At 72.2% G+C, this 112798-nt stretch carries 107 protein-coding genes and 1 pseudogene (1 of these 108 cut by a window edge); 44 read left to right on the forward strand and 64 right to left on the reverse strand.

Annotation, left to right across the window (positions count from 1 at the left end):
* Positions 1-187 precede the first annotated feature (187 nt).
* Positions 188-1201, forward strand: coding sequence for a hypothetical protein (locus ACLJQZ_RS10915; protein ID WP_410619881.1), 1014 nt, complete (start codon positions 188-190; stop codon positions 1199-1201).
* Between the two features lie 85 nt (positions 1202-1286).
* Here ACLJQZ_RS10915 and ACLJQZ_RS10920 read toward each other — a convergent pair whose 3' ends face one another.
* Both ACLJQZ_RS10920 and ACLJQZ_RS10925 read right to left on the reverse strand, forming a co-directional pair.
* Positions 1287-1460 carry a hypothetical protein gene (locus ACLJQZ_RS10920; protein WP_410619882.1) on the reverse strand — a complete coding sequence of 58 codons (174 nt, stop codon included), beginning with the start codon at positions 1458-1460 and terminating at the stop codon, positions 1287-1289.
* Positions 1461-1529: 69 nt separating this feature from the next.
* Positions 1530-2045, reverse strand: coding sequence for a hypothetical protein (locus ACLJQZ_RS10925; RefSeq protein ID WP_247054820.1), 516 nt, complete (start codon positions 2043-2045; stop codon positions 1530-1532).
* Positions 2046-2251: 206 nt separating this feature from the next.
* On the opposite strand from ACLJQZ_RS10925, the gene ACLJQZ_RS10930 reads away from it, so the two are divergent.
* Positions 2252-2533, forward strand: a complete 282-nt coding sequence (locus ACLJQZ_RS10930; protein ID WP_410619883.1) for an isoamylase — start codon at positions 2252-2254, stop codon at positions 2531-2533.
* Between the two features lie 2 nt (positions 2534-2535).
* Here ACLJQZ_RS10930 and ACLJQZ_RS10935 read toward each other — a convergent pair whose 3' ends face one another.
* Complete coding sequence (locus tag ACLJQZ_RS10935) at positions 2536-3288, reverse strand: LysR substrate-binding domain-containing protein (protein WP_410619884.1); 753 nt, start codon at positions 3286-3288, stop codon at positions 2536-2538.
* A 41-nt stretch (positions 3289-3329) separates the two neighbouring features.
* Here ACLJQZ_RS10935 and ACLJQZ_RS10940 point away from each other — a divergent pair, with 41 nt between their 5' ends.
* The 4 genes from ACLJQZ_RS10940 to ACLJQZ_RS10955 all read left to right on the forward strand — a co-directional run bounded on the left by ACLJQZ_RS10940 (position 3330) and on the right by ACLJQZ_RS10955 (position 6346).
* Positions 3330-3725, forward strand: coding sequence for a DUF5997 family protein (locus tag ACLJQZ_RS10940; protein WP_410619885.1), 396 nt, complete (start codon positions 3330-3332; stop codon positions 3723-3725).
* On the forward strand, positions 3722-4948 hold the full coding sequence (locus tag ACLJQZ_RS10945; RefSeq protein WP_410620011.1) for a kynureninase: 1227 nt from the start codon (positions 3722-3724) through the stop codon (positions 4946-4948). Before ACLJQZ_RS10940 ends, ACLJQZ_RS10945 begins: the two co-directional genes overlap by 4 nt.
* A 77-nt stretch (positions 4949-5025) precedes the next feature.
* Complete coding sequence (locus ACLJQZ_RS10950) at positions 5026-5484, forward strand: MarR family winged helix-turn-helix transcriptional regulator (RefSeq protein ID WP_410619886.1); 459 nt, start codon at positions 5026-5028, stop codon at positions 5482-5484.
* 10 nt (positions 5485-5494) lie between these two features.
* Entirely contained in the window at positions 5495-6346 is an 852-nt protein-coding gene (locus ACLJQZ_RS10955) for a haloalkane dehalogenase (RefSeq protein WP_410619887.1), read from the forward strand.
* Positions 6347-6358: 12 nt separating this feature from the next.
* On the opposite strand, the gene ACLJQZ_RS10960 is transcribed toward ACLJQZ_RS10955, so the two are convergent.
* Genes ACLJQZ_RS10960 through ACLJQZ_RS10970 form a run of 3 tightly spaced genes read right to left on the reverse strand, consistent with a single transcriptional unit; the run spans position 6359 to position 8619 of the window.
* Positions 6359-6985, reverse strand: a complete 627-nt coding sequence (locus ACLJQZ_RS10960) for a TetR family transcriptional regulator (protein WP_410619888.1) — start codon at positions 6983-6985, stop codon at positions 6359-6361.
* 48 nt (positions 6986-7033) lie between these two features.
* A complete protein-coding gene (locus ACLJQZ_RS10965; protein WP_410619889.1) occupies positions 7034-7222 on the reverse strand; it encodes a ferredoxin in 189 nt (62 codons plus the stop codon).
* On the reverse strand, positions 7222-8619 hold the full coding sequence (locus ACLJQZ_RS10970; protein ID WP_410619890.1) for a fatty acid desaturase: 1398 nt from the start codon (positions 8617-8619) through the stop codon (positions 7222-7224). The genes ACLJQZ_RS10965 and ACLJQZ_RS10970 overlap by 1 nt, the downstream gene beginning before the upstream one ends.
* A 462-nt stretch (positions 8620-9081) precedes the next feature.
* Between ACLJQZ_RS10970 and ACLJQZ_RS10975 the strand changes: the two genes are divergently transcribed.
* From ACLJQZ_RS10975 to ACLJQZ_RS11010, 8 genes are all read left to right on the forward strand, one after another.
* Positions 9082-10083, forward strand: a complete 1002-nt coding sequence (locus ACLJQZ_RS10975) for a helix-turn-helix transcriptional regulator (RefSeq protein WP_410619891.1) — start codon at positions 9082-9084, stop codon at positions 10081-10083.
* A 380-nt stretch (positions 10084-10463) separates the two neighbouring features.
* The gene (locus ACLJQZ_RS10980) at positions 10464-12875 is read left to right on the forward strand and encodes a nitrate- and nitrite sensing domain-containing protein (protein WP_410619892.1); all 2412 of its coding nucleotides are present in this window, start codon (positions 10464-10466) and stop codon (positions 12873-12875) included.
* Positions 12876-12941: 66 nt separating this feature from the next.
* Entirely contained in the window at positions 12942-13367 is a 426-nt protein-coding gene (locus tag ACLJQZ_RS10985) for a roadblock/LC7 domain-containing protein (protein ID WP_247054845.1), read from the forward strand.
* Entirely contained in the window at positions 13364-13735 is a 372-nt protein-coding gene (locus ACLJQZ_RS10990) for a DUF742 domain-containing protein (protein ID WP_410619893.1), read from the forward strand. The genes ACLJQZ_RS10985 and ACLJQZ_RS10990 overlap by 4 nt, the downstream gene beginning before the upstream one ends.
* Positions 13736-13751: 16 nt before the next feature.
* Entirely contained in the window at positions 13752-14306 is a 555-nt protein-coding gene (locus ACLJQZ_RS10995) for a GTP-binding protein (RefSeq protein ID WP_410619894.1), read from the forward strand.
* A gap of 142 nt (positions 14307-14448) precedes the next feature.
* The gene (locus ACLJQZ_RS11000; RefSeq protein WP_410619895.1) at positions 14449-15537 is read left to right on the forward strand and encodes a hypothetical protein; all 1089 of its coding nucleotides are present in this window, start codon (positions 14449-14451) and stop codon (positions 15535-15537) included.
* Positions 15538-15594: 57 nt separating this feature from the next.
* Positions 15595-16224, forward strand: coding sequence for a hypothetical protein (locus ACLJQZ_RS11005; RefSeq protein ID WP_410619896.1), 630 nt, complete (start codon positions 15595-15597; stop codon positions 16222-16224).
* Positions 16221-17045 (forward strand): hypothetical protein, encoded by an 825-nt coding sequence (locus ACLJQZ_RS11010; protein ID WP_410619897.1) that lies wholly within the window; start codon positions 16221-16223, stop codon positions 17043-17045. The genes ACLJQZ_RS11005 and ACLJQZ_RS11010 overlap by 4 nt, the downstream gene beginning before the upstream one ends.
* Positions 17046-17096: 51 nt before the next feature.
* On the opposite strand, the gene ACLJQZ_RS11015 is transcribed toward ACLJQZ_RS11010, so the two are convergent.
* Together ACLJQZ_RS11015 and ACLJQZ_RS11020 are read right to left on the reverse strand one after the other, a co-directional pair.
* Positions 17097-18203 carry a family 2 encapsulin nanocompartment cargo protein terpene cyclase gene (locus tag ACLJQZ_RS11015; RefSeq protein WP_410619898.1) on the reverse strand — a complete coding sequence of 369 codons (1107 nt, stop codon included), beginning with the start codon at positions 18201-18203 and terminating at the stop codon, positions 17097-17099.
* Positions 18204-18218: 15 nt separating this feature from the next.
* Entirely contained in the window at positions 18219-19070 is an 852-nt protein-coding gene (locus ACLJQZ_RS11020) for a geranyl diphosphate 2-C-methyltransferase (protein WP_410619899.1), read from the reverse strand.
* A gap of 739 nt (positions 19071-19809) precedes the next feature.
* Between ACLJQZ_RS11020 and ACLJQZ_RS11025 the strand changes: the two genes are divergently transcribed.
* Entirely contained in the window at positions 19810-19935 is a 126-nt protein-coding gene (locus ACLJQZ_RS11025; protein WP_410619900.1) for a hypothetical protein, read from the forward strand.
* 4 nt (positions 19936-19939) lie between these two features.
* Here ACLJQZ_RS11025 and ACLJQZ_RS11030 read toward each other — a convergent pair whose 3' ends face one another.
* Positions 19940-20581 (reverse strand): TetR/AcrR family transcriptional regulator, encoded by a 642-nt coding sequence (locus ACLJQZ_RS11030; protein WP_410619901.1) that lies wholly within the window; start codon positions 20579-20581, stop codon positions 19940-19942.
* A gap of 62 nt (positions 20582-20643) precedes the next feature.
* Between ACLJQZ_RS11030 and ACLJQZ_RS11035 the strand changes: the two genes are divergently transcribed.
* Positions 20644-21663: an aldo/keto reductase gene (locus tag ACLJQZ_RS11035; protein WP_410619902.1), complete on the forward strand. Its 1020-nt coding sequence runs from the start codon at positions 20644-20646 to the stop codon at positions 21661-21663.
* A gap of 1 nt (position 21664) precedes the next feature.
* Complete coding sequence (locus tag ACLJQZ_RS11040; protein WP_410619903.1) at positions 21665-22537, forward strand: LLM class flavin-dependent oxidoreductase; 873 nt, start codon at positions 21665-21667, stop codon at positions 22535-22537.
* Between the two features lie 48 nt (positions 22538-22585).
* Here the strand turns inward: ACLJQZ_RS11040 and ACLJQZ_RS11045 are convergent, their stop codons facing one another.
* Positions 22586-23077, reverse strand: coding sequence for a carboxymuconolactone decarboxylase family protein (locus ACLJQZ_RS11045; RefSeq protein ID WP_410619904.1), 492 nt, complete (start codon positions 23075-23077; stop codon positions 22586-22588).
* A gap of 157 nt (positions 23078-23234) precedes the next feature.
* Between ACLJQZ_RS11045 and ACLJQZ_RS11050 the strand changes: the two genes are divergently transcribed.
* Both ACLJQZ_RS11050 and ACLJQZ_RS11055 read left to right on the forward strand, forming a co-directional pair.
* Entirely contained in the window at positions 23235-24119 is an 885-nt protein-coding gene (locus ACLJQZ_RS11050; RefSeq protein ID WP_410619905.1) for an RNA polymerase sigma-70 factor, read from the forward strand.
* 75 nt (positions 24120-24194) lie between these two features.
* Positions 24195-24569 (forward strand): hypothetical protein, encoded by a 375-nt coding sequence (locus tag ACLJQZ_RS11055; protein ID WP_410619906.1) that lies wholly within the window; start codon positions 24195-24197, stop codon positions 24567-24569.
* Here ACLJQZ_RS11055 and ACLJQZ_RS11060 read toward each other — a convergent pair.
* Positions 24529-25194 (reverse strand): TetR/AcrR family transcriptional regulator, encoded by a 666-nt coding sequence (locus ACLJQZ_RS11060; RefSeq protein ID WP_410619907.1) that lies wholly within the window; start codon positions 25192-25194, stop codon positions 24529-24531. The genes ACLJQZ_RS11055 and ACLJQZ_RS11060 overlap by 41 nt on opposite strands.
* 49 nt (positions 25195-25243) lie before the next feature.
* Here ACLJQZ_RS11060 and ACLJQZ_RS11065 point away from each other — a divergent pair, with 49 nt between their 5' ends.
* A complete protein-coding gene (locus ACLJQZ_RS11065) occupies positions 25244-26173 on the forward strand; it encodes an NADP-dependent oxidoreductase (protein ID WP_410619908.1) in 930 nt (309 codons plus the stop codon).
* 562 nt (positions 26174-26735) lie between these two features.
* Here ACLJQZ_RS11065 and ACLJQZ_RS11070 read toward each other — a convergent pair.
* Positions 26736-27848: a DNA alkylation repair protein gene (locus ACLJQZ_RS11070; protein WP_410619909.1), complete on the reverse strand. Its 1113-nt coding sequence runs from the start codon at positions 27846-27848 to the stop codon at positions 26736-26738.
* Between the two features lie 114 nt (positions 27849-27962).
* On the opposite strand from ACLJQZ_RS11070, the gene ACLJQZ_RS11075 reads away from it, so the two are divergent.
* Positions 27963-28727 (forward strand): DUF1206 domain-containing protein, encoded by a 765-nt coding sequence (locus tag ACLJQZ_RS11075; RefSeq protein ID WP_410619910.1) that lies wholly within the window; start codon positions 27963-27965, stop codon positions 28725-28727.
* Between the two features lie 3 nt (positions 28728-28730).
* Here the strand turns inward: ACLJQZ_RS11075 and ACLJQZ_RS11080 are convergent, their stop codons facing one another.
* On the reverse strand, positions 28731-29183 hold the full coding sequence (locus ACLJQZ_RS11080) for a hypothetical protein (RefSeq protein ID WP_410619911.1): 453 nt from the start codon (positions 29181-29183) through the stop codon (positions 28731-28733).
* Between the two features lie 180 nt (positions 29184-29363).
* On the opposite strand from ACLJQZ_RS11080, the gene ACLJQZ_RS11085 reads away from it, so the two are divergent.
* Together ACLJQZ_RS11085 and ACLJQZ_RS11090 are read left to right on the forward strand one after the other, a co-directional pair.
* A complete protein-coding gene (locus ACLJQZ_RS11085; protein WP_410619912.1) occupies positions 29364-30527 on the forward strand; it encodes a sensor histidine kinase in 1164 nt (387 codons plus the stop codon).
* A gap of 13 nt (positions 30528-30540) precedes the next feature.
* Entirely contained in the window at positions 30541-31191 is a 651-nt protein-coding gene (locus ACLJQZ_RS11090; RefSeq protein ID WP_410619913.1) for a response regulator, read from the forward strand.
* Here the strand turns inward: ACLJQZ_RS11090 and ACLJQZ_RS11095 are convergent.
* Together ACLJQZ_RS11095 and ACLJQZ_RS11100 are read right to left on the reverse strand one after the other, a co-directional pair.
* A complete protein-coding gene (locus ACLJQZ_RS11095) occupies positions 31072-31689 on the reverse strand; it encodes an RDD family protein (protein WP_410619914.1) in 618 nt (205 codons plus the stop codon). The two genes, ACLJQZ_RS11090 and ACLJQZ_RS11095, sit on opposite strands and share 120 nt — an antisense overlap.
* Before the next feature lie 4 nt (positions 31690-31693).
* Positions 31694-32626 carry a LysR family transcriptional regulator gene (locus ACLJQZ_RS11100; RefSeq protein WP_410619915.1) on the reverse strand — a complete coding sequence of 311 codons (933 nt, stop codon included), beginning with the start codon at positions 32624-32626 and terminating at the stop codon, positions 31694-31696.
* A gap of 73 nt (positions 32627-32699) precedes the next feature.
* Between ACLJQZ_RS11100 and dapA the strand changes: the two genes are divergently transcribed.
* Positions 32700-33584, forward strand: coding sequence for a 4-hydroxy-tetrahydrodipicolinate synthase (gene dapA, locus ACLJQZ_RS11105; RefSeq protein WP_410619916.1), 885 nt, complete (start codon positions 32700-32702; stop codon positions 33582-33584).
* Between the two features lie 3 nt (positions 33585-33587).
* Here dapA and ACLJQZ_RS11110 read toward each other — a convergent pair whose 3' ends face one another.
* Complete coding sequence (locus tag ACLJQZ_RS11110; protein ID WP_410619917.1) at positions 33588-35120, reverse strand: FG-GAP-like repeat-containing protein; 1533 nt, start codon at positions 35118-35120, stop codon at positions 33588-33590.
* Positions 35121-35218: 98 nt separating this feature from the next.
* Between ACLJQZ_RS11110 and ACLJQZ_RS11115 the strand changes: the two genes are divergently transcribed.
* Positions 35219-36022, forward strand: a complete 804-nt coding sequence (locus tag ACLJQZ_RS11115) for a glycoside hydrolase family protein (RefSeq protein ID WP_410619918.1) — start codon at positions 35219-35221, stop codon at positions 36020-36022.
* A gap of 9 nt (positions 36023-36031) precedes the next feature.
* Here ACLJQZ_RS11115 and ACLJQZ_RS11120 read toward each other — a convergent pair whose 3' ends face one another.
* A complete protein-coding gene (locus ACLJQZ_RS11120; protein ID WP_410619919.1) occupies positions 36032-37486 on the reverse strand; it encodes a glycoside hydrolase family 76 protein in 1455 nt (484 codons plus the stop codon).
* 161 nt (positions 37487-37647) lie between these two features.
* Positions 37648-40380 carry a ricin-type beta-trefoil lectin domain protein gene (locus ACLJQZ_RS11125; RefSeq protein WP_410619920.1) on the reverse strand — a complete coding sequence of 911 codons (2733 nt, stop codon included), beginning with the start codon at positions 40378-40380 and terminating at the stop codon, positions 37648-37650.
* Between the two features lie 139 nt (positions 40381-40519).
* On the opposite strand from ACLJQZ_RS11125, the gene ACLJQZ_RS11130 reads away from it, so the two are divergent.
* On the forward strand, positions 40520-40921 hold the full coding sequence (locus tag ACLJQZ_RS11130) for a hypothetical protein (RefSeq protein ID WP_410619921.1): 402 nt from the start codon (positions 40520-40522) through the stop codon (positions 40919-40921).
* A gap of 1 nt (position 40922) precedes the next feature.
* Here the strand turns inward: ACLJQZ_RS11130 and ACLJQZ_RS11135 are convergent, their stop codons facing one another.
* Positions 40923-42245, reverse strand: a complete 1323-nt coding sequence (locus tag ACLJQZ_RS11135) for an alginate lyase family protein (protein WP_410619922.1) — start codon at positions 42243-42245, stop codon at positions 40923-40925.
* 133 nt (positions 42246-42378) lie between these two features.
* Between ACLJQZ_RS11135 and ACLJQZ_RS11140 the strand changes: the two genes are divergently transcribed.
* The gene (locus ACLJQZ_RS11140) at positions 42379-43242 is read left to right on the forward strand and encodes a helix-turn-helix domain-containing protein (RefSeq protein ID WP_410619923.1); all 864 of its coding nucleotides are present in this window, start codon (positions 42379-42381) and stop codon (positions 43240-43242) included.
* Between the two features lie 74 nt (positions 43243-43316).
* On the forward strand, positions 43317-44234 hold the full coding sequence (locus ACLJQZ_RS11145; RefSeq protein ID WP_410619924.1) for a hypothetical protein: 918 nt from the start codon (positions 43317-43319) through the stop codon (positions 44232-44234).
* Between the two features lie 42 nt (positions 44235-44276).
* On the opposite strand, the gene ACLJQZ_RS11150 is transcribed toward ACLJQZ_RS11145, so the two are convergent.
* The gene (locus ACLJQZ_RS11150; protein WP_410619925.1) at positions 44277-45095 is read right to left on the reverse strand and encodes a LysR family transcriptional regulator; all 819 of its coding nucleotides are present in this window, start codon (positions 45093-45095) and stop codon (positions 44277-44279) included.
* Positions 45096-45193: 98 nt separating this feature from the next.
* On the opposite strand from ACLJQZ_RS11150, the gene ACLJQZ_RS11155 reads away from it, so the two are divergent.
* Both ACLJQZ_RS11155 and ACLJQZ_RS11160 read left to right on the forward strand, forming a co-directional pair.
* Positions 45194-45643 carry a nuclear transport factor 2 family protein gene (locus ACLJQZ_RS11155; protein ID WP_410619926.1) on the forward strand — a complete coding sequence of 150 codons (450 nt, stop codon included), beginning with the start codon at positions 45194-45196 and terminating at the stop codon, positions 45641-45643.
* On the forward strand, positions 45640-46548 hold the full coding sequence (locus tag ACLJQZ_RS11160) for an NADP-dependent oxidoreductase (RefSeq protein WP_410619927.1): 909 nt from the start codon (positions 45640-45642) through the stop codon (positions 46546-46548). Before ACLJQZ_RS11155 ends, ACLJQZ_RS11160 begins: the two co-directional genes overlap by 4 nt.
* 280 nt (positions 46549-46828) lie before the next feature.
* Here the strand turns inward: ACLJQZ_RS11160 and ACLJQZ_RS11165 are convergent, their stop codons facing one another.
* On the reverse strand, positions 46829-47239 hold the full coding sequence (locus ACLJQZ_RS11165; protein WP_410619928.1) for a hypothetical protein: 411 nt from the start codon (positions 47237-47239) through the stop codon (positions 46829-46831).
* Between the two features lie 62 nt (positions 47240-47301).
* Between ACLJQZ_RS11165 and ACLJQZ_RS11170 the strand changes: the two genes are divergently transcribed.
* On the forward strand, positions 47302-47790 hold the full coding sequence (locus ACLJQZ_RS11170) for a MarR family winged helix-turn-helix transcriptional regulator (protein WP_410619929.1): 489 nt from the start codon (positions 47302-47304) through the stop codon (positions 47788-47790).
* On the opposite strand, the gene ACLJQZ_RS11175 is transcribed toward ACLJQZ_RS11170, so the two are convergent.
* From ACLJQZ_RS11175 to ACLJQZ_RS11185, 3 genes are all read right to left on the reverse strand, one after another.
* Entirely contained in the window at positions 47751-48236 is a 486-nt protein-coding gene (locus tag ACLJQZ_RS11175) for a GNAT family N-acetyltransferase (RefSeq protein WP_410619930.1), read from the reverse strand. The genes ACLJQZ_RS11170 and ACLJQZ_RS11175 overlap by 40 nt on opposite strands.
* The gene (locus ACLJQZ_RS11180) at positions 48236-48997 is read right to left on the reverse strand and encodes an HpcH/HpaI aldolase/citrate lyase family protein (protein ID WP_410620012.1); all 762 of its coding nucleotides are present in this window, start codon (positions 48995-48997) and stop codon (positions 48236-48238) included. The genes ACLJQZ_RS11175 and ACLJQZ_RS11180 overlap by 1 nt, the downstream gene beginning before the upstream one ends.
* A 341-nt stretch (positions 48998-49338) precedes the next feature.
* Positions 49339-50367 carry a LacI family DNA-binding transcriptional regulator gene (locus ACLJQZ_RS11185; protein ID WP_410619931.1) on the reverse strand — a complete coding sequence of 343 codons (1029 nt, stop codon included), beginning with the start codon at positions 50365-50367 and terminating at the stop codon, positions 49339-49341.
* A 210-nt stretch (positions 50368-50577) separates the two neighbouring features.
* On the opposite strand from ACLJQZ_RS11185, the gene ACLJQZ_RS11190 reads away from it, so the two are divergent.
* Positions 50578-51558, forward strand: a complete 981-nt coding sequence (locus tag ACLJQZ_RS11190; protein WP_410619932.1) for a hypothetical protein — start codon at positions 50578-50580, stop codon at positions 51556-51558.
* A 57-nt stretch (positions 51559-51615) separates the two neighbouring features.
* Here ACLJQZ_RS11190 and ACLJQZ_RS11195 read toward each other — a convergent pair whose 3' ends face one another.
* From ACLJQZ_RS11195 to ACLJQZ_RS11235, 9 genes are all read right to left on the reverse strand, one after another.
* Positions 51616-53007, reverse strand: coding sequence for a proline-rich domain-containing protein (locus tag ACLJQZ_RS11195; protein WP_410619933.1), 1392 nt, complete (start codon positions 53005-53007; stop codon positions 51616-51618).
* Positions 53004-53339: a hypothetical protein gene (locus ACLJQZ_RS11200; protein ID WP_410619934.1), complete on the reverse strand. Its 336-nt coding sequence runs from the start codon at positions 53337-53339 to the stop codon at positions 53004-53006. The genes ACLJQZ_RS11195 and ACLJQZ_RS11200 overlap by 4 nt, the downstream gene beginning before the upstream one ends.
* A 15-nt stretch (positions 53340-53354) precedes the next feature.
* Complete coding sequence (locus tag ACLJQZ_RS11205) at positions 53355-53918, reverse strand: YbaB/EbfC family nucleoid-associated protein (RefSeq protein WP_410619935.1); 564 nt, start codon at positions 53916-53918, stop codon at positions 53355-53357.
* Between the two features lie 109 nt (positions 53919-54027).
* Entirely contained in the window at positions 54028-54456 is a 429-nt protein-coding gene (locus ACLJQZ_RS11210; protein WP_410619936.1) for a S26 family signal peptidase, read from the reverse strand.
* The gene (locus ACLJQZ_RS11215) at positions 54453-56276 is read right to left on the reverse strand and encodes an ABC transporter ATP-binding protein (RefSeq protein WP_410619937.1); all 1824 of its coding nucleotides are present in this window, start codon (positions 56274-56276) and stop codon (positions 54453-54455) included. Before ACLJQZ_RS11215 ends, ACLJQZ_RS11210 begins: the two co-directional genes overlap by 4 nt.
* Positions 56277-56278: 2 nt before the next feature.
* A complete protein-coding gene (locus ACLJQZ_RS11220) occupies positions 56279-56776 on the reverse strand; it encodes a TlpA disulfide reductase family protein (RefSeq protein WP_410619938.1) in 498 nt (165 codons plus the stop codon).
* Entirely contained in the window at positions 56776-57282 is a 507-nt protein-coding gene (locus ACLJQZ_RS11225; RefSeq protein WP_410619939.1) for a MauE/DoxX family redox-associated membrane protein, read from the reverse strand. Before ACLJQZ_RS11225 ends, ACLJQZ_RS11220 begins: the two co-directional genes overlap by 1 nt.
* Before the next feature lie 64 nt (positions 57283-57346).
* The gene (locus ACLJQZ_RS11230) at positions 57347-57514 is read right to left on the reverse strand and encodes a hypothetical protein (RefSeq protein WP_410619940.1); all 168 of its coding nucleotides are present in this window, start codon (positions 57512-57514) and stop codon (positions 57347-57349) included.
* 487 nt (positions 57515-58001) lie between these two features.
* Positions 58002-60434, reverse strand: a complete 2433-nt coding sequence (locus ACLJQZ_RS11235; RefSeq protein WP_410619941.1) for a tetratricopeptide repeat protein — start codon at positions 60432-60434, stop codon at positions 58002-58004.
* Positions 60435-60814: 380 nt separating this feature from the next.
* Here ACLJQZ_RS11235 and ACLJQZ_RS11240 point away from each other — a divergent pair, with 380 nt between their 5' ends.
* A complete protein-coding gene (locus tag ACLJQZ_RS11240) occupies positions 60815-61078 on the forward strand; it encodes a TetR-like C-terminal domain-containing protein (RefSeq protein WP_410619942.1) in 264 nt (87 codons plus the stop codon).
* A 43-nt stretch (positions 61079-61121) separates the two neighbouring features.
* Entirely contained in the window at positions 61122-61280 is a 159-nt protein-coding gene (locus tag ACLJQZ_RS11245; protein ID WP_410619943.1) for a response regulator, read from the forward strand.
* Here the strand turns inward: ACLJQZ_RS11245 and ACLJQZ_RS11250 are convergent.
* Together ACLJQZ_RS11250 and ACLJQZ_RS11255 are read right to left on the reverse strand one after the other, a co-directional pair.
* The gene (locus tag ACLJQZ_RS11250) at positions 61273-61989 is read right to left on the reverse strand and encodes a hypothetical protein (RefSeq protein WP_410619944.1); all 717 of its coding nucleotides are present in this window, start codon (positions 61987-61989) and stop codon (positions 61273-61275) included. The genes ACLJQZ_RS11245 and ACLJQZ_RS11250 overlap by 8 nt on opposite strands.
* Positions 61990-62087: 98 nt before the next feature.
* Entirely contained in the window at positions 62088-62675 is a 588-nt protein-coding gene (locus tag ACLJQZ_RS11255; RefSeq protein WP_410619945.1) for a methyltransferase family protein, read from the reverse strand.
* Between the two features lie 78 nt (positions 62676-62753).
* Here ACLJQZ_RS11255 and ACLJQZ_RS11260 point away from each other — a divergent pair, with 78 nt between their 5' ends.
* From ACLJQZ_RS11260 to ACLJQZ_RS11270, 3 genes are all read left to right on the forward strand, one after another.
* On the forward strand, positions 62754-63488 hold the full coding sequence (locus ACLJQZ_RS11260) for a phosphatase PAP2 family protein (protein ID WP_410619946.1): 735 nt from the start codon (positions 62754-62756) through the stop codon (positions 63486-63488).
* A 108-nt stretch (positions 63489-63596) separates the two neighbouring features.
* Positions 63597-65180: an FMN-binding glutamate synthase family protein gene (locus ACLJQZ_RS11265; RefSeq protein ID WP_410619947.1), complete on the forward strand. Its 1584-nt coding sequence runs from the start codon at positions 63597-63599 to the stop codon at positions 65178-65180.
* A gap of 19 nt (positions 65181-65199) precedes the next feature.
* Entirely contained in the window at positions 65200-66933 is a 1734-nt protein-coding gene (locus ACLJQZ_RS11270; protein WP_410619948.1) for a thiamine pyrophosphate-dependent enzyme, read from the forward strand.
* A gap of 366 nt (positions 66934-67299) precedes the next feature.
* Here ACLJQZ_RS11270 and ACLJQZ_RS11275 read toward each other — a convergent pair whose 3' ends face one another.
* The 3 genes from ACLJQZ_RS11275 to ACLJQZ_RS11285 all read right to left on the reverse strand — a co-directional run bounded on the left by ACLJQZ_RS11275 (position 67300) and on the right by ACLJQZ_RS11285 (position 70761).
* Complete coding sequence (locus ACLJQZ_RS11275) at positions 67300-68637, reverse strand: PQQ-dependent sugar dehydrogenase (protein WP_410619949.1); 1338 nt, start codon at positions 68635-68637, stop codon at positions 67300-67302.
* Entirely contained in the window at positions 68634-70100 is a 1467-nt protein-coding gene (locus tag ACLJQZ_RS11280) for a PQQ-binding-like beta-propeller repeat protein (RefSeq protein WP_410619950.1), read from the reverse strand. The genes ACLJQZ_RS11275 and ACLJQZ_RS11280 overlap by 4 nt, the downstream gene beginning before the upstream one ends.
* 331 nt (positions 70101-70431) lie before the next feature.
* Positions 70432-70761, reverse strand: a complete 330-nt coding sequence (locus ACLJQZ_RS11285; protein ID WP_410619951.1) for a YciI family protein — start codon at positions 70759-70761, stop codon at positions 70432-70434.
* Between the two features lie 136 nt (positions 70762-70897).
* Here ACLJQZ_RS11285 and aroF point away from each other — a divergent pair, with 136 nt between their 5' ends.
* Positions 70898-72577 (forward strand): 3-deoxy-7-phosphoheptulonate synthase, encoded by a 1680-nt coding sequence (gene aroF, locus ACLJQZ_RS11290; RefSeq protein ID WP_410619952.1) that lies wholly within the window; start codon positions 70898-70900, stop codon positions 72575-72577.
* A gap of 183 nt (positions 72578-72760) precedes the next feature.
* On the opposite strand, the gene ACLJQZ_RS11295 is transcribed toward aroF, so the two are convergent.
* On the reverse strand, positions 72761-73921 hold the full coding sequence (locus ACLJQZ_RS11295) for an acyl-CoA dehydrogenase family protein (RefSeq protein WP_410619953.1): 1161 nt from the start codon (positions 73919-73921) through the stop codon (positions 72761-72763).
* Positions 73922-74225: 304 nt separating this feature from the next.
* Between ACLJQZ_RS11295 and ACLJQZ_RS11300 the strand changes: the two genes are divergently transcribed.
* Positions 74226-75572: an extracellular solute-binding protein gene (locus tag ACLJQZ_RS11300; protein ID WP_410619954.1), complete on the forward strand. Its 1347-nt coding sequence runs from the start codon at positions 74226-74228 to the stop codon at positions 75570-75572.
* A gap of 81 nt (positions 75573-75653) precedes the next feature.
* Here the strand turns inward: ACLJQZ_RS11300 and ACLJQZ_RS11305 are convergent, their stop codons facing one another.
* From ACLJQZ_RS11305 to ACLJQZ_RS11315, 3 genes are read right to left on the reverse strand one after another with little or no spacing between them, the layout of a single operon-like run.
* On the reverse strand, positions 75654-76388 hold the full coding sequence (locus tag ACLJQZ_RS11305; protein WP_410619955.1) for a DUF2306 domain-containing protein: 735 nt from the start codon (positions 76386-76388) through the stop codon (positions 75654-75656).
* A gap of 48 nt (positions 76389-76436) precedes the next feature.
* Positions 76437-77504 (reverse strand): DUF2855 family protein, encoded by a 1068-nt coding sequence (locus tag ACLJQZ_RS11310; RefSeq protein WP_410619956.1) that lies wholly within the window; start codon positions 77502-77504, stop codon positions 76437-76439.
* Between the two features lie 10 nt (positions 77505-77514).
* Positions 77515-78981, reverse strand: coding sequence for a multicopper oxidase family protein (locus tag ACLJQZ_RS11315; RefSeq protein WP_410619957.1), 1467 nt, complete (start codon positions 78979-78981; stop codon positions 77515-77517).
* A 321-nt stretch (positions 78982-79302) separates the two neighbouring features.
* Between ACLJQZ_RS11315 and ACLJQZ_RS11320 the strand changes: the two genes are divergently transcribed.
* A complete protein-coding gene (locus ACLJQZ_RS11320) occupies positions 79303-80886 on the forward strand; it encodes a 4-hydroxyphenylacetate 3-hydroxylase family protein (RefSeq protein ID WP_410619958.1) in 1584 nt (527 codons plus the stop codon).
* 79 nt (positions 80887-80965) lie between these two features.
* Here ACLJQZ_RS11320 and ACLJQZ_RS11325 read toward each other — a convergent pair whose 3' ends face one another.
* From ACLJQZ_RS11325 to cmdF, 6 genes are all read right to left on the reverse strand, one after another.
* A complete protein-coding gene (locus ACLJQZ_RS11325) occupies positions 80966-81829 on the reverse strand; it encodes an LLM class F420-dependent oxidoreductase (RefSeq protein WP_410619959.1) in 864 nt (287 codons plus the stop codon).
* Between the two features lie 410 nt (positions 81830-82239).
* Positions 82240-83631 (reverse strand): FAD-binding oxidoreductase, encoded by a 1392-nt coding sequence (locus tag ACLJQZ_RS11330; RefSeq protein WP_410619960.1) that lies wholly within the window; start codon positions 83629-83631, stop codon positions 82240-82242.
* Between the two features lie 160 nt (positions 83632-83791).
* The gene (locus tag ACLJQZ_RS11335) at positions 83792-84847 is read right to left on the reverse strand and encodes a hypothetical protein (protein WP_410619961.1); all 1056 of its coding nucleotides are present in this window, start codon (positions 84845-84847) and stop codon (positions 83792-83794) included.
* 48 nt (positions 84848-84895) lie between these two features.
* A complete protein-coding gene (locus ACLJQZ_RS11340) occupies positions 84896-86407 on the reverse strand; it encodes an FAD-binding oxidoreductase (RefSeq protein WP_410619962.1) in 1512 nt (503 codons plus the stop codon).
* Positions 86408-86434: 27 nt separating this feature from the next.
* Positions 86435-87790 carry a condensation domain-containing protein gene (locus ACLJQZ_RS11345; RefSeq protein WP_410619963.1) on the reverse strand — a complete coding sequence of 452 codons (1356 nt, stop codon included), beginning with the start codon at positions 87788-87790 and terminating at the stop codon, positions 86435-86437.
* A 28-nt stretch (positions 87791-87818) separates the two neighbouring features.
* A complete protein-coding gene (gene cmdF, locus ACLJQZ_RS11350; protein WP_410619965.1) occupies positions 87819-89420 on the reverse strand; it encodes a tyrosine 2,3-aminomutase in 1602 nt (533 codons plus the stop codon).
* Between the two features lie 268 nt (positions 89421-89688).
* Here cmdF and ACLJQZ_RS11355 point away from each other — a divergent pair, with 268 nt between their 5' ends.
* The 3 genes from ACLJQZ_RS11355 (at position 89689) to ACLJQZ_RS11365 (ending at position 92725) form a co-directional block, all read left to right on the forward strand.
* Positions 89689-90843, forward strand: a complete 1155-nt coding sequence (locus tag ACLJQZ_RS11355; protein WP_410619966.1) for an epoxide hydrolase family protein — start codon at positions 89689-89691, stop codon at positions 90841-90843.
* Positions 90844-91006: 163 nt separating this feature from the next.
* Entirely contained in the window at positions 91007-92248 is a 1242-nt protein-coding gene (locus tag ACLJQZ_RS11360) for an acyltransferase family protein (protein WP_410619967.1), read from the forward strand.
* 234 nt (positions 92249-92482) lie between these two features.
* Positions 92483-92725 (forward strand): phosphopantetheine-binding protein, encoded by a 243-nt coding sequence (locus tag ACLJQZ_RS11365; RefSeq protein ID WP_410619968.1) that lies wholly within the window; start codon positions 92483-92485, stop codon positions 92723-92725.
* A 168-nt stretch (positions 92726-92893) separates the two neighbouring features.
* Here ACLJQZ_RS11365 and ACLJQZ_RS11370 read toward each other — a convergent pair whose 3' ends face one another.
* The 16 genes and pseudogenes from ACLJQZ_RS11370 to ACLJQZ_RS11445 all read right to left on the reverse strand — a co-directional run bounded on the left by ACLJQZ_RS11370 (position 92894) and on the right by ACLJQZ_RS11445 (position 111854).
* Positions 92894-93700: an alpha/beta fold hydrolase gene (locus tag ACLJQZ_RS11370; RefSeq protein WP_410619969.1), complete on the reverse strand. Its 807-nt coding sequence runs from the start codon at positions 93698-93700 to the stop codon at positions 92894-92896.
* Positions 93701-93825: 125 nt separating this feature from the next.
* Positions 93826-95073, reverse strand: coding sequence for a cytochrome P450 (locus ACLJQZ_RS11375; protein ID WP_410619970.1), 1248 nt, complete (start codon positions 95071-95073; stop codon positions 93826-93828).
* 2 nt (positions 95074-95075) lie between these two features.
* Positions 95076-96077 (reverse strand): methyltransferase, encoded by a 1002-nt coding sequence (locus tag ACLJQZ_RS11380; RefSeq protein WP_410619971.1) that lies wholly within the window; start codon positions 96075-96077, stop codon positions 95076-95078.
* A gap of 109 nt (positions 96078-96186) precedes the next feature.
* The gene (locus ACLJQZ_RS11385; protein WP_410619972.1) at positions 96187-96597 is read right to left on the reverse strand and encodes an acyl-CoA thioesterase; all 411 of its coding nucleotides are present in this window, start codon (positions 96595-96597) and stop codon (positions 96187-96189) included.
* Between the two features lie 52 nt (positions 96598-96649).
* Positions 96650-97945, reverse strand: a complete 1296-nt coding sequence (locus ACLJQZ_RS11390; protein ID WP_410619973.1) for an MFS transporter — start codon at positions 97943-97945, stop codon at positions 96650-96652.
* A 78-nt stretch (positions 97946-98023) separates the two neighbouring features.
* Positions 98024-98446, reverse strand: coding sequence for a nitroreductase/quinone reductase family protein (locus ACLJQZ_RS11395; RefSeq protein ID WP_410619974.1), 423 nt, complete (start codon positions 98444-98446; stop codon positions 98024-98026).
* Between the two features lie 94 nt (positions 98447-98540).
* The gene (locus ACLJQZ_RS11400; protein WP_410619975.1) at positions 98541-100091 is read right to left on the reverse strand and encodes a benzoate-CoA ligase family protein; all 1551 of its coding nucleotides are present in this window, start codon (positions 100089-100091) and stop codon (positions 98541-98543) included.
* Positions 100088-100312: a DUF6052 family protein gene (locus tag ACLJQZ_RS11405; RefSeq protein ID WP_410619976.1), complete on the reverse strand. Its 225-nt coding sequence runs from the start codon at positions 100310-100312 to the stop codon at positions 100088-100090. The genes ACLJQZ_RS11400 and ACLJQZ_RS11405 overlap by 4 nt, the downstream gene beginning before the upstream one ends.
* Complete coding sequence (locus ACLJQZ_RS11410) at positions 100299-101612, reverse strand: phenylacetate--CoA ligase family protein (RefSeq protein ID WP_410619977.1); 1314 nt, start codon at positions 101610-101612, stop codon at positions 100299-100301. Before ACLJQZ_RS11410 ends, ACLJQZ_RS11405 begins: the two co-directional genes overlap by 14 nt.
* Entirely contained in the window at positions 101609-103381 is a 1773-nt protein-coding gene (locus tag ACLJQZ_RS11415) for an FAD-dependent monooxygenase (protein ID WP_410619978.1), read from the reverse strand. The genes ACLJQZ_RS11410 and ACLJQZ_RS11415 overlap by 4 nt, the downstream gene beginning before the upstream one ends.
* Positions 103371-104201, reverse strand: coding sequence for a tryptophan synthase subunit alpha (locus tag ACLJQZ_RS11420; RefSeq protein WP_410619979.1), 831 nt, complete (start codon positions 104199-104201; stop codon positions 103371-103373). Before ACLJQZ_RS11420 ends, ACLJQZ_RS11415 begins: the two co-directional genes overlap by 11 nt.
* A pseudogene (locus ACLJQZ_RS11425) lies at positions 104189-104908 on the reverse strand (hypothetical protein); the annotation flags it as partial. The gene ACLJQZ_RS11420 and the pseudogene ACLJQZ_RS11425, both read right to left, overlap by 13 nt.
* Positions 104909-104966: 58 nt before the next feature.
* Positions 104967-108101, reverse strand: coding sequence for a non-ribosomal peptide synthetase (locus ACLJQZ_RS11430; RefSeq protein WP_410619980.1), 3135 nt, complete (start codon positions 108099-108101; stop codon positions 104967-104969).
* Positions 108102-108115: 14 nt separating this feature from the next.
* Complete coding sequence (locus tag ACLJQZ_RS11435) at positions 108116-109489, reverse strand: FAD-binding oxidoreductase (protein WP_410619981.1); 1374 nt, start codon at positions 109487-109489, stop codon at positions 108116-108118.
* Positions 109490-109510: 21 nt separating this feature from the next.
* A complete protein-coding gene (locus tag ACLJQZ_RS11440) occupies positions 109511-110896 on the reverse strand; it encodes an NAD(P)/FAD-dependent oxidoreductase (protein WP_410619982.1) in 1386 nt (461 codons plus the stop codon).
* A 139-nt stretch (positions 110897-111035) separates the two neighbouring features.
* Entirely contained in the window at positions 111036-111854 is an 819-nt protein-coding gene (locus tag ACLJQZ_RS11445; protein WP_410619983.1) for an SAM-dependent methyltransferase, read from the reverse strand.
* 178 nt (positions 111855-112032) lie between these two features.
* On the opposite strand from ACLJQZ_RS11445, the gene ACLJQZ_RS11450 reads away from it, so the two are divergent.
* Positions 112033-112798, forward strand: partial view of a methyltransferase domain-containing protein gene (locus ACLJQZ_RS11450; RefSeq protein WP_410619984.1) — the beginning only. Its footprint extends 788 nt past the window's final position; only the first 766 of its 1554 coding nucleotides appear in the window; it begins with the start codon at positions 112033-112035; its stop codon lies beyond the right edge, outside the window.

The following is a 112798-nucleotide window of genomic DNA, read 5'->3' on the forward strand; positions in this document are numbered from 1 at the left end:
AACCGATTGTGGCACGCGGACTTCCGCGCGATCGGACGTAGCCGCTCCACCGATCAGGTGATTCACCGGGTGGCCAGTTGCTGGCCAGTCGGCCCGGAACTCGGCCTGGCACCGACCTTTTCCCCTCCCCCGAGGGGCCGACCATTTGCCCTGTCGGCGTATTCGCGCGAGGCATCTGGAGGAACGCTTGCCCGGCACCACGCACCCGATCCGCCCGGCCGACGTCGCCGGGGTCCGCGAGCTGGCGCGCGCCGGGCGGCTGGCCCGGTCGGCTTCGGCCGCGCCGCCCCGCGACCTCGCCCGGCTGCGCGGGGCCGTGTACACCGTGACCTGGCCGCTGGTGTTCGCGCGGATCACCAAGCCGCTGGAACTGCAGCGCCGGCACCCGGACTGCCTCCGCGGGCTCGAATGGATGCGGCCCGACTGCCTCGACGGCTTCCACGACGACGTCGAAGCCGTGGTGGAGCACGCGTTGCGGCGCGCGACGGACCCGATCCAGAACCTGGAGGGCTGGCTGGCCACCCGGCTCAGCCCGGCGACGGTCGACGCGCACCGGCGGCGGCGCGGCGAAATCGGGGCCCTGCAACGACCTCGGCTCCCGGCCTGGCTGGGCGACGCCCTCGGCGGCGACCCGTGGCTGGGCGAGCTGGCCGTGCGGATCCTGCTGTGGGCCGGCGTGCCGACGACCGCGGGCGGCGAGCTGTGGCCACTGGCCGGCTGGGCCGCGCGCCGCGCCGAGGTCACCGGGGAGCCGCCGGCCGGCCACGACCACCGCGAGACGCTCGACCGCGAGGTGCGGACCGTGCTGGCGGCCATGCGGACCCGGCCGAAGTGGTACGCCGAGCACGTCGAGCGGCCGCTCGGCCACAAGCGCGCGCCGGTCGCGCCGATGCCGGCGGACAGCTCGTCCGAGCTCACCGCGCTGGAGCTGGTGCGCCCGCACGAGGTCGACGACGCCCGGCTCACCGGCCTCGCCGAGCAGGCGCTGCAAGCGATCGAGGCCCGGCTCGCCCGCGGCCAGGACCCGGCGGTCGCGATCACGGCGGTCGTGCGGGTGGTGTTCGGCACGGCCGCCTCGGCCACGCTGGACCGGTTGCCGCACAACGGTTCCGCCCGCGACGACTGGCTGTCCGCCGCCCTCGCCGACGAAGCGCGTCTGGCGCGGATCGTGGCCACGGCCTTGGCCGTCCTCGACCGCTGACCGCCTGCGCACCGGTCGTGAGTGGTAATGCGGGTCAGAACCCTCATCACCACTCACGACGGGCCGCGGCAGACCCGGGAAGCCGTCACTCACGATCCGGGCCCCGGCTGTCTTCGGCCACCGATCCCGACCGGACGTCGAGCAGTTCGGCCAGGACCTCGGGCGGGCAACCCGCCTCACGGGCCCGGGTCCCGGCGGCGGCCAGTTCGGCCACCAGCAGCTCACGCAGGGACGACCGGGTCGCGTCGGCCAGTCTCACCCGATGCTCCTCTCGCCGGCGCCGGCGCCCGCCGGTCCCGCCTTCCCCTGACGGACACGCCTCGACGCCTCAGCGCCACCACGGTGGCGGCGGTGCCGGGAGCCGCAGCGGGCAGCACGTGTGCCGGCCCACCCAGCAGTCGCCCAGCCAGCGGGTCAGCGCGACCGGGCCGAGGAGGCTGTCCTCCCACACCGGCCGCAGCTCACCGGCCCGGCGCAGGACGCGCTCGGCCGTGCGGCAGAAGCGGATGATCGTCGCGACGGCGGCGTCGGCCCGCTCCGTCGTCCAGGCGACCGCGGCTCCGGGCAGCCGGGCCGGCACGGCCAGGCCGGGCGCGACGGTGCAGTCCCGGGCCAGCTGCACGGCGAGGTCGAACTCGACCGCTTCGGCGCAGCGCTGCCGCACCTGCCAGCCGGGCGACGCCGTGGCGGCGTGCAGGCCGGCCAGCCGCGCGGCGGCCAGCCCGTCCCACACCGTCAGGAGCACCGCTCGCGTGTCGGCCGGTGGCGCGTCGGCGAGCTCGCGAGTCGCGGCGCTGAGCCAGGCACACGGGTCCTTGACGAGACGATCAACGGTGATGGTCACGGCAGCCAGTTTTGCACCGGAAGCCGCGAAAGACAGCAAGATGATCATGGATCGCGGCAGGTCCACCCGGTCGGTGGCGCACCGTTGAGCGGCGCCGTCCCCCTTTTGAGCACTCTTCGTGACCGAATCGTCACAGGTGTGCGATCATGAGCGCGCTCAACGTCGAGCACGCCCTCCTGACCGTCCCGTGAAAGGGCCACCGACGAGTGATCAAGATCAGCAAGAGTCCCGCCGGCGCCAAGCGCGTCACCTTCAGCCTGCCGATCGGCGCGCCGCCGGGGCGGGTGAGCGTGGTGGGGTCGTTCAACGACTGGACCCCCGGCCGCCACCACCTGCTGCCGCGGTCGAACGGCCGCCGCTCGACGTCGGTCGAGGTGGTGCCGGGCACCGTGCTCCAGTTCCGCTACCTCGGTGAGGACGGCCACTGGTTCGACGACCCCGACCTCCAGGACCGCGCGAACGGCAACTGCGTCTGCGAGACCAACTAGCGCTAGGACCGGCGACGCGGCTTGCCGCGCTTCGCCACTCCGCCACCGCGTCGACCGGCTCCCGGCTTCCCGCCCGCGGACTTCCCGCCGGCGGGCTTGCGGGCCGGCGGCTTCCTTTCAGCGGGAGCCGGTGCCGGTGCGGGCGAGCGGCCGCGCGTGCTGTTGACCGTGCGGCCGCGGACGATGCCGATGAACTGCTCCATCAGGTCGCTCGTCTCGTCTTCGAGCCACGACAGCGCCACGCTCGACTGCGGGGCGTCCGCCACCGGCCGGTAGGTGAGGTCGCGGCGGTGGTGCAGCCGGGCGAGCGACTGCGGGACGACCAGCACCCCGACGCCCGCCGCCACCAGCTCGATCGCGTCCGCCGTCGTTTCCGGGCGGTCCACGGCCGGGTGGCCCGGGAGCGAATCCCACTCGATCGTGTCGTCGAGGGGGTGCAGCACGACCTCGTCCGCCAAGTCCGCTGTGGACACTTCGTCGGCCGCGGCGACCACGTGGTCCTTGGGGACGAGGACGACCGTCGTCTCGGTGTAGAGCGGGATCGTGTGCAGGCCCTCGCGGTCCAGCGGCGAGCGCAGCAGCGCCGCGTCGGCGCCGTGCTCGCGCACGAGGGCGGTGGCGTCCGCGGCGGCCACGGGCACCAGCTGCAGCGGCACTTCGGGGACCCGCTCGGCCCAGGTCCGCACCCACTTGGCGGGTGTCGCTCCCGGGACGTACGCGAGCCGGAAGGAGGCGGGAACGTCCGGGCCGGTCACCGGGTCAGGTTACCGGTCGGGCGCTGGCTACCCTGGACGGCATGACGTCGCACAAGACCACCCAGACGATGAAGCCCGCGACAGCGGCGAAGAAACTGGGTGTGTACCTCGAAGCCACGCCCCCGGAGTTCCAGGAGGGCGTCGTCTCGCGCGACGAGCTGAACGCGCTGCAGACCGACCCGCCGGAGTGGCTGCGCGAGCTGCGCCGCACCGGCCCGCACCCGCGGCAGGTCGTCGCGGCGAAGCTGGGCGTGTCCATCGGCGGCCTCGCGCGCGGCGGTGTCACCGACGCGCTCACCACGGAGCAGATCGACGCGCTGAAGACGGAAAGCCCCGCGTGGCTGGAGCACGAGCGCGCCACCCAGGCCGAGGTGCGCAAGGAGGCCGAGCGCGTCAAGGAGAACGGCAAGGAAAACGGCAAGGAGCAGGGGAACTGACCGCCGCCGACACCTCCCTCGATCGCGCCGAGGCGCTGGACGCCGCCGACGAGCTGGCCGCGTTCCGGGCCCGGTTCGTGCCGATCTCCGACCCCGGCGTCGTCGCCTACCTCGACGGGAACTCGCTCGGCCGGCCCCTGCTCGCCACGGCGGAGCGGCTGCAGGAAGTCGTCGTCGAAGAGTGGGGGTCACGGCTCATCCGGTCGTGGGGCGAGCGCTGGCTCACACTGCCTGAGGAAATCGGCGACGAGCTGGGCCGGGTCGCGCTCGGCGCCGCGCCCGGGCAGGCGATCGTCGCCGATTCGACGTCCGTGTGCCTCTACAAGACGATCCGGGCCGCCGTCGCGCTGCGGCCGGGGCGTGACGAGCTCGTCACGGACACCGCGAACTTCCCCACCGACCGGTTCCTCGTCGAAAGCATCGCCGCGGAGCTGGGCCTGACCGTGCGGTGGATCGACGCCGACCCGTGGGCCGGCTTCGACGCCGAGCAGGTCGCGGCCGTCGTCGGCCCGCGCACCGCGGCGGTCGTGCTGTCCCATGTGGACTACCGCTCCGCGGCGATCGCCGACCTGGCCGGGATCACCCGGCTGGCGCACGAGCACGGCGCGCTCGTTGTCTGGGACCTCTGCCACAGCGTCGGGTGCCTCCCGGTCGAGCTGGACGCCGCGGGCGCCGACTTCGCGGTCGGCTGCACGTACAAGTTCCTCAACGCCGGCCCCGGCGCGCCCGCGTTCCTCTACGTCGCCGCCCGGCACCAGGACGCCTTCGGCCAGCCGATCACCGGCTGGATCGGCGCGGCCGACACCTTCGCCATGGCGGCGCACTACGAGCCGGCGCCGGGCATCCGCCGCGCGCTGTCCGGCACCCCGCCCGTGCTCGGCATGATCGGCGTCCGGGAAGGCGTCGCGCTGCTGGCCGAAGCCGGGATCACGCGCGTGCGCGCCAAGGCCGCCGAGCTGGGCCGGTGGGTGCTCGACCTCGCCGACGCATGGCTCGTGCCGCTCGGCTTCACGGTCGCTTCGCCCCGTGACGACGACCGGCGCGGCGGGCACGTCACCGTCCGCCACCCGGACGCCGAACGGCTCTCGGCGCTGCTCATCGAGCACGGCGTGATCATCGACTTCCGCCGCCCCGACGGCATCCGCCTCGGGCTCAGCCCGCTGACCACCGGCTTCGCCGAAGTCCGGCGGGCGATGGCCCGGATCCGCGAACTGGCCGCCTGACCGCACCCGCGTCTCCCCCGGCTTCGTCCCGGCCAAAATAGTAGCCATGTATTTAGTAGCCATGTACTGTATCGACCGTGAGCAGCACATCGAACGGCGCGACGCCGGGTTACCTCGTCTGGCGGCTGTCCATGAAGTGGCGCGTGGCCGTCGACCGCGCGCTGGCGCCGCTGGGGCTGACGCACGCCCAGTACGTGCTGATGGCGTCGCTGTACGGCCTGGAGCGCACGGGTCAGCCGCCGAGCCAGCGCGAGCTGGCCGACCGGACCGGGCTCGAGGCGCTCTACGTCTCCAAGCTGGCCCGCGCCCTCGACGCCGACGGGCTCATCGCCCGCACCCGCGACCCCGCCGACACCCGGACCGTCCGGCTGACCCTCACCGGCCACGGCCGCGAGATCGTGCGGCCGGCGATCTCCACGGTGAGCGCCCTGCTCGACCGCCTTCTCGCCCCGCTCGGCGGCCGCGACGGCGACCGCACCGACGTGCTGGTCCGCGAGCTCACCCTGCTGATCGACACCCCACTGGATCCCTCCTGAAGGAACGGCCATGCCCGAAACCCCCGTCCTCGACTCGGTCCTGCACCACGAAGAGTCCGGTAGCGGCGCCCCGATCGTCTTCCTGCACGGCAACCCCGGTTCGTCGTACGGCTGGCGCCACGTCCTCCCGCACGTCGGCGCCGGGCGGCTGCTCGCCCCCGACCTGATCGGCATGGGCCGCTCGGGCAAGCCCGACGTCCCGTACGCCTTCGCCGACCACGCCCGCTACCTCGACGCCTGGTTCGACGCGCTCGGCCTGGACAACGTCGTCCTCGTCGGGCACGACTGGGGCGGCGCGCTCGCGTTCGACTTCGCCGCGCGCCACCCGGGCCGCGTCCGCGGGCTGGCGTTCTTCGAGACGATCGTCAAGCCGATGGCCTGGGAAGACCTCTCACCGCAGGCGGCCGAGCGGTCCCGGAAGATCCGCACGCCGGGCGTCGGCGAAGCGATAGTGCTGGAGCAGGACCTGTTCATCCGGCAGGCGTTCACCGGCGGGGTGCGCACGCCGGTCGCCGATCTCGACGCCTACCTGGCGCCGTTTCCGACGCCCGGAAGCCGCCGGCCGGTCCTCGCCTGGGCCCGGCAGCTGCCGCTCGGCGGCGACCCGGCCGAGCTCGTCACGCGCATCGAGGCCTACGACGAGTGGCTGGCGGGCAGCACCGGCGTCCCCAAGCTGCTGCTGACGTTCACGGGCTCGCCGACCCTGCTCATCGGTGAGGCGATGGCGAAGTGGTGCGTGGAGCACATCGCGGCGCTGGACGTCGTCGCCTGCGGCGAAGCCGGGCACCACGCCCACGAGGACCGGCCGAAGGAGATCGCCACCGAGATCGCCGCGTGGGCGGACCGCCACGGCCTCCGGTGACGAGGCGTCTCCTCAGGCGTGGCGCAGGGGCGGGGTCGCCGCCTCGACGCCGAGGACCCGCGCGGCCACCCAGGCCAGGGCGTCCGCGGTGCGGGCCGGGGTGTCCGACGGCTGCATCACGTGGCTGAGGACGGTGCGCACGACCACGTCGATCACCACCGTGACCTGCTCCGGCGTGAGCTCCGGGCGGTAGGACAGCACCCGGTCGACCAGCATGGTCTTCGCCCCGGTGAGCAGCATGCCCGCCTGCGTGGTCAGCAGCGGCAGCAGCTCGGTGTCCGTGCCGTGCGTCGCCGAGGCGATCGCGCGCAGCAGGATGTTGTCGTCGGCCAGCTCCAGAACCGAGCGGACGGCGTCGTACATCGCTTCGACGAGGTCGCCGGGGTGGCGCTCGAACGCCGCCGAGACGACCGAGAGAAACCGGTCGAGCTCGTGCGCCACCATGGCCTCGGCCAGGGCGGTCTTGGAGCCGATCTCGTTGTAGACGGTCTGGCGGCTGACGCCCACCAGCTCGGCCAGCCGGGCCATCGTGACCGCCGACCAGCCGGCCCGCGCCGTCAGCTCGATCGCCGCGATGATGATCGGCCGCCGGTGCTGACCACCCTCGGGCGGCGCCAGTGCCCCGCTCATGATCGTCATTCTAGGCCGCGCCCGCGAAGGCCGGCGCCACGCCCGCGACGACGGACGTCATGTCAGTTTCAGGGCCAGCACCGGACAGGAGTCGACCGCGGCGGCGACGTCCTGGCGGTGGTCCTCGCCGGGGCGCTCGTCGAGGACGACGACCGTGCCGTCGTCCCCCACCTCGAAGAAGCCGGGCGCCATCGACTCGCACATGCCGATGCCGTCGCACTTGCCGCGATCCGCTTCGATGCGCATCACGCGCCCACCCGGCCCGGCGCGACGAAGTCGACCTTCTCGCGCACGCCGCAGTCGGGGCAGCACCAGGCGTCCGGGATCGCGGACCACGGCGTGCCGGCCGGGAACCCCTCGCGCGGGTCGCCGCGCCGCTCGTCGTAGACGTAGCCGCAGCCCGGGCACATGCCGCCTTCGGTGGCGTCGCCGTGGGTGTCCTGGACCTGGTGAACCCCGGTGACGCGGGTGCCGTACCGCGCGAGGATCTCGTCCCGCTTGCCCGGCCGGAGGTTGGCGCGGGAGAGGTCGCCGTCGAAGTGGGCGAGCACGCGCGGGTCCATCACGCGGCGCCACACCGGCGGGACGAGCGCCAGCACGATCATCCCGGCGTACCCGGTGGGCAGCACCGGCGACTCCGCGAAGTCGCGCAGGGTCTGGTAGCGGCGCGTCGGGTTGGCGTGGTGGTCGCTGTGGCGCTGCAGGTGGTAGAGCAGGACGTTGGTGGCGATGTTGTTGGAGTTCCAGCTGTGACTGGGATCCACGCGCTCGTACCGGCGGCGGCCGGGCACGCCGACCCGCTGGCGCAGCATGCCGTAGTGCTCCATGTAGTTGACGACTTCGAGCAGCGAGAAGCCGACCACGGCCTGGATGACCAGGTAGGGCAGGATGCCGACGCCCAGCCAGACGATCATCGCGGCCCACAGCACGGCCGACATCAGCCACGCGTTGAGGACGTCGTTGCCGATCCGGAACGGGTGCTTGTCGCGCCGGGCGTAGCGCTTGCGCTCCAGCCGCCACGCGGACTTCAGCGAGCCGAAGACCGTGCGCGGCCAGAAGCGGTAGAAGCTTTCGCCGACGCGGCTGCTGGCCGGGTCCTCCGGCGTCGCGACCCGGACGTGGTGGCCGCGGTTGTGCTCGATGTAGAAGTGGCCGTAGAAGCTTTGCGCCAGCGCGATCTTCGACAGCCAGCGCTCGTGGCTCTCCTTCTTGTGGCCCAGCTCGTGCGCGGTGTTGATGCCGATCCCGCCGATGCAGCCGATCGAGACGGCCAGGCCGATCTTGTCCACAATGGACAGGTCGCCGCGGGCGACGAGCCAGAACGCCGCCACGAAGCCGACGTACTGGACGGGCAGGAAAGCGAAGGTGATCCAGCGGTAGTAGCGGTCTTTCTCCAGCCGTTCGAGCACGTCGTCGGGCGGGTTGCCGCGGTCGAGCCCGGCGAGCAGGTCGATGAGCGGCACGACGACGAGGATCACGATCGGCCCGATCCAGAACCAGACCCCCCAGCCGGTGGCGGCGTGCAGCCCGATGGCGAGGAACGCCAGCGACGGCACCACCAGCCCGATCAGCCACAGGTACCGCTTGCGATCGCGCCACACCTCGGTCGACCCGGCGGGCACGGTCCCGGTCATTTCGCTCATCACACCCTCCTCCGTTGGCTGGGTTTACAAAACGATAGTGGATGTACAGCTTGATTGACAATAGGCATGTCGATGTCAAAAGGGTGGAGGGTCAGGCCAGGTCAGACGGGGGTGCACCCGGTCGACGGATTCCGTGAATCCGCGCGAGCCGGTACTTCCGGGGCAGGCAAGCTCTCGACGCCTGGCTTTCCGGGCATGACGCAGGGCTCTTCGTGCAGGGCCCCGATCCCGACAGCCCCCATCCCCTCCTCAACGGCCGCGTCGTCGCGCAGCCGCCCGCGACCGGGTCGCGGTTGACGCGCTGCGGCACCGTCACGGTCTGGATCACCGGCGACGGCGACCCCACCGGAGTCCGCGAACCACGTAGGCCACTGCCGGTCCGCCGGGCCGATCAGGAGGAAGCGGACCCAGCCGCCTGATACCGGACAGAGCCTGTCCGGTATCCGTGGCAGACTTCACGACGTGACGCGACCGACCGCCCGGGTGCTGGCTCTGCTGGAAATCCTGCAGGGCGGCGGGACCCGCACCGTCGCCGATCTCGCCGGCCGGCTCGGGGTGGACGAGCGCACCGTGCGCCGCTACGCCGCGCACCTGATCGACCTCGACGTCCCCGTCCGCACGGTTCGCGGACGGTACGGCGGCTACCGGCTGGCGCCCGGGTTCCGGATGCCGCCGCTGATGCTCACCGACGAGGAAGCGCTTGCCGTGCTCCTCGGGCTCGTCGCCGGGCAGCGGGCCGGGCTGGTCACGACGTCCGGCGTCGCGACGGAGAGCGCTGCCGCCAAGGTGCGCCGGGTGCTGCCCGAGGCTCTCGGGCGGAAGCTCGACGCGTTGCTCGAAACCCTCGGCTTCACCTCCCCCGCGCGGCCCGCGGCCAGTCCCGAGACGGCCGTGCTGCTGACGCTCGCCGAAGCCGCGCGGGACCGCCGGCCCGTCGCCGTCTCCTACACCGCGTGGGACGGGCGGGGCAGCGAGCGCACCGTGCACCCGTACGGGATCGTCGCGCACTCCGGGCGCTGGTACGTCACCGGCGAGGACTCGGCCAGCGGCGAGGTGCGCACGTTCCGGCTCGACCGGATCGCCGCCGCCACGCCCGGCGCCGGCTCCTTCGCCGTGCCCGACGGCTTCGACCCCGGCGCGCACGTCCTGTCGAGGCTCGCGGAAGTGCCGCACCGGCACGAAGTCTCGGTGCGGGTGCGCGCGACGGCCGAGCAGGTGCGGCCGCGGCTCCCGGCGGGAATCGCCGCCGTGACGGCGATCGCGGGCGAACCGGGCTGGGTGCGGGTCCGGCTGCGGGCCGAGCGGCTGGACTGGGTCCCGTCGGTGCTCGCGTCCCTGGACCGCCCCTTCGTGATCGAGACGCCGGACGCGCTGCGTGATCGAGTTCGCACCTTCGCGCGCGGGCTCATCGCCGGTGCGGCCGCCGATCCCGGTGAAATCGTCGAAGAACCCGAACGGCGGTAGCGCGCACCGGGGCAGCACCCCTGCCCGTTCTTCCCATTACCGGGAAGGCAACCGCGGACGACTTCACTTTCACCCGTTCGGCCCAATACACGGTAGTGCGAATTGGCGCCCGGCGCCGGTACCCGCGCAAATGGCGGTAACTGCCCCGCCGCAGACGGTAAACGGTGTTCGCGCGACGCCGGACAACGGTCCGCGGGCCGGGTCAGCTCCGCCGCGCGTCAGTGGTTCGTGGTAAAAAACGGACCCTGATCGATACTGCGGCAACACGGAGGGTGAGGCGAAGACGAGTGACGGCGACCACAATGTCCCTTCGTCGTGTCTGCTTCCTCGACCGGGTCCCCACCTATCGCCGACCGTCACTCAGGAGTTCGTGAACCCCCGTGAAGAGCAAAGCCGACAAAGACGAGTCCGACAAGCCGTACGACAAGTCGATCCGCAAAAGGCTCACCAGGACCGTCCTCATTCCGAGTGTGACGCTTCTGGTGCTCTGGACCGCGCTGTCTTCGTACTTCTTCGTGAACGGCCTTTACGTCCGCCTGGTCGCGGCTTCGGTGCGCGAAGTGTCGATCCCCGCCGCCACCGCGCTGGCCGCGTTCCAGCAGGAGCGCCAGGTCGCCCTGCAGTACCTGGACGACCCGGGCCTGGGCCAGACCCGGCTGCAGACGCAGCAGAAGGCGACCGACGAGAAGCTCGGCGCACTGCAGAACGCGTTCGCCGCGACCATCTCCAGCGCGCCCGACGAGATCGCGACCAAGGTCAACGCGCTCAAGAACCAGTTCGACCAGCTGCCGGTGCTGCGCTCGCAGATCGGCTTCCGCAGCATCGACCGCAGCCAGGTCAACACCTACTACAACGGGGTGCTGGACACGGCGTCGAACCTGTTCGACACCCAGGCCCGCGTGGTGCCGGACGCCGCGGCCGCGTACGGCGGCATCACCGCGACGTCGGTCTTCCGCGCCGGTGACATGATGTCGCGGGAGACGTCGCTGGTCTCGACGGCGCTCGCGTCCGGGACGTTCGCCCCCGACGACTTCGTCCAGTTCACCCAGCTGTCCGGGTACTACAGGACCCAGCTGACGCAGATCGCGCCGTTCCTCGATCCCGCCGTCCGCACCAAGTACCAGACGCTGACCACCGGCGCGGCCTGGAAGCAGCTGGCCGGCGCCGAGGACGCGATCGTCAAGCACGGCCCGTGGTCCGCGAGCGACCGCGACGGCCCGCCGGTGGGCGGGGCCGACTGGCAGAGCGCGACGAGCCAGGTCGCCCAGAGCCTCAACGACATGGCCATCGACCAGGCCGACAAGGTCTCCGCGGCGGCGATCGACTCCGGTGACTCCCAGCTGCGCAACGCGATCGTCGGCAGTGTGCTGGCGCTGCTCGCCTCGCTCGCGGCGATCATCGTCGCGATCCGGGTGTCCCGCTCGCTCGTCGACCGCGCGCTCATGACGCGCCTCGCGCGGCTGCGCAACGACTCCCTCGACCTCGCCCGCAACCGGCTGCCGAACATCGTGGACCGGCTCAAGAACGGCGAGTCCGTCGACCTGAACGAAGAGCTCCCGCAGCTCGACCACGGCCGGGACGAGATCGGGCAGGTGGCCGAGGCGTTCAACGTCGCCCAGCTGACCGCCGTCAACGCGGCGGCGAGCGAGGCGAAAGCCCGCAGCGGCGTGCACAACGTGTTCCTCGGCATCGCCCACCGCAACCAGGTCCTGGTCCACCAGCAGCTGCAGATCCTGGACGAGATGGAGGCCCGGGAAGAGAACTCGACGCAGCTGGCCTCGCTGTTCCAGCTCGACCACCTCGCCGCCCGGGCCCGGCGCACCACGGAGAACCTGATCATCCTCGGCGGCAAGCAGCCGGGCCGCCGCTGGCGCAAGCCGGTGGCGCTGATGGAGGTGCTGCGCGCGGCGGTGTCGGAAACCGAGCAGTACGCGCGGGTCCAGGTCGAGCAGGTCGCCGACGTCGCCGTCGCCGGCACCGCGGTGGCCGACACGATCCACCTGATCGCCGAGCTGGTCGACAACGCGACGACGTTCTCCCCGCCCGGTTCCCCGGTCGAGGTGACCAGCCGCCTGGTCGCCCGCGGCGTCGTGGTCGACGTTTCGGACCAGGGTCTGAGCATGAAGGAAGGGGTTCGACAGTGGGCCAACGCGATGATGGCCGAAGCGCCCGAGTTCGACGCGATGGCGCTGCGGGCCGACTCCAGCCTCGGCCTGTTCGTGGTCGCGCGGCTGGCGGCCAAGCTCGGGATGACCGTCACCTTCGACCCGTCGCGCTACGGCGGCCTCCGCGCCACCGTGCTCGTCCCGACCCAGCACCTGGCCGGTGACCAGCTCCCGGGCCAGGCCGAGGCCGAGTTCGTCGCCCCGGAGGACACCGCGATCCTCGCGCCGGTGGGCGGACCCGCGCCGCAGGAGCGGGAAAGCGCGCTCCGGTCGATGGACATGCCCAGCTCGTTCACCGGTCAGATCCCGATGAAGCGGGACGTCAAGCCGCGACCGTACCCGGTGCGCGCCCCGCTCGACCCGCAGCCGCCCGCCGCCGCGCCGGCCGCGCCGGCCGCGCTGGAGGAGCGGCTCGCCGCGCGCCCGGCGGAGCCGCCGAAGGAGCGGGGCGACGACCGGCCGCGGCTGCCGCGGCGGGAGCCGCAGCAGAACCTCGTCGCCCAGCTGGAGAACGAGCCGGAGGAGGACGTCACACCCGACGTGGCTCCCGGTGAAGGCACCGCGCGCACGCTCGCGGCCTTCCACAAGGGCACCCGGCGAGGCCGCGACGGCGCCGAAGACTCGTAACCCCGCGCCGCACACCCGAACGTCCACATAGGAAAGTCGTCACAGGAAAGTCAAGGTCTCTGGAGCATGAACGAGTACGGGAACGCGAAGCCCGATCTCAACTGGCTGCTCGACGACGTCGTGAGCCGCGTCGTCGGCGCGCAGAACGCCATCGTGCTGTCCGCCGACGGGTTGCTGATCGGCAAGTCGGCCGGCATGAGCAAGGACGACTCGGACCAGCTGTCCGCCATCGCCTCCAGCCTGCAGAGCCTCGCCAAGGGCGTGAGCAAGCAGTTCAACCGGGGGCCGGTGCTGCAGAACATGATCGAGATGGAGCGGGGCTACCTGTTCGTCTCCGCGGCCGGCCTGGGCGCGTGCCTCGCCGTGCTGGCGGCGGACAGCGTCGACGTCGAGATGATCGCCTACGAGATGAACCGGTTGGTCAAGCGCGTCGGGGACTACCTGGCGTCCGCGCCGCGCGACGCGGCACGCGTACTACGGGAGGCCACATGAGCACCGACGATGGCTGGTACGACGAGGCCGCGGGGCCGCTGGTGCGGCCCTACACGATCACCAGCGGCCGGACGCCGGGCGAGAGCGCGCGGCTCGACCTGTCCACCCAGGTGATGACCCTGCGCTCGGAGCAGGAGCCACCGGGGCTGGGCCCGGAGCACCTGGCGATCGTGCAGCTGTGCCGCAACCCGGTGTCCATCGCCGAGATCGCGGTGTACGTGAAGATCCCGCTGGGGGTCGTCCGGGTGCTGTGCGGCGACCTGATCGAGCGCGGCCTCGTCATCACGCGGTCCCCCACCCACAATCCGGCCCAGGCGCCGGACCTCGAAACTCTCCAGGCGGTTCTCGATGGCCTCATCAAGTACTGACGGCTCCGGCGTGGACATGGTCCCCACCCCCGTCAAGATCATCATCGCCGGCGGGTTCGGCGCGGGGAAGACGACGATGGTCGGCTCGGTGAGCGAGATCCCGCCGCTGACGACCGAAGAGGTGCTGACCGAGGCCAGCGCGGGCATCGACGACCTGTCCGGCGTGGAGCGCAAGAACACCACGACGGTCGCGCTCGACTTCGGCCGCATCACGATCTCGCCGCGGCACGTGCTGTACCTGTTCGGCACGCCGGGGCAGGCCCGCTTCTGGTTCATGTGGGACGACCTGGCACGCGGCGCGATCGGCACCATCGTGCTCATCGACACCCGGCGCCTGGAGACCAGCTTCGCCGCCATCGACTTCTTCGAACGCCGGAAGATCCCGTTCGTCGTCGCGGTCAACTGTTTCGACAACGCGCCGTGGTACACCCCGGACGAAATCCGGGAAGCGTTGGTCATTCCCGACCGGGTGCCCATCGTCATGTGTGATGCACGTGACCGGGATTCCAGCAAACTGGCCCTGATTCGTCTGGTCAAACACGCGATGACCGTGATACCGGCGACGGTCTGATGTCTTGATCCTGTCCGGCCGAGACAGTGCCGTTTCCCTGCGTGGCCAGGGGGAACGCCGGCAAACCCACATGGCGCAATTGGTTGGACCACCCGGGTAGAGCTTTTTAGTTGAGGGTGCACTCAACTGATAGCATCCGGTCGTGACCAGTCGATTGCCGTGGTTTCCCGAATATATAAGGGAAAACTACCCCGCTCGGGGACGGCTGTTCGGAGATTTCCTGGGTGGTCTCTGGGCGACGGCGTGCGACGCGCTCGAGATCCCGGTCGAGCACGCCGTCCGGACCACCCGGATGCTGCGCGGGTTGCTCCCTTCGTGGAGCGGCGACGCGATCGGCCTGAAGCCCGCCCGGCCGTCCTACGTGGCCGGAGACGGGTTCCCGGCCGAGCTGTCGGTGAACTGGTCCGGGGACCACCCGGAACTGCGCGTGCTGTTCGACACCCTCGACGAGGAGGACCCGGATTCTCCTGTGGACACGGGGGAAACGCGGTACTGGGGACGGATCCACGAGCTCTTCATGACCCACGCCGGCCGGCCGTCGACGGCGCCGCTGTGGCACTCGGTCGCCTGGCGGCCGCCGGCGCGGCTCGTCCACAAGTCCTACTTCGGCCTGTACGGGTGGCCGCCGGCCCACCGCTACGCGGCGGTGGCCGAAGCCATGGACCGGCTCGGCCTGACCACCGCGTGGGACGACGCGCGCCGCCGGGTGGAGAGCGCCGACGGCGACCGGGAGATCGAGTTCTTCGCCGTCGACGTCGCCGACGGCGCCGACGCGCGGGTGAAGATCTACTACCGCAACCACGGCGCCGACGTCGCCGAGCTGAACCGCGTCGCGGCCGCGGCGGGCCGCCACGACGCCGAAAGCGCTCTCACCGCCTACCGGACGTTGGCCGGCGGCGCGGAAAGCGCCGGGGAAGCCGCGTTGAGCTGCCTGGCGTTCCGGTCCGGGCTGGACCGGGCCGCCGAGGCCACGACCTACCTCCGCCTCCCCTCGCTCGCGGCCGGCGACGCCGAAGCCGTGGACCGCACGGCCGAGCTGCTGCGCGGCGAAGGCGTCGATCCCGGCCGGTTCCGCGCGCTCGCCGCCGCATTGGCGCCCGGGCCGCTCGAGGAGAGCCGCGGTCTGCTCGAACTGGTCAGCCACCGCGCCGCGGGCCGGCGCGGCGACATCACGACGTACTTCCGGTTCCCCGTCTACGACCAGACCCTTGCCACTGTCGATCTTGGGTAGTTTCGCCGGAACGATGATCACCCAGAGGGCCCACCGCACCACCGGAAGGAGCCGGCCATGACCCAGCAGGACGTCGAGCGCGTCGCCGCCTACAACCAGGAGCGGCAGCGCGAGTACGAGTCGTCGGACCTGATCCGGCTGCTGACCGACGAGACCACGTCGGACGAGACCAAGAAGGCCGTGCTCACCTACCTGCAGCCGTGGTCGAACGCCTTCCAGCGGATGATCAGCGCGCGCGTCACCTTCGAGTCCGACCCGCAGCTGCGGGCGCTCGCCCTGGAGCACCAGGAGGAGGAGATCGGGCACGACAAGATCCTGGCCCGCAGCCGCGCGGACGACCGGGAGCTGGTCTGGGACCCGGTCATCGAGGCGGGCGCGTCGTGGTTCGTAGACCAGTTCGCGGTGCTGCCCGGGGTGCAGCGCGCCGTCCTCGCGCACCTCGCCCTCGAAGCCGGGAGCCTCGTGTTCAGCCAGGCGGGCACCCTGGCGTTCCCCGACGACGAGTACTTCGAGCTGCACGACGAGGCCGACGTCGAACACCTCGAAATGGGCTACGAAGTGTTGCGGCAGCGCAGCGACTGGACGGTCGAGGCGCTCGTGACCGTGCTGGACCGGGCGTGGCAGGTCATCGTCGTCGTCTCGAACCGCATCGCGGAGCGCGCGCTGCGCGATACCGTCGCGGCATGACCACGACCGAACCGGCCACGGCGGCCCGTGCCGTCGCCGTCGAAGCCGCGCGCACGTACCAGGAAGCCTTCGGCGAGCGCCTGATCGCCGCGTACCTCCTGGGCAGCCTGTCCTACGGCGGCTACTCGCCCGCCGTCAGCGACATCGACCTGGCCGTCGTCCTCGCCGACCGCCACGACGACGACCCGGCGACGTTCGAGGCCCTCGGCGAGTCGCTGCGGGAGCGCGGTCCGTTGCACCGCAAGCTGTCCGTGTTCTGGGGCTCGCTGCCGGCCCTGAGCCGCGGCGAGCAGGACGGGCGCTTCCCGGCGATCGACCGGCTCGAGCTGGCCGAGCACGCCACGCTCCTGTTCGGCGAGGAGGTCACCGCGAAGGTGGCGCGCCCGGACAGCGAGCAGCTGCGGGTGGAGAGCGCGCGGTTCGCCGTCGCCGTCTTGGCGACCGACGAGGTGCTCGGCGAGTTCGCCCGCCCGAAGCGGCTGCTGGCCGACCCGGTGTGGTTCACGAAGGCGGTGTTCTTCCCGCTCCGCTTCGGTTACACGGGCACGACGACGACCGGCCGCGCGGCGACCAACGACGAAGCGATCACGTGGTACCTCGGCCGTCCCGACGCCTCGGCGGCACCGCTGGTCCACCTGGCCCGGCAGGTCCGCGAGGGCCGGCCGCTGAACCCCGCGGAGGCCGAGCCGGAGCTGCTGGCCCACCTGCGGCCGCTGTACCGCCAGTACGTCGAGGAGGAGACGAGCCGGCTGCGCGACGCCGGCGCTCCCGAGGACCTCGTGGCGGCGTTCACCACCTGGCACGAGCAGCTCTCGGCCTGACGGGGCCGCCGGGACCTGCCCCCGAACAGGTCCCGGCAGACTCGGGGGCCCTCAGGTCCGGTAGCGCGGGTTGGTGGCGTGCCACTCGTAGCCGCCGCCCATCCAGGATCGCACCCCCTTCAGGAAGCGGTGCAGTTCCGGCGCGGGCACCGCGAGCAGCTCCCGGTGCCCCGCCTCGAACTCGCGGACGAGCTTGTTGTGCAGCTCCACGGTGGCCTCGGTGGCCTCCTCGAGCGAGCAGCCCCGGTCGGCCGCGATCTGCAGGACCATGTTGCACACCGGGTTCTCGTCGGCGGCGTCCTTCGCCACCGAGTACAGGTCGTTCACCAGCACGCAGGCGGTGCCGGCGCGCATCATCGCCCGGCGCACGCGCGGGTCGTAGTAGTGCGCGGCGGGCAGTTCGTAGCCGCCAACCGGGTCGCAGAGCGTCATCGAGGTGTAGAAGCTGTCGTGCTGGCGCGCGGCGAGGTACTCCCACGCCGGCGGGTACTTCGCCGTGTAGCGCCACGCCGCGTACGCGTCCCAGCTGACGAACATCGAGAACGTCGCGTAGCAGACGCGCTGGACCTGCGTCGGCGTGCCGTGCCGGCCCAGGTGCCCGATCGCCGAGTTCAGCCCGACCAGGATCGGGTCGGCGCGCAGGGCTTCGTCGAGCGCGCCGGTGAACTCGCCCGCCGGTGCGACCGGGTCCATCGCCGCCATCACCAGCGCCAGCCGCGGCGGGAGCTCGGTCGGGGACGCGCCGAGCGCGCTGTCGTCGGCGTAGTAGTCGTCCGCGGCCCACCACACGGCGTTGAGCTGCGCGGCGATCAGCAGCAGGTCCGGGTCCGCGCTGTCGGGGTGGGCCAGCATCGCCAGGCGCCCGAGGCCCGCCTTGGCGATCTGCTCGAGCCCCGCCCCGGTGAACCCGCACTCCAGCGCCCACGCGACGAGCCGCCGGTCGACCTCCTCGGCCAGCGGCCCGTCGACGCGCTCGACCACCGGGACGTACAGCGGCGACGCCGTCCCGTCACCCCACTGCCGCTCGACGTACACCGGGTCGTCGGTGAGCTGCGCCGAGATCCGGGCCGCGGACGTGCCGATCCCCGACGGGCCCGCGGAGAACGCGAGCGCGTCGTCCAGTATCCACAGAGGACACTCGGGAACGGTGCCGGTCATCGGGAATCCCCTCGCTCAGATCCGGTCGGCGGCGATGAGCAGGTAGTGGAAGCTGCCTTCGCGGTAGGCCGTGAGGAACGGGTCCTCGATCCCGGTGGCCACCGACGACCGCGCGCGCAGCTCCCAGTACGGGATCGTGGCCGCGGTGAGGTCGACGACGTTGATGGGCACGAAACCGTTGGCGGACAGGGCCTTGAAGTAGTCACCGCGCGCGTGGATGTTGCAGATGTAGTGCTGGTCGATCTGGCTCACCGCGCGCGACCGGCCGCCGGTCACGTCGTTGTAGCACCCGGTGATGGTGACGTACCGGCCGCCCGGCGCGAGCTGGCGGGCGTGCTCGGCGAAGAGCTGGTTCAGGTCGACGTACATCGTGCTCTCGTTGTTCCAGATACCCTTGAAGGCACCGGTTTCGAAGCCCGTGTCGAGCATGTTGCGCAGGTGGTACCGAACCTGGTCGGCGACCCCGCGTTTGGCCGCCTGCTCGTTGGCGAACGCGACCTGCTGCTCCGAAATGGACACGCCGTCGACCCGGCAGCCGAAGCGGTGGTTGGCCATGATGCTGCTGCCGCCGCGGCCGCAGCCGGCGTCGAGCAGCCGGTCACCGGGGCCGATCGCGCCGAGGTGGTCGAGGAGCACTTCGGCCTGCGCGGTTTCCAGCCGGTGCATTTCCGCGATGATCGTCGCGTCCCGGACGTCCTCGGGTGCCTCCAGCACCGCGGGGTCGTATTCGCCGATGCCGTAGTGGTGGTGGTAGAGCCCGTCGACATCGCCCAGCCGGAGGTTCACCGGATCCTTTTCCCGGTTCCAGTAGTCGGCGATCGACTGCTGGTACGCGCTGCGGATCACGGGCTGGTCGGTGGAAATCACGGGCGGCTCCTTCTTCTCCCACGCCGGAAAGAATGGGCCGGACGATTTCCCTCGGCCCGATGAGCAACGCTAGCGGCCCGTTGTCGGGGGTCACAAGAACGTTCACTCCGGTAAACGGAAGACTTCGGTTCCGCGGCCTGATCGGCCTATCGGACTCCCCGAGCGGACCGGATCGCGGCGGTGGGAACAACCCGGGCGGCCGATTGCGTTCCCTGGTCGGATGACGCCGGACGACAGCGGGTGAACGCGCCGCCGTCGGCTTGGCGGACGGCCAACACCGGTTTCGGGTTTCCGTGCGCCGGCCGGCCCGTTCGGGTGGCGACGAGCAGTGGCCCCCTTTCAGTCCACAGTAGACGGAGCAGACGCCGACCGGAGCGGCCAACACACCGACCGGAGCGGCCAACACACCGACCGGAGTGGCCAACACACCGACCGGAGTGGCCAACACGCCGACGATGGAGTGCCGCCGTCGGCGTGTTGGCCGTTCGGGGCGTTGTGTTGGCCGTTCCGGACAGCGTGTTGGCCGTCGCGGTACGAACGTGACCAGCGCTTGGGCCGGACCCTGGCGCCCTCGCCTCCACTGTGGGCGGCCGGATCCCCGGCGAGGTGCGTGCTTTCGGCGCCGGTTCGGCAGGGTGGGCGGATAGTCAGCCGAGCCGAGCGCACCGCGACGGGCCCCGATCCGGGCGTCCTGGCGGGTCGGCTCCTGATCCGCCCCACCGCCCGCGGGCTCGACCAGATGCGCACGGCGGACGCGATCATGGCGGACATGCCGCGCGTAGTCCTCGGCGCCGAGGACTACGCGCGGTTCAAGCGGATGTTCGCCGACATCACCGAGGAGCAGCGCGCGCTCGTCGCCGGGTGACGCCTCACCGCGGCACCCGCAGCCCCGCGATGAGCAGCTCGACCAGCCGGCGCGCGTCGTAACCGGCGTCGGTGTCCGCGCCGATGCACAGGTTCCCGACGCCGCGCATGAGCTGCAGCGCCGCGACGTCGGCGCGGACCTCGCCGGCCGCCACCGCGGCGTCGAGCAGCTCGGTGCACACCGGCACGAGCCGGTCGAGGAAGTACGCGTGCAGCGTCTCGAAGCCGGCTTGGTCGGACTGCATCGCCCCCGCCAGGCCGTGCTTGGTCACCAGGAAGCCGACGAACAGGTCGATCCACTGGGCCAGCGCGGCGTGCGGGCTCGAGGTGGCCGCGAGCAGGGCCGGGCCGGCCTCCGCGCAGGCTTCGACCTGGTGCCGGTAGACGGCGATGATCAGGTCCGCGCGGGTCGGGAAGTGGCGGTAGATCGTGCCCATCCCGACGCCGGCCTCGGCCGCGATGTCGCGCACCGGCGCGTCGACGCCGGAGGCGACGAAGACCGCCGCGGCCGCGTCGAGCAGCGTCTCCTGGTTGCGCCGGGCGTCGGCCCGCTTCGGCCGTACCGGTTCCTGGACCCGCTCCTGGGCCCGCCCCTGGGCGCCCTCGTCCACCACGCCGTTCCTCCCGTCGGTTGCGAAACGGAACATTGCTCCGTATCGTTAGTGGAGCAACGTTCCGCTTATCCATGATGCCATGGAGGACCAGTCTCATGCAGTACCGCACGATGGGCCGCACCGGTGTGCAGGTCAGCTCGCTCGCGCTCGGCGCGATGAACTTCGGTGCCATCGGGCGCACCACCCAGGACGAGGCCACCGCGATCGTCGACGCCGCGCTCGAGGGCGGGATCAACCTGGTCGACACCGCCGACATGTACGGCGACGGCGAGTCGGAGGTGATGGTCGGCAAGGCGATCGCCGGCCGCCGCGACGACCTCGTGCTCGCCACCAAGGCGACCATGCCGATCGGGCAGGAGCGCAACCACCGGGGCAGCTCCCGGCGCTGGCTGGTCACCGAGCTGGACCACAGCCTGCGCCGGCTCGGCGTCGACCACGTCGACCTCTACCAGATGCACCGGTGGGACCCGGCGACCAGCGACGAGGAAACGCTTTCCGCGCTGACCGACCTGCAGCGCGCGGGCAAGATCCGCTACTTCGGCTCGTCGACCTTCCCCGCGTACCGGATCGTGCAGGCCCAGTGGGCCGCCCGCGAGCACCACCTGAGCCGCTACGTCACCGAGCAGCCCGGTTATTCGATCCTGCAGCGCGGGATCGAGACCCACGTGCTGCCGGTGACCGAGGAGTACGGCCTCGGCGTGCTGGCGTGGAGCCCGCTCGCGTCGGGCTGGCTCTCGGGCGTGGTCCGCGAGGGCCGGGAGATCACCACCAGCCGGTCGCGGGTCCTGCCGCAGCGCTTCGACCTCGGCCGGCCCGCCAACCGGGCCCGGCTCGACGCCGTCGAGCGGCTGGTGAAGGTCGCCGACGAAGCCGGGCTGACGCTGATCCAGCTCGCGCTCGGGTTCGTCACCGCGCACCGCGCCGTGACCAGCGCGATCATCGGCCCCCGCACGCTCGAGCACCTGCACTCGCAGCTCGCCGCCGCCGACACCGTGCTGCCCGCCGACGTGCTCGACGAGATCGACGCGATCGTCGCGCCGGGCCTCGACCTGGCCCCCGACGAGAAGTTCGACACCCCGCCCGCCCTGCTCGACCCGACCCTGAGGCGCCGCTGACATGTCCGCTCCGCGATTCGGCATCATGACCGCGCCTTCGCAGGTCTCCTACCCCGAGATCCTGCGCGTCTGGCGTGAGGCGGACGCGATCCCCGAGATCGAGCACGCCTGGCTGTTCGACCACCTCATGCCGATCTTCGGCGACCCGGACGGCCCGATCTTCGAGGGCTGGACGCTGCTTTCGGCGCTGGCCGCGCAGACGTCCCGGTTGCGCCTGGGCCTTTTGGTGACCAGCAACCGCTTCCGGCCGCCGGCCGTGCTGGCCAAGATCGCCACGACGGTCGACGTCGTGTCCGGTGGCCGGCTCGACTTCGGCATCGGCGTCGGCTCGCGGCCCAGCCATCCCCTGGCCCGGCGCGAGTACGCGGCCCACGGCCTGCCCTTCCTGGAGACCGCGGACGCCGTGGCGAGCTTCGCCGAGGCCTGCACGCTGATCAAGCGGCTGTGGACCGAGGACGAGCCGTTCGACTTCGACGGCGTCCACCACCGGCTGACCGGGGCGTTCGGCAGCCCGAAGCCGGTCCAGCGGCCGCACCCGCCGATCGTCGTCGGCGGGCGCGCGGCCGCGACGCTGCGCGTGGCCGCCGAGCACGCCGACGTGTGGAACATCCCCGGCGGCGACCTCGCGGACGTCGTGAGCCGCAGCGCGCTGCTGGACCGCTACTGCGGCGAGATCGGCCGCGACCCGGCGGCCGTCACCCGCTCGATCCACCTGCCGGTGTCCTACGACGAGCCCGGCACCACCCGGGACGCGATCCGCGAAGCGCTCGACGCGGGGTTCGGGCACTTCGTCCTCAGCGTGGCGTCGCCGTACCCGGACGGCGTCGCGCAGTGGCTGGCCGACGAGGTGATCCGGCCGGTGACGTCGGCCTGACGGCCACGGCGGTGTCCACAGCAGACTCATCGGGCACCGCCGCGGCCCTCAGTCCTTCGGGACGAAATCGGCGAACATGCCGGCCTCGTAGGAGCCCGCCGGGATGCGGGCGATCACGTTCATCCGATTGGCCGCGTTGATCAGGCCGACCAGGCAGACGAGCGCCCCGAGCTGCTCGTCGTCGAAGTGCTTGCGCGCCCGGGCCCAGGTCTCGTCGGACACGCCTTCGTGGGCGTCGGCGATCCGGGTGCCCTCTTCGGTGAGGGCCAGCGCGGCCCGCTCGGCGTCGGTGAACACGGTGGCCTCGCGCCAGGCCGCGATCAGGTTGAGCCGGACCGGCGTCTCGCCGTCGGCCGTGGCGTCCTTGGTGTGCATGTCCGTGCAGAAGCCGCAGCCGTTGATCTGGCTGGCGCGGATCTTGACCAGCTCCTGGACGACCTTCGGCAACGGCGACCGGTCGATGATCATGCTGACGCCGGCGAACCGCTTGCCGAACTTGGCGGCGAACTCGTTGTTCAGCATGTCGAGTCGGGCTTCCATGATGTGTGTCCTCATCTCGTGGAGTCACGTTGACGACCACCAGATGCCGGTGCCCCCGGCGGTTGTGACAGTGACCCACGCCACAGCGCCGCCCTGTCACAGAACGGCGTGGCCCGGTATCTGATGGGGGACGCAGCCGACCGCGAAGGGGGACCACATGACCGGGGACGATTCCACCGAGGTGTTCCTCGCCCACCGCAACCTGCTGTTCACGGTGGCCTACGAGATGCTCGGCTCGGCCGCCGACGCGGAGGACGTCCTGCAGGAGACCTGGCTCAAGTGGGTCGGCGTCGACCTGGCGACCGTGCAGGCGCAGCGCGCGTACCTGGTCCGGATCACCACCCGCCAGGCGCTGCAGCGGCTGCGCACGCTCGGCCGCCGCAAGGAGTCCTACGTCGGCTCGTGGCTGCCCGAGCCGCTGCTGACCGCACCCGACGTCGCCGAGGACGTCGAGCTGGCCGACAGCGTGTCGATGGCGATGCTGCTGGTGCTCGAGACGCTCGCGCCGACCGAACGGGCCGTGTTCGTGCTGCGTGACGTCTTCGACCTGCCCTACGACGAGATCGCGGACGCCGTCGGCAAGTCCGCGGCCGCCGTCCGCCAGATCGCGCACCGGGCCCGGTCGCACGTCACGGCGCGGCGGCCGCGCGGCGACGTCTCGCGCGCCGCCGCCCGCACCGCGCTCGAGGCGTTCCAGCGGGCGATCGAGACGGGTGACCTGCAGGGCCTGCTCGACGTCCTCGCCCCGGACGTCGTGCTGGTGGGCGACGGCGGCGGGGTCAAGCAGGCCGTCCTGCGGCCGGTGGTCGGCGCCGACCGCGTCGGCCGGGTGCTGGCCGGCGGGCTGGGCCGGGTCGAGGGCCGGGCGACGCTGCGCCCGGCGCAGGTCAACGGCCACCCGGCGCTGGTCATGTCGCTCGACGGCGAGCTCGACACCGTGCTGGCGCTGCGGATCGACGGCGGCCTCGTCACCGGCGTCTACGCCGTGCGCAACCCCGAGAAGCTGTCGCGGATGGCGGCGGAGACCACGCTCCGCCGCTGACCCTGGTCACCCGTTCGTGGCGAGCAGGGTCCCGAGACACTGGACGTTCCTCGCCTCGTTCGAAGGGATCCCTCGATGGCCCAGACCGCGTCCGACCGGCAGCACGTGCACGAGTTCCTCACCGGGCGCGGCTGGCGCGCCGACGAGCGCACCGCCGACGACCCGGGCTGGGAGTTCCCCGGCAGCTTCGGCGGCGTGCGGTGCAACGACGTCGCCGACGCCACGCCGGTCCCGCTGCAGGCTTACTTCAGCTACGGCGACGGCGGCTCGGAGGTGTTCTGCGTCCTGCCCGCGGGCAACCTCCACGGGAGCGGCTGCGCCGAACACGACACGGCTGAGCAGGTCGTCTCCGTCGACGGCGTCGGCCCGCTGCTCGACGACCTCGAACCGCGCGCCGCGGCGCTCGACCTCAGGGCGCTGATCGAGTGCCGCTACTTCGGGCCCTGCTGAGCTCGACCCGGGACAGCGGCAGCCGGACGGCGGGCGGCAACGGCGCCAGGACGGGGTCCGCCCGGAACGACTGGATCATCAGGGCCGCGAACCGCCGGGACGCCGCCACCCGCAGCTCGGGCGTCTCGGCGCGGATGCCCTCGTTCGCCATCAGCGCGAGGCTGACGTCCTCCAGCACGAAGTCGTCGCGCAGGTCGCCGGCCTCTTTCGCTCGCCGGACCAGCCGGAGCAGCAGGCGCAGGGTCCGGTCGCGGTCGGCGGCGAAGTGCGTGATGCCGGGCAGCCGCGAGGTGAACGCGCGGGCGAAGCCGCGGTCGAGGGCGTGGACCTCCATGAGCCGTTCGATGACCAGGCAGAACCCGCGCCACGGGTCGGCCGCCGCGAGGCCGTCTTCGACGACCGCCCGGCACGAGGCCAGCTGCTCGGCGAAGGCCTCGGCCAGCAGGGCTTCCTTGGTCCGGAAGTGCCGGTAGACGGTCGCGACGCCGACCCCGGCGCGCCGGGCGATCTCGCGGATCGGCACGTCCAGGCCCTCGGCGGCGAAGGCCGCGCGGGCGATCACCAGGATGCGCCCGCGGTTGTCGCGGGCGTCGGAGCGCAGGGGCGCTCTCACTTCGGCCGTCACCGCTCTCACTTTAGCCAACCGGACGGGGTGCTCCGTTACGTTCGCCCGTATGAGAGCTGTCCAGTTTTCCGCATACGGCCCGCCGAGTGTGGTGGCGGTCGCCGAGGTTCCGCCGGCGCACGCCGGCTCGGGTGAGATCCGGATCGCCGTCAGGACTTCCGCGATTTCGCCCGGCGAGATCAGGGTGCGCTCGGGCGAGCTGCGGGACGTCGTGCCGGTGCGGTTCCCGTTCCGCACCGGGTTCGACGCCGCGGGCGTGGTCGACGAGATCGGCGCCGGCGTCACGGGGGTCTCGATCGGCGACGAGGTGTTCGGCATGGCCCCTTCGGCGACACGCGGGGCCAACGCCGACTTCGCGGTCTTGGCGGCGTGGGCACCGAAGCCGTCGGCGTGGAGCTGGGCGGAGGCGGGCGGCGCGGCGGGCGCGGTCGAGACGGCCACCCGCGTCCTCGACCGGCTCGCGGTCCGCGCCGGGCAGACGGTGCTCGTCCACGGCGCGGCGGGCGGCACGGGCACGGTCGCCGTCCAGTTCGCGACCGCCCGCGGCGCGCGGGTGATCGGCACGGCGAGCGCCGGAAACCACGACTTCCTGCGGTCACTGGGCGCCGAACCGACGACGTACGGCCCGGGGCTGGTCGAGCGGGTCCGGGCCCTGGCGCCGTCCGGAGTGGACGCGGTGTTCGACTGCGCGGGCGGCGCGTTGCCGGACCTCGTGGCCCTGGCGGGCGACCCGGCTTCTGTGGTGACGATCGCCGATTTCGCGGCGGCGGCGCACGGGGTGCACATGTCGCACGGCGCTCCGGACACGCCGGGCGCGGATCCCGTGGCGCTGCACGGACTTCCGATCGCGGTCACGCTCGCTTCGGAGGGGCGGCTGCGGATTCCGGTGGCCGCGACGTTCCCGCTCGCCGAGGTCGCGGCCGCGCACGAACTCAGCGAAAGCCGCCACGCACGGGGGAAGATCGTGCTGCAACACTGATTGCGCGGCAGCAGGTCGCGATCTCTTGGCGCCGCAGGGACTTCCGTTCACGATCACGCGCGCCGGGCGGGTACGGCCGCAGACACGGCCACCTTCGCAATCCACGGGGGCCGCCTCCGCACACGAACCCAGCGAAGCCGTCACGCGCGCGGAAAGGTCGCGCTGCGGCTCTGACCACCACGCGGCGCTCCGGCCGCCGCACCCGCGCGACAGGCGACGATTCTGGGCGCGGCAAGGTCTTCCGCTCACACTCACACTCGCCGAGCAGGCGCGGCCGCGGCCGCGCCTGCTTCGCGCTTCGCACTCGACGCTCGGCAGGAGATCGCCGCCTGTCCGGAGCGCCCCAATGTGGCGTTGGGTGCGTTAGACGCACCGAACGCCACATTGGGTGCGTTAGATGCACCCAACGCCACATTGGGGCGCATTGCCCGGCCCCGTCAACGAACCTCAGACGCACGACACTGGACGCACCCAACGCCACATTGGGTGCGTCAGATGCACCCAACGCCACATTGGGTGCGCTGGATGCACCCAACGCCACATTGGGGCGCTCGGGGCCGGGCTACTCGGACAGGAGGTCGAAGTCTGCTCGGCCGCTTCTCACTCCGTTGATCTGTGGTTCCAGTGCGTGTGGGCCCGGGTGGTAGCGGCGGGTCGTGATCAGCCGGAACGAGTGCTCGCGGGCCAGCTCGTACGTCTCCCCCGGCGGGATCACCTGGGTCGTCAGCTTGAACGTCTTGGTCGTGGAGCCGCCGTTTGCCTTGTGGTGGTGGACCACGTAGTCGATCGCCAGGCGGGCCGGTTCCGGTTCCAGGTTGCGGACCGAGGCCGTGAACGCCAGGGCGTCGCCGATCAGCACCGTGTCCGAGACCAGTAGCGGGCCCGTCACGTCGACCCGGGCCGGGGTGAAGCCCAGCAGGGCCAGGGCACCCGGGTGGCCTTGCTTGACCAGCGTGCGCAGGGCGTGGCGGACCAGGCGGGTAGTGGCCGCCGGGTCGGCGCCCGGGGCGGCGAGCCACGCCGACGCCGTCTCGACCACCAGGTCCGGCTCGCGGCGGCTCAGGTCGTTGAGGTGGTTGGCCACCGAGCGGCGGACGTATTCGCTCTCGTCCTGGTAGAGCGCGTCCAGGATCGGCAGTGTCGACTTCGGCGACGCGAGGATGGCCGGTACGCGCACGGCCCACGGCAGCATCGGGCGGGTTCCTTCGGACGCCAGCCGGCGCACGTCGTGGTCGTCCGACGTCGTCCAGCCGGAAATCTTGGCCAGCGCGCGGTCCAGGTCGTGGTTGAGCAGCACGCGCAGTGCGAACTCGGCCGTCAGCCGTGGGGTCAGCTCCGCCAGCAGCGCGAGGGCGTCGTCGAAGGCCTTCGTGCCGCCGTCGGAGACCGCCTTGACCGCGATTGCGCTGGTCACCGGCCAGATCAGCCAGCCGGTGAACGTCGGTGCGTCCGCCGCCGCAGTGCGCATCACCGCCGCCAGTGACGCGTAGTCGCCCGGCAGGTCTTCGAGCAGGGCGTCCCGCAGCAGGTCGCTGCGTTCGCGCAGCGACAGCGGCCCGAGCGCGCCCTCGGCCGCGCGCACCCTCGTCAGCCGCGCTTTCGGGGCGGCGACGCGCAGCGACGCGACGAGCGCGCGCACCGCGGGGGTGCCGATCAGTTCATCGGCGAAGGGCATGGGGTCCTCCGGTCTCGGGCGATCGGCCGTCCTCGACCGACAGACCAGACCGTACGCACCACCACCGACAAAAACGTTCTGGCCAATCCGGCTCCGGGAGACGAGGATCGGCGGATGCCCGATTTCAAAGGTTTCACCCTGATCGCCCGGATCGGGCTCACGTGCTACGCGATCGTGCACCTCGTCGTGGCCTGGCTGGCCGCCCAGGTCGCCCTGGGCGACAACGAAAAGGCCGACAAGGCCGGCGCCCTCCAGCTCGTCGCCGAGGGTACCGGCGTCTGGCTGTTGTGGCTGGTCACCGCGGGCACGACCGTGCTCGCGCTCTGGCAGGTGACCGAGGTCCTCACCGGTCACCGGCACGCCCCGCCCCGCCGCCGGCTGCTGCGCCGGGTGACCAGCGGGATCGAGGTCGTGCTGTACGGCCTCGTCGCCTACAGCGCGGGCAAGACCGCCCTCGGCGCGCCGAGCCAGGGCAAGTCCCTGGTCGCCGGCCTGCTCGCCCAGCCGTGGGGCGCGGTCGTCGTGATCGCGGCCGGAATCGCGGTGATCGGTGTCGCGGCCTTCCTCGTCCACCGGGGCATCCGCAAGACGTTCCTGCGCGAGCTGGAGTTCGGCGAGGCGCCCCGGACGGTCCGGCGCTCGACCGAACGCCTGGGCCAGATCGGCTGGTGCGCCGTCGCGGTGGCCTACGCCGCGGTGGGTGTGATGTTCGTGCTGGCCGCGGTGAACTACGACCCGGCGAAGGCGGCCGGCTTGGACCCCGCGTTGAAGACGCTGGCCGTGCAGCCCTACGGGCAACCACTGCTGCTCGTCCTCGCCGCGGGGATCGCCGCCTTCGGGGTGTTCGCGCTCTTCGACGCGCGGTTCCGCAAGATCTGAGGCTCAGAAGCCGGGGTGCTGCTGCTTGTTCACCACCCGCAGCACGAGCCACTGGTCGAACCAGGCCCCGGCGGTGGTCAGCACCAGCATGGTCAGCCCGAGGATCAGGTGCGTGTAGCTGTGCAACGGCGCCACGCGGTCGGTCAGCGCGGTCAGCCCCAGCTGGAGCAGCAGCCGCGCGGCGAACAGCACAGCGACCAGACCGAGCGCCTGCTTGCTGCGCCACACCGCCCGCAAGTACTGCCGGCGCCGGGAAAGCATCGTGAACCACAGGACGACGTGCACCGCCACCAGCACCAGCGGCAGCAGCGAGACCCACGAATAGCGGTCCGCGAACTGCTGGGTCAGGTCGTTGCCGGCCACCAGCAGGCCGACCAGCAGGAAGTACCAGCCCGGTAAGCCGGCTATCTTCCCGTTCACGGGCCGCGGGCCGGGTACGAACGCGGTTTCCTGCATCGGATTCCCTCCGTCTCGCCTCGTCTTCCGTCCCGAGTCTGGCGAACTTCACCGCGGCCGCGATCAACCGGCGGTACGAGATTCCCCGGGCGTCTCGTACCTGGGGATGAGATGTCGCCGTGGCGGAGCGCGCCGACTTCGGGTGAGGCACGATCGGGAGATGACTCCCGGAACGAGCACGTGATCCTCCTGCCGGGCCGGCGCGGGCTGCTCGTGGCCGAGTCGGTCGTTCTCGGCGCGCTGGTGGCGCTCGACGTGACCCTCGCCGTCCGGCCCGGACCGGCGCCGGGTCAGCTCGCCACGATCACCCTGGAGTTCGCGCCCGGGCTCGGCCCGGTCGTCGCGCTCCTGGCCGTGCTGCGCCGGCGGTTCCCCGACCACACGGCCGCTCTGGCCGCCGCCGTGTCCGGGCTTTCCCTGCTGGGCACGGGGATCTCCGCCGTCATCGCGGCGACGGCGGGCCGGCAGCTCCCGCCGCAGCCCAGCGCGGCCGAGGCCCTCGCCATCGCGCTGATGGTCGGGGCCTGCTGCCACCGGCTGGCCCCGCGGGCGGCGGCCGCGCTGGCGATCCTCGGCGGCGCCGCCACCACGCTCGCCCCGATCCTGCGCTACGGCGCCGAAACCCCGGCCGCGCTCTTCGCCGCCGGGGCCGCGCTGCTCTGGGGCGGCGCGCTGGCCGTCGGGCTGATCCTGCGCGACGCCGAGGTCCGCAGCCGCGCCGACGTCCTCGAAATCCGCACCACCGAACGACTTCGGCTGGCGCGCGAGCTGCACGACCTCGTCGCCCACCAGATCACCGGCATCGTCGTGCGCGTCCAGGCCGCGCACCGCGTCGCCGAACGCAGCGGCGGCGACACCGAGACGTTCGCCGAGCTGGAAACCGCCGGTGCGGCCGCGCTTTCCGCGATGCGCCGGCTCGTCGGCGCGCTGCGGACCGACGGTGAGGACCTCTTCGTCCCGCCCGCCGACCTCGCCACCGCCGTCGACCGCGCGGTGCCCGACGACACCCGCATCCACCTCGACGTCAGCGACGACCTCGCGGTCCTCCCGGTCACGCCCGAGGTCGTGACGACCACGCACCGGCTGCTCACCGAATCGCTCACCAACGTCCGCCGGCACGCACCCGACGCCGTCGAGGTCCGGGTGCTCGTGCGCCACGAACCCCGCGGTGAGCTGCGCGTCGAGGTCGTCAACGACGGCGCCGCGCGGCCCGCCCGCCGCGGCGGTTACGGCCTGCTCGGGATGGCCGAGCGGGTGGCGGCGGTGGGCGGTACGGTGCAGGCCGGACCGGCCGCCGGACAGCGCTGGCGGGTGGCCGCACGGCTGCCGCTCGACCCCGGCTGAGAAGGAGAACCCGTTGCCCACGCGAGTGTTGATCGCCGACGACCAGGCGATGGTCCGCGCGGGATTCCGGCTGATCCTCGAAGGCGAACCGGACATCGAGGTCATCGGGGAGGCCGCCGACGGCGAGCAAGCCGTGCGCGCGGCCCGGGAACTGCGCCCGGACGTGACGCTGATGGACATCCGGATGCCCGGGGTGGACGGGCTGCGCGCGACGGAACTGCTGGCCGGCCCGGACGTGCCCGACCCGCTGCACGTCGTGATGGTCACGACGTTCGGTCTCGACGAGAACGTCCACGCGGCGTTGCGCGCCGGCGCGTGCGGCTTCCTGCTCAAGGACGCCGGGCCCAACCTGCTCATCGAGGCGGTGCACGCGGCCGCCCACGGCGAAGCGCTCGTGTCGCCGGCGATCACGACCCGGCTGCTGGCGCACTACGCGCGGCGCGACCCGCGGCAGGCCGTCGCGCCCGAAAGCCCGCTGACACCGCGCGAACTCGACGTCGTCCGCGCGGTCGCCCGCGGCGCGACGAACGACGAGATCTGCCGCTCACTCGTGGTTTCGCTGCCCACCGTCAAGACGCACATCGGCGCGGCCAAGCGCAAGCTCGGGGCCCGCAACCGCACCGAGATAGCCATCTGGGCCTGGGAAAGCGGCCTCGTCCACTGACTCTGGGGAGTCCACTGGGGAGTCCGCTGGGCTGTGCTTTGGCACCCGGACGACGACCGTGCGCGCCACGACGTCGCCGAACCGCTGACGCCGGCGGGTGCACAGCATCACGACGACCCCGGCGAGACCCCACGCGAAACCGTCGATGAGCATCAGCACCTGGCGCACCAGGAACAGCCGCAGCGGCGGGTGCGAGCCGTCGAGCATGACGACGCGCAACCGCAGCCAGCGCATCGCCGGCGTCTGGCCGCCGTGCCGGTAGGGCCACCACGTCGTGACGAACCACAGACCGACGAGGTCCAGGGCCAGCATGGTGTAGACGACGACCTTGAGGAACGGCAGGAGTGACACCCGGCCGCTCGGGTGGAACAGCACGATCACCAGCACGGCGAGCAGCAGCATCGGCACGAAGACGAGCATCTCGTCCAGGAAGAACTGCACGAGCCTGCGCCCGATGATGCCGGGCCCGGGGCGATCCTCGGGCGGGGAACCGGTCATCGTCCTATGATGTCGGCCCCGGCGGCCGGGCGCACGCCGGGTCGCGGTTCTTGTCCCTTGTGGACAGTTCGGTGAGCACCGCCCGGATCGCCGGGCTGGCGTCGGCGCTGCGCCGCCACGCCGCGTGGACCTCGCGTTTCGGGGGCCGGCGCAGCGCCCGCGCGACGAGGTTCTCCCCCAGCGGCGGGCGGGCCAGCCGCGGAATCAGCGCGAGGACGTCGCCCGCGGCGACCAGGGCCAGCTGCGTGGCGAAATCGTCGACGAGGTGCCGCACGTCGGGATCGCCGGGCACGAGCCGCCGGAACCACTGGTGGCAGACCGTGCCGGGCGGGCTGGTCACCCACGCGTGCCCGGCGAGGCCGGCGTCGTCGAGCGGCTCGGTTCCCCGCGCGAGCGGGTGCGTGCCGCTCAGGACGACGTCGCCGACGTCGGTGTGCAGGTGCCGCCGGGTCAGGGACGGCGGCAGCGGCGCGGGCAGGCCGTCGGCGTCGTGGACGAGGGCGAGGTCGGCGGTCCCGGCGTCGACGCTGTGGAGCGCATCGCCGGGGTCCTGCTCGGTGACGCGCAGGCTCAGGTCCGGGCAGCGCGCCGCGAGGCTCCGCAGGACAGGTGCGAGCAGCCCGCGGATGCCGGTCGAGAACGCCACCACGCGGAGCACGCCGCGCGGCGCGCCGGCTGAGACCGACTGGGCGGCCTCGGCGCAGCGTTCGAGGGCCTGGAACACGGCGGGCGCCGAGTCGACGAGCGCCTGCCCGGCCGGGGTGAGCACGACCCCGCGGCCGGCCGGCGCGAGCACGGGCACGCCGAGCTGCCGTTCCAGCCGCTTGAGCTGCTGCGACACGGCCGAGGCCGTGAACCCCAGCTCATCGGCCGCGCGCGCCAGCGTCCCGAGTGCCGCCACCGACCGCAACGCCCGCAGGGCTCCGACGTCAATCATGAAGCCACGCTACGCAATACCGCGAAGAAAGCATCGCTGGACCGGGGTAGTCGGGCCGCGGCAGGCTCGGACCATGACGCTCTTCGGCACCAACCTCGTCGCCATGGTGACCCCGACGCACCCCGACGGCACGCTCAGCGAACCCGGCCTCGCCGGCCTGGTCGACCACCTGCTGGCCACCGGCTGCGACGGCCTGGTCGTCGGCGGGACCACCGGCGAGTCGCCCACCCTGACCGACGCCGAGTCGGCCGGGCTCGTCCGCGACGTCGCCGTACGCGCGGCTGGTCGCGCCCGGGTGATCGCCGGGATCGGCACCTACGACACGGCCACGAGCGTCCGCCGCGCCCGCGAAGCCGAGGCGGCCGGGGCGGACGCGGTGCTGCTGGTCTGCCCGTACTACTCGCGGCCGACGCAGGCCGGGATCGTCGCCCACTGCACCGCGGTCGCCGACGCGACGTCGCTGCCGGTGATGCTGTACGACGTCCCCGCGCGCACCGGCGTCGCGATGGAGCTGCCGACGCTGCTCGAGCTGGCCGAGCACCCCCGCATCCGCGCGGTGAAGGACGCGAAGGGCGACCTGTTCGAGGCGATGACGGTCATGTCCCGCACGTCGCTGGCGTACTACTGCGGCATCGACGAGCTGAACCTGCCGTACCTCGCGAGCGGCGCGACGGGGGTGGTGAGCGTCGTGGGCAACGCGTTCGCCGACCGCAACGCTTCGCTGATCGACGCGGTCCGCCGCGGCGACCTGGAGGCGGCGCGGGCGATCCAGGGATCGCTGCTTCCGTTGGTGGAGGCCATCATGCGGACGTCCCAGGGCGCGATCATGGCGAAGGCCGCGCTGGCGGAGCTGGGAGTCATCCCGAGCGCGGCCGTGCGCTCACCGTTGCTGGAGTCCCCGCCGGCGCACCTTCAGCGGCTCCGGGAAGCCTTGGCGAGCATGGCGGTGTCCGTTTGAGCGTCAGCCGATGGGGACTCCGGCGGCCACCTTTCCGAGGTTCGTCCAGCCGCCGTGGCCGTCGCCACCTTGCCAGGCGTAGACCGTTGCCGCGTTGGTGGACGGGTCGGCCAGGACGTAGTCCGCGTTGCCGCCGCCCGTGAAGTCGGCGAAGGCGACCTGGCTCGCCGTCGTCGTCAGGCCCGTGGCGACCTGGCCGTACGGGAGCCAGCCGCCGTGGCCGTCGCCGCCCCGGTTCAGGTACAGCGTCATCGCGCCCGAACCGGCCAGTGCCGCGTAGTCGGCCGCGCCGTCACCGTCGAAGTCGGCGAAGCGGACCAGGGCCGGGTCCGTGGTCGTGCCGGTCGCCACCTGGCCCTGGCCCAGCCAGCCGCCGCGGCCGTCACCGCCGCGGTTGAGGAACGCCGACACCGCGCCGTTCGCGGCGATCGTCAGGTAGTCCGCGCGGCCGTCGCCGTCCAGGTCGGCGAACCGGACCTGGGCCGGGTCCGTGGTCGTGCCCGTCGCCACCTGGCCGAGGCCCAGCCAGCCGCCACGGCCGTCGCCGCCGCGGTTCAGGAACGCTGTCACCGCGCCATTCGCGGCGATCGTCAGGTAGTCCGCGCGGCCGTCGCCGTCGAAGTCCGCGAACCTCGCCCGGGTGGGGTCCGTGGTCGTGCCCGTCGCCACCTGGCCGAGGACCGACCAGCCGCCGTGGCCGTCGCCGCCGCGGTTCAGGATGGCCGACACCGCACCGTTCGGAGCCACCGTCAGGTAGTCCGCCCGGCCGTCGCCGTCGAAGTCGGCCCAGCGGACCTTGCCCGAGCCACCGGCTTCGGTGGCCGCGCCGAGTGCGGGGCGGGACGCGATCCAGCCGTCGGTGTAGGCCTGGTCCAGCGGCCCGTACAGGCTCTGCGCCATCCGCTGGTAACCCGCGTCGTTCGGGTGCAGGTTGTCCGCCATCTCCGCGGACGTCAACGCCGGCGGGTCGACGTAGCGGAACCGGTGCCGCGCCTGCTGTTCGCTCCCCTGCATCGCCTTCACGCCGCTGTTGAACGACGCCGTCGCGCTCTCCAGCCCCGGCGTCGTCGGGATCAGGCCCAGGAACAGCACCGCGACTCCGGGCCGGTCCGCGAAGATCCGGTCGGCCAGCGTCCGCAACCGCTGGGGCGCACCGGCGACGTCGATGCCGCGGGCCAGGTCGTTGATCCCGACGTGCAGCAGCACCACGTCCGGCCGGTCGAACGCGAGCCAGCCGTCGATCCCCGCCGTCAGCTGGTCGATCGTGTAGCCGCTGTGGCCCTCGTTGGCCGGGCCGGGCAGGCTGCCCGACGCCTGCGTCCCGACGAACCGCGCCGAATACCGCGACTGCGCGGCCAGCAACCGGGACAGCGGCGCGCGGTAGGACGACGTGGTGGCACTGCCCACGCCCCAGGTGATCGAGTCGCCGAGCGGCATGACGCGCACGGCGGGGCCGAGCGCGGCGGCGGACGCCGCGGGCACCAGGACGACGCCGGACGCGAGCAGGGCGATGACGACGAAGAGACGGCGTACCAAGGGAAACCTCCGTGAGAAACAGAGCGGGCGTCACCCAGCCGGCCTGGGTACGATCCCGATGACCCGGTCGTTCGTGCACTCGTGATCCGGAGGCACCCGTGAACTTCAGGAAGATCCTCGTCACCGCGGCGGTCGTCGTCGCCGCGCTCGGCGGCCTGGCCGCGCCGGCCACCGCCGCCAACGCCAAGAAAGGCGTCAGCGCCGCCTCTTTCTCCGGCGTGACCACGGCGTTGAGCGACGTCGGCGCGAAGTGGTTCTACACCTGGGCCTCCGACAAGCAGGGCATCACCGCGCCCGCCGGGACCGAGTTCGTCCCGATGATCTGGGGCAGTGGTTCCGTCACCGCGGCGCAGCTCGCGCAGGCGAAAGCGAACGGCAGCACGCTGCTCGCGTTCAACGAGCCGGATCTGGCCGGGCAGGCGGCCATGTCTGTCGACACCGCGCTGAACCTGTGGCCGCAGCTGCAGAACACCGGGCTGCGGCTGAGCGCCCCGGCCGTGGCGTACGGCGGGGACGTCGCCGGCGGCTGGCTCGACCGGTTCATGAGCGGTGCGGCGGCGCGCGGCTACCGCGTCGACTTCATCCCGCTGCACTGGTACGGCGGCGACTTCTCGACGGCTGCCGCCGGGCAGCTGCAGTCCTACGTCCAGGCGGTCCACAACCGTTACCACCGCCCGATCTGGGTCACCGAGTACGCCCTCATCGACTTCTCCGGTTCGACGCCGCGGTACCCGTCCTCGGCCCAGCAGGCCGACTTCGTCAGCCGGTCGACGGCGATGCTCAACGGCCTGTCGTTCGTCGAGCGCTACGCCTGGTTCTCGCTGTCGACGTCGACCACGCCGACCGGGCTCTACACCGGGACGTCGCCGAACGCGAGCGGCGTCGCCTACCGGTCCGCGTGAACCGTCCACTCAGGACGCCGCGTCGAGGAGGTCCAGCGCGCTCTGCTGGCGGGCCGCGTCGAGCTTGTCCAGCGGGCCGTACCAGCGCAGGCCGTACTGGTCGAGGGGGTTGCGGTCGGACGCGTACGCCCGATCCGCTTGGCGGCGCAGGTAAGTCGTGTACGGGTGGTCGGTCAGCGCCGCGTTGAGGGCGGCCAGGCCGCGGGCGTCGGCGCCCTTGAACGACGGGCCGTCGCCACCGCAGTCGCCGTTCTCGCACGGGTCGCGCAGGATGCCGTCCGCCGTGTTGAGCGACGTCGACGTGACGTTGGCGTCGCCCAGCCGGCGCGCGGTCGTGAGCAGCCCCGCGTCGCCCGTCGCCCGGTTCAGCTCGGTCAGCGCGTTGATGAGCACGCCCTGGTTGTACGACCAGACCGTGCTGCCGTTGTTGCGGCAGGAGCCGAGGTCGACGCCGTCGTTGACCAGGGACGAGCCGTTGACCATGCCGGTGCCCTGGAACCACGTCCAGCCGCTCTTCGCCCGGTTCAAGTACGTGCTGTCGCCGGAGATCCGGTTGTGCAGCGCCGCGCTGAGCTGGATGTAGAGAGAGTTGGCGATCGCGTTCTTGTACGTCTTCGCCGTGCTCCACCAGACCCCGCCGCCGCACGTGCCGTCCCAGTACGCGGCCATGTGGTCGGCGTCGGCGCGAGCGGTGTTCAGGTAGCGGCTGTCGCCGGTGACGTCGTAGGCCAGCACCCAGGCGAGGCCCCACCACCCGGTGTCGTCGATGTACTCGTTGCGGAACTGCCCCTGCGCCGCATTGATGTTCTTGTCGTAGGTCCGCGCGATGGCGTAGCGGTAGCTGGGCATCCCGGTGACCTGGACGTTGCGGATCACCGCGGTGAGCGCGTTCGCCGAGTTCCACCAGCCGGTGGTGTCGAACAACCCCGTGGAGTTGTTGTAGAACATCATTTCCGCGGTGGCCGCGGCCGTCCGGCGCTCCCCGGCGTTCCAGGTGGTCCGGGCCCACGTCGTGCAGGCGATGTCCGCGCGGTCCACGGCTTTCCCGCACGCCCGCAGCGCGCCGACGCCGGTGTTGTTCCAGTCGTCCACGTTGTACATCAGGGTGCGCCAGCCGCGGTTGTTCGCCGGGACGGCGGTGGCGCCGAGCCTGCTGCCCGAGGCCCACGACCGGCCGCCGTCGAAGGAGCGGTCGAGCCACACCTCGTCGCCCGGGCTGCCGTTCTCGATCGACGCCCAGCCCATCGCGTCCGCGTCGTCGAAGTGCAGGGCGATCGTCCGCGAGAACAGCGTCGAGGTCACCGGCCGGCGGTCGGCGGGCGAGCTCGCCGGATCGGCGGCGTCGCAGAGCTTGTTGCAGATGGTGGCGAGCGCGGTCGACGGCGTGGCGGACGGGGGTGGCGTCGCGGCCGGGGCCACGAGCGCGGCGGCGGTGAGGGCAGCGGAAATCCAGATACCGGGCATGACGAACTCCTCGCTGAACACGGGATCCGCGTGAAGATCACTGGGAGCAGGGAGAACCCGCCCGGGCCCGGCGGTGAACCGGTTTCAGGTTGAGCCCCGAACCGGGGGACTGTCAACAGATTGTCCCGTTTTTGGTCCAGACAACTTTGCGGACAGCGTGCTCAGCCGCGGGACCACCGCTGGCTGCCGGCGCCCGAGCAGGCCGCGATGACGAGCGGGCTGCTCGCGCTCGTCGCGCCGCCCGCGACGTCCAGGCACTTGCCCGAACCGGTACCGACCACGCTGCCGTCGGAGCGGACCCGCCACTGCTGGCCGGGAACGCCGGTGCAGTCCCAGATCTGCACCGGCGTGCCGTCCGCGGTGGCGCCGCCGACGACGTCCAGGCACTTCGTGTCGAAGACGGTCAGCCGGCCGGTCGTGGTGGACGTCCAGGCCTGGTTGCCACCGCCGTTGCAGTCCCACAGCGCCGGCCGGGTGCCGTTCGTCTGGTCCGCGGCGGGGACGTCGGCGCAGCGGCCCGACGCCTGCCCCTTGAGGACGCCGGTGCTCGCGCCGCGGTCCCAGCGCTGGTTGAGCCCGCCGTTGCACGCCCAGGTGGTGAGCGCGGTGCCGGGCGACGTCCCGTGCGCGACGGCGTCCAGGCAGTTCCCGGAGCCGGTGTTCACCACGCTGCCGTCGGGGTCGAGCCGCCAGCTCTGGGCGGGGGTGCCCGCGCAGTCCTGGATCCGGACGGCGGTGCTGTCGGCCGCGTCGAGGCACTTGCCGCCGTAGACGGTCAGCTGCCCGGACGGGGTCGCCGTCCACTGCTGGTTCGCGCCGCCGTTGCAGTCCCACAGCGTGATCGCGGTGCCGTTCGCCTGGCTCAGCGCCGGGACGTCGGCGCAGAGCCCGGACTCCCGTCCTTTGAGGACACCGCCGAGGTTGCCGGGCGGGGCCGCGACGACGGACAGGTTGTCGAACATCGTAGTCTGGTAGCCGACGACGCCGAGGCCGACCTGACCCGCGGTGAACGAGGTGTCGGTGACGGCGCCGAGCGGGGCGCCGTCGAGGGTCGCGGTGACGCTGTTGCCGGAGAAGCCCAGCCCGAGCCGGTGCCAGGTGTTCAGCCCGGGCGCGGTGGCCGTGCCGGACGCCAGCGTCGTCAGGACGCCGCCGCTGCTGTTCTTCGCGATCGCCCAGCGGCCCCGGTCGTCCAGGCGCAGCTGGTAGGCGGCCTGCCGGCTCTGCGGCCGCGTCTGGGTGTTCGCCCGGCCGAGCAGGGTGACCGTGCCGGCCTGCTGCAGGTCGACGTCCACGCTGACCGTGTAGTCGCGCCAAGCCGGGTCGCCGAGCAGGCCGTAAGCGTCGCTGTCGTCCTGCCATTCGATCGGCTTCACCGGCGCGACCTGCTGCAGGCACTGGCCGGTCCGGCCCGCCGCGCACGGGCGCGCTTCGTAGGAGCCTTGCATGTCGGCGAAGTACTTCGCCTCGGTGCGGCTCGGGTAGCCGTCGAAGTTGTCGGAATACGGCAGCGCCAGCGCGTGCTCGGCCGGGCCGGCCGCGGTGCCCTTGCCCTGGCCGGACGTCGTGGTGACGGAGTAGATCCGGCCGGGCTGCAGGGTCAGCGCGTACGCCCCGCCCTGCGGCGTGACGTCGGCCTGCCGCACGAAGGAGTCCGTGCCGCCGAGGTCGGTCGACCACACGTGCACCGTCCCGGTGCCGAGCCCGCCGGAGACCTTGACGTTCACCGTCTGCGCGGCCGTGGCGCCGGTCGTCTCGTAGATCGTCGAGTAGTCCGTGCCGGTAGCGGACTTCAGGCTGACGTAGCTGCCGTTCGCGCGGTTGCCGCCGAGGTAGCCGCTCGCGCTGCCCGTGAGGAACTTCCAGCCGGGCTGGGTGACCTGCGTGACCTGCGCGGTGGCCCAGAGGCTCTTCCCGAGCTGGTAGGACCCCGACCACGGCGACCCGGCCACCGCCAGCCCGACCGTGCTGTAGGGCAGGTTCGGGGTGATCGCGGCGAGCAGCGGCCAGTTCATGAACCCCGTCAGCTGCCCGTCCAGGTAGCCCCGGGTGATGCTGCGGATCAGCGGAACGGCGCCCGCGTTGTCGTCCTGCGACCCGAACTCGCTGGCCCACAGAGGTTTCCCGGTCGCGACGGCGTTGGCCGACGACCCGCACGACGTCGCGTCGGACAGGTAGCCGCACGGGTAGTGCGAGCCGACGACGCCGACCGCGCGGCCGAACGCCGGGTCGGCCAGCATGTCGTCGGCGGTGTTCCAGCCGGTGTCGTCACCGACGATCTGCACCGCGCCGTAGCCGTGGGAGTCCAGGGCCGAACGCAGGTTCTTGTACCAGGTCGTGTCGTGCCCGCGCTCGTTCCAGCCGCCGAGGTAGCCGATGGTCAGGCCGTGCTGCTTCGCGCAGCCGAGCCACGAGAGGTCGTAGTCGATCATGTCCTGCGACCAGAAGTTCCCGCCGCCGATCCAGCCCGGCGCGGCCCACGGCAGCGCGACCAGCTTGATCCCGGGGTTGCGCGCGACGGCCTGCTCCCCCAGCCAGAACTCGTACCCGACGTCGCAGTTCACCTCGCCGCGCACGTGCTCGTGACTGGGTTCGGCGCCGTCGGTGGAGTTCGCGTCGCCGCCGATCTCCAGCTTCAGCAGCTGCACCGCGGCGCCGTAGCCGGGCTTGAAGAGGTAGTCGAGGATCTGCGCGCGCTGGGCGGGCGGGTAGTCGACGAGCAGCCGCGAGTTCCCGCCGCCGCCGCTGATCGCCCCGACGCCGTCGAACGTTCGCCCCGCCGCGGCGCCGTTCACCGCGACGTCGGTCGTCACCGCCGACGCCGCCGTCGCCGGGACGACCAGCGCGGTGACGACCAGGAACGGGACCACGAGCAATCGGGCGAGGCGGGCCATGTGTGCTCCTCCAGCCGAAGCCGGGCACCCCGCGACGGGGCGCCGCACCTCAGGGAAGCGGCTCACCGCAAGGAAAGTCAACGGACCGAAGTCGCGTGTGGCGAGATCCGTCCGATTCCTGTCCGGTTACCCTGGCCTCGTGACGCGCTTCGGCATCGACGCCCTGACCGCGCTGCGCCTGGCCGAAGACCAGGTCGTGGTGGCCCCCGAGCACAAGCTCGTCGCCCCGAGCGTGCTGCGGTCGCACGCGATGGCGCACCTCTACGAAAGCGTCCGCCGGGGCGAGCGGACGGACCGCGAAGGCCTGGTCCTGCTGGAGCGCCTGGCCGGCCTGAAGATCCGCCTGCTCGGCGACCGCGTCTCGCGCTCGACGGCGTGGCAGATCGCCGCTCGGCTGGATTGGCCCGGCATCGGGATGGCCGAGTACCTGGCCGTCGCGAAGCTGCAGGCCGACCGGTTCGTCACCCTCGACCCGGCGCTCGCCGCGGTGGCGGACGAGTTCGTCCCCACCGCGGCGATCACCGAGCTGCTTCCCGGGTGACTCAGCCGGTCGTCGAGATGTCGTCGAGCTGCTCGGCCGCGGGCCGGACCGGGTAGAGGTCACCACCCGGCGGCGCCGGGACCTTCGGGAGCGCGGCCCGGGCCAGGCGGTCACCGGCGTCGGCGGCGGCGTGGACGCTGTCCAGGGCCGCGTACTGGGTGAAGTTCAGGTCCGGGTAGTGCCACTGCGCGGCGCCGCCGGTGGCCGCCGGGAGCAGGAAGTCGACGGCCTTGGTGATGCTGCCGCCCTGCGGGTTCCGGTAGCCCCACAGGTCGACGCCGGCGTGGCCGCCGATCTGCGCGAGCCGGGTCAGCGCGACCAGGTTGAACGTCGAGTAGTGGAACGTGCGGGTGCGCGCGATCTCCTCCAGCTGGCTGCCGTCGGCGGCGATCTGGTGGTCGATCCGGCCCGCCTTGGCCTTCTCGAGGATGTCCTTGGTGACGCCGCTCTGCCCGGTGTAGAGCGCGATCCCGGCCGTGAGCATGTCCATGAACGTGCCGTGGTTGTTCTGGGCCGCGGCCTCGTCCTGGCCGTACTGGCTGGTCCGCAGCCAGGTCAGGAACTCGCTCGACCAGCCCTTGAACGCGCCTTCGTCGGCCTTCGACCAGCCCGGCGCGCCGGTGCTCAGGATCGCGGCGGCGTCGAGCACCTGGGTGAAGGTGTAGGAGAACTCGATGATGCCGATCCCGCGCCCGTCGTTCTTGCACGGGATGCCCTGCGCGAAGTTCAGGTTCGGGTTCATCTTCGTGGCGGCGTCGAGGAACCAGGTGCGCAGGTCGAGCGCCGCGCGGCGCGCGTAGTCGGCCTTGCCGGTGTAGTACCAGGCCAGCGAGAGCTGGTAGATCGAGCTGAACGCCTTGAGCCGCTCGGCCTTGTCGGGCACGGCCGTCGTCTCGGGGTTGAGGACGCCGTCACGCTGCACGTACGGGCAGCCGAGCGGGTTGTCCGCGGTCTTCGGCCGGCTGGGCCACCAGTACGGGGCGAGGCTCAGGTAGTCGTGCTTGTCGCCGCTGGGCGGCACCCGCTCCTTGTCGGCGACGGTCCACGGCCCGGCCGTGACCGCGACGTCGGCCTGCTCGACGAGGTTCCCGAGCGACGTCTTGACGGTCCGGTCCCCGAGCAGCAGGGCGAGCTTGTTCAGCAGGAGGCGGTTCCCGTCGAGCACGACGGTCCTGGGCGGGCAGAGCCGTTCGATCCCGGGTAGCGAGCACACCCCGGCGGTCGTGGCCGGTGCGGCCGCGGCGATTCCGGACAGCGACCCGCCGAGGGTCGCCGTCACCACGGCCAGGACACCGAGACGGCGAAGGTTTCCGAGTGGCGACACTGCTACTCCGTTCACGTACATGAACTGATGACATACATGTGACGCTTGATTGGATACCTGAACGCCGGGCGTTGCACAAGGGTCCCCGTGCCAGGGTGTGGCTCGGGTTCGCCGGAAGCTCGACACTGGAGCCATGGACGGACGACGGCAGCTCGGTGAGTTCCTGCAGACCCGGCGCGCCCGGCTGCGGCCCGAGGACGTCGGGCTGGCCGGGTACGGGGACCGGCGGCGGGTGCCGGGCCTGCGCCGGGAGGAGCTCGCGCTGCTGGCCGGCGTGAGCGCGTCGTACTACGCGCGGCTCGAGCAGGGCGCCTCGCTCAACGCCTCCGCCGAGGTGCTGGACGCGATCGCCGGGGCGCTCGGGCTGGACGACGCCGAGCGCCGGCACCTGCACAACCTGGCCGGCCCCCGCCGCCGGCCCGGGAACCGCCGGCCGGCGCCCGAACGGCTCACCGCCGCGACGCGCCAGCTGGTGGCCGCGCTCGCGGACGTGCCGGTCGTCGTGCTCGGGCGGCGCGGCGACGTCCTCGCCTGGACCCGGACCGGGCACGCGCTCCACGCCGGGCACCTCGGCCACGGCGACCCGGACCGGAAGGGCGCCCGCCCCAACATGACGCGGCTGGTGTTCACCGACGCGCACACCCGCGAGCTGTACCCCGGCTGGGCGGCGAAGGCCCGCGACGTCGTCGGCAACCTGCGCCTGGCGGCCGGGCAGCACCCGGACGACCCGCTGCTGGCGTCGCTGATCGGCGAACTCTCGATGAAGAGCCCAGAGTTCGCCGCGCTGTGGTCGGACCACCGCGTCCGCGCCTGCGACGTCGGCGTCTACGAGATGCACCACGCGATCGTGGGCGCCATGACGGTCACCCAGCAGACCCTGCACACCGAGCAGGGGCAACGGGTCGTGGTCGCGACGGCGGAACCGGATTCGGCGTCCGCACACGCGTTGCAGCTGCTCGCCCAGGACGTCACCGCCCGGGAACCCGCCCGGCACTGAGTTCGGTTTTTCCCCGCACCGCACGGTTTTCACCCACCGCGCGTTCCTCGAACGCGCCGGAAAACGAAGGAACCATGAAGAAAACGCTCGTGACCCTCACCCTGCTGGCGACCCTCGCCACCGCCACTCCGGCCTTCGCCGCGTCGCGGAACGTCGTGCACTTCGACCTGACCGCCGGGCAGCAGCCCGAGAACGTCGCCCTGGAACCCGACGGTGCCGCCGACGTCACCTTCGCCGGCGCGCGGCAGGTCGCCCGCGTCGACCGGGCGGGCCGGACCCGGATCCTGGCGACGCTGCCCGCGCCCGCGACCGGCGGCGGCGCTCCCGCACTGGGTTTCCCGCTGACGACCGGCCTGGTCCGGACGCCCGACGGGACCCTGTTCGTCCTGTACGCGACCGGTACCGACGACCTGACCGGCCTGTGGCGGCTGCGCCCGGGCGGCACCCCGCAGCGGATCGCGGCGCTGCCCGGGAACGGGCTGCCCAACGGCCTGGCGTTCGACGGGCACCGCTTCTTCGTCACCGACTCGGTGCTCGGTACCGTGTGGACGGTGCCTTTCGGTGGTGGAGCGGCAAAATCCTGGTCTGATGCGGCCGAACTGGCCCCGAACGGCTTCCTCGGCGCGAACGGCGCCAAGCTCCACGACGGCGCCTTGTGGGTGACCAACCTCGACCGCGGCACGGTGCTGCGCATCCCGATCCGGCCGGACGGCCGGGCGGGCACCCCGCGGATCACGGCCACCGGTCTCGCGGGCATCGACGACTTCACGTTCACCGGCCGCGGCGACGAGATCCTCGCCGCGCTCGACAGCCCGAACAAGGTCGTCCGGATCGGCGCGGACGGAACCGCGTCGACGGTGCTGGACGCGACCGACGGACTGCAGAATCCGACGTCGATCTCGGTGCGGGGCAACGAGGTCTACGTGCTGAGCGCGGCTTATCTCACGCAGCAGGACCCGAACCTGCTGCGGACCGCGCTGCCGCGCTGCTGAGTGTCCCGGGCCGCGCCCCCGATTCCCGGGGGCGCGGCCCGGCTACGCGATCGCCGCCATCGCCAACCGGCGGGCCGCGACGTCCTTCGCCGTGCGCTCGAACGCCTTCACCTCGGCGCCGACGTTCCCGGCCAGGCGGGCCAGCACCACCCGCGTCGGCGGGCAGTCCGCCACCGGCACGCCGACGACGGCGTCACCGGCTCGGCTCACCGCGCCGTGGCCCACGACCGCCAGCAGCTGGCCGACGGCGACCCGGTCCACGATCTCGTCGAGCGGCAGCTGCGGGCACTCTTGCCGGAACGCGTCCTCGTGGCGGAGGTCGGCGATCGAGACCGCCGTCCGGCCGGCGAACGGGTGCGACGCCGGGACCAGGGCCACCGGCAGCTCTTCGGCGACGTCCGTCGTGACGAACCCGGCGAGGTCGTTGCTCGCGCAGAGCAGGGCGACGTCGGCGGCGCCACCGCGGACCGCGCCGACCTGGTCGGTGGTGAACAGCAGCTCCACCGGGTACGCGCGGGCGAACGCCTCGATCAGCTCCGACAGCACGCCGGCGGCGGTGCCCGAGCGCACCGCGACCGTCAGCGGCGACGAGCGTCCCGCCCGCCGGGCGCGCCGGGCCGCCCGGTCGACCGCGGCCAGCGCCGACCGGCTGTCGGCCAGGAAGACGCGGCCGGCGTCGGTGAGCGAGACGCGGCGGCTCGTCCGGTCGAACAACCGCACGCCGAGGCGCCGCTCCAGCCGCGCGATCGCCCGCGACAGCGGTGGGGCCGCGATCCCGAGCCGCTCGGCCGCGCGGCCGAAGTGCAGCTCCTCGGCGACCGTCACGAAGTAGGTCAGCTCGCGCGTCTCCAGTCGATCCATACCTCCAAGGTAATGATCAGGGGCCCGGACGGCATCGTTCCGCCGGTCACGTCGCGGTTGGCTGGAAGCACAGTCACCACCGACGAAAGGTCACCCCCGTGTCCGACGAACGCGCGGTCCAGGAAGTCCTGGCCCGGTACGTCCGCGCCACCGACCGGCGCGACGGCGCCGCCCAAGGCGCCCTGTTCACCGACGACGCCGTCGTCCGGATCTTCCAGAAGGCCGGCCCTGACCGGTACGAGCCGGTCGGCGAGCCGCTGACCGGCGGCGCCGGCGTCCGCTACGCCGTCGAGAACTTCATGGCCCCGCACCCCGAAGGCGGGTCCAGCCACCACGTCACCGCCGACCACCTGATCACCGTCGAGGGCGACACCGCCCACCTCAACGCCCAGTTCGTCGTGTTCGAGGTCCGGACCACGCCCGAACGCACGATCCAGGCCGTCGAGTCGGGGTACTACGACACCGAGCTGCGGCGCCTCGACGGCGAGTGGAAGATCGTCCGGCACCACGCGCTGGGCGACCTGCCGATGCGGGTCGTGCAGCCGTGAAAGCCGTTGTCCACCACCGGTACGGCGGTCCCGAGGTGCTGGAGATCGCCGAGCTGCCCGAGCCCGTGGTCGACCTCGACGGCGTGCTCGTGCGGGTGCGGGCCGCCGCGCTCAACCCGGCCGACCTCGGCGTGCGATCCGGGGCGCTGGCCGGGTTCCGCGCGTCCTACTTCCCGGTCGTGCCCGGCTGGGACGTCGCCGGGGTGGTCGAGCGCGCCGGCCCCGCGGCGCCCGAGTTCGCGCCCGGCGACGAGGTGATCGGCTACGTCCGCGGCGAGGTCGGACACCGCAACGGTGCCTACGCCGAACTGGTCGCCGCCGACGTCCGGACCCTGGTCCACAAGCCCGCCGCGGTGCCCTGGGCCGAGGCGGCGGGCCTGCCCCTGGCCGGGCTGACCGCGCTGCAGGCCGTCGACACCCTCGCGCCGAAGCCCGGCGAGACGCTGCTGGTGCACGCGGCCGCGGGCGGCGTCGGCTCGCTGGCCGCACAGCTCGCCGTCGGCCGCGGCGTCCGGGTGCTCGGCACGGCGTCCGAGGCCAACCACGGCTACCTGCGTGCCCTGGGCGTGGAGCCGATCCGCTACGGCGACGGTCTCGCCGGCCGCGTCCGCGCCCTCGCCCCGGACGGCGTCGACGCCGTCCTGGACACGGCCGGCCGCGGAACGCTGGCGGCGACCCCGGGCCTCGGCACCCGGGTCGCGTCGATCGCCGAGTTCGACCTCCCGGGCGTGACGCCGGTGTTCGCCCGCCTCGTCCCCGCCGACCTGCGCACGGTCGCCGAGCTGGCGGCGGCGGGAAAGCTCCGGGTGCGGGTGGCGCGGACGTTTCCGCTCGAGGAAGCCGTGGCGGCCCACCAGGTGCTGGCGGAGGGACACGCACCGGGCCGGCTCGTCCTGATCCCCTGACGTCGCTCACTCGGGCTACCTCCGCGGTCCGGTTCGGGCCGGGTGACGGCGCACCGGGGACCGGTCCCCGGCCTGGTCGGCTACAACGGGGTGCACCGGCGTGCTCCCGGTGGGGGGTTCCGACGGCGTGGGGTTCCGACGGCGTGGGGGTCCGCCGGAGCCGCGCCGCAGGGGGCACCCTGACCGGCGTGTCCCACCCTGTACCCCAGCGGGGCGGGACCGCCCGGCGCGGGACCGCCTGCCCTTCACCCGGCAGGCGGTCCCAGCGCTGACTCCGGGCTCAGCCGCGCGGCGCGGCGCCCGCTTCCCGGAGCCGGCGCAGGCCCACGGTGACGACCGCCGTGGCGACGACCAGGTGCATGAGCATCAGCCCGACGACGTTGGCCGCCGTCGCGCCCGCGGTCAGCAGCAGGACGTCCGGGATCCAGGTCAGCACGAGCGCGCCCGGCACGATGACGCGCAGGGCCCGCGGGAACCGCTGGGCGAGCACGGTCCAGCCCACGACGCCGAGCACGAACCCGGCGATGGTCGCGGGCAGGTAGGCGGCCGGGCTGAGGCCCATGCCGATGCCGCCGTCGTCGAGGGCGGCCGCCGTGAGCCCGATGGCCGTGTTGAGGGCCGCGGCGGCCAGCGCGGCGAGGCCGTACCGGAGAGCGACGGCCGAGGTCAGGGTGGCTGCGGTGGTGATCATCGCTTCTCCTTGGGTTGCGTGTGCAACCCAAGGTAGGTTGGGTTGCGTGTTAAAGTCAAGCGGTGACCGAGCACGAAGACGCGGTGGAGTGGCTCGACGACGACCAGCACCGCGCGTGGATCAACCTGGTGAAGGTGCTGCTGACGCTGCCGGGGGCGCTGGAGAGCCAGCTCCTGCGCGACGCCGACCTCACGCTGCTCGGCTACATGATCCTGGCCCGCCTGTCGGCCGTCCCCGACGAGACGCTGCGGATGAGCGAGATCGCGGAGATGGCCAACGGGTCGTTGCCGCGGATCTCGCACGCGGTCGCGCGGCTCGAGGACCGGGGCTGGGTGACGCGGACGGTGTGCACCGGTCAGGGCCGGCGGTTCACCGTCGCGACCTTGACCGACGCGGGCCGCGCGCACCTGGGAGCGTCGGCCGCCGGGCACGTCGCCACCGTCCGCCGGCTGGTCGTCGAGCCGATGGGCGCGGACTTCGTGGGGCTGGGCGAGGCGGTCGAGCGGATCGTTCAGGTGCTCGGGCTGCCCACCGCGTCGCTGAAACCGTGATGGCGCATGGCGATCTTGTGCGGCCGCGGCCGGCCGGTCTCGCGGAAGCCGAGCCGCTCGTAGAACGCCCGGGCGCGCGGGTTGACGTCGAGGACCTCGAGCACCACGCCGCGGCCGCGCGACGCCGCTTCGGCGACCAGGGCCGCCACGACGTGCGCGCCGACGCCGCGGCCCTGGTGGTGCGGCTCGAGCTCGATCCGGCCGAGGACGACGTCGGTCCCGGTGCCGTCGACGACCAGCACACCGGCGTCCTGCCCGTCGACGGTGATGATCTGCGTGCGGTCCGCGTCGAAGGTCTTCTCGTGGTAGGCGCGCTGGACCGGCTCGTCCCAGCCCCAGATCGCCTCGACGTACTCGCCGAGCGCGCTGCGGTGCAGCTGAAAACAGAACTCGTCGTCGCCCGAGCGCACCTGGCGCAGCCCGGCCTGGCGCGTCTTCCGGCCCATCACCGCTCCCCGAGGATCCGGCGGGCCCGGGCCAGCACCGGCTTGTCGACCATCTTCCCGTCCACAGTAGACACCGAATCGCCCGCGGTGACGACCCGGCGGGCCCAGTCCACCTCGTCGCCGGTCGGGGCGAACCCGGCGCGGACCGGCGCGACCTGCTTCGGGTGCACGCAGAGCTTGCCCGCGAAGCCCATGCGCCGCGCGTAGCGGACGTCGGCGGCGAGCCGCGCTTCGTCGTGCAGGTCCGTGGTGACGCCGTCGACCGGCGGCGCGAGCCCGGCCGCGGCCGACGCCACGACCAGCCGCGAGCGCGCGTAGGCGAACGGTTCCGGGTCCTCGGGCGCGACCCCCAGCTCGGCGGCCAGGTCGACACCGCCGAACGCCAGCCGCGTCACCGACGCCACGGCGGCCAGCTCACCCGCGCGTTCGACGCCGAGCGCCGTCTCGACCAGAGCGACCACCTCGCCGAACCCGGCGAGCACCCCGGGCGTCTCGGCCTTCGGCACCATGACCGGGACACCGTGCCCGGCCACCAGAGCGGCGTCGGCGTCGAACCAGGGCGTGCCGGGAGCGTTGATCCGCACCATCGCCCGGCCGCCGCCGGCGAGCCAGGCGGACACGGCGGCGCGGGCGTCGGCCTTGTCCGCCGGGGCCACCGCGTCCTCGAGGTCGAGGACGACGACGTCGGCGCCGCTCGCGACGGCCTTGCCGAAGCGGTCGGGCCGGTCGCCGGGCACGAACAGGAACGTCGTCGCGGCCACCTTCGCCTCCCGTCGGGTGCGGTCCGGCGAAACGCCGGCCGACCGTGTCTCACTGGTCGTGACGACGATATCCCGACCGCGGAGGACGGCCGGCTCGCGCGTCGACGACGGCGCCACGACCGGGTGGGTCCGCCGGTTCCACGACGCGACCGGCCTGGTGTGCTTCCCGTACGCGGGCGGGTCGGCGAGCTTCTTCCACCCGGTTTCCGCGCGCTTCTCCCCCGGCACGAGCTCGCCGCGCTGAGCGCCAAGCCGACGGTGTTCGGCCACGACGAGCTTCCTCGCCGACCACCAGGCCGACGTCGACGCGGAGCTCGCCGGGCACCTCGACGCGCTGCGCATCAGCCGACCGGCGCGATCGTCGCCCCGGCCACCGGCGGGCACGTCAGCAGCCGGTGCACCGACGGGTCGGCCGCGGCCGGGTCGAGCAGGGACGCCAGCAGCCGCACGGCCGCCCGCCCCATCTCGCGGCGCGGTACCTCGAAACCGCTGATCTCGAGGCCCGGCGGGTCGCCGGGCGGGCGGCCGAGGACCGCCAGGGAGACGTCGCCGGGAACGGAAACCTCGGCCTCGCGCAGGGCCCGCCACGTCGCGTGGAACACCGCGCCGGTGTCGGTCTCTTCGACGACCAGCGCCGTCACGCCGTCTTCGAGCCAGGCGGTGACGTCGGCCGCGGTGAGGTCCGTGCCGTCGGTGCGGACGACCGTCAGCGCCGCGCCCGCGTCGGCCGCCGCGGTGCGGACGCCGCGCTCGCGGTCGTCCGACGACGGGGCCTCGTCCGGCTCGCGCAGGTAGCGCAGGCGCCGGTGGCCCGCGCCGACCAGCCGCGTCACCACCTCGGCCGAGGCCGACACGTAATCCGCGCCCACGTAAGGGATCGTGCCGCCCAGCTCGGTCCGGCGTCCGATGTAGACGATCGGGAAGCCGCTCGCCATCAGGTCACCGACCGCGGCCACCGGGACGTGCCGGCCGAGGAACAGGCAGCCGTCGGCGAGCCGGGTGCGGCGGATCCGCGTGTGGTCGGGCACCGCGCTCGACGCGGTGAACATGATCAGGTCCTGGCCGAGCTCGGCCGCCTCCGCCTCGACGCCGGCCAGGATCGGGTAGTAGGAGTCGGCGACGTCGATGGGGAACGCCGGGGTGAAGGTGTAGACGCCGAGCAGGTTGTTGCGCGCCGACGCCAGCCGCGTCGCCACCGGGTCCGGCACGTACCCCAGCCGTTCGGCGGCTTCCAGCACCCGCAGCCGGGTGCGCTCGGAGAGCCGGACGCCGGTGCGGTTCCCGCCGAGCACCACCGAGACCGTCGCCTGCGAAACCCCGGCGACGCGCGCGATGTCGGCCTGCCTCGGCGTCCGCCGCGCCCTGCTCATCGGTACCTCGCTCGGTTCGCCTCACCTCGGGTCAACTGACTCGGTTCAGTTGCCAGCGTGCGGCGCGCGCGAAGGCCCGTCAACGGTTTTGCCCGAAACTCCAGCGAACCTGTCCCGACCGTACTAATACGTATTACTCCATTGACTTCGCCGTTCGGCACGTGCCACCGTCGCCGGACGCGAACACTTCGAAGGCGAAGGAGCGGCACCATGTCCCTCACTCGACGCGGCCTGCTGGCCGGTGCCGCCGCACTCGGCGCGGGCGCCCTCCTGCCGGCGCCCGCCCTCGCGGCCCCGGCCGGTTTCCCCGACTACCGCTACCAGCGGCTCGCGCTGGTGAAGAGCAAGCTCAAGTACAACCCGACCGGCGAGCTGATCTTCCCGTGCATCCGCGGCACCGCGGGCCGCATCCCGAACGCGCTCGCCGCGTACTACCTCTACTACGCCCCGCACGACGCGCCGGGCGGGATCTGCCTGGCCTACGCGAACACCCTCGACGAGGAGTTCACCGAGTACGCGGGCAACCCGATCATCAAGAACTCCTGGCCCGGCGAGTACTCGGTCAGCCACGTCTCCTCGCCGCACGCCCTGTGGAACGACGACGTCAAGCGGCTCTACCTGTACTTCCACGGCGAGAACACGGTGACCCGCCTCGCCAGCTCGGCCGACGGCATCCACTTCACCTACGAGAAGGAGGTCCTGTCCACCCGGCTGCAGCCCGCCGGCACGACCGAGACGTCCTACGCGCGGGTGTTCCGCCAGGACGTGCCGGCGAAGAACGCCCGCTACGTCATGGTCTTCATGCTCAACAACACCACCAACCACCGCGACATCGGCTGGGGCTGGTCACCCGACGCGCTGAACTGGACGTTCTCCCAGACGCCGCTGGTGAAGCACACGGACGTCGGCGCGAACGACATCGGCGGCCCGCACCTGCTGAACCGCAACAACAGCACGTACGTCGTCTACAACACCGACATCGCCCACGGCGGCAACCTGATGATCACCGAGGTGGGCAACGACTTCTCGAAGCGCAACCACCTGGGCGTCTTCCACGATTCGCTGAGCGGAGCCCCGGACAACGGCCGCAGCGCGGCCCCGAGCTTCGGCACGTACCAGGGCCACGAGTACATGATCTACGAGGCGGGCGAGCGCCTGGCGGGCAACATCGCCATCGCCCGCGCGATCTGACCCGAACCGGTGACCGCCGTCCACCGTTGACATGCGGTGGACGGCGTTCCCGGGCGCCTAGCTCGGCTGCTGTTCCTTCTTGTCCTCCTCGGCCCACGCGGCCTCCGCCTGCATCTGGATGTCGGTGAGACCGCGGTCGACCTGGACGATGTCCTTGCCCGCCCAGCCCACGAAGTTCTTCGAGCTCTTGGCGTCCGACAGCGCCTTCAGCATCGGGTAGTAGTCCGGCGCCTTCTTCTTCAGCCAGTCGTCGACGAACTTCATCTTGCTGTAGCTGTCGCCGAACTTGGTCTTCAGCCAGTCCTCGTGCTTCTTGATCGTCGAGATGTCCTGGTCGCTCAGCTTCGACTTCGGCGACGGCGGCTTGGGCGCGGGCGGCGGGTCCGCGGGCTTCGGCAGGGGCCGTGAGAAGTTCGGCGTGGTGCCGTCGCCCGGGGGCCGGGTGCTCGGCGTGGCGCCGCCTCCGGGCGGGCCGTCGTGGGTGACCGCGGTGCCCGGCGGCGGCAGCGGCCGCGAGAAGTTCGGCGTGGTGCCGTCCCCCGGGGGCCGGGTGCTCGGCGTGGCGCCGCCTCCCGGCGGGCCGTTGTGCGTGACCGCGGTGCCCGGCGGCGGGGGCAGCGGCCGCGAGAAGTTCGGCACCCCGCCACCGTGCGGCGGCAGGTTGCTCAGCTCGTGCCCCGCACCGGACGAGCCCGGCTTCCCCTTGACCAGCTTCGACAGCCCGGTGAGCCGGGCCAGCGTGCGCCCGGCGTAGGCGACGACCTTGGCGAGCTTCGCCATCATCGCCGCGACCTGCACCGAGACGGTCGCGACGCACTTGGTCACCCCGACGGCGATCGACGCGCCGAAGGTGGGGATGGCGAGCGCCAGTGCGATCAGCATCGTGGAGATGATGTCGCCGAGGATCGTCGTGATGATGTCGCGCAGCAGCGAGCGGACCGCGCCGATCAGCGCTCCGGTGGTCTCGACCATGTAGCCGGCGACGTCGGCCGCCTTGGCGTTGGCGTCGATCCAGCCCTTCCGGTCGTTGATCGACTTCAGGAAGCTGTCGTAGCCCTTGCCTTCCCACTGCGTGATCGTCGCCTTGAGCGTGTCGTCGAGCGAGGTGCCGGTGTTGCGCAGCGACTCGCCGATCTTGTGCAGCTCGTTGGCGACCTTCGTGACCTCCGCGGGGTTGCCCGCGACCTGGTCCAGCGGCCACTTCAGGAACGAGACGTGCTCGATCAGCCAGCCCAGGCCCGCCGCGATCAGCTTCGCCAGCGGGTCCATGACGAACGCGACGGTGTCGAGCGCGGCGCTGATGACGTTGATGCCCAGCTCGACGCTGACGGCCGCGAGGTCGCCGCCGTGTTCGGTCTGGACCTTGCCGATCGAGTCGCCCACCTGCTTCCAGCTGTCGAAGACGCCGGCCCCGGTCGTCGAATTCGATGCCGTGATGGGAACGGTCACTTGCCCAGCTCCGTTTCGAAGGTGCGCAGCCCCTGCGCCGTGTTCGCGTCGTGGGTCGCGTACGTTTCGGCGGCCTTCTTCACGTCGTCGGCGGACTTCCCGATGTCACCGACGAGCTTGGTGATCTCGCCCGTGATGACGCCCATCGTGATCCGCGAGGGCACGGCGAGCACCTGCGCGAGCAGGATGCCGAACGCGGCGTTGTCGAACCCGTTGGCCGCCTGCATCCGGTTCGCGGCGTCCTGCACCGCCGGCTGCGTGGTGCCCGACAGGAACTGGCTGAACTTCTGCAGCTCGGCCGGGTCGACCGAGAAACCTGCTCCGGAAACCACTGGTTCTCCTCCGTACTACCAGGGATTGCTCTCGCCGTCGTCCTCGTCCGGCGTGGACCGGGGACGACGACGCGGCGGACCTTGCTGCGGCGACTGCGGTGGCGGCGGAGGTGGCGGCGACGGGCGCTGCGGCGGCGAGACCGGCCGCGGCGGGCGGGGCTGGGCCTCCTGCTCCGGCATGAACTTGCCGCCGTTGCCCGGTTGCGCCCCTTCGTCCGGCTCGGGCGCCGGCAGGAACTCGTCCAGCAGCTCGCGGGCGGCCGAGCTTTCGCCCACCATGCCGCTGAACGCGTCGGCGACCTCGGCCGACACCTTCTGCTGCGCGCGGCCGATCAGCTGCATCACCAGGCCGGACAGGGCTTGCGGGGGACGCTCGTACGCGCGGGGACCGAACCGGAGCTCCTGCAGCACCCCGCTCGGGCCGACGGTCACCGAGACCGCGCCGTCCGGCGACCGCACGGAGGCGACGGCGGACTGGAGCCGTTCCTGGGCCGCCGCGGCTTTGGCCTGGAGTTCCTCGAGATCGGCGTTGAACGCGGCCAGCGGGTCGCCGTCGCCGGGGGGCACTGACTGGGTCAATTTGTCCTCGTCGCGAGAAAGTTCGTGAACGAGTGAAGTCAATCAGTGCTCATTTAACGTCAGGTGACACGGACAGAGCCGCCAGCTGAACGCAGGAAGTGAGGCTCACTCAAGAGAAGACGTGCCGCACCACCACGCCGACCAGCCGCTCCCGCGGCACGAACCCGTAGTGCCGGGAATCCCAGCTGGTCGGCCGGTTGTCGCCCAGGACGACGGTGCAGCCGGGCGGCACCACCGCGCCGGCGAGGCCGTGGACGTCCGGGTCGGCCCAGCCGGCCGGGACGCGGTCGCCCGCCACCGCCACCACGCGCTTGAGCAGCAGCTGCTCGCCCGCCGGCGCGCCGCTCGGCAACCGCGGGTAGCGCAGCAGGGCCACCCGGCCGCGCCGCGGACGGCGGGTCCGGCGCACCAGGACCCGGTCGCCGGACGCCAGTTCCGGGGCCATGCTCGCACCGTCCACTGTGGTCAGGATCAGCAGCAGGCGGGCGGCGACGGCGCCGCCCGCGGCCAGCAGCACGGCGAAGACCAGCGCTTTCACGGCACGGCCTGGTAGCCGTCGGCCTGCAGGCGGAACAGGCGCGCGTAACCGCGGCCGCCGGCGAGCAGGCTCTCGTGCGTGCCCAGCTCGCTGACCCGGCCGTCCTCGAGCACGGCGATGCGGTCGGCGTCGCGCACCGCGCTCAGCCGGTGCGAGATGAGCAGGCTCGTGCGGCCGTGCCGGTGCTCGCGGATGCGCGCGTGCACCTCGTGTTCGGCCTCCGGGTCGAGACCCGAGCTCGGCTCGTCGAGGATCATCAGGTCCCGGCCCTCCCGCACGAGCGAGCGGGCCAGCGCCAGGCGCTGCCACTGCCCGCCGGAGAGCACCACCCCGGTCGACGCGTCCTCGGTGTCGGTGCCGATCTCGAAGATCCGGGTGAGCGGCGTGTCGTACCCGCGGGGCAGCGCGGCGATCCGGTCGTGCGCGCCCGCCCGCGTCGCGGCGGCCACCAGCCGGGCCCGGTCGGTCATCGCGGCCGGCTCGCCGAGCCCGATGTTCTCGGCCGCGGTCATGTCGTAGTTCATGTGGTCCTGGAACACGGCGCTGATCCGCTCGCGCAGCGACGCGGGCGGGATCTCGCGCAGGTCGACGCCGTCCCAGAGGATCCGCCCGCGCGTCGGGTCGTACATGCGGCACAACAGCTTCACGAGCGTGCTCTTGCCCGCGCCGTTGAGGCCGACGAGCGCGACCGCCGCGCCGTGCGGAAGGGTGAGGTCCACCCCGCGCAGCACCCACGGGTGGTCGTCGCTGTAGCGGAACCAGACGTCGCGCAGTTCGATCCCCTGCCGCAACGCGGGTGCCGGGCCACCGGAGCCGCTCGGCAGATCCGGTTCCGCGCGGACCACGGCGACGTAGTGCGCGAACGACAGCAGCCGCGCCTGGCCGTTGGCGATCGCCGACGCGAGCGTGCCCAGCGCGGCCTGCACCCCCGCGACGGCGGCCACGAACATCGAGACGTCGCCGGCGCTGAGCGACCCGTCGCGCGCCGACGTGATCGCCCACCAGAGCCCCGCACCGGCGACCGCCGCGCTCAGCGCCGTCAGGCCGCCCATGGTCCGCAGCTCCCGTTCGTCCATCCGGCGCCGGTCGGCGTTGGCGCTGCGGCGCTCGTCCATCAGCCGGGCGCGCAGGAACGCCCCGATGCCGAAGAGCCGGATCTCGGTCGCGGCGGGGATCCCGGTGAGCAGCTGGCTGTAGAAGAACTCGCGCCGGGCGAACCGCTCGACGCGCCACTCCACCGCGGCGCGGCGCCGGGCCAGCAGGAGCTCGGCGAGCAGCGCGGGGATCGCGGCGGCCAGCACGACACCGGTCATCGCCGGGCTCAGGATGAACAGCGAGCCGAGGAACCCGGCCAGCGAAAGGGTTCCGCTGAGCGTGCCGCCGACGCCGTCGACGATCTCCGGCATCCGGCCGCAGCTCTCCTGGGCCAGCCGCAACCGGTCCTGGTAGGCGGGGTTTTCGAAGGTGCGCAACCCGACCTGACGGCCCAGCGCGGCGAACAGCCCGTCGGTGGCGACGGTGCTCGCCGCGCGGCCGATCTGCGCCCGGACGTAGTGCACGACCACGGGCAGCGCGGCGACGGCGAGCCCGGCGCACGCCAGCGCCACGGCGAGGCCGCCGACGGCGCCGGTGCGCGAGACGAGCCGGTCGAGGACGAGCTTGGTCAGCCAGGCGGTGGCGATCGGCGCGGTGGCCGCGGCCGCCGTCATGACCAGCAGCCCGGCCAGCCGCGCGGGGCCGGACCGCCACAGCAGCACGGCGGCGGCCGCGGCCGCGTCGCGCAGCCGGCCCGCGACGATCCGCCGGTCGGGTTCGCGCACCCTCACCGCCCGGCGGGGACGGTCAGCTCGGGCACCCGGCCCGCGGTCGCGACCACCCGCCCGTCGGCCACGACGTACAGCGCGGGCGTCCAGGTGTTGCGGAACGCGGCGGCGACCGGGCCGCCGTCGAGGTCCGCCGGCACCACCCGGGCGACCTCGGCGAGCGCGCGCACGGTGTCCGCGTCGTCCCCGCCGACGACGGCCAGGACGCGGTCGCGGCCCTGTTCGCGGGCGTAGGCGAGGAAGTCCGGCAGGGTGTCGTGGCAGGCGGGGCAGTCGGCGGAGAAGAACGCCACCGTGCCGTCCAGCGTGGCGGTGGTGAGCGGCTCGCCGTCGGTCGTCGTGGCGGCGAACTCGCCGATCTCCGAGCCGGGGCGCAGCGCGAAGGGAGAACCCGTCGTGGCCTGGGCCCGCATCCGGCGCAGGATCCCGACGGTCAGGAGCAGGTTCACCAGGCACAGCAGGCCGAGCAGCACCAGGGCGGCGACGACGAAGGGCATCAGGAACTCCTTGCGAACACGACGGCGATGTCGTCCATCGCGATGACGAGGACGGCCAGCACCCCGCCCGCCGCGACCGCGAGGGCGGCCCCGGCGACGGGGGGCAGGTGCTCCGGCGCGAAGGCGCCGAGGACGGCGAAGCAGAGCAGCACGGTGTTGCGCGCCAGGTGACGCGGGCCGACCGGGGTGTCGGCCGCGCCGAAGCAGCGGCACGACGCGGGCCGCCCGCGACGCAGCGCCGTGCCGATGGCGGCGGCGAAAGCCAGTAGCAGCAGCGAAGCGAGGACGAAGCCCGCCGTCGCGGTGGCCGGCACGACCACGAGCACCGCGGCGCCCGCTTCGGCGCCCACGACGGCCACCGCCACCGGCACCACGGCGTTCGCGGGCATCGGCACCAGCGCGGGCACCGACCGCGCGAACCCGCGGAAGTCCCGGAGCTTCGACACCGACGAGGCGGCGAACACCACGGCGATCAGCGTCGCGCAGGCCGCACGGAGGTACTCCACGCCTCTCCTTTCCCATGGGCGGTGCCCGCTCGCGCGGACACCGCCCGGTACGTTCGGGACCGGTTCAGCAGGTGCTGCGGATCTTGGACCATTCGCAGCCGGTCTGCGGGCAACAGAACCGGTACCAGTACCCGGGGTGGCCCGCGCTGTTGCAGAAGTAGCCGCCAGCGCAGGCGGAGGCCTGGGCATTGGGCACGATCCGGTCGAGCACGCGGTCAACGAGGCGCCGCATGGTGTCTCCCTTCGACGGTGGGTGTCCGGCGTGGCGCGGAGCCGCTTTCCGTGGTCCCGCACCGGCCGCGAGCATCGCCGCCACGGGCGACCCGGGCAGCAATCCCGGACGAACCCGGACGCCCCCGCTTCCCCGACCGCCCGGCGCGTTGCGGCCGGGGCTTCACCGCTTCCCCCACCTGCAGCCAGCTCCGGCCCCCGAGCCGACCCGTGGGTGCGAGAGCCGACCCCGCAGGCACGCGAGCCGACCCCCTGGGTACGCAAGCCGACCCTCCGGGTACGCGAACCGACCCCGCAGACACGCAAACCGACCTTGCCCCGGCGCATGTCTCGCGCGAGCGGGGACGCATCTCGCGTGATTGCGCGCGTGTCTCACGTGATCGGGGGCGTGACTCGCGTGATTGGGGGCGGATCTCGGCCGCCCTGAACCTTGGTGACCTCTGCCTCGGACGGTCGGCCGAGCCGCGGCGGCGGGTGGCGAGCGGGCGTCAGCCGCCGGTGGGGACCGGCCGACCCGTGGCCTCGGTGATCTCCGCCGGTTCCGGCAGGCCCAGCTCGCGGTGGTGGTCACGGGCGGCGAGCCAGTGCTGCCGGGCACACGATGGGTCGCCCATCGCGGTCCAGGCCCGGGCGAGGCCGAGGTGCGCGCGGGCCGCCTGGTGCAGGCTGCCCAGGTCCACCGCCATCGCGAGCGCGGACTCGTGCGACACCCGGGCCTGGCCGGTGCGGCCGAGGTCCAGGGACACGTCCGCGAGGCACAGCAGCGCTTCCAGGTGCAGGTCGCGGTCGCCCGCCTGCTGGGCGATGGCCGTCGCGCGGCGGAAGAAACCGCAGGCTTCCTCCGCGCCCCGGCCGGACCGCAGGTGCGTGTCGCCGATGTTGAGCAGGGTGCGGCCCATGTCGCTCAGGTCGCCGGTCTGCTGGTCGATGGCGAGCGCCTTCAGGTGGCTCTCCAGCGCCTCGGCGTAGCGGCCCAGCCGGCCGTGGACGTAGCCGAGGTTGGTGAGCGCGGTGCGTTCGCCCGCCCGGGCGCCGATCTCGCGGGCCAGGGCCAGCGCCCCCTGCAGGAACCCGGCCGAGCGCGCGAAATCGGCGTTCCAGGAGGCGATCGCGCCCAGCGTGCCGAGCGCGCGGCACTCGCCGGAGCGGTCGTCGGCCCCGCGGAAGCAGTCCAGCGCCTGTTCGGCGAACCGCGTCGCCACCTCGTAGCGGCCGACCTGGCTGTGGGTGGCCCCGAGGCTCACCAGCGCGTGCCCGCGGGCGACCGGGTCCGCCGACTCCGTCGCACTCGTGTGCAGGGCCAGCGCTTCCCTGATGTAACCGCCGGTCTGCAGGTACCGGAACAGGATCCGCGACAGCAGTCCGGCGTGGCCCGACGCCACCCCGTGGAGGCCGGCGCTGACCAGGTTGGCCCGTTCGGCTTCCAGCCACGCCGCCGCCGACGCCCGGTCGGTCACCGGCGGGATCGGCAGGCCCGGGTCGGGGACGTGCGGCCGGTGGTCGCGCACGCGCGGCGCGTAGTGGTCCATCGCCGTGACGGCGGCGAACGCGTAGTAGTCGAGCAGCCGCGCCAGCGCGGCCCGGCGGCCGGCGGAGACGTCCTCATCTTGCGCCCGCGCCATCCCGAACGCGCGGATGAGGTCGTGCAGCTCGAACCGGTCCGCCTCGCGGCGCCGGACCAGGCTCGCGGCGGCGAGCCGGTCCGCGGTCCGGGTCGCCTCGTCCAGGCCGGTACCGGTGAGCGCGGCGATGCCGTAGACGTCCAGGTCCGCGCCCGGGTGCAGGGCGAGCAGCCGCAGGGCCCGCTGTTCCGGCTCGCCGAGGTGGTCGTAGGACAGGCTGATCGACGCGTCCACGGCGTCGTCCAGGCGCAGGTGCGCCCGCCGCTGCTCGAGCCGCTCCAGGTGGTCGGCCAGCAGCCACGACCGGTGGGCCGGCGCGGTCATCCGCAACGCGGCCAGCGTCAACGTGAGCGGCAGGTGGCCGAGCTCGGCGGTGATCCGCCGGGCCACGCCGGGTTCCTGGTCGACCCGCTGCGCGCCGACGGTGCGCCGCAGGTAGGCCAGCGCCTCGTCCGGGCTCAGCACGTCCAGCCGCACCTGCGCACCGGCCGGCCCGGGCAGGGCCAGGCGGCTGGTGACGAGCACCGGGCCGCCCCGCGCGTCGGGCAGCAGGGGCCGGACCTGCTCCTCGCTGTGGGCGTTGTCGAGGACGACCAGCAGGCGCCGCCCCGCGGAGCGTTCCCGGTAGACCCGTTCCTTGCCCGGCAGGTCGGCGGGGACGGCGTGCCCGGGCACGCCGAGCAGCCGCAGGAAGGAGTCGAGCACCGCGGCCGGGTCCACCGGCGGCCGGTCGAGGTCGGGGTGGAACCCGCGCAGGTTCACGAAGAGCGCGTTGTCGAACCGGCCGGTGCGCAGCAGCTCGTGGCCGACGTGCACGGCCAGCCCGGTCTTGCCGACCCCGGCCATGCCCGCGATCGCCGACACCTGCCCGCCCGCGGCGGCGCCGAGCACCGCGCACAGCCGCGCGAGCTCCGCCCGGCGCCCGGTGAAGTGCGGGATCGCCTCGGGCAGGCCGAGCTCGGCCTGCACGAAGGTCGCCGCCTCCGCGCGGCTGCGGACGACCCGCAGCATGTCCTGCCACTGGGCGACATAACCCGGGTCCGGGTGCAGCACCTCGACGACGGCCAGCACCAGGTCGGTGTTGGGCCGGGCGCGGCCGGTCTTGAAGCAGTCGGCGACCGTCGTGCGGGCGGTGCGCTCACCGGGCGGGCGCCCGGCCGCCGTCCAGAGCCGGTTCACCCGCTCGGCGATCTGCGCGTACGACGGGTCGCCCGCCCACGTCTTGAGCAGCCGCAGCCGGGCGATGAGCTCGGCCAGCGTGCGCGCGTGGCCGGGATCAGGTGCTTCGGTGAACGCCATGGCGCCCAATGGTGGCCGCGATTCGCCGCAGCGGCCACGGATTTGCCGCAGGGTGTCTGTCCGCAAGCGACCGGTTACGCAGGCCCGGCCGCCCATCCGAGATCAGTGTTCTCGCCTTCTCCGGAGAAGGAACGATCCCCATGACCACGACCACTTCCACCACGTTCGCCGGCGTGGCGGCTCGTCCGGCGTGGACACCAAGGTCGGCCCATGGTGACCCCGCGGCAGTCGGCGCGTGAACAGATGATGCGCGACGTCGTGCGCGTCGGCCGGGAGCACCTGAAAACGTTGCTCCCGGCCGATCTGAGCTCGCCGACGAGGTAGACGCCGCCATCGAAGCGGCGACGCGCCGATCGCACCGGAAGCGGCTCGAGGCGGCGGTGCTCGCCGCGCGGGCCTGGGCGGTGCGCGAACCGTCCCGGTTCGCCCTGCTCTACGGCACGCCGGTGCTCGGCTGCCAGGCGCCCGGCGAGCAGGCGGCGGGGCCGGGGACTCGGGTCGTCGCCGCGCCCGGCCGGCTGGCCGAGGACGCGTGGCGCACGGGCAAGCTGCGCAAGGTGGACGCCGCGCTCAGCCGGCCGGTCCGCAAGGAAGCGTTCCTCCGCGACCACGTCGCCGGCCTCGCGGACACCATCGGCCTCTGACCGAACCCCGCCGGATCCGGCGGACCTGGCCACCGCGCCACAGGTGAGGCACCATGCGACGCTGCCCGGCCGGCGCGGGGCCACCGGGCGGCTGGTCCTGGTCGTCGACGACGACCCGCGGGTGCGGACCGTCGTGACGTGGCAGCCGGAGGCCGAGGGGTTCCGGGTCGCCGAAGCCCCCGACGGCACCGGCCTTACTTGAGCACGCTGACCGCGCGGGCGATGACCAGCAACGACGTCAGCAGCGCCGCGACGCTCTGCACCGCCATCAGCACCTTCGCGCGCGAGGACAGCGGCATCGTGTCGGTGGGACTGAACGCCGTCGAGTTGGTCACCGACACGTACAGGTAGTCGAGCAGGGCCGGCACCCAGTCGGACTTGACGCTGGAGCCTTCGGCGACCTCCTCGACGGTGTCGGCGTTCTCGTCCTGCGAGAAGCGGAAGTCGGCCAGCGGCAGGTCGGCCCGGCCGGACTGGGTGCGCTTGACCGGGCCGCCCCGGTCCAGCTCCCAGTAGGCCAGGCCGAACGCGATCACGTTCGTCAGCCACACCTGCAGCGCGCCCAGCAGCAACGCCTTGCCGTCGCCGGCCGTGCCGGCGACCAGGTCGTGGATGAGCAACCCCAGCGCCCCCAGGTTGCTGAGCGCGACGACCGCGACCAGCGCCAGCGACAGCACCCGGGAGAGCCGGGTCTGCCGCGTGACGCGCCGCGGGTTGATCGCGATCAGCGGCACCAGCAGCGCGATCTCCAGCGCGGGCACCACGAACCGCGGCGCGACCAGCAGCTGTTCCGGCAGCGCCAGGTAAAGCGCGATGGCCACGAGCGTCGCGACGGCGGCGGGCAGCCGGGCCTCGCCGCGGCGCTGGTGGCGGGGATGACGGGTATGGGCCTCGGCACGGTCGGCTGACATGGCGGCGGCTGCTCCTCGCGGACGGCCGCTGACCGGCCCTGTTCGTCGGGGCGCCAGCCTAACCTCCGGAACGCCCTTACACCGCACAGACCGCGAGGTCACCACACATAGGGGACGAGCCGGGCGCGGTCGGCCGCGAACTGCCGGTAACGGCTGCCCAGCGCCTCACCGAGAGCGTGCTCCTCGATCCCGATGCGGTGGATCAGGGCGATCAGCAGCACCACGACCGGGCCCGCCGCGCTGACCCAGTTGTCCGCGATCAGGCCGCCGCCGGCGAAGATGAGCAGCAGGCCGGTGTAGCTCGGGTGCCGCAGGACCCGGTACGGACCCCGGTCCACGACGGGCTGGTCTTCACTGGTCTGCACCGTCACGGTGAAGTACTTTCCCAGGCTGTGGAAGGACCACCAGCGCAGGAGCAGGCCGAGCCACCCGAGCACGAGCCCGACCGTGACCAGCCCCGCGCCGCCGCCGATGCCGGCGGCCGGGACGACCGCCCGGCCGATCGGCCACAGCAGGATCGCGCCGAGGAACAGCACCCGGAAGCCGAGCTCCGCGGGCACGTTGACGAGTTTCGCGCCGCCGCGCGTGCGGAACGCCTGGACGAGTTCGCCCGCCGCGAAGGCGGCGACGCCGACGACCAGGACTACCCGGGCCACGTCCGGCAGCTCTTCGAAAGGCGCGCGCACACCGCCATTGTCCCCCCGGAGAACACGTCGCGATCGACCATCGCGCTCCCGGTTTTCCCGCGGCCGCGGGTGGCTGGGGTGCCCCTGGTCCGCGGTGCCGGTGGCCGACCTGGCGTGCTCGTCGAGCTGATCTTCCTGCTGCTGTGGTTCCTGCTCTTCACGCGTCTCGACGCCGTCGTGGGCCGAGATCTCGCGGCCGCCAACGCCCACGCGCTGGCCCTGCAGTCCGCGGAACACGCGCTGCACATCGACGTCGAGCGGAGCGCGAACGGCCGGCTGGCCGGGCATCCCCTCCTCGCTCAGTCGGCGGTGTACCTGTACCGGCTGTACTACGCGGTGGTCGCCGGCACCCTGCTGTGGGTGTTCGTCCGGCACGCCGAGGTCTACCGCCGGGTCCGCCGGACGATGGTCGCGATGACGGCCCTCGTGCTGCCGGTCTACTGGGCGGTGCCGATGTCGCCGCCGCGTTTCGCACTGCCCGGCGCCGTCGACATCGTTGCCGGGTACGACATCCTGGGCCAGGCCGGCCGGGAGAGCTGGACGAACCCCAGCCACTACACGGCCATGCCCAGCATGCACGTCGGCTGGGCGTTGTGGTGCGCGTACGCCGCGTGGTCCGCGCTCCGGGGCACGCATCCCCGCCTGGCGCTGCTGTCGTGGTCGTTCCCGCTGCTCATGACGGCGGACGTGCTCACCACGGGGAACCACTACGTCCTCGACGTCGCGGGCAGCGTCACGCTACTGGCCGTCTCGATCGCCGCCGCGGCGCTGTGGGGCCGCCTCGCCGGAGCCCGGCAGCCGGACCGGTCCTGAAGCCGAGACGGCTCGACGAGGTGGACGAATGCCCCATCGGCGTAGGCAACGGCCCTGATCGGCGTGCTCGACCTGCGCTCGACCGGCCGTCCGGATAGCTTCGGTTCCGTGCTCAGATTCGCTGCGGTAGGTGCGCTGTCGCTGGTCTCCCTCGGCGTCGCCGCGCTCGCGCTGTTCGTCGGCCCGTGGTGGTGGTTCCTCGCCGCGCCGCTGCTCCTCGTCGCCGGTCCGGGGTGCTGGGATCTCCTCCAGCGCAAGCACTCCGTCCTGCGGAACTACCCCGTCCTCGGGCACCTGCGCTTCCTGCTCGAAGCACTGCGGCCCGAGCTGCAGCAGTACTTCATCGAGCGCAACTTCGACGGCCGCCCCTACGACCGCGACATCCGCAGCATGGTCTACCAGCGCGCCAAGGGCACCGACGCCGAAGCGCCGTTCGGCACCGAGCGCGACGTCTACGCCGACGGCTACGAGTCCCTGGTGCACTCGATGGCGCCGATCGCGACGCCGGACGACCCGCCGAAGATCCGGATCGGCGGTCCGGACTGCACCCGGCCCTACGACATGGCCCTGCTCAACGTGTCCGCGATGAGCTTCGGCTCGCTGTCCGCCAACGCGATCCTGGCCCTCAACAAAGGGGCCGCGCTCGGCGGGTTCGCCCACGACACCGGCGAAGGCGGGCTCTCGGAGTACCACCTGCGCCACGGCGGCGACCTCGTCTGGGAGATCGGCACCGGCTACTTCGGCTGCCGGACCGCCGACGGCGGCTTCGACAAAGGGGAGTTCGCCGAGAAGGCCGCCCACGATGCGGTGAAGTGCGTGTCCCTGAAGCTGTCCCAGGGCGCCAAGCCCGGGATCGGCGGCGTGCTGCCCGGCGGCAAGGTGAACGCCGAGATCGCGCGGGTCCGCGACGTCCCCCAGGGCGAGACCGTCATCTCCCCGCCCTACCACCGGGTCTTCGCCACCCCGCGGGAGCTGATCCGGTTCATCGCCGAGATGCGGCAGCTGGCGGGCGGCAAGCCGACCGGGTTCAAGCTGTGCGTCGGTTCGCGGCGCCAGTTCCTCGCCGTCTGCAAGGCCATGCTGGCCGAAGGCGTCACCCCCGACTTCATCATCGTCGACGGCGCCGAGGGCGGCACCGGCGCCGCACCCCTGGAGTTCGCCGACCACATCGGCACGCCGCTGACCGAGGGTCTCATCACCGTCCACAACGCACTCGTCGGCACCGGGCTGCGCGACCGGATCAAGATCGGCGCCAGCGGCAAGGTCGCCACCGGCGCCGACATCGTCAAGCGCCTCCTGCAGGGCGCGGACTACACCAACGCGGCACGGGCGATGATGTTCGCGATCGGCTGCATCCAGGCCCAGCGCTGCCACACGAACACCTGCCCGGTCGGCGTCACCACCCAGGACGCCCGCCGCGCCCGCGCACTGGACGTCGCCGACAAATCCCTGCGCGTGGAACGGTTCCAGCGCTCCACCGTGACCGGCGCCCAGCAGATCATGGCGTCGATGGGCGTCCGGTTCCCCGCCGAGCTGCGGCCGCACATGCTGCGCCGGCGCGTCGATCCCCACCGGGTGCGGTCCTACGCCGAACTCTACGACTGGCTCGAGCCCGAGCAGCTGCTGTCCGGCCCCCCGCGGGACTGGGCGCAGGACTGGGCCGCGGCCGACCCCGACCACTTCACCATCTGACACACCCCAGGAGAGCTCCGTGACCCGCACCGTCGCCCAGGTCGTCATCGACAGCCTCGTCCAGCTGAACGTCACCCACGTGTTCGGCGTCGTCGGAGACGCGCTCAACCCGCTGACCGACGCGATCCGCCGGGCCGACGGCATCGAGTGGGTCGGCTGCCGGCACGAGGAGGCCGCCGCGTTCGCCGCCGGCGCGCAGGCCCAGCTCGGCGACACCATCGGCGTCTGCATGGGCACCGTCGGCCCCGGGTCGGTGCACCTGCTCAACGGCCTCTACGACGCCGCGAAGAGCCACGCGCCCGTGCTCGCCATCGCCGGGCAGGTCCCGCTCGCCGACGTCGGCACCGACATGTTCCAGGAGGTCGACAACGACCTGCTGTTCAAGGACGTCGCCGTCTTCCGCGCCACCGTGACCTCCGCCGAGCAGATCCCCGGCCTCCTGGAGATCGCCGTCCGCACGGCCGTCAGCCGCGGCGGCCCCGCCGTGCTCACCGTGCCCGGCGACATCGGCGACAAGAAGGTCGACGCCGACCGCGAGCCGCGGTTCTCCCTCGCCGAGCGCAGCACCCGCCCCGACGACCCGGCGCTGGACGCCGCCGCGCAGCTGCTCAACGCGGCGGAGAAGGTCACCCTGCTGGTCGGGCGCGGCGCCCGCCAGGGCCGTGACGACGTGCTGGCGCTGGCCGACCGCCTCGGCGCCCCGATGGTCCTCACCCTCAAGGCCAAGGAGGGCTTCGAGGACGACAACCGGTTCCAGGTCGGGCAGACCGGCCTGATCGGCAACCCCGCCGCCGCGCAGGCGATGGACGACGCCGACCTGTTGTTGCTGCTGGGCACCGACTTCCCGTACCGCGCCTGGTACCCGACCGGGAAGAAGGTCATCCAGGTGGACGCCGTCGCCGAGCACATCGGCCGCCGCGTCCCGGTCGAACTCGGCTTGGTCGGCGACGTCGCCCCCACGGTGGCCGCGTTGCTGCCGCGGCTGTCGCCGCAGGCGTCCCGCACGCACCTCGACGACGCCCGCGCGCACTTCGAGCGCTGGCGCGCCGGGCAGGCGCGGCTGGCCGCCCCCGGGCACGACAAGAGCCTGGTGGGGAAGGTCCGTTCGGTCTTCGACAACCAGGACCACCAGATCCGCCCCGAGGCCCTGGCCGCGCTGATCGACGAACACGCCGCCCCGGACGCCGTGTTCACCTCCGACACCGGGATGGCCACGGTGTGGCTCTCGCGGTTCGTCCACATGACCGGATCGCGCCGGCTGCTCGGCTCGTACAACCTCGGGTCGATGGCCAACGCGATGCCGCAGGCGATCGGCGCCCAGCTGTGGGACCGCGACCGCCAGGTCGTCGCGTTCTGCGGCGACGGCGGTCTCAGCATGCTGCTCGGCGACCTGATGACCATCCGCACCTACCGGCTCCCGGTGAAGCTGGTGGTCTTCGACAACCGGCGTCTGGGCATGGTGAAGCTCGAACAGGAACAGGCCGGGCTGCCCGAGTTCGGCACCGAGCTGGACAACCCGGACTTCGCGGCGGTCGCCACCGCGCTGGGCCTCACCGGGATCCGGGTCACCGACCCGGACGAGCTGGCCGAGGCCGTCCGGCGCGCGCTGAGCACCGAAGGCCCGGTCCTGCTGGACGTCCTGACCAACCCCGAGGAGATGTCCGTGCCGCCGAAGCCGACGGTGGATCAGGGCTGGGGCTTCGCGATCGCCAAGGTGAAGGAGCACCTCCGCAGCACGGGCGACAACAGCTGACCTGCCCGAGCCGGCGCGGCGGCCGGCGCGTGACCACGGGTCCGCAACCCGCGAGACATGACCAGGACCGCCCGGCGGCCACGATGGGCTGGAGCGCCGGACGCTCGCCCGGTCACGCGCACGATCTCCGGCAGGGGGCGTCGATGTCCACTGTGGACAACCGGCAGCTGTGGGTGCGGCCGACACCGGTTCACACGACGGAAACCGGCACGACCACGTGGACCGGCGGCCACAAACCGAAGTTCACGGTCCGCAGCACGTACACGGCCCGGCCGCGCTGTCGGGCTGGACGACATCGTCCACGACGGTGGCGCGCCGGGCACGGGACCGGCCCGCGCACCGCCGCACCACCGTCCGGGTCACGACCTACCGGTCCGCACCCCGGCCGTCCACATCGGACGCCACCGCGGACCAGTCGTCGATGCGCCACAGGCAGCCGGTGGCCGCCTTGGCCTGGACACCCTTGTCCGACATTTCGAACTCCCCGAAGTCGACGACGTAGAGCGCGCCGTCCGGGCCGAACGCGACGTCGATCGGCCGGTGCAGGGGAATCCCGAGGGGAATCCGGTGCGTGGTCCAGTCCGCCGGGTCCACCCGCAGGAGGTACCGCCCCACGTTGGGACCGCCACCCGGCAGGCACATCGGGGCCTCGTCGCCGAACAGCGGGACGACGAGCTGGCCCGCGAAGCGTTCCGCGGCCGCGGGCACCACGGCGAACTTCGTCGCCGCCGCGTGCGGCTCGAACTCCACCAGCGGGCGTTCCGGCGGCGGCAGCTCGTCGTGGTTGGCGAGCAAGAACGTCGGCGCGGCACCGCGTTCGGGCTGGAACCGGGGTGCGGTGACCGGTTCGCCGCCGACGAAGTCCGGCCAGCCGTACCAGGCACCGGGCCGGATCTCGAACAGCAGGTCCGGCACGTTGCCGATGGGCCTGCTGCCGCGGTCGTCCGCGCCCTGGTCCAGGGCCAGCAGCCGCCCGTCGGGCAGGAAGCCGAGGCCGAAGCCGTTGCGCACCCCCCAGGCCACCAGTTCGAGCCCGCTGCCGTCGAGCTCGCACCGCAGCACGGCCGCGGTGCACGGCAGCCCGGCGGCGATCCGCTGCCCGGCGGTGGTCGGCGTGCCGAACTGCACGAACGCGCCGGTGGTCGCCTGCTCGCCCGGCAGGTCCGGCAACGGGTTCGGCGTCACCGCGTCCTGCCCGGTCAGGACGATGTCCAGGCCCGGGACGTCGTGGGCGTGCGGCAGCCGGCGCAGCCAGCCCATCTCGTAGGCGTCGAGACCGATGACCGCCAGGTTCGCCATCGCGCCCTGGCTGAAGTAGAGCTTGCGGTCCGGGCCGACGACGGCCATGTTCGTGTGGTAGTTGCCGGGACCGGGCATGCCGTCGACGATCGTGGTGCGCGAGCCGTCCGGGTCGATGCGGGTGATCCGCCCGGCGCCGCCTTCGGACACGTAGAGCCGTTCCTCGTGCAGGCACAGCCCGGTGACAGGTCCGGCGAGACCGTCGGCGACCAGTGTGCGCCGCGGCCGGCCCGGCCGGGTGTCCAGCCGCCAGACGCGGCCCCCGGCCGGGGCGCCGCCGAACGGGAGTCCCGATTCGGCGACGTAACTCCGGCCCTCGTCGTCGAAGACGACGCTCGTCGGGAACTGCAGCCCGTCGGCGACCGCCGTCGCCGAGGGCGCCGTCCGCTCCGGGGTGACGGTCATCGCTTGCCACCCTTCTGGGTCGGGAGGCGGTAGGCCACGATCTCCGCGCGCTGGTCCGTGGTGAACGGCCAGCCGCTGCCCGCGATGACGTAATCACCGTTGATCGCCACCGGCGCGTTCACCGCGGCGGGGAGAGTGGCCGTCCAGACCTCCTTGCCGGTGGCGGTCTGGAGCGCGTGGACGTTCCCGTCGAACGTGGTGGTGAACACCAGGTCGTTCACGACCGACGCGGCGCCGTAGGCCGAGGTGGGGAACGGGTGGCTCCACTTGATCCGGCCGGTCACCAGGTCGAGGGCGACGAGCTCACCCGTGGCCTGGTCGAACGGAGCGATCTCCGGCGAGCCCTCCTGGGCGACCCACGTCGCGCTCTCGTTGTTCACCGCGGCGTAGATCGTGGTGTCGTCGACCGCGATCGGGGAGATCACGCCGCCGAGGACGCCGGGGTACACCTCGAACGGCAGCTGGGGCAGCTTGTCGAACTCCCCGTTCATCGCCAGCACGCCGTCGTTGTCGTGGCCGTTGTGCTTGCCGACCGGGGTCTTCCACAGCATCCGGCCGGTGGCCGCGTCGAACTGGTAGACGTAGCCGGTCTTGCCGGAGCCGATGACGACCGGCCGGCCGGCCGCCTTCGTCAGCACCGGCGAGTTCTGGAGGTCCCAGTCGTAGAGGTCGTGCGGGAGGACCTGGTTGTACCAGAGCACACGACCGGTCGTGTGGTCCAGCTTGACGACCGAGTCCGTGTAGAGGTTCGGTCCGGGCCTGCTCGAGCCCCAGGGGAACTTCTCGGTGCCGAGGAACGGCGCCGGGTTACCGACCGAGATGAACAGGTCGCCACGCTCGTCGAAGCTCGGCGGGTTCCAGATGCCACCACCGGAGTTCAGCTCCGGGTGTCCCCACAGGTCGAGCGGGACGGAGTTGAACTGCCACTTCGTGGCCCCGGTCTTGGCGTCCAGCGCCCAGAGCACGCCCGCGCCGCCGCCGCCGAAGAACGCGTCCGCGTTGCCGGGACCGGTCGAGATGTAGACGGTGCCGCGGTCGACGCCCGGGGACATGTTGATGCCCTCGTTGTCGTTGCGGATGAGCTTCTTGCTCCAGAGTTCCGTACCAGTTTTCGCGTCCAGCGCGAAGGCGGTCGAGGTGGTCGCGGCGTAGACCCGGCCGTCGACGACGTTGACCCCGTTGGGGCCGTTGATGGCCGAGTTGTACATCTTCGTCCACAACAGCCGGCCCGTCCGCAGGTCGATCGCGTAGACGTTGGAGTCGAGGTCCTGGGTGTACACGGTCCCGTCGACCACGACCGGGGTCGTGGCGTACACGCCCGGCCACCGGTCCGGCGGTGCCGGGGTCTTGTTCGCCACGGTCCACGCGACCTGGAGCGACCCGACGTTGCGGGAGTTGATCGGACCGCTGACGTGACGGGTGTTCGACTTGTCGGCGTTCGGGGCCGACCACGTCGAACTCACGGGGTAGTGGCGCGGGTGCGCGCTCGATTCCGGTGTTCCGCTGAGCACGAAGAGCGCGCTGACGGCGATGGTAAGAGATAATCGGCCTGCGGACCGACCGCGGCGGTTCCGGCTCGAGCGCATGGCAAGACCCTCCAGTAGTGGTGTTTCAGCCAAGCCGGAAACCCGGCCCGCCCCCCCACCACAGGGACCGTACTCACGCGCACTCTGCCATGGTTCTTCCGTCGTGCCCCGCTGCGGGAACGCGACAGCCCGGCCGGACCCGTACTGCACGGTCCGCCCGGATGACACCGTTGTGCCGCGCCGCGAACCTACCGCGGGCGCGGGCAGGTCACTCCTCGCCGAGCAACGGGCGCACCTCGGCACCGCCTTCGACGACCGGCACGAACTTCGCGATCTCCACGGCGTGGTCCAGGTCGCGGGCCTCGACCACGAAGAAGCCGGTGAGCTGCTGCTTGACGTCGTGGAAAGGACCCTCGGCCACCGAGTCCCCGCGGACGGTGCGCGCCTGCGCCGTCGGGGCGGCCGCGTAACCGGTCACGATCTTGCCGCCGGTGCCCTCGACCTTGCCCTCGACCGCGCCGTGCTGCTCGAGGACCTCCGGCGGAATTTCCTCGAACGGAATCTCCTTGTCGAAAATAAATACGGCGAACTGGGCCATGACCGGTTTTCCTTCCCGTTCGACGACTCGGTGAATGAGCCACAGACAACATACAACGAACGACACCGGACCAACCGCACCCGGAGGCACTTTTCGCCGAAATGGGTGCATCGCAATGGCGGGCCATTACCGCCGAATGCACCGGTGTGCATCTTCGGAATTGCTCTCGTCCGCGGCCGATCACTGCTCGCGGACGAAAGCCTGTCGCACTGGCGGAGAGGACAACGACCGGGCCCGGGGCCCATCGTGGATTTCGGCCCCGTGCCCCGGAATCGCGACCCGGGAGCGACATCGTGGCGAAAGAGGATTGACACGTGACCGAGCAGCGAGACGTCTTTTCCGATCTGGCCGGGACCGCCGCCACGAATCCGGAAGCGTTCGCCGCGGCCGCCACGAACTTCGACGCGGCCGTGAACGCCGCACCCGGGAGTTCCCGCCCGGCCCGGCCGAGGTGCTGTTCGCCCGGTGGCGCGACGAACGCGACACCGCGATCAAGGCCCTCGCCGCGGTGCCCGGCGACCGGCCGGTGCCCTGGCCGGTGCGCCCGCTGCCGCCCGCCGCACCGGCCCGCGCCGGGTTCATGGACCTGTTCGCCCACGGGCCGGACGTCGCGGACGCGCTCGTCGCCGGAGGCGCGGAGGCCGACCACCGACCGGACATCGCGCAGGCCCACCGCGGCCCGGCACGACCGATCCTCAACCGGTTCGACAAAGGAATGTGGGGTACCGCAACGATGGTGATCGTGATGGCGCCGGACGCTGCGGCCGCGGATGTCGACGCGGTCGTCGCGCTCGTGGAATCGACCGGTGGCGAAGCGTTCGTCAGCCGCGGCGTGACCGGGGCCGGCGGCCGGGAGCAGGCCCGGGGCAGCCGGGTCGTGATCGGCCTGGTCGGCGACGTGGACCGGCTCGAGGCACTGAACCTGCAGGAGATGCGCGGCGTCGCCAAGGTCAAGCGGATCTCGACCCAGCACAAGCTCGTCAGCCGTGAGCACCACCCGGAGCGGTCGGTCGTCCACGTCGGCGGCGTGCCGATCGGGCCGGACACCGTGACGTTGATGGCCGGGCCGTGCGCGGTGGAGACGCCGACGCAGACCCTGGCCGCCGCCAGGATGGCCAAGGTGGCCGGCGCCGCGCTGCTGCGCGGCGGTGCCTTCAAGCCACGCACCTCGCCGTACGCCTTCCAGGGGCTCGGCGAACGCGGGCTGCGGATCCTGTCCGACGTGCGGGACGAGGTCGGGCTGCCGATCGTCACCGAGGTCGTGGCCGTGCAGGACGTGGCGATGGTCGCGTCCTATGTGGACATGCTGCAGATCGGCACCCGCAACATGCAGAACTTCTCGCTGCTGCAGGCGGTCGGCGAGGCGGGCAAGCCGGTGCTGCTCAAACGCGGGATGAACGCCACCATCGAAGAGTGGCTGATGGCCGCCGAGTACATCGCCCAGCGCGGCAACCTCGACATCGTGCTGTGCGAACGCGGCATCCGCACGTTCGAGACCGCGACCAGGAACACGCTGGACATCTCCGCGGTGCCGGTCGTGCAGCGGCTGTCGCACCTGCCGGTGATCATCGACCCTTCGCACTCCGGCGGCCGGCGCGACCTGGTGCTGCCGCTCAGCCGGGCCGGCGTGGTCGCGGGCGCCGACGGCCTCATCGTCGACGTGCACCCGCACCCCGAGCTGGCTCTGTGCGACGGACCGCAGGCGTTGACGGCCGACGACCTGCAGGAGCTGTCCCGCAGCGTGGCGGAGCTGACCGCCGTCATGGGCCGCCGCTTGGCCATCCCCGCCCAGCACGAGCGGCGGCTCGCCGGCTGACGCCCGCCCCGGCCGGGGCTTTCTTCGTCACTCCGCCCGGGGCCTGGCGCCCCGGGCGTTTCCGTGCCCCGGCGACGGGCTCACGGACGACGCGCGGCCCGGATCGTGGCCCGCACACGCGGGAAGGCGCGTCCGGGACGTTTCACCGTCCTGAACGCGCCTTCCGGCTCACCCGCCGCCACGTCAGCCCGCGAGGCCGTCTTCCGCGACGTCGAAGTGGGCCTTGGTCAGCTCCCGTTGCGCCTTGGCCGCGAGGAACACCGCGAAGCCGGCGTGGGTGTGCAGCATCGACAGGTCCCGCCACGTGCGCTCGAGGCGCTCACCGTGGCGGACCGAGCTCGACCCGGCGGTCGGCAGCAGGTGCCCCTCCACGGCGTGCCAGCACAGCTGCACCGACTGCCTGCTGATGCCGGCCAGCCGCATCTCCATCTCGGTGGTGAACGCGCCGGGACCGGCGGCGCAGGCTTCCTGCCACTGCCCGATCGCGCCGAGGACCGCGGTTTCCGCGGTGGCGATCATTCCGGTGGCCTCGCCGTACCAGTACTGGTAGTCCGAGTCGTGCACGCGTCCCACGACGGGCGGGAACAGCGTGGTCCGGGTCCGCATCAGGTGCTCGTACGCGTCGAGCGCACCCTTGGCGATGCCGACGGCGAGGACGGCGCTCTCCAGGTTCATGAAGCTCAGCGGGCCGCCGCCGTACTGCGGGTTGCCGTGCAGCCGCAGCCCGGGAGTGCCGTCGGCCACCGAGAACTGGCTCAGATGCCCGGGAATGGTGAAGTGGTCCGGGATCCACCCGTTCTCGATGGTGATGCTGTGCGACCCGCTGCCGCGCAGGCCCAGCTGCCCGCCCCAGTCGTCGAGGCGGCGCCACACGCTGCGCGGCGCGATGAACGCCATCGGCTCCGGCGGCGCGCCGTCGCCGCTCTTCACGAGCGTGTGCCCGACGAAGTGGGTGGCGTACGGGGAACCGGAGCAGTAGCCCCAGGTGCCGTTGATCACCCAGCCGCCCTCGGCGCGCTCGGCCGTGCCGGACGGCATGATCGTCGACGGCGCGATGAAGTCGCCCACCGCGAAGACCTCGTCCTGCGCCTGCTCGGGGAAGATCGTGGCCACCGCCAGCGCGTGCGCGGCACCGAGGGTGTACATCCAGCCCGTCGACGGGCAGCCGCGGGTCAGCGCGACCGCCACCCGCATGAAGGTGTCCGCACCGAACTCGTAGCCGCCGTAGCGCCGGGGCACGAGGATCCGGTAGAAGCCGGCCTTCCGGAAGGCTTCGTGGGTGTCGAGCGCGTAGAAGGTGCGCTGCTCGGTCTCGGCCTGGCGCTCGACAAGGGCGGGGGTCATGGCCTCCGCGCGAGCCACGACCTCCGCCGGGGTCAGCCCCGGTTCCGGAGGAGGCGGAAAGCCGCGCCCGGGAAGACTCGCCGCGACGAATGCCATGGGATAGCACGCCCTTTCCCTGTCATGCGGATGCGAGGTCAGCGTCCCATTCCGGCGTCGGCGACCGCATCTCCGGAATTGCCGGCCCCGGCGCGCCGAGCGCGGCACCAAGCACGGCGTGAGATGTGCCCGCCTCCGCCCAGCACCGACGATGAAACCGATACCGACGCGCGCCCGCGCCGGGTGCTCCCGCACGACTGGAGGTCCCATGGGGTCCAGCGCCGCAGACCGTAACCCGCGCACCGTCATCGACGTCCTGCTGTCCGAATATCCGTTCCCGGACTTCCTCGGCCCGGTCCGGCAACGGGCCGCGGAGTTCGAGCGCGCCCACCCGGAGTACCAGGTCGTCATCCGCGGCTGCTACTACGAAGACCTCCCCGCCCAGGTGTCCACGGAGGCACTGGCGGGGAAGCCGCCCACGATCGCGTCGTACTACTCCGGCGCGAGCCAGCAGGCGATCGACACGGTCACCGCGGACGGCAGGCCGGTGTTCACCCCGGTAGCCGGGCAGATCGGCGACCGCACCGAAATCCTCGGCGAGCCGGTCGTCCTCGACGACCTCCTCGACGCCTGCCGCGACTTCTACTCGATCGGCGGCGAGATCGCCGCCGTGCCGCTCACGCTGTCGACGATGTTGCTCTACACCAACACCGCGATGCTGCACGCCGCCGGCATCGGCACCGTGCCGTCCACGTGGGACGAGCTGAGCGCCGCGTGCGCCGCGGTCGCCCGGCTCGACGGCGGGCCCGCTCACGCCATCACCTGGCCGATCGACGGCAAGCTGTTCCAGCAGGCGATCGCCCAGCAGGGCGGCCTGTTCCTCGACAACGAGAACGGTCACGCCGCCAGGGCGACCACCGTCGACCTCACCTCCGAGGAGGTGATGGCCTACGTCGGGTGGTGGCAGGGGCTGGTGCAGCGCGGGGAGTACGTCTACACCGGGCAGTTCGAGGACTGGCTCGGCAACGGCGCCGCGTTCGCCGAGCAGCGCGTGGCGTTCCGCGTCGACTCCTCGTTCGCGATCAACTTCATGTCCGGCGACCCGGCCGAACCGCACGTGACGGTCAGCATGCTGCCCTACAACGGCCGCACCGCGCCCGCGGGCAACTGGATCGGCGGGGATGCCATGTGGCTGGCCGACGGCCTCGACCCGGTCACCCGCGACGGCGCGCTCGCGTTCATGCAGTACCTGAACAGCCCGCGCAACGCCGCCGAGTGGCACAAGGCGAGTGGTTCCACCCCGGTGACCAAGGGCGCCGCCGCGGTGCTGGAGGAGGAGGGCTGGTTCGCCGCGAACCCGGTCCACCGCGTCGCCGTCGAGCAGCTGGAGCGGACCGACCGCTCCCCCGGCTCCAGCGTGCCCGTGTTCCCCGGCTCCCACGGCATCCAGGTCGCGATCATGGCGGCCATGGAGGACGTGGTGGTCCGCGGCGCCGAGCCGCTGGCCCGGTTCACCCGCGCCACCGCCGAGGCCCAGAAGGCCCTGGACCACTACAACGCCACCTGCCTCGGCGAGGGCCCGCGCGACCCCGGCTGGCTGGTCGTCGGCACCTGAGCGGCCGGCGCTCCTTGCGGTACGACGAAGAAGCTCCTCCGGGACCGGGTCCCGGAGGAGCTTCTTCGTTGTGGGCCACCGCTACCGGACGGAGGCCACCCACTGCCGGGCGGGACCCTCGACGGGGCGCTTGGCGGTGTGGTAGAGCCACCACTGCACCAGCATGAGGTCGACGACCCAGCCCACCCAGCGCGCGAACTCCGCCAGGTACGTGAAGTCCATCTGGATCTGGTAGCCGATCACGATCTGCGCGGCGAAGACACCCCACACGTTGTTCATCACCAGCGCGAAGCTGTACAGCATGAACTTGCGGTGCAGCGCGTAGCGGCCGGAGCGCACCGCCCAGAACGCGACGACCGCGGTGATGATCCACAGCGTCGTGGACATGGTGACGCCGACCTTCCCGACCGGCGGGGCGAACGGCATGATGATCAGCCCGCACACGCCCCCGGCGACGGTCGCGGCGACGTAGACCCGCCCGGCCACCCGGTGCACCGCCGGGTGCTGCCGGCGCAGCCAGGGCCACACCGTCAGGTTCACCGTCACCATCGCCACCGTGCCGAAGACGATGTGGGAGATGAGCAGCGGGTAGTAGGCCGCGAAGCCGTCGTGCGGCGGGACCGGCGCCATGCTCTCCGGGGTGCCGACGAACGGTTTGACCTGCAGGTACAGGAAGGCCGCGGTGACCACCCACAGCGGGATCATCCAGGGACGGCGCCAGAACGGCTTCGCCGCCTCCGCTGTCCCCGGCCGCTGCCGGGATGGGTCGTCGGGCTCCGATACCGGGGTGCGTACGTGCTCCATTTCCTGCGTCACGATGTGCTCCTAGAGTATGAGGTTCGGGAAGTGGGCCAGTTTCGTCTACTATGGACTGAAAACCTCGGCGACCGCCGGTGACTGCGATCCGTCGAGCAGAGCGCGGAAACCGGCCGCGATCGCCTCGGGACCGCGCGACGGCCGGACGGTCAGCCAGGCCGCCGTCCCGGCGAGGAACCGGTCTTCCTCGCTGTGGTAGCGGTCGTAGAACCGCTTCTCTCCCTCGGCGGCCACCGCCTGCGCCTCCACCGCCGGGGTGAAGAAGAACTCCGGCTGCGGGTCGGCGAGGTCCGGCAGCTCCGGCACCACGGCGGTGTGGGTGTAGCCGACGAGCGCGAACGGCCCGAGCTCGGCGGCGAACCGCGCGTGGACGGCGCCGATGAACCGGTTGTCGCCGGTGAAGTCCACGCACACGGCCGGCGCGAGGACCGCGGCCGACTCGAGCTCGTCGTAGCCGGCCACCGCGTCGTAGCAGCCCAGTTCGCGGGCGAACCCGACGTTTCCGGGCGAGGTGAGCCCGACCGTCGGCAGGCCGGTGTTCCGCGCGAGGTGGGCGAGCCCGATCGCCGTCTTGGCCGACGCACCGGTCACCAGGAGCGACTTGGCCCCGCGGCCGACGTGCCCGGCCACGAAGTCCGCCAGGTTGAACGACGCGGGGAACACGGGCCGGAACACCGCGCGCCGGTCGTCGAGCGCGTCCGGCTCGCCCACGCGCTGGAACGTCCGGTACCAGGTGGGCAGGAACTGCCGGCGCGGCTCGGCGTCGAGGAAGCCGCGCGCGGTGGGTGCCGCGGGCACCACGTGGTGGGTCGCCATCGGCACGAAGCCGAAGAACCGCGCACCCTCGGCGACGCCGGGGTGGCGCGACTCCACGACCCGGACGAACGCCCAGACCGGGACCCGCCCGTAGCCTTCGGGCGCGGGGAACGCCGACCAGAACGGCAGTTCGGCGTCCCCCAGCCGTGCGTAGGTGACGTTGTTCATAGTCAGCGCGAACTTCTCGACCGCGAGCCGCACCTCGCCCGCGGCGAGCGCGCCACCCGGCGCCTGCCGCAGCTCGCTCACCGCCAGGTCGGCCTTTTCGGTCAGCAGGTCCCAGCTGTCCACTGTGGTCATCTCAACTCCCTCAGGGGACGATCTCCAGCTGCGCCATCATCCCGAGCGAGGAGTGCTCGAGGAAGTGGCAGTGGTACACGTACTTGCCGAGGAACCCGGCGAACGTGGCCTGCACCCGCACCGACCGGCCGGCCGGCACGATGATCGTGTCCTTGCGCCCGGCGTCCTGGGGCAGCGCCGGATCGCCACCCCGGTCGAGCACCCGGAACTGGGTCATGTGCAGGTGGAAGTTGTGGTCGATCGGGTCGTTGTTGACCACGTGCCAGATCTCCGTCGTTCCGTGCCGGACCTGGAAGTCGACGCGGTTCGGGTCGAAGGGCCTGCCGTTGACCTGCCCCTGGGGGTAGCCGGTCGAGTCGGCGCCGAAGCCGAGGGTCACCTCGCGGGTCACCGTGGCGGGCGGCAGCGCGGGCAGCGGCCGCAGCCGGTCGGGGACCCTGCTGGTGTCGGCCGCCGTGCGCACCACGTCGAACCGCAGCACCGGACCACCGGTGGTGTCGGCGAGGACGAGCTGGGTGCCGACGGGGTACCGCGCGAAGTCCACCACGACATCGGCCCGCTCGCCGGAGCTGAGCACCAGCTCGGAGCGGTGCAGCGGGGCGGGCAGCAGGCCGCCGTCCGTGCTGATCTGGACCAGGTCGGCTCCGTCGAGGCCGAGCCGGAAGATCCGCTCGTTCGCGGCGTTGAGCAGCCGGAACCGGTACTTGCGCGCGGCGACCTGGAAGTGGGGCACCGGCTTCCCGTTGGCCAGGAAGGTGGTCCGCTCGGCCGGGTCACCGTCGCCGAAGAGCTCGCCGGTCGACTCGAACAACGCGTCGCGGAGCATGATCGGCACGTCGTACTGCCCGTCGGGCAGCCGCAGGGACTGCTCCCGCGGGTCGTCGATCACGTAGAACCCGTGCAGGCCGTGGTAGACGTGCGTGGCCTCGAGGTGGTGGCCGTGGTCGTGGTACCAGAGCGTCGCACCGGGCTGCTGGTTCAAGTACTCGTACGTCCGCGTCCCGCCCGGCTCGATCACGTCCATCGGGTAGCCGTCGTGCTGCGCCGCGACGTGCCCGCCGTGCAGGTGCACGTTCACCGGATCGGTGGTGGTGTTCCGGTAGGTGATCAGCACCCGCCTGCCGCTGGTCGCCCGGATGGTCGGGCCGACGAACGAGCCGCCGTAGGTGAGCGCCGGGGTGGAGAGGCCGGGCATGATCTCGACATCGGCGGGCTTGATGTCCTGCCGGTAGACATCGGTGTCCACTGTGGATGACACCGGCCGCAGGACCGGCAGCAACGGCATAGTGGCCGCGAACCGGTCCACGCGCACCCCCGCGGTGGAGAGCGACGCCCCCTGCTGGGAGCTCAGGTGGCTGTGACCGTGCGGGTGCGGCACCGGTTCCTCCGCGTCGGCCAGTATCCCGCGGGTGACGGGAAAGAGCACTGCGCTACCCGCGGCCGCGCCGCCGATCGTGAGGAAATGCCGTCGTTTCATCGCTGCTCCTGTTCGTGCACCAGGTCCCCGGTCGCCGGCGCGGCAGGCTCGCCGGACGGTCACGAGAGCAACGGCACCAGCTCGGACACGAGATCGGCGAACTGCTCACGCGACGGGACGACGGCCTCGGACACCCTGTGCTCCATGGGAAAGTGACCAGGTCTGAGTTCCCCCCACTCTTGCACCGGCGATCCGGGCGGACATCTTGTCGATTGCCTGGTCAAGGCACGCCGCGAGAAACCGTGACCGTTTCCCGATGGGACGATTGTCACCTCGAAACGAGACAGCTGCCCGGAGCAAGCGACGATAAGGAAGTAACCGATGACTGATCGGGACGTTCCGAGCGAGGGGGCCGGCGCGCGGCCGAGCACCCGCCCGCTGACGGGCGACGAGTACGTCGAGAGTCTGCGCGACGACCGCGAGATCTACCTCTATGGCGAACGGGTCAAGGACGTCACCACGCACCCGGCGTTCCGCAATCCCACCAGGATGGTCGCCCGGCTCTACGACGCGCTGCACGACCCGGCGAACCGGGGCGTCCTGACCGCGCCGACCGACGCCGGTGGGGGTGAGGGCTACACCCACCGCTTCTTCACGACCCCGCACAGCGCGGAGGACCTCGTCGCGGACCAACAGGCGATCGCCGCGTGGGCGCGGATGAGCTACGGCTGGCTGGGCCGCAGCCCCGACTACAAGGCGTCCTTCCTCGGCACGCTCGGGGCGAACTCGGAGTTCTACGCGCCGTACTCCGACAACGCCCGGCGCTGGTACAAGGAGTCGCAGGAGAAGGTCCTGTACTGGAACCACGCGATCGTGCACCCGCCGGTGGACCGCGACCGGCCGGCCGACGAGGTCGCCGACGTGTTCGTCCACGTCGAGAAGGAAACCGACTCCGGCCTGATCGTGAGCGGCGCCAAGGTCGTCGCCACCGGGTCCGCGCTGGCGCACTACAACTTCATCGCGCACTACGGGCTGCCGATCAAGGACAAGAAGTTCGCCCTGGTGGCCACGATCCCCATGAACGCGCCGGGGATGAAGCTGATCTGCCGCACGTCCTACACCGCGCAGGCCGCGGTGATGGGCAGCCCGTTCGACTACCCGCTGTCCTCCCGCCTCGACGAGAACGACACGATCCTGGTGCTGGACAAGGTTCTCGTGCCGTGGGAGAACGTCTTCATCTACGGCCACCTCGGCAAGGTGCAGCTGTTCACCGGCCGCTCCGGGTTCCCGGAGCGGTTCACCTTCCACGGCTGCACCCGCCTCGCGGTGAAGCTGGAGTTCATCGCCGGGTTGCTGGCCAAGGCCGTGGAGATCACCGGCACCAAGGACTTCCGCGGCGTGCAGAGCCGGCTAGGTGAGGTGCTGGCCTGGCGCAACCTGTTCTGGGGACTGTCCGACGCCGCGGCGCGCAATCCGGTGCCCTGGACCAACGGCGCGGTGCTGCCCAACCCGGACTACATGCTGGCCTACCGGTGGTTCATGCAGATCGGCTACCCCCGGGTCAAGGAGATCATCGAGCAGGACATCGCCAGCGGGCTGATCTACCTCAACTCCAGCGCGGAGGACTTCAAGAACCCGGAGATCCGGCCGTACCTCGACAAGTACGTGCGCGGCTCGAACGGTGTCGAAGCGGTCGATCGCGTGAAGGTCATGAAGCTGTTGTGGGACGCGGTCGGCACCGAGTTCGGCGGGCGCCACGAGCTGTACGAGCGCAACTACGCGGGCAACCACGAGAACACCCGCGTGGAGTTGTGGTCCTCGCAGCTGGCGAACGGCAAGGTGGACGGCTACAAGGCGTTCGTCGACCAGTGCCTGTCCGAGTACGACCTCGACGGCTGGACCGTGCCGGACCTCTCCTCGTTCGACGAACTGCGTGACCGCCGGAATGACATGCTCAACGGCTGAGACGGGAAGAGACCCGGAAAGCCACCGCCCCCGCCGGAATCCGGCGGGGGCGGTGGCTTTCCGGGTGGTTCCGGGGCGGTCACGCGAAGGCGGAGACGACCTTGTCACCGATGACGGCCACCTGGCGGACCGGGTTCGACCCGGACACGATGCCGATGGCGGTGTCGATGCCCGCCTCGCCGAGCCGGTGCAGCTCGTCGGTCAGCTCGCCGGCACCCGTGCCGTCCTGCCCGACCGCGAACGGGAAGATGCAGGTCTTCTCGAGCGTGTCGTAGTCGCGGCCTTCCTCGGCGCAGAGCGCGCGCAGCAGGTCCAGCTTCTCGGCCAGGTCCGGGCCCGGGTAGACGTTGCAGGCGTCGGCGTAGCGCGCGACCAGCCGCAGAGTCTTCCGGCCGCCGCCACCGAGCATGATCGGCGGGTGGGGGCGGGACAGGCTCTTCGGCGCGATCAGCGGCCGCGCCAGGGTGTGGTGCTGTCCCTCGAAGGGCCGCTCGTCGCCGCTCCAGAGCCGCAGGCAGATCTCAAGGGTCTCCTCGAGCATGGTGAACCGCTCGGTGAGCGACGGGAACGCGAACCCCATGCCCGCCGCCTCGTCGGCGTCCCAGCCCGTGCCGACACCCAGCATCGCGCGGCCGCCGGAGAGGACGTCCAGCGTCGTGACCATCTTGGCGAGCAACGCGGGAGCGCGGAAGTGCACGCCGGCCACGACCGGCGCGAGCCGGCACCGCCGGGTGTTCGCCGCGATGACGCCGAGCGTGGTGAAGCACTCCAGCTGGGGCATCTCCGGCCCGCCCGCGTGCGGGCCCTGCCAGACGTGGTCGCCGACGCCGATCAAGTCGTAGCCGGCGTCGTCGGCCACCGTGGCGATCTCGGCGACGGTCCGGCCCATCTCGGCCGGCCCACCATCCCAGACGAACTCCCCGAGCTCCAAACCAACCTTCATGGCACTGCCTCCCAGCGTGAGCCGACCTCCATGGTGGCAGCGGCGGGACCGTCGCGGCTTCTCCGCTCGTGCGCCACTCCCCGCCCGGCATGGGTCTTGTGCTCGACGCCACCCCGCCGGAGGAGGCCGGGGCCGCGTCGGCAATGCCACCGGCCGGCAACGAGATCGGGGCCGCGCCGGGATCTGCCGTCCTGGGGACCGCCGCCGGTTACGCAGCCGGATGAGCGACGCGGTACCGGCCTCCAGCGCCCGCACCACGCCGCAGTACTGCCCGTAGGTTCGCGGAGATGGTCCGCCCCACGGCGGGAACAGTCCCGTCCTCCCCGCAGCCGAAGAGCCGCACACGAAAGCGGGCCCGTCCGGTTCGGACGGGCCCGCTTTCGTGTGCCGGGTGGTGACGATCAGCGCGGTCAGTGGTCCTCGGCCGGGGGGATGTTGTTGTTCACGCGGAACACGTTGGCGGGGTCGTAGGCGCGCTTGACCGCACGCAGCCGCGTCCAGGTGGCCTCGGGGTACGCCTCGTGGATACGCCCCTCGCGGACGTTCTCGAGAAAGTTCACGTACATGCCGGGCACCCCCTTCTGCAGCGCGACGGTGAGCTCGTCGACCCAGCGGTGGTGTTCCTCCGCGGTCTCGAGGTCCTCGAAGATGGCCGCCAGGTTGATCATGACCTGGCGGTCGCGGTGCGCGAAGGCCGTGGCGTCGGCGGGCACGCGGGACGCCGCGCCGCCCAGCACCCGGATCTGCACCGCGGCCATGTCGGCCGAGGACGCGGCGATCCGGTCCAGCATCAGCTCCGCGTCGTCGAGGTCGACGGTGTCCGTGAAGAGGTTGCGGGCGGCGGCGATCGGGTGGAAGTCGTCCTCCTCCGGGTACAGGCCGGGCAACGGGATCGTCTCGATCATGTCGGCGATCGGGGTGTCCAGCGCCCGGAACGGGGCGATCGCCTCGTCGGCGGCCGGTCCCTCCCCCGCGTAGACCATCGTGGCCAGGATGACCGGCGTGCCGACCAGCTCGTCGGGGATGAACGGCATCGGCGGCGCGGCGAAGATGTTGAGGATGCTGGTCAGCTCCTCCGGCGCCTCGTGCGAGAGCTTCACGAAGCCGGCGATGTTCTCCGGCGTCGCCCGCAGGACCAGCAGGCCGCTCACGATCGTGCGCAGCTCGGTCAGCTCGAATCGCAGCCGGGTCACGACCCCGAAGTTGCCGCCGCCGCCGCGCAGCGCCCAGAACAGCTCGGGCTCGTGCTCGGCGTCGACGTGGTGCAGCTCGCCGTCCGCGGTGACCAGCTCGGCGGCCAGCAGGTGGTCGATGGTGAGGCCGTACTTGCGAACGAAGTAGCCGATCCCGCCGCCGAGGGTGAGGCCACCGAGGCCGACGGTGCCGGTGTCGCCGAAGCCCAGCGCGAGGCCGTGCTCGTGGGCCGCGGTGGTGAACTCCCCCGCGGTCAGGCCGGTCCCGGCCCACGCCGTGCGCGTCTCGGGGTCGATCTCCAGGTCGCGCAGCGTCGACAGGTCGAGCAGGATCCCGCCGTCCCAGACGGCGAACGGACTGTGCCCGCCGCTCTTGACCGCCAGCGGCACCCCGCTGTCGCGGGCCGCCAAGACGACCCGCGCCACGTCCTCGACGCCCGCGGGCCGCACGACAACGGCCGGGTGCCGGTCGAGGCCGCCGAGGTAGATCGCGCGTGCCTCGTCGTAGCCCGGGTCGCCGGGCAAGAGCACCGCGCCCTCGACCTCGGCGCGCAACCGCGCGATGGGCACGGCAGCTTCCGCGCCGGCCGGGTTCGTCTTCTCCGCCATGTGAACAATCCCCTCAAATCCTGGTGCGGCGATGGTGGGGCCGGAGCACGCCGGACATCGCCACCGGCTCGAACCGGTCTCCCAGTGTGGGGGCGCCGGAGCGCCGGTGTCTTCTCGGAGCGTGCTTACCCGCGGCGAGCGCGCCGGTCCGGAACGGGTTTCACGCGGCCGCGCGGTGACCCGCCTGCCCGGCGCCGTCGTCGAAGCCGCGCAGCACGTGGCGGGTGGCGGCGGCCAGGTCCTGTGCGAGCCGCCGGATCTCCGCAGGTCCTTCGGCGGTGCCCGGCCCGCTGCTCGTGGCCAGGACGTGGACGGCGTCGCGGACCAGCCCGCACGCCGCGGCGAGGTCGTCCCTCGCCCGCCCGGAGTCCGCCTCGGTCCAGTCCGCGCCGGCGTGCCCGTCCACCAGCGACGCCAGCCGGTCCGCGTGGTGCTCGGCCTCGTCGATCATGGCGAGCGCGTCCGCGGTCCGGACATGGACCGTCTCGTGGCCGGTCACCAGCCCGTCGAGGTACCGGTCCCACCCGTCGAGGGCCATGCCGAGGACGACCCCCACCGACGACGCGGCCCACGCCGCCACCGCCGAGGACCATTGCGCGTCCACAGTGGACAATTCGACGACCCGGTGCGCGGGCACGAACACCCCGCGGGCCGCGGTGGCGGCGCCGCCGGTGCCGGCCACCCCGGCCGGCGGTCTGCCCGCCGCGACCCGCAGGTCGGACCGCGGCAGCAACGCCGCCACCGGGAACGGCGCACCGACGGGCGGCACGACCACCGAGACGACCACCTGCCAGTGCGCGTGCCACGCCCCGGCGGCGAACTCCCACTCGCCGTCGACGACAAAACCGTCCGCCACCGGCGTCGCCGTGCCGCCCGCGGCCGGCGTCCCGCACACCCGGACGTCGGCCGTGCCGAACACTTCCTCGCGCGCCCGGGCACCGAACACGCCGGCGAGCCGCATCGACGCCCAGTGGGCGGCGGCGGTCCACGCCACGGCGGCGCCCGCGCGAGCGAGCTGGGCCGCGACGCCGACCAGCGTCCGGCTGTCGCACCCGTACCCGCCGTGCCGCCTCGGCACCGGCGCGCGGAACACGCCGGCCCCGCTCAGCACGGCCATGGTCGCGGCCGGCACCGGCCCGGTGGGCGGGAGCCGGTGGCCGCGCAGCACGGGCACGAGCCCGGCCACCCGGTCGACCAGCTCCGTGCGCGTCGGCACGTCCGCGTGGGGCGACCCGGCCTCCCGCGCTCGATTTCCCGCCACCGGTCAGGGCCGTTCGACGGACAGCCCGTGGTGGAACTCGTTCCGCGGGTCGTAGCGACCCTTGATCTGCCGCAGCCGCGGGTAGTTGTCCTTGTAGTAGAGCGTGGACCAGGGCACCCCCGAGGTGTTCCAGTCCGGGTCGGCCAGGTCGACGTCGGGGTAGTTGATGTACGACCCGTCGCTCGCCTCGCCGGGCACCGGCACGCCGCCCGTCTTCGCGTACACGTCACGGTAGAACTCGCGCAGCCGGGCGATGTGCTCGTGATCCTCCGCCTCGTCGGCCCACACCGCCATGAACGCCGCCTTGAGCACCGAGTCACGCTGAGCGGTGGCGGTCGCGTCCGGGGCGACGGTGTTCACCTGGCCGCCGTAGCCGATCAGGATGAACTGGTTGTGCTCGCAGCCCTCGCGGGTGAGGTGGTCCCAGACGGTGGACAGCTGGTCCTCGTCGTACCCCTTGCGCAGGTAGGCCGCCTTCAGCTTGGCCCGGCGGATGTCCTGCGTGCCCGGGTCGCCCCAGTTCGGGTAGGCCGCGACGTAGAGCCACGGCTTGACCGACTGCGTACGCACCGCTTCGATCCCGACGCCTTCGCACACCGCGTCGAAGTACTCGTCGAGCAGGGCGGCCGCGTCCGGGATGTCGTCGTCCACCATGGCCTGGAGCAGCAGCGCCCCACCGGAGCGGTGCGAGGCGTAGAACGACGCGGAGTGCTGGGCGTGCCGCGAGCCGGGCGCGCTGTTGTGCTCGAACCACGTCCCGACGTTGCGCAGCACCGTCGTGAACGCCTCCTCCGTCATCGCCTCCCACGACCACATGCAGTAGGCGACGCGCCAGCGGCTCGGCGCCCGGGGCAGCAGCTCCGCGGGCTCGGCGGACGTGGCGCCGGGTGCGCGCACCCAGTAGCGGGTCACCACGCCGAAGTTGCCGCCCCCGCCACCGGTGTGCGCCCACCACAGGTCGCGGTGCGGGTCGTCGGGCTCGCGGGTGGCGACCACGGCGTGCGCGGTGCCGTCCGCGTCGACCACGACGACCTCGACCGCGTACAGGTAGTCCACGACCGCGCCCAGCCGGCGCGACAGCGGCCCGTAGCCCCCGCCCGCGAAGTGCCCACCGACGCCGACCTCGGTGCACTCGCCGCCGGGGATGGTCACGCCCCAGTTCTTGAACAGCACCCGGTAGACGTGGCCGAGGGTGGCGCCCGGTTCGATGGCGAACGCGCGGCGGGACGGGTCGAAGTGCACGGCCGTCATCTCCGACATGTCCAGCAGGACACCACCATCGCCCGCGGTGAAGCCCTCGTACCCGTGCCCGCCGCTGCGCACCGTGACCCGCAGCCCGGTCGCCACGGCGTCGGCGACCACCGCGACCACCTGCTCGGTCGTGGTCACCACGCACACCCGGTCCGGTTTGGCGACGAACCGGTGGTTGGCCCCACGCAGCAGGCTCTCGTAGCGCGGGTCGCCCGCTTCGATGGTGGCCGGCCCGAACTCCGGCACGGGTGCCGCTCCGTTCACGTCAAACACCTCATTCTTCCGTTTTCGTCAGAGCCGCAGCGGTGCCTGCGGGTCGAGGACCGTGTCCTTCAGCACCTGGGTGAACTCGTCGGCCATGGCGCGCATGGTGACCTCGGTGAACTTGTGGGTGTTGAAACCGAGGTAGGCGCTGATCTCGCCCTCGGCCGAGATGTCCAGCTGCCACAGGGCACCGTCCGGGATCTCGGTGGCGCGTTCCTGGGACAGCCGCCGCGGCACGGTGCGCAGTTCCAGGTCACCGACCGTCTCGCCGTCGAGCGTGAACGGCAGCTGCAGCACCTGGAACGCGACGAGCGCCTGGTCGTCCTCGGCCGCCGGGGCCATGACGGCGGGCGCCGCGCCGAGCACCTCGAGGAACGGGATCTCCCGGGAGTACGCCTCGAGGAAGGTCGCCCGGGTCCGCTGGATCACGTCCTGGAACGTGGCGGCGTCCGCGACGTCGGTGCGCAGCGGCAGGAAGTTGGTGAAGTTGCCGACCGCGTCGTGGAACTGGGCCTGCTTGCGGTGGGCGCCGATGGTCGGCACCACCAGGTCGGTGCCGCCGGTCCGCCGGGCCAGCAGCACGTAGTAGGCGGCGAGCAGCACGATGAACGGCGTGCTGCGGTTGGCCCGGCCGGCCGCGCGCACCGCGGCGGTCAGGTCCGAGTCGATGGTGTAGCGGAGCACCGCGGTGTTCTTCGGCAGGTCGGCCGAGCGCGGGAAGTCCGTCGTCGCTGTGGCCATCCGCGCGCCGTCGAGCTTCTGGCGCCAGAACGCCAGCGCGGTCTCCGGCACCACCTCGGCCACCGACTCCCGCTGCCAGACCGCGAAGTCGCGGTACTGGCCGGGCTCGGGCCGCTCGGCGACGTCGTGCCCGCGGCGGCGAGCGTAGGCCTCCGCGGTGTCCCGCGCGATCACCTGCGCGGACCAGCCGTCGACCGCCGCGTGGTGCATGATCAGCACCAGCACCGAGTCCTGCTCGTCGAACCGGCCGAGCACCGCGCGCAGCAGCGGAAGCGGTTCCATGGGGAACGGGCTGCCCTCGAGCTCGATGATCAGCTCCTCGGCCCGCCGGTCCCGGTCTTCCGGCGCGACGGCGGACAGGTCCACTTCGGACAGTTGTGCCGGGCTCGCCGGGAGGACGCTCTGGTACAGGTCGTCACCGTCGCGGACGATCCTGGTGCGCAGCGCCTCATGGCGGACCACCACGTCGCCCATCGCCTCGACCAGCGTGGCGGTGTCGACCCGGCCGCGGACGCGCCAGCTCCAGGTGATGTTGTGCCGCGGCCCGAACGGCCCGGAATCTTCCTCGCCGGCATCGAACAGGCACAGCATCTGCTGCGCGTAGGACACCGGAAACCGCTGCGCCGACGTCGGGTTGCTCATGTCTTGCCCATCTCTCGTGCTCAACGGGTCAGCGCAGGTCCACGCCGGCCTGGCGGACCGCGTCCAGGAACTTGCCCTGGCGAAGCGCCACGGCGATCGTCTCGATGTCGTCGGCCATGTACCGGTCGCGCTCCAGCGTGGGCACCAGCGAGCGGACGGCATCGTAGGTCGCCTTGCCCGCCGGGCTGAGCCCGTCGTAGCGGCCGGACACGTCCACGGCCTGCGCGGCGGCGAGGTACTCGACGGCGAGGATGTAGTTGTTGTTCGACTCCACCCGCCGGGCGTTGCGCGCGGCGATCAGGCCCATGCTGACGACGTCCTGGTTGTCGCCGTTGGACGGGACGCTCTGCGTGCTGGCCGGGCCGATGGTCCGGTTCTCCGCGACCAGCGCGGTCGCCGGGTACTGCGCGCCCGCGAACCCGCTGTGCAGGCCGGGCTCGCCGGAGCCGACCAGGAATTCCGGGAGCCCCGAGAGGTACCGGTTGAGGAGCCGGTTGGTCCGCCGCTCGGAGAACACTCCGAGCTGGGTCAGCGCGATCGTGGTGAAGTCCATGACGAACGCGACGGGCTGACCGTGGAAGTTCGCGCCGTGGAAGACTTCCTTGCCCTCGAAGAACAACGGGTTGTCGTTCGACGAGTTGAGCTCGGTCTCGACGGTGCTGATGGCGTGGTAGACGGAGTCGCGGACGGCACCGAGCACCTGCGGGATGGCACGCAGCGTGTAGGCCTTCTGGATCCAGACGTCGGTGCGCGAGACGTCGCCGTCCTGCTGAGCCTTCGCCTGCTCGCGCAGGTCGGCGTGCTCGACGGCGAGCCGGGTGCCCGCGAGCAGCGCGCGCATGTTCGCCGCGGTGTCGATCTGGCCGCGGTGCGGCCGGGCGATGTCGTGGCCCTCCGCCTGGAACGGGCTCAGCGAGCCGTGCAGGGTCTCCACCACCAGCGCGGTGACGATCTCGGCCTGGCGGACCTGGGTGAGCGCGCGGCCGAGCACCAGGCAGCCGAGACCGGTCATCGCCGAGGTGCCGTTGATGAGCGCGAGGCCCTCCTTGAACCGCAGCTGCAGCGGCTCGATGCCGTGCTCCTGCAGCACCTCGGCGGTCTTCGTCTTCGTGCCGTTCTTGAGGACGTAGCCCTCACCGATCAGCGAGGACGCGATGTGCGCCAGGGGGCCGAGGTCGCCGCTCGCGCCGAGCGAGCCGATCTCCGGGATGGCCGGGGTGATCCCCAGGTTCAGGTAGAGCGCGATGCGCTCGAGCAGCTCGGGCCGGACCGCCGAGTAGCCCTTGGCGAGGGCGTTCAGCCGCGCGGCCACGATGGCGCGGGCCTCCTCCTCGGAGAACAGCGGACCGACGCCGGCGCTGTGGCTGCGCACCAGGTTGGTCTGCAACTCGACCTCTTTCGAGGTGCCGACCAGCATGTAGATCATCTCGCCGTAGCCGGTCGTGACACCGTAGACGGGGACGCCGCTGCGGACCGTGTCCTCGAACTGCCGGCGGCTCTCCGCCGCCCGTTCCAGGGTGCCGTCCTCCAGCTTCACCGGTGCCTGGTTCAGGGCAACGCGCCGAACGCTGTCGATATCCAGCTTGTCCCCGTTGAAATCAATCGACTCGTCGTTATGGACCAGTGTCACTTCTTCACCCCGTAAAATGTCGGTGTGGCGTTCGAGGCAACCGATTCGTGTCGACCTCAGCCACCGGGTTCGGTGAATTCGGGACACGTGGGTCACGTAGCGGCTCGCCCAACAGTGCCGAACCGAGTGGCGAACTTCTACTCCGCACGTGCGGAGTGGGGGCGCACACCGGGAGTTGAACACGAATACGGCGCCCGGTGATGATCGGCGGAATAAAGCGCCGCTGGCGCGATCCCGGCCGCTTCGGCACGCAGAAAAGGACCAAACCATGAAACCGTTCCGGATTGGTGTTCCCCAGGCCAGAGTCGACGACCTGCGCGACCGGCTGTCGAACACCCGGTGGCCGTCGGAGGTAGCCGGTTTCGGCTGGGAGCGGGGCGTGCCGCTGCGCTACCTGCAGGACCTGACGGAGTACTGGCGCACCTCGTTCGACTGGCGCGCCGTGGAGGCGGAGTTCAACCAGTACCCGCAGTTCACCACCGAGATCGACGGCGAGGACATCCACTTCCTGCACGTCCGGTCACCGGAGCCGGACGCCACCCCGCTGCTGCTCTCGCACGGCTGGCCGGGCGGTTTCCTGGAGTTCGCCGACGTCATCGGCCCGCTCACCGACCCCGCCGCGCACGGCGGCGACCCGGCGGACGCCTTCCACCTGGTCATCCCGTCCATCCCCGGCTACGGGTTCTCCACGCTGCGCACCACCGGCTGGAACGTGCCGCGGATCGCCTTCGCCTGGGCGGAGCTGATGCGCCGGCTCGGTTACGAGAAGTACGTCGCACAGGGCGGCGACGCCGGCTCGGTGATCTCCCTCGTGCAGGGCCTGGTCAACCCGGAGCCGCTGCTCGGCATCCACGTCAACATGCTGATGACCTTCCCCTCCGGGGACCCGGCCGAGCTCGCCGACCTCTCCGAGACCGACCAGCAGCGGCTGCAGAAGCTGGCCGAGTTCGACGTCGACCAGTCCGGCTACATGAAGATCCAGCAGACGCGGCCGCAGACGCTGGGCTACGGCCTCACCGACTCCCCCGTCGGCCAGCTCGCCTGGATCATCGAGAAGTTCCAGGCGTGGACCGACGAGTCGGCGAAGGTGCCGGAGGACGCGATCTCCCGTGACCGGCTGCTCGCGCTGGTGTCGCTCTACTGGTTCACCGCCACCGGTGGCTCCTCGGCGCACTTCTACTACGAGGGGGCCGAAGACGTCCGGGCCGCCGCCGCCGGCGCGGTGCCGCCGCCGCAGACCCGTCCGGTCGGCGTCGCCGTCTTCCCGCACGACGCGTTCCTGCCGATCCGCCGGATCGCCGACCGTGACATTCCCACGATCACGCACTGGACCGAGTTCGAAAGCGGCGGCCACTTCGCCGCACTCGAGGAACCCCGGCTGCTCGTCGAAGACATCCGCGCGTTCGTCCGCACACTCCGGTGAGCAGCGCACGACCGAGCAAGTCCGGAGATGACCTCCGCCCGGACCGTCGTCTTGAATTCTGGCGATCCACGGTCCCCCGTTCTTGAAGAGAAGGAGCACGCTGATGGTTGCCGAGTTAGTGGGGCCACCCACAGCAGAACCGCCGAAAACACCAGAAGCCACGGTGAAGGGGAATCCGCCGCGCCGGGCCCGGGTGCCCGTGCTCGACGGCATTCGTGGTCTCATCGCGATCGGTGTGTTGTTCATGCACACCGCCTACTTCGCCGGAATCATGGACCTCGGGCCGGTCAAGGGCGTACCGGTCATCAACTGGCTGACGGTCGGTCTGACCATCATCCTGACACCGTTCTTCCTGCTGTCCGGCATGCTGCTGTACAAGTCCTTCGCCAAGGCGACGTTCACCGGCACGAGCGGGCCGCCGGTGAAGGCGTTCTTCGCCCGGCGCCTGCTGCGCATCGTGCCCACCTACTGGGTGGTGGTGGCGGCCGCGCTGCTGCTGATCAACTTCGCGAGCATCAACAGCGTCTGGTACGTGGTGGCACCGGTGCTGGGGCTGCACTACTTCAAGAACACCGACTCCTCGGGGCTGATCCCCGGTCTGGAGATCACCTGGAGCGTCGTCACCGAGGTGCTCTTCTACCTGCTGCTGCCCGTCGCCGCGGCCTTGATCAACCGGTACGCGCGGAACGCGGCAGGGGACCCGGCCCGGCAGCTGCGCCGGATGGTCTGCTGCCTGCTCCCGTTCGTGCTGATCGGCCCGGCGTGGGAGATCTACACGCACCTGCCGTCCATGGGCCAGTACCCGATCGAGCTATTCTGGCCGCCGATGTTCTTCGGCGTCATGGCGCTCGGCATGGTGCTCGGCGCCCTGAACGCCTACCACGACGTGACCGGCAAGGTGCCGGGACTCTACCGGCTGGCCGCCAAGTCGCCGCTGTCGTGGTGGGCGCTGGCGTTCACGCTCTACATCGTCAACTGCATCCGGCCGTTCGACAAGGCGGGCAGCAGTGACTACCCGCCGATCAGCCAGGCGCTGCTCGACCACGTGCTGACCGTCGTGTGGGGCGTGCTGGTGCTGGTCCCGCTGATCGCGCCGACGGCCCGGTCCCGGGTCATGGATGTGGTGCTGGGCAACAAGCTGAGCGTGTTCCTCGGCCGGATCTCCTACGGCGTCTACCTGTGGCACTTCCCGGTGCTGTACTTCGCCTTCCGCGCGGGCAGCCTGTTCGGGACCGCGCCGATGATGGAGCCGGGCACGATCGCCCCCTGGCTCCTGGTCGGCGAGGTGCTGCTCGGCACGATCGTCCTGGCCACACTGACCTACTACCTCGTCGAGCGGCCCGCGGGCCGGCTCGGCGCCCGGATCGCCAAGTCGAAAGCGGCGATCCCGACCGCGTCCCTCTGAGGGACCGCGGCGACGAGCCTGGTGGAGCGTCCACGTCGGACGCTCCACCAGGCTCAGCCGTCTCCGGGGGCGGGTGTCCCACCGCGTCCGCTGTGGACCTCTGTGCCCCGGCACCAGGAAGCACAGCACGAGACGATTCTTCCGGCGCCGAAAGACACGATGGGATCGTGGGGTTCCTTCCACTCCCATCCGGATGATTCCACGCTATTCCACCTGACAGTTGGAGGTAAGGCATTGAGCAGCGACATCGCGCGGAAGGTCGAGCAGATCTGGCGGGACGTGCTCGACGTGCCCAGCGGGCAGGAGGACGCCACCTTCTTCGAGCTGAGCGGTAACTCCATCACGGCCGTCCGGCTCGTCTCGCGGCTCGAGGAGGAGCTCGGTGTCTGGATCGACGTCGGCGACATGTTCGAGGACCCGAACCTCGCGGCGCTGACCGAGGTCGTCACCGCCAGGGCCGGCGAGGCGGCGGCCTGAGGGACGAGGGAACCGCGTTTCCGGTACCGACCGCGAGATCCGGCCGGCGGCTGAGGCCACCGGCCGGATTTCTCTTGGGTGCCAGGAGAATTCGTGCCGTCCCCGGCAACGACGTCCGGGCCGGTCCACCCGTGGGTGAACCGGCCCGGAGACGTTCGCGCGAACGCCTCAGGAGGCGAAGAACTTCGTCACGACCGGGGCGAGCACGGCGCCGGCGACATCGTGCGTCTGGCCTTCGAGGGACTGGACGTCCACGGCGCTGGGGAGCACCTCGTTCAGCGACTTCGCGGCGTTGTGCATCCACTGCTCGCTCGCGCCACCGTAGATGATCAGCGTCGGCACGGTCGAGGAGTTCCACCGGTCGGCGGGCAGCGGCTTGCCGGACATGAGACCGTCCATGATCGCGCCGTCGTAGGGGACGGTGGGGCCGACGGCCTCCATGATCGGCCAGAACGGCTGGCTGCGCATGCCGTCGACGACCTCTTCGGGAAGGAAGACCGTCTTGGTCAGCGCGTAGCCGACCGCGTCACCGTGGCGGCCTTCCGCGACCAGCTGCTGGGCGACGGTGAGGTAGTCGTCCGGACGCGGCGGGTGGGTGTCGTCGACGATGAACGGCGGCTCGTACACGGCCAGCTTGGTGATGGGCAGGCCGCTGGCCGCCGCGTCCAGGGCCAGCACGGCGCCCGACGAGAGAGCGACGACGTTCGCCGACCCGCCGGCTTCCTCGATGACCGCGCCGATGTCCTCGATCTCCCGCTGGATGGCGTAGGGCTGGGTGTCGCCGCTGTTGCCGCGACCGCGCCGCTCGAAGGTGTAGACCGTGTGCGTCTCCGCGAGCAAGGTCGCGAACTCCGGGGTCCACGGGTCGAGGGGCGAGCGGTACACGAACGCGCCGTCGACCAGCACGACCGGTGGCCCCTGACCGACCTTCTCGTACGCGATCGTGGTGCCGTCCTTGGACGTGACTGTGCTCATGGGAAGGGTCCCTCTTTCCGGGTCTGATACGGGTTACCTCGGCGTCGAATCCTCGTCCGGTCGGACCGGCGCCGCATCTTCTCACTTGCTCCGGTAACGGAAACCGGTACTTCGGTCGCAGGCGGTCACGACGCCAGGCGGGTGACCGCCGGCTCGCCGGAACCGGTGGTCACGGGCAGGGTACGCAGACCCCGGATGACCCACCGGTCACGGTAAGCCGCCTCCCCGGTCGGCGCGAGCCCCGGGAAGCGGCGGAACAGCATCGGCAGCGCGATCCGGGCCTCGAGCCGGGCGAGCGCGGCGCCGAGGCAGAAGTGGATGCCACCGCCGAAGCTCAACGGCTGGCTGTTGACGCGTTCCGGGTCGAAGCGGTCGGGTTCCGGGTAGCGCCGCGGGTCCCGGTTGCCCGCCGCGAGCACCACGACGACCCGCGCACCCGCCGGGATGCGCGTGCCGGCCAGCGTCACGTCCTCGGCGGCCCACCGGCTGGTGACGTGCACCGGCGGCTCGACCCGCAGGACCTCCTCGACGTAGCGCTCGGCGAACGCGTCGTCGACGCACAGCCGTGCGGCGTACTCCGGGTTCCGGATCGCCGTGAGCGCGCCGTCCCCGGTGAGGAACGCCGTCGTCTCGAACCCGGCGGTCAGCAGCAGCATCATGTTGCCGACGAGCTCGCCGTGGCTGAGCCGGGCCGGGTCGGTGTCGTGCAGCCGGACGAGCGAGCTGACGATGTCACCGGCCGGGCAGCCGCGCTTGCGGGCGATGAGCTCGCCGAAGTGCGCCGCCAGTTCGTCCATCGCGGCGTCCGCGGTGGCCAGCGCGTCCGGGTTGGTGAACCCGTCGGTGGCCACCGCGATCGCCGTGGCGAGGTCGCGGAACCAGGTCACCCGTTCCTCGTCGAACCCGAGCATGGCGCCGACCACGGCGATGGGGAGCCGGGTCGCGAACTCCTCCATCACGTCCACCTCGGCGCCACCCGCCCCGAGACCGGCCATCCGGTCCAGCAGCCCGGTGATCGTTTCCTCGATCACCGGGCGCAGCCGGCCCACTTGCTGCGGCGTGAACTCGGTGTTGACCGCGCCGCGCTGCCGGGCGTGGTTGGGCGGGTTGCTGTAGAGCATCGAGTCGGTGAACGCGCGCACGGACGAGTGGTCGCGCCAGTCCGGGTACACCCGGTCGAACGCGGTGCCGTCCTGCACCTGGAGCCGCGGTTCCCGGAGGGCCTGGGTGCACTCGCGGTAGCCGACCGCGACCAGGGTGCCCTCCTTCACCGGGACCAGGCCGCCGTGGGCGCGGATCGCCTCGTAGAGCGGGTAGGGCGCCTGCCTGCCCTCCGGCGTGGCCAGCGCGCGGAACGCGGCAAGCGGATCCATGGTCAGGCCACCCGCAGCTCGATGACCGCCGACGGGCCGGCGGAGTACACGTCGGTACGGCGCAGACCCGCTTGCCGGGCGAGCTCGGTGAACTCGGTGACACCGCGCTCCTTGGCCGAGTACAGGACCAGCATGCGCAGGTCCATGCCGGTGTGCTTCTCCTCGCCCTCGCCGATCGACTCGATCACGAGGATCCGGCCGTTCTTGCCCGCGGCCTCCGCGCAGCGGCGGAGGATGGCCACCGCGGACGCGTCGTCCCAGTCGTGCAGGATCAGCGACAGCAGGTAGGCGTCGGCGCCCGAGGGGATCGGGTCGAAGAAGCTGCCGGTGACCGTGTCGGCGCGGTCGTCGATGCCGGCCTCGGCGAACGTCTCCTTCGCCGACGCGGTCGCGTCCGGCTGGTCCAGCACGGTGCCGCGCAGCGCGGTGTGCTCGGTCAGGATCGCGGTCAGGAGCGAGCCGTCCCCGCCACCGACGTCGATGACGTGGTCGAACGAGGACCAGTTGACGCCCGTGACGATGCCCGGCGAGCGCGAGGCCATGTCGTAGCCGTGCAGCTCGTGGAACGACGCGGTGCGCACCGGGGAGTCCGCCATGTGGTCCCAGTACGGCTTGCCGTAGCGCTGGGGGAACGCCGCCTCGCCGGTGCGCACGCTGTGCAGCAGCTCGACGAACGACAGTTCGCCCCAGCCCATCCCGTCGATGTCGAACCAGGCGCGGGCGCGCGCCGGGTGGTCCTCACGCAGCGGCTGGCCGAGCGGGGTGAGCGAGTACCGGCCGGCCTCGTCCTGCTCGAACACCCCCCGCACGGTCAGGTACCGCAGCAACCGGTCCAGTGTGGCCGCGTGGGCGCCGCTCGCCTCCGCCAGCTCCGCCGCGGTCTGCTTGCCCGCGACGATGTGGTCCGCGACGCGCAGCGTGGCCGCCACCCGGAGCGCCATCGGCGTGCCCAGGCCCGCCATCGCCCACAACCGGGCCGCATTCCCGTCAAGATCGCCGTGCATGCCGGCCTCCTTGTTCCCAAAATTAGTGATGGACTGTTTCGGCACGGCGCCCGCGCGCTCTGCTCCGAGCGTGCGCTGTGTACGTATCGTTGAGCCGCAGAGTTTTCGGTTACGCCTGCGCACGCTCGTGCGGCGCCAGTGCGGCACGCAGGGAGTCGGGGACCGGGGCGGGGCGGCCGGAGCCGTCCAGGTGCACGGCGGTGTGCCCGCCCTCGACGCACACCTCTCCCCCGGACACCACGCGCCACCAGTAGGTGATCGAGGTGGAGCCGATGCGTTCCACGCCGAGGTCGACGGTGTACGTGTCACCCGCGCGCAGCGGCCTGCGGTAGGACGAGTTGACCACCCGCCGCGGGAAGGAGCCCGGCGCACCGCCGGCGGCCCGCAGGAGCGCGTGCTCGGCGTCCTCGGCCCACCGCAGCGGGGCGGTGAAGTGGAAGCTGCCGGACGCGTCGGTCTCCGACCAGGCCACGACGGCCTCCGGGCCTGCGGGCGCGTGCTCAGGCGATGGCGTGGTCATGGCGTTCCTTGTCGCTCGAGTGGGAGTGGCCGAGGTCGTCGCGTCACCGGCGTCAGGCGGCCTCGCGGCGGGCCGCCTGCTCGCCGGCCGGCCTGATCGCCTTCAAGTCGTGCACGGCGCCGGCGGCGTCGTGCCCGTTGCTTCCCGCTACCAGGAAGGTCGCGAGCGCGGCGAGGAGCGCGGCCCCGGCGAAGATCTGGAAGTTCACCGCGAAGCCGGCACCGAGCTGCGCGAGGTAGCCGCCGACCAGCGGGCCCGCCATCGCGCCGAGCCTGCCGAACCCCGAGGTGAAACCGACCGACGTCGCGCGCATCTCCGGTGCGAAGTGGATCGCGATCCGTCCGAAGAGGACCAGCTGGGTCCCGACGGTGCTGGCGCCCGCGACGAAGATCAGGCCGTACAGCGCCGCGATCGGCAACTTGGTGCTCAGCGCGAAGATCGACGCGGCGGCGACCAGGAACGCGATGGGGGTCACGTACTTCGGGCCCAGCCGGTCGGACAGCGACGCCCCGAACAACCCGCCGACCACCGCGCCCGCGTTGAGCACCAGCAGGAAAACCAGCGCGGGGCCGACCGCGTAGCCCGCCGCCCGCATCAGCTGGGGCAGCCAGGTGTTCAAGCCGTAGGAGACGAGCAGGCCCGCGAAGTTGGCCACGGCGAAAAGCACGATCGGCACCGCGAGCCGGCTGCGCAGCGCCCGGCCGAGCGCGGTCAGCCGGTGGCGCACCGAGGGCGCGCCGAGGCGCCGGTCGAACACCGGCGACTCAGGCAGCAGCCACAGCGCGAGCGGTACGACCGTGACCAGCGGCAGCGCGCCGACCGCGAACATGAACCGGAACCCGAGCGGCTCCAGGAAGACCAGCGCGAGCACCGCGGCCAGCATCCCGCCGAGCGGGAAGCCGGCGCACACCAACGCGTTGTTCAGGTTGCGCCGGTGCGCGGGCGCGGACTCGACGGTGAGCGCGATCACCGTCGGTGCCACCCCGCCCAGCCCGATCCCCGCGATGAACCGGAACACGCCGAACGCCTCGGGGCCCGGCGCGAGGGAACACGCCAGCATCGCGACGGAGAACAGCGACAGGCAGCCGATGACGGTGCGCCGCCTGCCGATCAGGTCGGTGATCGTGCCGGCCGTGACACCGCCGATCAGCATGCCCAGCAACGCGTAGCTGCCGATCAGGCCGACCTCGGCGGGGGTGAGCCCCCATCCGGGGTCGGCGAGCAGCTTGGGCACCACCGATCCGTAGACGATCAGGTCGTAGCCGTCGAACACGATGGTGAGCAGGCACAAGCCGATGACGAGCGCCTGTCGGCGCGGACCACTTCGGACAGACAATCGGCTTGACATCGTCACTCCCTCGAGGTCGAACTCGGCCGGTGTCCCGGTTCCCCGCTACCGAAGGGGACTCGCGGCCACTTCCGGCTGTCAGGCGGCCTTGCGCTCGACGACGAGAACCGGGATGCGCCTGCTCGTCTTGGACTGGTACCGGCCCAGCCTGCGGTTGGACGCGACCAGCTCTTCCCACAGCCGCTCGCGCTCTTCGCCGTCGATCTCCCGGGCGACCGCGGCGTACTTGTCCGGGCCGATCTCGACGGTGAGGTTCGGGTCGGCGCAGAGGTTGAGGTACCACTGCGGGTGGTAGTCCAGGCCCGCGTTGGTCGCGGTGACGACGACGCGGTCGCCGTCGGGGATGAAGGACACCGGGCTCACCCGGTCCTTGCCCGTCTTCGCGCCTTTCGTGACGAGCAGCGCGAGGGGAAGACCCTCGTAGTCGCCGCCCACCACGCCGTCGTTGGCACGAAACTCTTCAATGATCGGTTTGTTGTACGACAGGAAGTCGATAGCCATGGTCACCACCCGGTCGAAGGGTTCTGGTCCAAGACCACCTTGGCCCAGTAGTTCGTGTACTGCATCTCCTCGCTTGCCGAGGGGTTGCCCCACCTCAGTCGAGCGCTCGCAAGGCATTGCGGTCGATCTTGCCCGTCGGCGTCTCCGGCAACGCGGCCACGAAACGGAACTCCCGAGGGCACTTGCGCGGCGCCAGCCGGTCCCTCACGTGCCGGCGCAGGTCCGCTTCCCCGACCGGTTCCCCGGCCACCACGAACGCGCGCGTGATGGTCAGACCGTCCGATGTGGAGTGTCCGACGACCGCGCACGCCCGCACCGCCGGGTGGGTCGCGAGACAGTTCTCGACCTCCGTCGGCGACACGTACAACCCGCTGACCTTCAGCAGATCGTCGGCCCGGCCGTGGTAGTGGAAGCAGCCGTCGGCGTCCCGGCTGAACAGGTCGTAGGTGCGCAGCGTCCCGCGCGCCGGAAAGGTCTTCGCCGACTTCTCCGGCGCCTTCCAGTAGTCGATCGCCACCGTCTCGCCCCGCACCTCCAGGACGCCGACCTCCCCGTCGGGCACCGGGTTGCCGTCGTCGTCGGTGATCGTCGCCTCGTACGGCGGGATCACCCGCCCGAGGCTGCCGATCCGGGCGCGGCCGGGCCGGTTGCAGATGACCGCGTTGAAGGACTCGGTCGAGCCCACACAGTCGAGCACCTCGACGCCGAAGGTGTCCAGCCACCGCCGGTGCAGCTCGGCGGGGAGCTGCTCGCCCGCCGAGAGGCACATCCGCACCGAGCTCAGGTCCGCGTTCGGCGCGTCGGGGTGGGCCAGCATCGCCTTCATCATCGTCGGCACGTTGACGAGGACGGTCGGCCGGTGCCGCGCGATCAGCTCGAAGAGCTTCTCCGGCGTGGTGCGCTCGGGGAACAGCACCCCGGTCGCGCCCACGCCCATCGTGTAGAGCGCCACCAAGTCCCTCGCCCAGCCGGAAAACAGCTTGGGGATCGCCAGCACCACGTCGTCCGGCCGCAGGTCGAGCACGCCCTTGGCGAACCACAGGTGGCTCAGCCACGGGCTGCGAGCGAGGTGCCGGGCCGCCTTGGGCTTGCCGGTGCTGCCGGTGGTGAGCTTCCACATCACCACGTCGTCCGCACTCGCCGGGGTGGCGGCCAGCTCGGTGGACCGGCCGGCGACCAGCTCGGCGAAGTCGTACTCGCGCGGGCCCAGCCGGTCACGGGGATCGAGGACGATCATCCGGGGCGCACCCGCCGCCCGCAACGCCCCGGCGACACCGCCGTCGGTGACCACGATGGCCGGTTCGAGGTAGTCGAGGTGGTAGCGGTGCTCCTCGGGTGTGAGCAGGCTGTAGACGTCGACGGTGATCGCGCCGATCCGCTGCGCGGCGTACCAGGTGGCCACGTACTCGACGCCGTCGCGCATCGCGATCAGCACCCGGTCGCCCCGGCCGATCCCGAGATCGCGCAGGGCGTTGCCCACCTGGTTGACCAACGCCCGCAGCCGCGCGTAGGTGACCGGGCCGTCCGGGGTGATCAGTGCGGTGCGCTCGCCGGGGACCGGGTCGAGGAACCGCCGCGACAGGTTGTGGTCCGGTTCCGGGCTCACCTCGGCCGAGGTGAGCGCGTTCGCGGTGGTGACCGTCATCTTCTGGGTAGTCCCTTCTCGTACCCGTCCGCGGACCAGCGGTGGGTGTACATCTCGAACTCCAGCGCCTGCCCGTCCAAGGCCACGTGCACCTCGGCGACCGCGGCGCGGGCCGCGGCCCGGACCGCGGGAACCCCGCAGGACGCCGCGAGCTCGTGCAGCGTGGCGTAGCACTCGCGCAACCGCTCCTGCTCCCGCTCGGTCAGTTCACCGTTCGTCATGGAATCGCGCCGCCTTCGCCTCGAATCGGGGTAGCACACCGGGTGCCACCAGCTCGACGCGTGGCTGCAGCCCGATCGTGCGCTTGATCTCCGCGCCGATGTGCTCGGCGAGGTCCGCGGGCACCGACGCGGGGTCGGCGGGCTCGATCCGCAGCACCATCACGTCCAGCCCGCGGTCGGCGCGCAGCACCGTCTGGAACTCGCGCACGGCGGTGAAGCCGCGGACGACGTCCTCCACCATCACCGGCGTCACCGAGATACCGCGGATCTTGCGCATGTCGTCGGAGCGGCCGATGATGCCGCCCTCGTACCAGTCCCAGGTGCGCCCGCACGAGCACTCGTGCCACGGGCGCTTGATCACGATGTCCTCGGTCCAGTACCGGAAGATCTGCCAGCCCTCGCGGCCGAGCCCGGTCATCACCCGGACGCCGCGTTCCCCGTAGCCGACCGGTTCCCTGGTCTCGGGGTGCAGCACCTCTTCGATGGCGGCGGGCTCGATGATGTGGCTCACGCCGGCCCGGGCCGGGCACTCGAAGGTGAAGACGGTCGCCAGCTCGGTCATGCCCGCGACGTCGAACACCTTGGCGCCGAAGCCTTCCGCGATCGCGCGGACGGTGGCGGGCGGGCGCGGCTCCGCCCCGGTGATCACGGTCTTCAGGTTGCCGTCGACGGCCAGGTCGATCCCCATGTCCTTGGCGACCTCCAGCAGCCGCAGGGCGTAGGTCGGGGTGCAGCCCATGACCTCGATCTGGTAGTCGACCAGGAGCCGGACCCGGGCGGCGGAGTCCATCGAACCGGTGGGCAGGACCGTGCAGCCCATCCGCATCATCGCGTCCTGCATCCCCCAGAACCCGATGAACATGCCGTAGCCGAAGGCGACGATGCCGCGCTGGCCCGGCCGCACGCCGACGCCGTGCAGCACGGTGCACCACTGGTCCACCGCCCACGTCCAGTCCCGCACCGTGTCGAACGTCCGCAGCGGGGTGTGCCCGCTGGTGCCGCTGGTCTGGTGGAACCGCATGCCGGCCACCGGGTCGATGGAGGGCAGCAGGCCGAACGGCGGTGCCATCTCCTCGGCGGCCACGAGGTCCTTCTTGGTCACCAACGGCACCCGCCGCACGTAGTCCTCGAAGGACGAGATGTCCTCGGGGATCCGGTCGGACCAGAACTTGGAGCCCCTCGCCTGCGCCAGCGCCACGCGCAGCTTGCGCCACTGCCACGCCGCCAGCTCCTCGCGGGGCATCGTCTCGGTCCGCCGGTTCCAGAACGGTGAGTCGGGCTCGCTGCCCGGAGCGTTCATCGCGTCTCCCCAGTTTCGATATCAGTTGAGCCGAAGTGCAGGACGCACAGGTCGGCCCGGCCCGTCGCGATCGCCGTGTCCGCCGCGTCGAGCGTGCGCATGCCGTCGTCCACGACCACGACGAGACCGGTCTCGTTGCGGACGGCGTCGGCGGCCTGCAGGACCTGCCCGGCCGGTGGCGGCTCCCCTGCCGCGGGTCCGAGCAGCACGACGGCCATCCCGGCCGCCTCGAGAGTGCGGGCGAGCGCGACGGCCGCCGCGGTGCCGGGCTCGGAGTCGCAGCCGGCCTCGAGGCCCAGCACCACGCCGACGGGGTGCTCCGCGGGCCACTGCGCGCGCAGAACGCTCAGCGCGTCCCGCGGCGGGTCGGCGAGCAGCCCGGCGACGGGGTGCGCGGACAGGTCGAGCAGGGCGAGCTGGTGACCCGTGTCCCGCGCGGCCGCGAGGCCGGCGGCGAGCCGGTCCGCGGTGACCACCGCCGCGGTGAGCGTGCCCGGCGCGGGCGGACCACCGAGCACGAGTCCGGCGCCGGCGCCCTCGGCCGGGCCCGTGGTGACGACCCGGTTCGCCGTCCGCAGCCCGCCGATGTCGGCGGGGGCGAACACCGGCGACGGGGCGATCCTGGTCGGCGTGCCGGTGGCGCGGGAGTGGAACCACGCGTTGAACCGGCGGATGAAGTCCGGGTCGCGCCGGGCGATGTCGGCGAAGCCGATCCGCCAGGACCGCGCCGTCAGCTGGTAGGCGAACTGGATGGGCGCGTAGTCCAGGTAGCGCACCACGTTGTCGAAGTACCGCTCCGACAGGCGGCCCGCAACCTGGAACTGCTCGACCCGGTCCCGGCGGACCTTCTCGTACATCGCGAGGGCGTCGGGGATCCTGGTCGGCTGGGCGCGCAGCTGGGCGGCCAGCGCGATCGCGTCCTCGATCGCGAGGCGCGTGCCGGAACCGATGGACCAGTGCGCGGTGTGCGCGGCGTCGCCGATCAGCACGACGTCGTCGGTGTGCCAGGTGTCGCAGCGCAGATGCCGGAACCGGGACCACACCGGACCGCGGCGCAGGATCGGCTTGCCGTCGAGGTGATCGGCGAACACCCGCTCGCAGAACGCCGTCGACTCCTCGACGGACATGCCGGACAGGCCGGAGCTCTGCCAGGTCTCCTCGGACACGTAGATGATCAGCGAGCTCCAGGACTGCCCGGACGGGTAGACGTAGCCCTGGAACAGTCCCCACTCGGTGTCGACGAAGATGTAGGCGAAGGTGGGTGCCGCCGCCTCGACGCCGAACCAGCCGTACCAGAACGACCCGAGCTCGACGCGCGGGCCGAACTCGGCCTCCCGCTGGCCGCGCACGAACGAGTTCAGCCCGTCGGCGCCGACGACGAGGTCGGCGCCGGAGTGGTCGGCGAGGTCGCTCACCCGGTGGCCGTAGTGGAGCCCGACGCCGAGCGCGGTGGCGCGCTCGCGCAGAGTGGACAACAGCGCGTCGCGCCCGATGCCGTGGAACCGGTTGCCCTCGACCAGGTACCGCGCGTCCCGGTAGCGGATCTCCACCTTGGACCAGCTCATCCCCGCGCGTTCGATCGCCTCGAACGCCTCGGGGTCCACTTTGGACAGCTCGTCGAGCGACCCTTCGGGGAAGACCACCGCCCAGCCCGCGCTCGCGTCCGGCTCGTTGCGCTCGTAGACCCGGACGTCGGCTACACCGTCGCGGCGCAGCAGGGTGGACAGGAACAACCCCGCGGGGCCGCCACCGATGATGTCAACGCGCATGCGCACTCCTCGACCGTGCTGATCCGGAAAGAATGGTGGCGGCTTTCCAGCGGCGCACGGTGTCCCCGGCCGCGGCCACCCGTGCCGCCGGAGCGGTCCTGGCCAGTCCGCGGTACAGCTCGCTGCCGACGACGACCCCCGCGACGTGCGGGGCGACCGCGCGGATGTCGTGTTCGTCGCGCAGCCCGAACCCGCCGAGGAACGGCTTGGTGGCCTCGCGCGCCGCTGCCTCGGCGAACCGGCCGGCCTCGACGGGGTCGAGCCGGACGCCGGTGCGCTCCGCCAGTGCCTGGTAGGTGAAGTGGCGAGCGGCGTCCTCGAGCTCGCGGCGGCGCGCGGGGCCGGTGGCCGCGGTGAGGAGCGGGACCGCGCTCAACCCGGCGGCGGCCACCCGGTCCGCAGTGAGCCGGCCGGCCGGGTCGGTCAGGACCAGTCCGTCCAGTTCGGACTTGTCGCTCCACTCCAGCAGCCGGTCCGCGCCGAGGTCGGTGACGGTGCTCGGGTACACCAAAGCCAGCAGCGGCACCTGTGGCAGGCGCGTGCGCAGCTCGCCCACCAGTTCCCAGGCCCGCTCGGGCGCGCACGACCGGGCGCGGTCGAACGACGCCGCGATGTCGGCACCGCGCGGCCGCGTCCCCGCGGTCGGGATACCGAACTCGAGCACGTCCGCGCCCGCCGCGACGACGGCCTCCGCCAGTTCGAGGGGGTCGGCCGGCGAGCCGGTGACCGGGTCGCCGAGGGTCAGGTAGACGACCAGCAGCCGCTCGCCGCGCGTCTCCGCGCGGCGCAACCGGTCGCCCACCCGGTCTAACGTAGGCACAGCCAGGCTCCTTCGCGCATGTCGCGGAGCAGTCCCGCGGGATCGTCGCTCTTGGCCAGCGCGGTGCCGACGAGCACGCCCTCGGCACCGGCGGCCGCCGCCCGCGTGACGTCGTCGGCGGTGAAGAAGGCGCTTTCGGAGAGGATGAGCACCTCGGAGGGCACCTCGGGGGCCAGCACCTCGGTGACGCGGACCGTGCCGGGATCCAGCTCCAGTGCGACGATGTCGCGGTTGTTGACGGCCACGGCCACCGGGTCGAGGGCCAGCGCCCGGCGCAGGTGGCTCCGGGTGTGCACGCCGAACAGCACCTCGAGGCCGAGTCCCACCGCGTAGTCGCGCAGCCGTTCGAGCTGCCCGGCCGGCGTCGTGTTGATGGACAGCTGGACCGCGTCGAACCCGGCGTCCACCGACTCCTCGAGCTGGGTCGTGGTGCAGAAGAACTCCTTGCGCATCAGGGGGAGGTCGGTCCGGGCGCGGATCTTCGCGGCCAGGTCGACGCCGCCGGCGAAGTACACGGAATCGGTCGGCATGGTCAGGGCGGCCACCCCACCCTCGATGAGGGTGTCCAGAAAAAGGTCCAGCCGGTTCAGGTCGATCAGATCGCCGTCGCGGGGTGAGCGGAGCTTCACGTCGGCGAGCACCGCGACCTTCCCCGTCCGGCGCGCGGATGCCAGGACCTCGTAGACACTGCGGCAGTCCATGGTTCTCCTCCTTCTCCGACGACAAGGCGTAGCTTCACACTGCGCGGGAGACGTGACGTCTTCCTCAGTGCTGGGTGCGGACGCCGTCGAGCAGGTCCACCCGGGACTCGACGCGGGCGGCGAGACCCGCCGGCGTGGGGTCGGCGAAGAACTCCGGGACCGAGACGGTGACGCCGGTGCGCTCACGCAGGAGGTGCAGCACTCTCGGCACGAGCGCCGAGTGCCCGCCCGCGGCGAAGAAGCCGTCCTCGGCGCCCGCCGGTTCGACCCCCACTTCCGACCAGATCAGGGCCATGTCGCGCGCCGCCCACGACTGCGGCTCCGTCGCGGTCTCGGTCCCGGGCCGGCCGGGGTCGGGCAGCCGGCTCCGGTCGACCTTCCCGCCGAGGTTGCGCGGCAACCCGAGCAGCGTCCGGAACATGACCGGCGGCATCGCCTTGCCGAACCGGGCGCGCAGGGCGGCGCGCCAGTCCTTGGCCGCGCCCGCCGCCACGCCGTCGGTACCCCGCACGGGCACGACGTAGGCCACCAGCCGCGCCACGAGCCCGTGCGCGCCGGGCACGGCCACGACCGCGCACTCGGCCACCGAGTCGTGCGCGGACAGCGCCGCCTCCAGATCGCCGAGCTCCAACCGGATGCCGTTGAACTTGACCTGGAAGTCCTTGCGGCCGAGGAACTCCAGCGTGCCGTCCAGCCGCAGCCGGCCGCGGTCGCCGGTCCGGAAGCAGGCGCCGGACAGGCCCGGACCCGCGTCGTCGGCGAGGGGGCGGAACGCGGCCCGTTCCCCGGCCGCCGTGCCGAGGTAGCCGGCCGTGGCGTAGGGGCTGCGGACGACGATCTCGCCGGGCACCCCCGCCGGGCACGGCCGGTCCGCCTGGTCGAGCACGAGGACCTGCCTGCCGGGGATCGACCGGCCGATGGGAACGATGCCGTGACCGTCCGCGGTGATCTCGTGCCACGTGGCGAGGATCAGCTCGGTGGGTCCGTACAGGTTGACCAGCCGGACCGACGGCAGGGCCGCGCGCAGATTCGCGGCCAGCTCCCCGGGCAGTGCCTCGCCCGCGAGCAGCAGGTGGCCGAGGTCCGCCGGGACGCCGCCACCGCTGGTGACCACGCGGAGCACCTCCCGCGCGAAGCTCGGCACGGTCTGGAAGTGGGTGATCCGCTCGGCGGCGAGCCAGCCGACGAGCTTCTCCGGGTGCGCCCGGATCCGGTCGGGCACCGGGCACAGCGTCGCGCCCGCCACGAGCGCCGCGAACGTCTCGCAGAGGGCGGCGTCGTAGCCGGGGGCCGCCCACTGCGCGAGGCGGGCACCGGGGCCGATGCGGAACTCGCCGGAAAACCAGGTGACGAACTGCGCGAGCGTGGCGTGCGACTGCGGGATCCCCTTGGGACGGCCGGTGGAGCCGGACGTGTAGGCGACGTAGGCGCGGTCGGCGGGGGTGACGGGCACGGGTTCCGCGCCGCCCCCGGTGAGCGCGGCGACGTCGACGACCACACCGGACAGTTCCCCGGCGTACCACTGGGCCAGCGGGTCGCCCTCGGCCGGGCCGTCGAGCACCAGCCGCGCCGGCCGGACGTCGGCGAGCACCGCGCGCCCCCGCTCGCCCATCTCGTCCGCGCCGAGGCAGACGAGGTGCGCGCCCGCGTCCAGGACGCCGAGCACGGCGGCGACTTGCCGCGGTCCCGCGGCCATGCGCACCACCACGGGTTCGCCCGCGACCGCGCCGAGCGCACCGGTGATCCGGGCGGCGCCGGCGCCCAGCTCCGCGTACGACACGTGCGTGCCGCCCGCGGACAGCGCGGGGGCGTCCGGTGTGCGCTCGGCGACCTGCCGCACCAGCGCGCCGGCCGTGTCACGGGCGGGGCCGTCCGCCACGCGGTCGGCGTCCCGGACGGTGGCGCGCAGGCGGTCCCCGTCGGCCAGCGGCAGCGCGGGCACCGGGGTGTCCGGTGCCGTGACCGCGACGGTGAGCAGGGTGCGCAGCTGTTCGAGGAGGAGTTCCGCCGACGACGCCTCGAACACGTCGGTGCGGTACCCGAGGGCGCCGGTGCCCCCGCCCGCGTCGACGGTGAGCGTGAGGTCGGCACGGGACCGTCCGCCGCGGTCGGGGTGCCGCACCGCCCGCGTCCCGGCCAGCCGCAGCGGCGGTGCGGGCTCGCGCACCACGAACACGGCGTCACAGAAGGGGACCCGGTGCGGCACCCGGTCGACCGCCAGTGCGGCGACCAGCTCGGCGAACGGCAGCGCGCGGTGGTCGAGTGCGTCGGCGAGCGCGGCGCGCACCCGGCCCACGAGTTCGCGGAACGTCGGTGCGCCGGTGAGGTCCGCGGCCACGACGAGGACGTTTTCGAACGTGCCGACGCTGCGCGCGAACTCCTCCGGGCGGGTGGACACCGGCAGCCCGACCGCGATCCGGTCGGCCGGGTCGTAGTGGTGCAGCAGGGCCTGGAACGCCGCGAGCAGGACGACGTGCGGTTCGCCGAGCTCCGCGGTGGCCGGGACCGCGAGCAGGCTCGTCCAGTCGAACGGCAGCGTGCCCGCCGGGCCGGTCACGTCCGCCGCCCGGAGGTGGTCGACGGGGAGCGCGGGTGGCGCGGGCGGCGGCGTCAGCGCGGCGCACCACCAGTCCCGCAGGTGCTGGTGGTGCTGTGCGGACGCCTGCCTCGCGTAGTCGGTGTACGGCCGGGGCGCCGGCAGGTCCACAGTGGACGCGTACACGGCGGAGAGCTCGTCGACGACGATCGCGAGCGACGCGTCGTCGCACACGGTCTCCGGCACGACCAGTGCCACGAGGTGGTCGTCGGGGCCGAGCCGCGCGAGGACCAGCTTGGCGGGCACGCCGTCCGGCTCGAGCCGGGCGCAGAACACGTCCGCGGCGCCGTCCGGGTCGGCCACCCGGATGATGCCGGCCGCCGTGAGGTCGGCGAACAGCCACGCGTCGTCCTCCACGTCGCGGGCGACGCGCAGCACGGGCCGGCCCGCGCGATCCACGATGGTGGTGCGCAGGCTCTCGTGCCGGCGCACCACGGTCTGCCAGGCCTCGCGCAGCGCGGCCCGGTCCAGCGGGCCCCGCACCCGGTAGGCCCGGCACAGTGCGGGCTCCGGGGTGCCGGGCGCCAGCTCCCCCAGGAGCCACAGCCCGGCTTGTGCCGGCGAAGCGACGGCGAACGTGGCCGTGCCGTCTTCGGTTCCCATGTTTCGGCCTCCCGTCACAGTGCGGTCGCGTCGGGGGCGGTGTCCGGCACGATGTCGGTCCGGAACAGGCCGTCGGGGTCGACCCGCGCACGCACCCGGTCGACCGCCGCGCGGTCGGTCTCGCTCAGGTGGCCCTGCGGCTGGCGGTGGCTGTCCACGAAGGTGGGCACCGTCCGGCCGGTGTCCCACGGGCCGAGCGCGGCCCGCACCACCGCGCAGTGCGCGGTGATCACCTCTTCGGTGACCGGCCCGGCCAGCGCCGCCGAGCCGGAGTAGGCGTAGCAGGCGCTCACGCGGTCGAACACCCCACCGGCCCGGTCCGGGCCGGCGAGCGCGCCGCCGAGCTGACGGAGCCCGGCCATCACCAGCGGCGACCCGGAGCCCTCGCCGAGCACCCGGACGAACTCGGTGACGCCCGCGTCGTCCAGTTCCCGCAGCAGCAGGTGATCTCCCACGTACGGCAGGGGGTCGCTGGGGTCCATGTGCGTCTCCAGCACCGCGCCGGCCGCGGTGACCTGCCAGTCGTCGATCAGCGGCTCCGCGACCGACCGCAGCGGCGCGAGCAGGTCCGCGGTCTGCCGCCGGGCCCGCTCGACGTCGCCACCCGCGGCCAGTACCACTCCGTCCACCCCGACGACCGGACCGTTCCGCAGCTGCGGCGGCACCTCCGGCACCGGCGGGAGGTTCAGGATCCGCAGCGACGTCGAGGCCTCCTTCGGCGCGTCGAGCGTCCACTTCTGCCAGGTCCGCAGCAGCGCCTCGGCGTGCGCAGCCGGCCAGAAGGTCGTTCCGGTGACGACCGACGTGACCGGGAACAGCGCGACCTCGATCGCCGTGACCACCCCGAAACCGCCGCCACCACCCCGCAGCGCCCAGAACAGGTCCGGGTTCCGGTCGGCGGACACGCGGTGGAACTCGCCGTCCGCGGTCACCAGCTCGATCGCGCGCACGCTGTTCGCGGCCACCCCCACGGCACGGCCGTAGAAGCTGATCCCGCCGCGCAGCAGGTAGCCCACGGCGCCGACGGTCGCCGCCGAGCCGTGCGGGGGCACCAGGCCGTGGGGTGCGGTGGCCGCGACCACCGCACCCCACCGGACACCGGCGGGGATCCGCGCCACCCGCTCGTCCACGTCGACCTCGACCCGCCCGTCGAAGGCGGTCCTGATCAACAGCGCCTCGTCCATCGGCGCGGCACTGCCCGCCGCGTGGCCGGTGCTGTGGACCCGCACCGGGAAGCCGCCGCTCCTCGCGTAGCGCAGCGCGGCGCGCACCTGCTCGACCGACCCCGCCGTCACCGCGACCGCGGGCCGCGCCGGCGCGGCGAGGTTGAACACCCGCGTGGCCTCGTCGTAGGCCGGGTCCCCCGGCACGGCGATGGCAATGCTCATGACGCCCTTTCCTTCCTGCCGTCAGGCGGCGCGTGCGCCCTGGACGTCTTCGCCCCCGGCCGCGGCCGGCGGCGTCACCCGGGCGCCCGCGTTCGCGTTGCGGAGAACGCGGAGCATCGTGCTGGGCCGCATGATCGCGGCCGGCGGGTCGACCAGGCCCGCGACCCGCATGAACCGCCGGGTCAGCTCGCCGTCGCGGGTGGCGGCGGCGTGCAGCTTGCCGAGGTAGGCGTTGCCGATCCGGATCTTCGCCGTGCGGATGCCCTCGACCCCGGCGTAGCCGAGGTCACCGCTGACCGCCATGTCCCAGCACACGTCGATGACCTTCGCGATCGCGCGGTGGAAGGCCGCCGCGTCCGGCGCGCCGGCCGCGAGGTGGTCCCGCAGCGTGATCGCCTCGATCGCGGCGACCGTCATGCCCTGCCCGTACAGGGGGTTGAAGCTGCAGGCGGCGTCGCCGAGCACGAGGTAGCCGCCGGGGAACCGCGTCAGTCGCTCGTAGCGGCGCCGGATGCTGGCCAGGTAGCGGTAGGCGGCCGCGTCGGTGAGCGGGTCCGCCACCTGGAGCACGTCGTGGATGTCGGGCACGCGCAGCGACTTCGCGAACGCGAGGAACCCCTCGGGGTCGGTCGGCGCGCTGTCACCGAGCACGCCGTAGAGCGACACCACCAGCTTGCCGTCCTCGATGCGGGAGAGGAACGCACCCCGTGGCGCGTCGGGGACCGCCACCGGGTTGATCGACAAGTCACCGTTCAGCACGGACTCGTCACGCAGGCGGTAGATCCGCGTCGTGTAGCTGACGTTGATCTTGACGCGGTCCTCGTCGGGCCGCCCGTAGCCCAGCTCCTCGAGCCAGACCGGCGTCCGCGAGCCGCGGCCGGTGGCGTCGATGACGAGCTCGGCCTCGATCTCCTCCGGGCGGTCCGCGCCGCGGCGGTGAATGCGCGCACCGGTCACCTGTGCGGCGTCCCGGGAGGTGGTGATGCCGAGGATGTCGGTCCGCTCGACCAGTGTCACGTTGGGCAACGCGGCCACCCTGGCCCGCACGTGCGACTCCAGCACCGGCCTGGTCGCCGACACACAGGTGAGCCCCGTGGTGGCCGGCTGCAGCCGGCCCGAGCCGAAGAACCAGCGGAGCTCACCGAGGTCGCCGGTCGGGATGCCGGCGGCGATCGCGCCCGCGGTGAAGCTGGGGAACAGCTCTTCCAGGATCTGCTGGCCGCGGGCCAGCAACCCGTGCACGTGCCGGCCCTGCGGCGCACCGCGCCGAGGCGTGGTCACGCCGGTCAGCTCATCGCGGTCGACGACCAGCACCTCGTCGAACGACTCGGCCAGCACCCGGGCCGCGAGCAGCCCGGCCACGCTTCCCCCGAGCACGATCGCGCGGCGTCCTACGTCTTGTCCCACCGGGGGCCTCCTCGATGTCCGGGATGTAACAACTACTTGCACGAGATTCACGACGGGACAGCGGTGCGGATCGAGCTTCACCGCCGGTCACCGCCGACGCATCTTTCGGAATGCCGGCACCCGGGAGGCGCCGGCACGGTCACCGGCGCGGTTTGCGCGCCGAGACGATCACATAGCCGATCTGGTCCTTGCGCGGGGCGAAGAAACCGTGGTGCAGCCGGGAGAACTCGTCGACCGCGGCCGCGCCGAACTTGGCCGTCACCGTGTCGCGCACCTTCAGCGCTGCCTCCAGGTACTTGCCCTTCATGCCGAAGACCCGCGGCCCGCACTCGGTGTGTTCCTCGATCTCGAAACCCGCGTCCCGCGCGTGCTCGAGCCACCTCGGCAGTGTGGGCAGCCGCGGCAGCTTGAGGGTTTCCATGAAGGTGGCCAGGCGCGCCGGGTCGCCTTGGGCCCCGAGACTGAAGTCGGAGAACGAGATCCGCCCGCCCGGGCGAAGCACCCGGTAGAGCTCCGCGAGCACCGCGTCGAGGTCCGGCGCGTTCTGCAGCGACTCGAGGGCCAGCACGGCGTCGAACACGCCGTCCGGATAGGACAGTGCCGTGAAGTCGCCGTACTCGAACGCGACCGCGTCCCCCACTCCGCCGGCGAGGGCCCGCGAGCGCGCCCGCTCGATCTCGAATTCGCTCACGGTGATCCCGGTGACGCGCACCCCGAACCGCGTCGCGAGGTGGATCGCGGTCTCCCCCGGGCCGCAGCCCGCGTCCAGGACGTGCTCACCCGCACGCAGACCGAGGGTGTCGGTCACCTTGCGGGTCATCCGGTGGACGGCCTCGGTCAGTGACGCGTCGTCCTCACGGTCGTACCAGTACCACATGTGCAGCTGGCCGTCGCGCAACTCGTCGCCGATGGGCGAGCGCTTGTCGTAGTGCTCGCCGATCGTGGCTGGCTCAATCATGTACTCACCCGATTCCGGTGTCGACGGGGACCATCGTCTCCGCCCGGCCGCGGTCGCCACGTCTCGCAGATTGCGCTGCCCCGGCCCGCGCATTCCCGAAGACGTCCGGCGCTCTCGCGGCGATGCACCATTCTTCTCGGCCATCCCGCTTATCCGCCTTCACTGGGAGGAATCCCGTATGAGTGCCTCTGACACCGGCTCGACAGCCACCGGGCTGGTGCGTGCGTTCACCGCCGCACCCCACGACGGCCTGGACGCGGCGTACCAGCGACTCGTCGGTGCGTTGTGGAGCGAGGGGAAAGCCACCGACGTCGCGCTCGACACGGTGCCCGCCGTGGTGGCCGCGCTCGACGAGACCGGTCCGGACCGCCAGGGGTACCTCGCGATCCTGCTCGGCCTGCTCGCCGAGACCGAGTACCCGAGCCTGGACGGCAAACTCGCCACCGCGGTGCGCGCCGGGCTCGACCGCTACCTGGAGCTGGTGCGCGGTGGTGCGAGCGGGCAGCCGCTGACCCTCGCGCTCATCTACCTGCTCGCCCACTTCCCCGGCGACCGGGACCGCATCCTCGCCGTCACCGGCGAACTTGCCCTCTCCCCCGAGGAGCGGACGAGGCTGGAGCGCGGGCTCACCGAGCTCGACCCGGCGCACCCGGTGCTCGGCCAGGTGTGGCCGGCGCCGTCGGTGTGGACGATGGACGAAGAGAACGCGGCCCACGCCGAGGCCGCGGTGCGCGGGCTGTCCGCGGAGCAGATCCGCACCAACTGGGACAACGACACCCTGACGGTGTGGGCGTTCAGCGGTCATATCGCCTACTGGGCGGTGCGCAACGGTCCGCCCGTGCAGGTGCCGACCCCCGCCGTGCCCGACTGGACCATCGAGCACGGTGAAACCCGCCCGACCGACGTGATGTTCGGCTCGCGGGCCGCGCTGCTGCGGTGCCCGA

This window comes from Amycolatopsis sp. cmx-8-4, assembly GCF_046548675.1.
In the GTDB taxonomy this organism is placed as follows: domain Bacteria; phylum Actinomycetota; class Actinomycetes; order Mycobacteriales; family Pseudonocardiaceae; genus Amycolatopsis.

What these genes read in the sequence shown, in the direction of transcription:
- ACLJQZ_RS11010 (WP_410619897.1), top strand. Translation starts at nt 16,221, where the DNA reads ATGACCACGACCGAACCGGCCACGGCGGCCCGTGCCGTCGCCGTCGAA.
- ACLJQZ_RS11430 (WP_410619980.1), bottom strand. Translation starts at nt 108,101, where the DNA reads ATGGGAACCGAAGACGGCACGGCCACGTTCGCCGTCGCTTCGCCGGCA.
- ACLJQZ_RS11405 (WP_410619976.1), bottom strand. Translation starts at nt 100,312, where the DNA reads ATGACGAACGGTGAACTGACCGAGCGGGAGCAGGAGCGGTTGCGCGAG.
- ACLJQZ_RS11005 (WP_410619896.1), top strand. Translation starts at nt 15,595, where the DNA reads ATGACCCAGCAGGACGTCGAGCGCGTCGCCGCCTACAACCAGGAGCGG.
- ACLJQZ_RS11315 (WP_410619957.1), bottom strand. Translation starts at nt 78,981, where the DNA reads ATGAAACGACGGCATTTCCTCACGATCGGCGGCGCGGCCGCGGGTAGC.
- ACLJQZ_RS11435 (WP_410619981.1), bottom strand. Translation starts at nt 109,489, where the DNA reads ATGAGCATTGCCATCGCCGTGCCGGGGGACCCGGCCTACGACGAGGCC.
- ACLJQZ_RS11175 (WP_410619930.1), bottom strand. Translation starts at nt 48,236, where the DNA reads ATGGGCCGGAAGACGCGCCAGGCCGGGCTGCGCCAGGTGCGCTCGGGC.
- ACLJQZ_RS11050 (WP_410619905.1), top strand. Translation starts at nt 23,235, where the DNA reads ATGACCGGGGACGATTCCACCGAGGTGTTCCTCGCCCACCGCAACCTG.
- ACLJQZ_RS11045 (WP_410619904.1), bottom strand. Translation starts at nt 23,077, where the DNA reads ATGGAAGCCCGACTCGACATGCTGAACAACGAGTTCGCCGCCAAGTTC.
- ACLJQZ_RS10970 (WP_410619890.1), bottom strand. Translation starts at nt 8,619, where the DNA reads ATGAGCGAAATGACCGGGACCGTGCCCGCCGGGTCGACCGAGGTGTGG.
- ACLJQZ_RS11190 (WP_410619932.1), top strand. Translation starts at nt 50,578, where the DNA reads ATGTCCCTCACTCGACGCGGCCTGCTGGCCGGTGCCGCCGCACTCGGC.
- ACLJQZ_RS11370 (WP_410619969.1), bottom strand. Translation starts at nt 93,700, where the DNA reads ATGAGCACAGTCACGTCCAAGGACGGCACCACGATCGCGTACGAGAAG.
- ACLJQZ_RS11185 (WP_410619931.1), bottom strand. Translation starts at nt 50,367, where the DNA reads ATGAGCAGGGCGCGGCGGACGCCGAGGCAGGCCGACATCGCGCGCGTC.
- ACLJQZ_RS11355 (WP_410619966.1), top strand. Translation starts at nt 89,689, where the DNA reads ATGAAACCGTTCCGGATTGGTGTTCCCCAGGCCAGAGTCGACGACCTG.
- ACLJQZ_RS11075 (WP_410619910.1), top strand. Translation starts at nt 27,963, where the DNA reads ATGCCCGATTTCAAAGGTTTCACCCTGATCGCCCGGATCGGGCTCACG.
- ACLJQZ_RS11235 (WP_410619941.1), bottom strand. Translation starts at nt 60,434, where the DNA reads ATGGCGTTCACCGAAGCACCTGATCCCGGCCACGCGCGCACGCTGGCC.
- ACLJQZ_RS11165 (WP_410619928.1), bottom strand. Translation starts at nt 47,239, where the DNA reads ATGATCACCACCGCAGCCACCCTGACCTCGGCCGTCGCTCTCCGGTAC.
- ACLJQZ_RS11415 (WP_410619978.1), bottom strand. Translation starts at nt 103,381, where the DNA reads ATGCGCGTTGACATCATCGGTGGCGGCCCCGCGGGGTTGTTCCTGTCC.
- ACLJQZ_RS10940 (WP_410619885.1), top strand. Translation starts at nt 3,330, where the DNA reads ATGACGTCGCACAAGACCACCCAGACGATGAAGCCCGCGACAGCGGCG.
- ACLJQZ_RS10995 (WP_410619894.1), top strand. Translation starts at nt 13,752, where the DNA reads ATGGTCCCCACCCCCGTCAAGATCATCATCGCCGGCGGGTTCGGCGCG.
- ACLJQZ_RS11070 (WP_410619909.1), bottom strand. Translation starts at nt 27,848, where the DNA reads ATGCCCTTCGCCGATGAACTGATCGGCACCCCCGCGGTGCGCGCGCTC.
- aroF (WP_410619952.1), top strand. Translation starts at nt 70,898, where the DNA reads ATGCACCGGTGTGCATCTTCGGAATTGCTCTCGTCCGCGGCCGATCAC.
- ACLJQZ_RS11330 (WP_410619960.1), bottom strand. Translation starts at nt 83,631, where the DNA reads ATGGCGGAGAAGACGAACCCGGCCGGCGCGGAAGCTGCCGTGCCCATC.
- ACLJQZ_RS11300 (WP_410619954.1), top strand. Translation starts at nt 74,226, where the DNA reads ATGGGGTCCAGCGCCGCAGACCGTAACCCGCGCACCGTCATCGACGTC.
- ACLJQZ_RS11325 (WP_410619959.1), bottom strand. Translation starts at nt 81,829, where the DNA reads ATGAAGGTTGGTTTGGAGCTCGGGGAGTTCGTCTGGGATGGTGGGCCG.
- ACLJQZ_RS11320 (WP_410619958.1), top strand. Translation starts at nt 79,303, where the DNA reads ATGACTGATCGGGACGTTCCGAGCGAGGGGGCCGGCGCGCGGCCGAGC.
- ACLJQZ_RS11065 (WP_410619908.1), top strand. Translation starts at nt 25,244, where the DNA reads ATGAGAGCTGTCCAGTTTTCCGCATACGGCCCGCCGAGTGTGGTGGCG.
- dapA (WP_410619916.1), top strand. Translation starts at nt 32,700, where the DNA reads ATGACGCTCTTCGGCACCAACCTCGTCGCCATGGTGACCCCGACGCAC.
- ACLJQZ_RS11310 (WP_410619956.1), bottom strand. Translation starts at nt 77,504, where the DNA reads ATGACCACAGTGGACAGCTGGGACCTGCTGACCGAAAAGGCCGACCTG.
- ACLJQZ_RS11100 (WP_410619915.1), bottom strand. Translation starts at nt 32,626, where the DNA reads ATGATTGACGTCGGAGCCCTGCGGGCGTTGCGGTCGGTGGCGGCACTC.
- ACLJQZ_RS11140 (WP_410619923.1), top strand. Translation starts at nt 42,379, where the DNA reads ATGGACGGACGACGGCAGCTCGGTGAGTTCCTGCAGACCCGGCGCGCC.
- ACLJQZ_RS11150 (WP_410619925.1), bottom strand. Translation starts at nt 45,095, where the DNA reads ATGGATCGACTGGAGACGCGCGAGCTGACCTACTTCGTGACGGTCGCC.
- ACLJQZ_RS11120 (WP_410619919.1), bottom strand. Translation starts at nt 37,486, where the DNA reads ATGCCCGGTATCTGGATTTCCGCTGCCCTCACCGCCGCCGCGCTCGTG.
- ACLJQZ_RS11345 (WP_410619963.1), bottom strand. Translation starts at nt 87,790, where the DNA reads ATGAGCAACCCGACGTCGGCGCAGCGGTTTCCGGTGTCCTACGCGCAG.
- ACLJQZ_RS11220 (WP_410619938.1), bottom strand. Translation starts at nt 56,776, where the DNA reads ATGCCCTTCGTCGTCGCCGCCCTGGTGCTGCTCGGCCTGCTGTGCCTG.
- ACLJQZ_RS11015 (WP_410619898.1), bottom strand. Translation starts at nt 18,203, where the DNA reads ATGACCGGCACCGTTCCCGAGTGTCCTCTGTGGATACTGGACGACGCG.
- ACLJQZ_RS10955 (WP_410619887.1), top strand. Translation starts at nt 5,495, where the DNA reads ATGCCCGAAACCCCCGTCCTCGACTCGGTCCTGCACCACGAAGAGTCC.
- ACLJQZ_RS11145 (WP_410619924.1), top strand. Translation starts at nt 43,317, where the DNA reads ATGAAGAAAACGCTCGTGACCCTCACCCTGCTGGCGACCCTCGCCACC.
- ACLJQZ_RS11250 (WP_410619944.1), bottom strand. Translation starts at nt 61,989, where the DNA reads ATGTCAGCCGACCGTGCCGAGGCCCATACCCGTCATCCCCGCCACCAG.
- ACLJQZ_RS11055 (WP_410619906.1), top strand. Translation starts at nt 24,195, where the DNA reads ATGGCCCAGACCGCGTCCGACCGGCAGCACGTGCACGAGTTCCTCACC.
- ACLJQZ_RS11395 (WP_410619974.1), bottom strand. Translation starts at nt 98,446, where the DNA reads ATGGCTATCGACTTCCTGTCGTACAACAAACCGATCATTGAAGAGTTT.
- ACLJQZ_RS11445 (WP_410619983.1), bottom strand. Translation starts at nt 111,854, where the DNA reads ATGATTGAGCCAGCCACGATCGGCGAGCACTACGACAAGCGCTCGCCC.
- ACLJQZ_RS11295 (WP_410619953.1), bottom strand. Translation starts at nt 73,921, where the DNA reads ATGACCCCCGCCCTTGTCGAGCGCCAGGCCGAGACCGAGCAGCGCACC.
- ACLJQZ_RS11380 (WP_410619971.1), bottom strand. Translation starts at nt 96,077, where the DNA reads ATGCACGGCGATCTTGACGGGAATGCGGCCCGGTTGTGGGCGATGGCG.
- ACLJQZ_RS11035 (WP_410619902.1), top strand. Translation starts at nt 20,644, where the DNA reads ATGCAGTACCGCACGATGGGCCGCACCGGTGTGCAGGTCAGCTCGCTC.
- ACLJQZ_RS11410 (WP_410619977.1), bottom strand. Translation starts at nt 101,612, where the DNA reads ATGAACGCTCCGGGCAGCGAGCCCGACTCACCGTTCTGGAACCGGCGG.
- ACLJQZ_RS11385 (WP_410619972.1), bottom strand. Translation starts at nt 96,597, where the DNA reads ATGACCACGCCATCGCCTGAGCACGCGCCCGCAGGCCCGGAGGCCGTC.
- ACLJQZ_RS11080 (WP_410619911.1), bottom strand. Translation starts at nt 29,183, where the DNA reads ATGCAGGAAACCGCGTTCGTACCCGGCCCGCGGCCCGTGAACGGGAAG.
- ACLJQZ_RS11275 (WP_410619949.1), bottom strand. Translation starts at nt 68,637, where the DNA reads ATGACCGTCACCCCGGAGCGGACGGCGCCCTCGGCGACGGCGGTCGCC.
- ACLJQZ_RS11285 (WP_410619951.1), bottom strand. Translation starts at nt 70,761, where the DNA reads ATGGCCCAGTTCGCCGTATTTATTTTCGACAAGGAGATTCCGTTCGAG.
- ACLJQZ_RS10960 (WP_410619888.1), bottom strand. Translation starts at nt 6,985, where the DNA reads ATGACGATCATGAGCGGGGCACTGGCGCCGCCCGAGGGTGGTCAGCAC.
- ACLJQZ_RS11400 (WP_410619975.1), bottom strand. Translation starts at nt 100,091, where the DNA reads ATGACGGTCACCACCGCGAACGCGCTCACCTCGGCCGAGGTGAGCCCG.
- ACLJQZ_RS11030 (WP_410619901.1), bottom strand. Translation starts at nt 20,581, where the DNA reads ATGTTCCGTTTCGCAACCGACGGGAGGAACGGCGTGGTGGACGAGGGC.
- ACLJQZ_RS10965 (WP_410619889.1), bottom strand. Translation starts at nt 7,222, where the DNA reads ATGCGCATCGAAGCGGATCGCGGCAAGTGCGACGGCATCGGCATGTGC.
- ACLJQZ_RS11375 (WP_410619970.1), bottom strand. Translation starts at nt 95,073, where the DNA reads ATGGATCCGCTTGCCGCGTTCCGCGCGCTGGCCACGCCGGAGGGCAGG.
- ACLJQZ_RS11095 (WP_410619914.1), bottom strand. Translation starts at nt 31,689, where the DNA reads ATGACCGGTTCCCCGCCCGAGGATCGCCCCGGGCCCGGCATCATCGGG.
- ACLJQZ_RS11040 (WP_410619903.1), top strand. Translation starts at nt 21,665, where the DNA reads ATGTCCGCTCCGCGATTCGGCATCATGACCGCGCCTTCGCAGGTCTCC.
- ACLJQZ_RS11230 (WP_410619940.1), bottom strand. Translation starts at nt 57,514, where the DNA reads ATGCGGCGCCTCGTTGACCGCGTGCTCGACCGGATCGTGCCCAATGCC.
- ACLJQZ_RS11125 (WP_410619920.1), bottom strand. Translation starts at nt 40,380, where the DNA reads ATGGCCCGCCTCGCCCGATTGCTCGTGGTCCCGTTCCTGGTCGTCACC.
- ACLJQZ_RS10990 (WP_410619893.1), top strand. Translation starts at nt 13,364, where the DNA reads ATGAGCACCGACGATGGCTGGTACGACGAGGCCGCGGGGCCGCTGGTG.
- ACLJQZ_RS11025 (WP_410619900.1), top strand. Translation starts at nt 19,810, where the DNA reads ATGCGCACGGCGGACGCGATCATGGCGGACATGCCGCGCGTAGTCCTC.
- ACLJQZ_RS10985 (WP_247054845.1), top strand. Translation starts at nt 12,942, where the DNA reads ATGAACGAGTACGGGAACGCGAAGCCCGATCTCAACTGGCTGCTCGAC.
- ACLJQZ_RS11390 (WP_410619973.1), bottom strand. Translation starts at nt 97,945, where the DNA reads ATGTCAAGCCGATTGTCTGTCCGAAGTGGTCCGCGCCGACAGGCGCTC.